Source organism: Nocardia sp. NPDC055321 (assembly GCF_053645575.1).
In genome coordinates this window covers 1-114493 of record NZ_JBSHMS010000021.1, presented here as the reverse complement: position 1 = coordinate 114493, position 114493 = coordinate 1, and the positions used below count along the sequence as shown (strand labels likewise).

Annotated in this window: 105 protein-coding genes, 2 tRNA genes and 1 pseudogene (1 of these 108 cut by a window edge); 70 read left to right on the top strand and 38 right to left on the bottom strand. The window is 69.5% G+C overall.

Annotation, left to right across the window (positions count from 1 at the left end; translation table 11 throughout):
• Positions 1–975 carry the 5' portion of an alkaline phosphatase family protein gene (locus ACWIGI_RS30400; protein ID WP_454206088.1) on the bottom strand. It extends 114 nt beyond the left edge of the window, so only the first 975 of its 1089 coding nucleotides appear in the window; its start codon is at positions 973–975; its stop codon lies beyond the left edge, outside the window.
• Positions 976–1172: 197 nt separating this feature from the next.
• Between ACWIGI_RS30400 and serA the strand changes: the two genes are divergently transcribed.
• Both serA and ACWIGI_RS30390 read left to right on the top strand, forming a co-directional pair.
• Positions 1173–2771 carry a phosphoglycerate dehydrogenase gene (gene serA, locus ACWIGI_RS30395; RefSeq protein ID WP_454206087.1) on the top strand — a complete coding sequence of 533 codons (1599 nt, stop codon included), beginning with the start codon at positions 1173–1175 and terminating at the stop codon, positions 2769–2771.
• Positions 2772–3198: 427 nt separating this feature from the next.
• Entirely contained in the window at positions 3199–4206 is a 1008-nt protein-coding gene (locus tag ACWIGI_RS30390) for a 3-isopropylmalate dehydrogenase (protein ID WP_454206085.1), read from the top strand.
• Between the two features lie 387 nt (positions 4207–4593).
• On the opposite strand, the gene ACWIGI_RS30385 is transcribed toward ACWIGI_RS30390, so the two are convergent.
• Complete coding sequence (locus tag ACWIGI_RS30385; RefSeq protein WP_454206084.1) at positions 4594–5772, bottom strand: MFS transporter; 1179 nt, start codon at positions 5770–5772, stop codon at positions 4594–4596.
• Between the two features lie 327 nt (positions 5773–6099).
• Between ACWIGI_RS30385 and ACWIGI_RS30380 the strand changes: the two genes are divergently transcribed.
• The 4 genes from ACWIGI_RS30380 to ACWIGI_RS30365 all read left to right on the top strand — a co-directional run bounded on the left by ACWIGI_RS30380 (position 6100) and on the right by ACWIGI_RS30365 (position 8719).
• Positions 6100–6873: a fumarylacetoacetate hydrolase family protein gene (locus ACWIGI_RS30380; RefSeq protein ID WP_454206082.1), complete on the top strand. Its 774-nt coding sequence runs from the start codon at positions 6100–6102 to the stop codon at positions 6871–6873.
• 13 nt (positions 6874–6886) lie between these two features.
• Positions 6887–8359 (top strand): glutamate--tRNA ligase, encoded by a 1473-nt coding sequence (gene gltX, locus ACWIGI_RS30375; RefSeq protein WP_454206080.1) that lies wholly within the window; start codon positions 6887–6889, stop codon positions 8357–8359.
• A 137-nt stretch (positions 8360–8496) separates the two neighbouring features.
• Positions 8497–8568 (top strand) — tRNA-Gln (locus ACWIGI_RS30370).
• Between the two features lie 75 nt (positions 8569–8643).
• Positions 8644–8719, top strand: a tRNA-Glu gene (locus ACWIGI_RS30365).
• Between the two features lie 85 nt (positions 8720–8804).
• Here ACWIGI_RS30365 and ACWIGI_RS30360 read toward each other — a convergent pair.
• A complete protein-coding gene (locus ACWIGI_RS30360) occupies positions 8805–9305 on the bottom strand; it encodes a PPOX class F420-dependent oxidoreductase (protein ID WP_454206078.1) in 501 nt (166 codons plus the stop codon).
• A 178-nt stretch (positions 9306–9483) separates the two neighbouring features.
• Entirely contained in the window at positions 9484–10185 is a 702-nt protein-coding gene (locus ACWIGI_RS30355; RefSeq protein ID WP_354990302.1) for an IclR family transcriptional regulator, read from the bottom strand.
• Between the two features lie 162 nt (positions 10186–10347).
• Here ACWIGI_RS30355 and leuC point away from each other — a divergent pair, with 162 nt between their 5' ends.
• The 3 genes from leuC to ACWIGI_RS30340 all read left to right on the top strand — a co-directional run bounded on the left by leuC (position 10348) and on the right by ACWIGI_RS30340 (position 13260).
• On the top strand, positions 10348–11772 hold the full coding sequence (gene leuC / locus ACWIGI_RS30350) for a 3-isopropylmalate dehydratase large subunit (RefSeq protein ID WP_454206076.1): 1425 nt from the start codon (positions 10348–10350) through the stop codon (positions 11770–11772).
• Positions 11773–11847: 75 nt separating this feature from the next.
• Positions 11848–12456, top strand: a complete 609-nt coding sequence (leuD, locus tag ACWIGI_RS30345; RefSeq protein WP_454206075.1) for a 3-isopropylmalate dehydratase small subunit — start codon at positions 11848–11850, stop codon at positions 12454–12456.
• A gap of 156 nt (positions 12457–12612) precedes the next feature.
• Positions 12613–13260 carry an HU family DNA-binding protein gene (locus ACWIGI_RS30340; RefSeq protein WP_454206073.1) on the top strand — a complete coding sequence of 216 codons (648 nt, stop codon included), beginning with the start codon at positions 12613–12615 and terminating at the stop codon, positions 13258–13260.
• A 325-nt stretch (positions 13261–13585) separates the two neighbouring features.
• On the opposite strand, the gene ACWIGI_RS30335 is transcribed toward ACWIGI_RS30340, so the two are convergent.
• The 3 genes from ACWIGI_RS30335 to cofC form a co-directional block, all read right to left on the bottom strand.
• Positions 13586–14542, bottom strand: a complete 957-nt coding sequence (locus ACWIGI_RS30335) for an NUDIX hydrolase (RefSeq protein ID WP_454206072.1) — start codon at positions 14540–14542, stop codon at positions 13586–13588.
• Positions 14539–16719: an RNA degradosome polyphosphate kinase gene (locus ACWIGI_RS30330; protein ID WP_454206071.1), complete on the bottom strand. Its 2181-nt coding sequence runs from the start codon at positions 16717–16719 to the stop codon at positions 14539–14541. Before ACWIGI_RS30330 ends, ACWIGI_RS30335 begins: the two co-directional genes overlap by 4 nt.
• Before the next feature lie 62 nt (positions 16720–16781).
• The gene (gene cofC, locus ACWIGI_RS30325; RefSeq protein WP_454206070.1) at positions 16782–17474 is read right to left on the bottom strand and encodes a 2-phospho-L-lactate guanylyltransferase; all 693 of its coding nucleotides are present in this window, start codon (positions 17472–17474) and stop codon (positions 16782–16784) included.
• 238 nt (positions 17475–17712) lie between these two features.
• Here cofC and ACWIGI_RS30320 point away from each other — a divergent pair, with 238 nt between their 5' ends.
• The 3 genes from ACWIGI_RS30320 to ACWIGI_RS30310 all read left to right on the top strand — a co-directional run bounded on the left by ACWIGI_RS30320 (position 17713) and on the right by ACWIGI_RS30310 (position 20346).
• Positions 17713–18708, top strand: coding sequence for an NAD(P)H-dependent glycerol-3-phosphate dehydrogenase (locus ACWIGI_RS30320; protein WP_454206068.1), 996 nt, complete (start codon positions 17713–17715; stop codon positions 18706–18708).
• Between the two features lie 65 nt (positions 18709–18773).
• On the top strand, positions 18774–19874 hold the full coding sequence (locus tag ACWIGI_RS30315; protein WP_454206067.1) for a D-alanine--D-alanine ligase family protein: 1101 nt from the start codon (positions 18774–18776) through the stop codon (positions 19872–19874).
• Between the two features lie 127 nt (positions 19875–20001).
• A complete protein-coding gene (locus tag ACWIGI_RS30310; protein WP_454206065.1) occupies positions 20002–20346 on the top strand; it encodes a DUF6191 domain-containing protein in 345 nt (114 codons plus the stop codon).
• A 163-nt stretch (positions 20347–20509) separates the two neighbouring features.
• Here the strand turns inward: ACWIGI_RS30310 and ACWIGI_RS30305 are convergent, their stop codons facing one another.
• Complete coding sequence (locus tag ACWIGI_RS30305; protein ID WP_454206122.1) at positions 20510–21130, bottom strand: DUF3515 domain-containing protein; 621 nt, start codon at positions 21128–21130, stop codon at positions 20510–20512.
• Between the two features lie 227 nt (positions 21131–21357).
• On the opposite strand from ACWIGI_RS30305, the gene ACWIGI_RS30300 reads away from it, so the two are divergent.
• From ACWIGI_RS30300 to ACWIGI_RS30290, 3 genes are read left to right on the top strand one after another with little or no spacing between them, the layout of a single operon-like run.
• Positions 21358–22497 carry a thiamine-phosphate kinase gene (locus ACWIGI_RS30300; RefSeq protein ID WP_454206064.1) on the top strand — a complete coding sequence of 380 codons (1140 nt, stop codon included), beginning with the start codon at positions 21358–21360 and terminating at the stop codon, positions 22495–22497.
• Positions 22498–22544: 47 nt separating this feature from the next.
• Positions 22545–23222, top strand: a complete 678-nt coding sequence (locus ACWIGI_RS30295) for a uracil-DNA glycosylase (protein WP_454206063.1) — start codon at positions 22545–22547, stop codon at positions 23220–23222.
• A gap of 56 nt (positions 23223–23278) precedes the next feature.
• Positions 23279–23539 (top strand): hypothetical protein, encoded by a 261-nt coding sequence (locus tag ACWIGI_RS30290; protein WP_454206062.1) that lies wholly within the window; start codon positions 23279–23281, stop codon positions 23537–23539.
• A 4-nt stretch (positions 23540–23543) separates the two neighbouring features.
• On the opposite strand, the gene ACWIGI_RS30285 is transcribed toward ACWIGI_RS30290, so the two are convergent.
• Positions 23544–24059, bottom strand: a complete 516-nt coding sequence (locus tag ACWIGI_RS30285) for an N-acetyltransferase family protein (protein WP_454206060.1) — start codon at positions 24057–24059, stop codon at positions 23544–23546.
• A 73-nt stretch (positions 24060–24132) separates the two neighbouring features.
• Positions 24133–24324, bottom strand: a complete 192-nt coding sequence (gene rpmB / locus ACWIGI_RS30280) for a 50S ribosomal protein L28 (RefSeq protein ID WP_011210730.1) — start codon at positions 24322–24324, stop codon at positions 24133–24135.
• Between the two features lie 457 nt (positions 24325–24781).
• Between rpmB and ACWIGI_RS30275 the strand changes: the two genes are divergently transcribed.
• Both ACWIGI_RS30275 and recG read left to right on the top strand, forming a co-directional pair.
• Positions 24782–26404: a DAK2 domain-containing protein gene (locus ACWIGI_RS30275; protein ID WP_454206120.1), complete on the top strand. Its 1623-nt coding sequence runs from the start codon at positions 24782–24784 to the stop codon at positions 26402–26404.
• Positions 26405–28690: an ATP-dependent DNA helicase RecG gene (gene recG, locus ACWIGI_RS30270; RefSeq protein ID WP_454206059.1), complete on the top strand. Its 2286-nt coding sequence runs from the start codon at positions 26405–26407 to the stop codon at positions 28688–28690.
• Between the two features lie 27 nt (positions 28691–28717).
• Here the strand turns inward: recG and ACWIGI_RS30265 are convergent, their stop codons facing one another.
• A complete protein-coding gene (locus ACWIGI_RS30265; RefSeq protein WP_454206057.1) occupies positions 28718–30139 on the bottom strand; it encodes a short-chain fatty acyl-CoA regulator family protein in 1422 nt (473 codons plus the stop codon).
• Between the two features lie 256 nt (positions 30140–30395).
• Between ACWIGI_RS30265 and ACWIGI_RS30260 the strand changes: the two genes are divergently transcribed.
• Positions 30396–31298, top strand: coding sequence for a helix-turn-helix domain-containing protein (locus ACWIGI_RS30260; RefSeq protein ID WP_454206055.1), 903 nt, complete (start codon positions 30396–30398; stop codon positions 31296–31298).
• 77 nt (positions 31299–31375) lie between these two features.
• On the opposite strand, the gene ACWIGI_RS30255 is transcribed toward ACWIGI_RS30260, so the two are convergent.
• Together ACWIGI_RS30255 and ACWIGI_RS30250 are read right to left on the bottom strand one after the other, a co-directional pair.
• Entirely contained in the window at positions 31376–31936 is a 561-nt protein-coding gene (locus tag ACWIGI_RS30255; RefSeq protein WP_454206053.1) for a hypothetical protein, read from the bottom strand.
• Entirely contained in the window at positions 31933–32502 is a 570-nt protein-coding gene (locus ACWIGI_RS30250; protein WP_454206051.1) for a TetR/AcrR family transcriptional regulator, read from the bottom strand. The genes ACWIGI_RS30255 and ACWIGI_RS30250 overlap by 4 nt, the downstream gene beginning before the upstream one ends.
• A gap of 317 nt (positions 32503–32819) precedes the next feature.
• On the opposite strand from ACWIGI_RS30250, the gene ACWIGI_RS30245 reads away from it, so the two are divergent.
• The 3 genes from ACWIGI_RS30245 (at position 32820) to coaD (ending at position 37468) form a co-directional block, all read left to right on the top strand.
• Positions 32820–36224: a pyruvate carboxylase gene (locus ACWIGI_RS30245; RefSeq protein WP_454206050.1), complete on the top strand. Its 3405-nt coding sequence runs from the start codon at positions 32820–32822 to the stop codon at positions 36222–36224.
• Positions 36221–36805, top strand: coding sequence for a 16S rRNA (guanine(966)-N(2))-methyltransferase RsmD (rsmD, locus tag ACWIGI_RS30240; protein ID WP_454206048.1), 585 nt, complete (start codon positions 36221–36223; stop codon positions 36803–36805). The genes ACWIGI_RS30245 and rsmD overlap by 4 nt, the downstream gene beginning before the upstream one ends.
• Positions 36806–36976: 171 nt before the next feature.
• Complete coding sequence (coaD, locus tag ACWIGI_RS30235) at positions 36977–37468, top strand: pantetheine-phosphate adenylyltransferase (protein ID WP_454206046.1); 492 nt, start codon at positions 36977–36979, stop codon at positions 37466–37468.
• A 161-nt stretch (positions 37469–37629) separates the two neighbouring features.
• On the opposite strand, the gene ACWIGI_RS30230 is transcribed toward coaD, so the two are convergent.
• Both ACWIGI_RS30230 and ACWIGI_RS30225 read right to left on the bottom strand, forming a co-directional pair.
• Entirely contained in the window at positions 37630–38613 is a 984-nt protein-coding gene (locus tag ACWIGI_RS30230) for a hypothetical protein (protein ID WP_454206044.1), read from the bottom strand.
• 310 nt (positions 38614–38923) lie between these two features.
• Positions 38924–39442, bottom strand: a complete 519-nt coding sequence (locus ACWIGI_RS30225) for a GtrA family protein (RefSeq protein ID WP_454206042.1) — start codon at positions 39440–39442, stop codon at positions 38924–38926.
• A gap of 321 nt (positions 39443–39763) precedes the next feature.
• Between ACWIGI_RS30225 and ACWIGI_RS30220 the strand changes: the two genes are divergently transcribed.
• The 7 genes from ACWIGI_RS30220 (at position 39764) to ACWIGI_RS30190 (ending at position 44655) form a co-directional block, all read left to right on the top strand.
• Positions 39764–40519 carry a DivIVA domain-containing protein gene (locus tag ACWIGI_RS30220; protein WP_454206040.1) on the top strand — a complete coding sequence of 252 codons (756 nt, stop codon included), beginning with the start codon at positions 39764–39766 and terminating at the stop codon, positions 40517–40519.
• A gap of 87 nt (positions 40520–40606) precedes the next feature.
• Positions 40607–41206: a YceD family protein gene (locus ACWIGI_RS30215; protein WP_454206038.1), complete on the top strand. Its 600-nt coding sequence runs from the start codon at positions 40607–40609 to the stop codon at positions 41204–41206.
• A gap of 108 nt (positions 41207–41314) precedes the next feature.
• Positions 41315–41497: a 50S ribosomal protein L32 gene (gene rpmF / locus ACWIGI_RS30210; protein WP_354989856.1), complete on the top strand. Its 183-nt coding sequence runs from the start codon at positions 41315–41317 to the stop codon at positions 41495–41497.
• 19 nt (positions 41498–41516) lie between these two features.
• A complete protein-coding gene (rnc, locus tag ACWIGI_RS30205) occupies positions 41517–42287 on the top strand; it encodes a ribonuclease III (protein ID WP_379001055.1) in 771 nt (256 codons plus the stop codon).
• A gap of 24 nt (positions 42288–42311) precedes the next feature.
• Positions 42312–43169, top strand: coding sequence for a bifunctional DNA-formamidopyrimidine glycosylase/DNA-(apurinic or apyrimidinic site) lyase (mutM, locus tag ACWIGI_RS30200; protein ID WP_454206035.1), 858 nt, complete (start codon positions 42312–42314; stop codon positions 43167–43169).
• Between the two features lie 139 nt (positions 43170–43308).
• Positions 43309–43890, top strand: coding sequence for a dihydrofolate reductase family protein (locus ACWIGI_RS30195; RefSeq protein ID WP_454206033.1), 582 nt, complete (start codon positions 43309–43311; stop codon positions 43888–43890).
• Positions 43891–43917: 27 nt separating this feature from the next.
• Positions 43918–44655 (top strand): helix-turn-helix domain-containing protein, encoded by a 738-nt coding sequence (locus tag ACWIGI_RS30190; protein ID WP_454206031.1) that lies wholly within the window; start codon positions 43918–43920, stop codon positions 44653–44655.
• Here the strand turns inward: ACWIGI_RS30190 and ACWIGI_RS30185 are convergent.
• Positions 44610–45185: a dihydrofolate reductase family protein gene (locus ACWIGI_RS30185; protein ID WP_454206029.1), complete on the bottom strand. Its 576-nt coding sequence runs from the start codon at positions 45183–45185 to the stop codon at positions 44610–44612. The two genes, ACWIGI_RS30190 and ACWIGI_RS30185, sit on opposite strands and share 46 nt — an antisense overlap.
• A gap of 567 nt (positions 45186–45752) precedes the next feature.
• Here ACWIGI_RS30185 and ACWIGI_RS30180 point away from each other — a divergent pair.
• The 7 genes and pseudogenes from ACWIGI_RS30180 to ACWIGI_RS30150 all read left to right on the top strand — a co-directional run bounded on the left by ACWIGI_RS30180 (position 45753) and on the right by ACWIGI_RS30150 (position 49915).
• Positions 45753–47048 (top strand): AAA family ATPase, encoded by a 1296-nt coding sequence (locus tag ACWIGI_RS30180; RefSeq protein WP_454206027.1) that lies wholly within the window; start codon positions 45753–45755, stop codon positions 47046–47048.
• A 35-nt stretch (positions 47049–47083) separates the two neighbouring features.
• The gene (locus tag ACWIGI_RS30175) at positions 47084–47524 is read left to right on the top strand and encodes a hypothetical protein (protein WP_454206026.1); all 441 of its coding nucleotides are present in this window, start codon (positions 47084–47086) and stop codon (positions 47522–47524) included.
• Complete coding sequence (locus tag ACWIGI_RS30170) at positions 47521–47745, top strand: DUF2997 domain-containing protein (RefSeq protein ID WP_454206024.1); 225 nt, start codon at positions 47521–47523, stop codon at positions 47743–47745. The genes ACWIGI_RS30175 and ACWIGI_RS30170 overlap by 4 nt, the downstream gene beginning before the upstream one ends.
• A complete protein-coding gene (locus tag ACWIGI_RS30165) occupies positions 47745–48671 on the top strand; it encodes a hypothetical protein (RefSeq protein ID WP_454206022.1) in 927 nt (308 codons plus the stop codon). Before ACWIGI_RS30170 ends, ACWIGI_RS30165 begins: the two co-directional genes overlap by 1 nt.
• On the top strand, positions 48668–49321 hold the full coding sequence (locus ACWIGI_RS30160; RefSeq protein WP_454206020.1) for a 4Fe-4S single cluster domain-containing protein: 654 nt from the start codon (positions 48668–48670) through the stop codon (positions 49319–49321). Before ACWIGI_RS30165 ends, ACWIGI_RS30160 begins: the two co-directional genes overlap by 4 nt.
• Positions 49322–49391: 70 nt before the next feature.
• Positions 49392–49523: pseudogene (locus tag ACWIGI_RS30155) on the top strand (HNH/endonuclease VII fold putative polymorphic toxin); the annotation flags it as partial.
• The gene (locus ACWIGI_RS30150) at positions 49520–49915 is read left to right on the top strand and encodes an Imm50 family immunity protein (protein ID WP_454206018.1); all 396 of its coding nucleotides are present in this window, start codon (positions 49520–49522) and stop codon (positions 49913–49915) included. The pseudogene ACWIGI_RS30155 and the gene ACWIGI_RS30150, both read left to right, overlap by 4 nt.
• 100 nt (positions 49916–50015) lie before the next feature.
• Here the strand turns inward: ACWIGI_RS30150 and ACWIGI_RS30145 are convergent, their stop codons facing one another.
• Positions 50016–51041 (bottom strand): Rpn family recombination-promoting nuclease/putative transposase, encoded by a 1026-nt coding sequence (locus tag ACWIGI_RS30145; RefSeq protein WP_454206016.1) that lies wholly within the window; start codon positions 51039–51041, stop codon positions 50016–50018.
• A gap of 425 nt (positions 51042–51466) precedes the next feature.
• On the opposite strand from ACWIGI_RS30145, the gene ACWIGI_RS30140 reads away from it, so the two are divergent.
• The gene (locus tag ACWIGI_RS30140; RefSeq protein ID WP_454206014.1) at positions 51467–52408 is read left to right on the top strand and encodes a hypothetical protein; all 942 of its coding nucleotides are present in this window, start codon (positions 51467–51469) and stop codon (positions 52406–52408) included.
• Here the strand turns inward: ACWIGI_RS30140 and ACWIGI_RS30135 are convergent, their stop codons facing one another.
• The 7 genes from ACWIGI_RS30135 to ACWIGI_RS30105 form a co-directional block, all read right to left on the bottom strand.
• Positions 52409–52861 (bottom strand): DUF350 domain-containing protein, encoded by a 453-nt coding sequence (locus ACWIGI_RS30135; protein ID WP_454206012.1) that lies wholly within the window; start codon positions 52859–52861, stop codon positions 52409–52411.
• 19 nt (positions 52862–52880) lie between these two features.
• Positions 52881–54047: a glutathionylspermidine synthase family protein gene (locus ACWIGI_RS30130; RefSeq protein WP_454206010.1), complete on the bottom strand. Its 1167-nt coding sequence runs from the start codon at positions 54045–54047 to the stop codon at positions 52881–52883.
• Positions 54047–55624 (bottom strand): hypothetical protein, encoded by a 1578-nt coding sequence (locus tag ACWIGI_RS30125; protein WP_454206008.1) that lies wholly within the window; start codon positions 55622–55624, stop codon positions 54047–54049. The genes ACWIGI_RS30130 and ACWIGI_RS30125 overlap by 1 nt, the downstream gene beginning before the upstream one ends.
• Positions 55625–55651: 27 nt before the next feature.
• Positions 55652–55927 (bottom strand): acylphosphatase, encoded by a 276-nt coding sequence (locus ACWIGI_RS30120; RefSeq protein WP_454206006.1) that lies wholly within the window; start codon positions 55925–55927, stop codon positions 55652–55654.
• On the bottom strand, positions 55924–56388 hold the full coding sequence (locus tag ACWIGI_RS30115) for an OsmC family protein (protein ID WP_454206004.1): 465 nt from the start codon (positions 56386–56388) through the stop codon (positions 55924–55926). The genes ACWIGI_RS30120 and ACWIGI_RS30115 overlap by 4 nt, the downstream gene beginning before the upstream one ends.
• Positions 56389–56594: 206 nt before the next feature.
• Entirely contained in the window at positions 56595–57269 is a 675-nt protein-coding gene (locus ACWIGI_RS30110; protein ID WP_454206002.1) for an HAD family hydrolase, read from the bottom strand.
• Positions 57270–57447: 178 nt separating this feature from the next.
• Complete coding sequence (locus ACWIGI_RS30105) at positions 57448–58119, bottom strand: maleylpyruvate isomerase family mycothiol-dependent enzyme (protein WP_454206000.1); 672 nt, start codon at positions 58117–58119, stop codon at positions 57448–57450.
• A gap of 156 nt (positions 58120–58275) precedes the next feature.
• On the opposite strand from ACWIGI_RS30105, the gene ACWIGI_RS30100 reads away from it, so the two are divergent.
• Positions 58276–58746, top strand: coding sequence for a MarR family winged helix-turn-helix transcriptional regulator (locus tag ACWIGI_RS30100; RefSeq protein WP_454205998.1), 471 nt, complete (start codon positions 58276–58278; stop codon positions 58744–58746).
• A gap of 122 nt (positions 58747–58868) precedes the next feature.
• On the top strand, positions 58869–60062 hold the full coding sequence (locus tag ACWIGI_RS30095) for a cytochrome P450 (protein ID WP_454205996.1): 1194 nt from the start codon (positions 58869–58871) through the stop codon (positions 60060–60062).
• Between the two features lie 73 nt (positions 60063–60135).
• On the opposite strand, the gene ACWIGI_RS30090 is transcribed toward ACWIGI_RS30095, so the two are convergent.
• From ACWIGI_RS30090 to ACWIGI_RS30070, 5 genes are all read right to left on the bottom strand, one after another.
• The gene (locus ACWIGI_RS30090) at positions 60136–61296 is read right to left on the bottom strand and encodes a cytochrome P450 (protein WP_454205994.1); all 1161 of its coding nucleotides are present in this window, start codon (positions 61294–61296) and stop codon (positions 60136–60138) included.
• 46 nt (positions 61297–61342) lie between these two features.
• Entirely contained in the window at positions 61343–62044 is a 702-nt protein-coding gene (locus tag ACWIGI_RS30085; protein WP_454205992.1) for a response regulator, read from the bottom strand.
• On the bottom strand, positions 62041–64602 hold the full coding sequence (locus tag ACWIGI_RS30080) for an ATP-binding protein (protein ID WP_454205990.1): 2562 nt from the start codon (positions 64600–64602) through the stop codon (positions 62041–62043). Before ACWIGI_RS30080 ends, ACWIGI_RS30085 begins: the two co-directional genes overlap by 4 nt.
• Positions 64599–64751, bottom strand: coding sequence for a hypothetical protein (locus tag ACWIGI_RS30075; protein WP_454205988.1), 153 nt, complete (start codon positions 64749–64751; stop codon positions 64599–64601). Before ACWIGI_RS30075 ends, ACWIGI_RS30080 begins: the two co-directional genes overlap by 4 nt.
• A gap of 112 nt (positions 64752–64863) precedes the next feature.
• Positions 64864–65571, bottom strand: coding sequence for a hypothetical protein (locus tag ACWIGI_RS30070; protein ID WP_454205986.1), 708 nt, complete (start codon positions 65569–65571; stop codon positions 64864–64866).
• A 186-nt stretch (positions 65572–65757) separates the two neighbouring features.
• Between ACWIGI_RS30070 and ACWIGI_RS30065 the strand changes: the two genes are divergently transcribed.
• From ACWIGI_RS30065 to ACWIGI_RS30045, 5 genes are read left to right on the top strand one after another with little or no spacing between them, the layout of a single operon-like run.
• On the top strand, positions 65758–65895 hold the full coding sequence (locus ACWIGI_RS30065) for a hypothetical protein (protein WP_454205984.1): 138 nt from the start codon (positions 65758–65760) through the stop codon (positions 65893–65895).
• Positions 65892–65978 carry a K(+)-transporting ATPase subunit F gene (gene kdpF, locus ACWIGI_RS30060; RefSeq protein WP_454206118.1) on the top strand — a complete coding sequence of 29 codons (87 nt, stop codon included), beginning with the start codon at positions 65892–65894 and terminating at the stop codon, positions 65976–65978. The genes ACWIGI_RS30065 and kdpF overlap by 4 nt, the downstream gene beginning before the upstream one ends.
• Positions 65979–67649, top strand: a complete 1671-nt coding sequence (gene kdpA / locus ACWIGI_RS30055) for a potassium-transporting ATPase subunit KdpA (protein WP_454205982.1) — start codon at positions 65979–65981, stop codon at positions 67647–67649. It begins immediately after the preceding gene.
• Between the two features lies 1 nt (position 67650).
• A complete protein-coding gene (kdpB, locus tag ACWIGI_RS30050) occupies positions 67651–69798 on the top strand; it encodes a potassium-transporting ATPase subunit KdpB (protein ID WP_454205980.1) in 2148 nt (715 codons plus the stop codon).
• 1 nt (position 69799) lies between these two features.
• Positions 69800–70678: a potassium-transporting ATPase subunit C gene (locus ACWIGI_RS30045; protein ID WP_454205978.1), complete on the top strand. Its 879-nt coding sequence runs from the start codon at positions 69800–69802 to the stop codon at positions 70676–70678.
• Positions 70679–70752: 74 nt separating this feature from the next.
• Here the strand turns inward: ACWIGI_RS30045 and ACWIGI_RS30040 are convergent, their stop codons facing one another.
• Entirely contained in the window at positions 70753–72288 is a 1536-nt protein-coding gene (locus tag ACWIGI_RS30040) for a substrate-binding domain-containing protein (RefSeq protein WP_454205976.1), read from the bottom strand.
• Positions 72289–72427: 139 nt separating this feature from the next.
• Positions 72428–74524: an acyltransferase family protein gene (locus ACWIGI_RS30035; RefSeq protein ID WP_454205975.1), complete on the bottom strand. Its 2097-nt coding sequence runs from the start codon at positions 74522–74524 to the stop codon at positions 72428–72430.
• Between the two features lie 379 nt (positions 74525–74903).
• On the opposite strand from ACWIGI_RS30035, the gene ACWIGI_RS30030 reads away from it, so the two are divergent.
• Entirely contained in the window at positions 74904–75443 is a 540-nt protein-coding gene (locus ACWIGI_RS30030) for an AAA family ATPase (RefSeq protein WP_454205973.1), read from the top strand.
• A 75-nt stretch (positions 75444–75518) separates the two neighbouring features.
• On the opposite strand, the gene ACWIGI_RS30025 is transcribed toward ACWIGI_RS30030, so the two are convergent.
• The 3 genes from ACWIGI_RS30025 to ACWIGI_RS30015 form a co-directional block, all read right to left on the bottom strand.
• Complete coding sequence (locus ACWIGI_RS30025) at positions 75519–75956, bottom strand: carboxymuconolactone decarboxylase family protein (RefSeq protein WP_454205971.1); 438 nt, start codon at positions 75954–75956, stop codon at positions 75519–75521.
• 214 nt (positions 75957–76170) lie between these two features.
• Positions 76171–77295 (bottom strand): acyl-CoA dehydrogenase family protein, encoded by a 1125-nt coding sequence (locus tag ACWIGI_RS30020; protein WP_454206116.1) that lies wholly within the window; start codon positions 77293–77295, stop codon positions 76171–76173.
• 2 nt (positions 77296–77297) lie between these two features.
• Positions 77298–78530, bottom strand: a complete 1233-nt coding sequence (locus ACWIGI_RS30015) for an acyl-CoA dehydrogenase family protein (RefSeq protein ID WP_454205969.1) — start codon at positions 78528–78530, stop codon at positions 77298–77300.
• Positions 78531–78696: 166 nt separating this feature from the next.
• Here ACWIGI_RS30015 and ACWIGI_RS30010 point away from each other — a divergent pair, with 166 nt between their 5' ends.
• Positions 78697–79128 carry a DUF1707 SHOCT-like domain-containing protein gene (locus tag ACWIGI_RS30010; RefSeq protein ID WP_454205967.1) on the top strand — a complete coding sequence of 144 codons (432 nt, stop codon included), beginning with the start codon at positions 78697–78699 and terminating at the stop codon, positions 79126–79128.
• Between the two features lie 121 nt (positions 79129–79249).
• On the opposite strand, the gene ACWIGI_RS30005 is transcribed toward ACWIGI_RS30010, so the two are convergent.
• Entirely contained in the window at positions 79250–79453 is a 204-nt protein-coding gene (locus ACWIGI_RS30005) for a cold-shock protein (protein ID WP_354987380.1), read from the bottom strand.
• A 292-nt stretch (positions 79454–79745) separates the two neighbouring features.
• Between ACWIGI_RS30005 and smc the strand changes: the two genes are divergently transcribed.
• Both smc and ACWIGI_RS29995 read left to right on the top strand, forming a co-directional pair.
• Positions 79746–83354: a chromosome segregation protein SMC gene (gene smc, locus ACWIGI_RS30000; protein WP_454205965.1), complete on the top strand. Its 3609-nt coding sequence runs from the start codon at positions 79746–79748 to the stop codon at positions 83352–83354.
• A gap of 97 nt (positions 83355–83451) precedes the next feature.
• On the top strand, positions 83452–84114 hold the full coding sequence (locus ACWIGI_RS29995) for an HAD family acid phosphatase (protein WP_454205963.1): 663 nt from the start codon (positions 83452–83454) through the stop codon (positions 84112–84114).
• A 91-nt stretch (positions 84115–84205) separates the two neighbouring features.
• Here ACWIGI_RS29995 and ACWIGI_RS29990 read toward each other — a convergent pair whose 3' ends face one another.
• Positions 84206–85105, bottom strand: coding sequence for an NmrA family NAD(P)-binding protein (locus ACWIGI_RS29990; protein ID WP_454205961.1), 900 nt, complete (start codon positions 85103–85105; stop codon positions 84206–84208).
• A 517-nt stretch (positions 85106–85622) separates the two neighbouring features.
• On the opposite strand from ACWIGI_RS29990, the gene ACWIGI_RS29985 reads away from it, so the two are divergent.
• Positions 85623–86429, top strand: a complete 807-nt coding sequence (locus ACWIGI_RS29985) for a TetR/AcrR family transcriptional regulator (RefSeq protein WP_454205959.1) — start codon at positions 85623–85625, stop codon at positions 86427–86429.
• A 108-nt stretch (positions 86430–86537) separates the two neighbouring features.
• Positions 86538–87443, top strand: coding sequence for a hypothetical protein (locus ACWIGI_RS29980; RefSeq protein ID WP_454205957.1), 906 nt, complete (start codon positions 86538–86540; stop codon positions 87441–87443).
• A gap of 243 nt (positions 87444–87686) precedes the next feature.
• Here ACWIGI_RS29980 and ACWIGI_RS29975 read toward each other — a convergent pair whose 3' ends face one another.
• Positions 87687–88076 carry a DUF2237 family protein gene (locus ACWIGI_RS29975; RefSeq protein WP_354987389.1) on the bottom strand — a complete coding sequence of 130 codons (390 nt, stop codon included), beginning with the start codon at positions 88074–88076 and terminating at the stop codon, positions 87687–87689.
• 215 nt (positions 88077–88291) lie between these two features.
• On the opposite strand from ACWIGI_RS29975, the gene ftsY reads away from it, so the two are divergent.
• From ftsY to ffh, 6 genes are all read left to right on the top strand, one after another.
• Complete coding sequence (gene ftsY / locus ACWIGI_RS29970) at positions 88292–89860, top strand: signal recognition particle-docking protein FtsY (protein ID WP_454205955.1); 1569 nt, start codon at positions 88292–88294, stop codon at positions 89858–89860.
• Between the two features lie 265 nt (positions 89861–90125).
• Entirely contained in the window at positions 90126–91436 is a 1311-nt protein-coding gene (locus ACWIGI_RS29965) for an ammonium transporter (RefSeq protein WP_454206115.1), read from the top strand.
• A 3-nt stretch (positions 91437–91439) separates the two neighbouring features.
• Positions 91440–91778 (top strand): P-II family nitrogen regulator, encoded by a 339-nt coding sequence (locus ACWIGI_RS29960; RefSeq protein WP_067827260.1) that lies wholly within the window; start codon positions 91440–91442, stop codon positions 91776–91778.
• 169 nt (positions 91779–91947) lie between these two features.
• The gene (locus ACWIGI_RS29955; protein WP_454205953.1) at positions 91948–94416 is read left to right on the top strand and encodes a [protein-PII] uridylyltransferase; all 2469 of its coding nucleotides are present in this window, start codon (positions 91948–91950) and stop codon (positions 94414–94416) included.
• Positions 94417–94613: 197 nt separating this feature from the next.
• The gene (locus ACWIGI_RS29950; protein WP_454205951.1) at positions 94614–94889 is read left to right on the top strand and encodes a hypothetical protein; all 276 of its coding nucleotides are present in this window, start codon (positions 94614–94616) and stop codon (positions 94887–94889) included.
• A 64-nt stretch (positions 94890–94953) separates the two neighbouring features.
• The gene (gene ffh / locus ACWIGI_RS29945; protein WP_454205949.1) at positions 94954–96525 is read left to right on the top strand and encodes a signal recognition particle protein; all 1572 of its coding nucleotides are present in this window, start codon (positions 94954–94956) and stop codon (positions 96523–96525) included.
• Between the two features lie 71 nt (positions 96526–96596).
• Here ffh and ACWIGI_RS29940 read toward each other — a convergent pair whose 3' ends face one another.
• Positions 96597–97316, bottom strand: a complete 720-nt coding sequence (locus tag ACWIGI_RS29940) for a GntR family transcriptional regulator (protein WP_454205947.1) — start codon at positions 97314–97316, stop codon at positions 96597–96599.
• 116 nt (positions 97317–97432) lie between these two features.
• Here ACWIGI_RS29940 and ACWIGI_RS29935 point away from each other — a divergent pair, with 116 nt between their 5' ends.
• The 15 genes from ACWIGI_RS29935 (at position 97433) to rplS (ending at position 114363) form a co-directional block, all read left to right on the top strand.
• Positions 97433–99268 carry an ATP-binding cassette domain-containing protein gene (locus ACWIGI_RS29935; RefSeq protein ID WP_454205945.1) on the top strand — a complete coding sequence of 612 codons (1836 nt, stop codon included), beginning with the start codon at positions 97433–97435 and terminating at the stop codon, positions 99266–99268.
• Positions 99269–99879: 611 nt separating this feature from the next.
• The gene (locus ACWIGI_RS29930; RefSeq protein ID WP_454206114.1) at positions 99880–100878 is read left to right on the top strand and encodes an ABC transporter permease; all 999 of its coding nucleotides are present in this window, start codon (positions 99880–99882) and stop codon (positions 100876–100878) included.
• A complete protein-coding gene (locus ACWIGI_RS29925) occupies positions 100875–101795 on the top strand; it encodes an ABC transporter permease (RefSeq protein ID WP_454205943.1) in 921 nt (306 codons plus the stop codon). Before ACWIGI_RS29930 ends, ACWIGI_RS29925 begins: the two co-directional genes overlap by 4 nt.
• Positions 101792–102763 carry an ornithine cyclodeaminase family protein gene (locus ACWIGI_RS29920; RefSeq protein WP_454205941.1) on the top strand — a complete coding sequence of 324 codons (972 nt, stop codon included), beginning with the start codon at positions 101792–101794 and terminating at the stop codon, positions 102761–102763. Before ACWIGI_RS29925 ends, ACWIGI_RS29920 begins: the two co-directional genes overlap by 4 nt.
• Before the next feature lie 42 nt (positions 102764–102805).
• Entirely contained in the window at positions 102806–103783 is a 978-nt protein-coding gene (locus tag ACWIGI_RS29915; RefSeq protein ID WP_454205939.1) for a BMP family ABC transporter substrate-binding protein, read from the top strand.
• 245 nt (positions 103784–104028) lie between these two features.
• On the top strand, positions 104029–105129 hold the full coding sequence (locus ACWIGI_RS29910) for an amidohydrolase family protein (RefSeq protein WP_454205937.1): 1101 nt from the start codon (positions 104029–104031) through the stop codon (positions 105127–105129).
• Positions 105130–105351: 222 nt separating this feature from the next.
• Positions 105352–105930 carry a Uma2 family endonuclease gene (locus tag ACWIGI_RS29905; protein WP_454205935.1) on the top strand — a complete coding sequence of 193 codons (579 nt, stop codon included), beginning with the start codon at positions 105352–105354 and terminating at the stop codon, positions 105928–105930.
• 524 nt (positions 105931–106454) lie between these two features.
• On the top strand, positions 106455–106901 hold the full coding sequence (rpsP, locus tag ACWIGI_RS29900) for a 30S ribosomal protein S16 (RefSeq protein WP_454205933.1): 447 nt from the start codon (positions 106455–106457) through the stop codon (positions 106899–106901).
• Entirely contained in the window at positions 106901–107143 is a 243-nt protein-coding gene (locus tag ACWIGI_RS29895) for an RNA-binding protein (protein ID WP_354987403.1), read from the top strand. The genes rpsP and ACWIGI_RS29895 overlap by 1 nt, the downstream gene beginning before the upstream one ends.
• Positions 107144–107680: a ribosome maturation factor RimM gene (gene rimM, locus ACWIGI_RS29890; RefSeq protein WP_454205931.1), complete on the top strand. Its 537-nt coding sequence runs from the start codon at positions 107144–107146 to the stop codon at positions 107678–107680.
• Between the two features lie 2 nt (positions 107681–107682).
• Positions 107683–108372, top strand: a complete 690-nt coding sequence (trmD, locus tag ACWIGI_RS29885; protein WP_454205929.1) for a tRNA (guanosine(37)-N1)-methyltransferase TrmD — start codon at positions 107683–107685, stop codon at positions 108370–108372.
• Positions 108373–108657: 285 nt separating this feature from the next.
• Entirely contained in the window at positions 108658–111009 is a 2352-nt protein-coding gene (locus tag ACWIGI_RS29880) for a Tex family protein (RefSeq protein ID WP_454205927.1), read from the top strand.
• Positions 111010–111287: 278 nt separating this feature from the next.
• Positions 111288–112154, top strand: a complete 867-nt coding sequence (locus ACWIGI_RS29875) for a hypothetical protein (protein ID WP_454205925.1) — start codon at positions 111288–111290, stop codon at positions 112152–112154.
• Positions 112151–113845, top strand: a complete 1695-nt coding sequence (locus ACWIGI_RS29870) for an alpha-keto acid decarboxylase family protein (RefSeq protein WP_454205923.1) — start codon at positions 112151–112153, stop codon at positions 113843–113845. The genes ACWIGI_RS29875 and ACWIGI_RS29870 overlap by 4 nt, the downstream gene beginning before the upstream one ends.
• A gap of 176 nt (positions 113846–114021) precedes the next feature.
• Positions 114022–114363 (top strand): 50S ribosomal protein L19, encoded by a 342-nt coding sequence (rplS, locus tag ACWIGI_RS29865; RefSeq protein ID WP_354987409.1) that lies wholly within the window; start codon positions 114022–114024, stop codon positions 114361–114363.
• The last annotated feature ends 130 nt before the right edge of the window (positions 114364–114493 follow it).

The window sequence follows — 114493 nt, the reverse complement described above, 5'->3', positions numbered from 1 at the left end:
ATCGACGGGCGGGGTGTTGGGGGCGGGGGCCGCGGGGTCACCGGAGCCGCCCGCGAGCATCGAGACGCCGTCGAGGCCGGCGGGCTCCGGGACACCGAGCAGGTCCAGGACGGTGGGGGTGACATCGGCCAGGGTGAAGCCGTTGTTCTCGGCGCCGGGGGCGAAGCCGGGGCCGCGGGCGATCACGAAACTCGCTGTCTCGTAGGCGCTCTGACCGCCGTGTCCGCCTTCGGGCTTGTGGCCGTGGTCGGTGGTGACCAGGATGGTCCAGCGCTCGTTCGAGTGCGCGGCCATGCGGGCGTCGACGGCCTGGGTGATCTTGCCGACCAGGGCGTCCGCGCGGGCGATGGCGTCGCGGTAGGACTGCGGCCAGATCCCGCGCAGGGTGTGCCCGACGATGTCGACCTGGTCCAGGTGCGTGAAGGTCAGGTCCGGGCCGTCCGCGGTGATCGCGGCCGCGACCTGGGTGGCGGCATTGGAATCGGCGATCGTCTCGCAGATGCCCGCGCCGGTCGGGTCGATCTGGGTCACGCCGACCTTGTCCGCCTTGGGATTTCCGGTGCGGGCGATCATGCCGATCTTGTCCCAGGTGCCGAGCGAGACGGTCGACAGGCTCGGCTGCGCGGCCTCGACCCGGGTGAAGACGGTCGGATACGGCGCGAAAGCCGCCGCGTTGCAGGAGGCGTCGTTGTCCACGATGCCGTGCTTGGTGTCCCAGACCCCGGTCAGCGCCGTCGCCCACGAGACGCACGACATGGTGGTGTGGCCGGCGATCGAGGTGCGCGCCAGCGTGCCCTCGGCGACCAGCCGGTCCAGGTTCGGGGCGTTGGCGGCGGCGATCTCGCTGTACAGCGTGCCGTCCAGGCCGATCACCACGACCTTGTTCACCACGGGCGCGGCGGGCGCGGGAGCCGCGGCGGCGAGGGGGACGGCGCACAGGGCGGCGGCCGCGAGAATCCGAGAAGTCCGAGACATGCCGGGCAACCTAGCGGGGCGCGAGCGAGTTCGCAGCGTATTTGGACAATTGACCACAATAGTTTCGGTGAGCGGGAAAACCGGCATGTCACCGGTCTGACGGCACCCGCCTACCGGGCGGTAAGGCAAGCCAAATCTTCGACCATTAAGATTGCGCCCGTAAATCCCGGACCCCTTTCCCGCAGGAGTACCCCACAGTGAGCCAAGCAGGCCGCCCCGTAGTTCTGATCGCCGACAAGCTCGCCCAGTCGACCGTCGACGCACTCGGTGACGGTGTCGAGGTTCGCTGGGTCGACGGCCCGAACCGCCCCGCACTACTCGAGGCCGTCGTCGATGCCGACGCGCTGCTCGTGCGCTCGGCCACCACCGTCGACGCCGAGGTCCTCGAGGCCGGTAAGAACCTGAAGATCGTCGCCCGCGCCGGCGTCGGCCTCGACAACGTCGACGTGCCCGCCGCGACCGAGCGTGGCGTCATGGTCGTCAACGCGCCCACCTCGAACATCCACACCGCCGCCGAGCACGCCGTCACGCTGCTGCTCTCGGCCGCGCGCCAGATCCCGGCCGCCGACGCCACCCTGCGCGAGCACACCTGGCAGCGCAGCAAGTTCAACGGTGTCGAGATCCTCGGCAAGACCGTCGGCGTCATCGGCCTCGGCCGCATCGGCCAGCTGTTCGCGCAGCGCCTCGCCGCCTTCGAGACCAAGATCGTTGCGTACGACCCCTACACCTCCCCGGCGCGCGCCGCCCAGCTCGGCATCGAACTGCTGACCCTGGACGAGGTGCTCGAGCGCGCCGACTTCATCTCGGTGCACCTGCCCAAGACCCCGGAGACCAAGGGCATTCTCAACGCCGCCTCCATCGCCAAGACCAAGCCGGGCGTGATCATCGTCAACGCCGCCCGCGGTGGCCTGATCGACGAGCAGGCCCTGGCCGACGCCATCAAGTCCGGCCACGTGCGCGCCGCCGGCCTCGACGTGTTCGAGACCGAACCCTGCACCGACAGCCCGCTTTTCGAGCTGCCGCAGGTCGTGGTGACCCCGCACCTGGGCGCCTCCACCTCCGAGGCCCAGGACCGCGCCGGCACCGATGTCGCCAAGTCCGTCAAGCTCGCCCTCGCCGGTGAGTTCGTGCCCGGTGCGGTCAACGTCACCGGCGGCACCGTCTCTGAGGACGTCGCCCCGTGGCTGGACATCGTCCGCAAGCAGGGCGCGCTGCTCGGCGCCCTCGCCTCCGAGCTGCCGGTCAGCCTCGAGGTGCAGGTCCGCGGCGAGCTCGCCGCCAGTGATGTTGCGGTGCTGGAGCTTTCGGCCCTGCGCGGCGTGTTCTCCGCCCTGATCGAGGATTCGGTCACCTTCGTCAACGCCCCGTCGCTGGCCAAGGATCGCGGCATCGAGGCCACCGTCACCACCGTGACCGAGAGCCCCTCGCACCGCAGCCTGGTCGACCTGCGCGCGGTGTTCGGCGACGGCCGCACCCTGAACGTGGCCGGCACCCTGACCGAGCCCGCCCAGGTGCAGAAGATCGTCAACATCAACGGCCGCAACTACGACATGCGCGCCGAGGGCCTGAACCTGGCCGTCATCGCCTACGAGGACAAGCCGGGCCAGCTCGGCCGCCTGGCCACCAAGCTCGGCGACGCGGGCATCGACATCCTCGCCGCCCAGCTGACCCAGGACCTGGACCAGGACGGCGCCACCGTCGTCCTGCGCGTCAACGCCGATGTCCCGGCCGACGTGCAGTCCGCCATCGCCGAGGCCGTCGGCGCGGCCAAGGTCGCCCAGGTCAACCTGGACTAGGCCGTTCCGGCCTCGGCCGGAACACCAACTCCGACACCGCGCCCCTCGCGTCACTTGACGCGAGGGGCGCGGTGCGTCGGGCCGCTAGTAGGCCCCGGAATTGTGGAAGCTGATGCCCAGCGCACGCAGCAGCAAGCCGATGAGGTGCAGGTTGCTGTCGCCGCTGCCCGTCGAGTTCTCCAGTGATCCCATGTGTGCCCGTCTTCCCTCGCGCTACCGGTCGAGCGGACCGTACCGCGCGGTGAGCGGATCGGCCGCACGCCGATTCCCGGGGCTTGCACGGGCGCCGTCCCAGTGGTTGGGAGCGGTTCGCCCTGGTGACAGGGGTGCTCGGGGCACCCGCTATCGTGGCGGGCGGACTCTCCGCCGACGCCTCGCGTGAGCGCCGAGAGTGTTCAGGGCCTCTTATCCGAACGGAGCATTGTTCATGAAACTCGCTGTCATCCCGGGCGACGGAATCGGTCCCGAGGTCATCGCCGAGGCGCTCAAAGTCCTCGACGTCGTGGTCCCCGGTGTGGAGAAGACCGAATACGACCTGGGGGCCAAGCGGTTCCATGCCACCGGTGAGATCCTGCCGGACAACGTCATTCCCGAGCTCAAGCAGCACGACGCCATCCTGCTCGGCGCCATCGGCGACCCGTCCGTGCAGAGCGGCGTGCTCGAGCGCGGCCTGCTGCTGCGCACCCGCTTCGAGCTCGACCACCACGTGAACCTGCGCCCGTCGCGGCTGTACTCCGGCGTCACCAGCCCGCTCGCGGGCAACCCGGACATCGACTTCGTCGTGGTGCGCGAGGGCACCGAGGGCCCGTACACCGGCACCGGCGGCGCGATCCGCGTGAACACCCCGCACGAGGTGGCCACCGAGGTCTCCACCAACACCCGCTTCGGCGTCGAGCGCGTGGTGCGCTACGCCTTCGAGAAGGCGCGTCAGCGGCGCAAGCACCTGACCCTGGTGCACAAGAACAACGTGCTCGCCTTCGCCGGTTCGCTGTGGACCCGCACCGTGGCCGAGGTCGCGACCGAGTACCCCGACATCGAAACCGCCTACCAGCACATCGATGCCGCGACCATCCACATGGTCACCGACCCGGGTCGCTTCGACGTGATCGTCACCGACAACCTGTTCGGCGACATCATCACCGACCTGGCCGCCGCGGTCTCCGGCGGCATCGGCCTGGCCGCCTCGGGCAACATCGACGCCTCGGGCACCAACCCGTCCATGTTCGAGCCCGTGCACGGCAGCGCCCCCGATATCGCGGGTCAGTCCAAGGCCGACCCGACCGCCGCCATCCTGTCGGTGTCGCTGCTGCTGAACCACCTCGGCAACGCCGAGGCCGCCGCGCGCATCGAGACCGCGGTCGCCAAGGATCTGGCCTCGCGCACCGCGCCCGCCTCGACCGTCGCGGTCGGCGATCGCATCGCCGCCGCTCTCTGACACCGGTTTTCGCCGTTTCGGCCCCGTTCCCGCGCCGCGGGGGCGGGGCCGAAGTCTGCGCCGGAGGCATCCGGGGCGCATGATGGACGGGTGCGGGGCACGCCGAGATCGATTCGGACGCTCGGGAAGTGGCCGAATCGGCTGCCGCACAGCGTGACAAAGGCGGCAAAAGGCTCAGAATTTCCAAACCTTCTGCGCCAGTGAGCTATATCGCATTCATGCATTCGGATGCGAAAACGTAACGGGCGCAGACATTCCGGATTTGCGGGAAATCCGCGAACGGTACGAACCGCGCCGATCCGGCCCCGGCGACAACGGCTTCGGGCCGCCCCGCCGGGGAGCGGAGACGGCCCGAAAGCTGTCGTTCGGGGTCCGGAAACCCCTCGCTCAGCGCGCCACGCGCGGCACCAATGGGACTGCGGCCACGGCGATCACGGCCGTCAGCGCATAGGTGACGGGGAATCCGGCGACGGTGATCAGCGCGCCGAAGGCGGGCGCCAGCGCCGCCATGACCAGATTCTGCCCGGTGTTCTGGATGCCGAGCCCGCGACCCGACCAGTACGGGCCGGCGATCTCGGCCACCGCGGTGAAGGCCAGGCCGTTGTCGGTCACGGTGATGACCGAGGCCACGATCAGCACCGGAATCGCCAGCCACCACCAGTGCAGCGAGGCCGCGAAGGCCAAGGCGGCCATGGAGATTGCGGCCGCGACGGCGATGGTGCGCAGCGGCCCCAGCCGGCTGGCGACCCGGTCGGACCACATACCCGCGCCGATGCGCCCGCCCGCGCCCAGCACCTGGGTGACCGTCACCAGCACGCCCGCCGCCGCCAGCGACCAGCCCACGTCACGATGCAGCCACAACAGTGCGAAAGTCCACAGCGTGCCCTGCGGAATGGCCAGCAGGATCGAGACCAGATGGATGCGCCACAGCGTGGAGTCGCCTCGGTAGGGGTTGGCGGGACGGCCTGTCTCGCTGGTGGATTCGGGGCGCGGCGGGTCGATGATGCCGAACAGGCAGGCCACCGCCGCCAGCCCGGCCATGACCGCGGGCACCAGGATCGCGGTCGAGAACCCGTGCGCCGCAGCGACGGCGGGAATGCTCAGCGCGCCGATGCCCACGCCCAGGGGCTGGGCTGTCTGCCGGATACCCATGGCCAATCCACGTTTGTCGGGCGGGAACCAGCCCACGATGACCCGTCCGCTCGCGCCGTTCGTGCTGGCCGCGCCCATTCCGCCCAGGAACAGCAGAATGCCCAGTGCCACATAGTTGGTCACGGTCGCCGCGGCCACGCCCGCGACCAGCATCAGCGCGGGACCGGCGACCAGCACCTTGTGCTCGCCGATGCGGTCCACCACGTAGCCCCAGGCGATCAGCGTGCAGACCAGGCCCACGGTCGGCATGGACACCAGCAGGCCCGCGGTCGCCAGGGACATCCCGCGCCCGGTCAGCGCGGGCAGCAGGAACGGCGTGCCGTGTACGAACACCGCGCTGGAGCTCTGCGCGAAGACGCCGAGGGCCAGCATGCTCCACCGTTTGGCCGAACTCAGCTGTGTCACGGTGGCCATGGCCCTCACCTTCAATCTCACTATGTGGAACTGATATCTTATTCCTTGAACATTGTGCCTCACGGTACACCTGATGCACCCGAGTGCTTCCGGGGCACGCTGTCTGTTTGCTCACACCTTCGGGAGGCCCGATGCGGACCCGCTCCCGGGGGTGAGTTGTCTTGCGTGCAAGTCATTTCCACATTTCGGGCGACCCCGGCATCCGGTGGATGCCGCGCGCGTCACCGGCCGGTCCGGACCGCCCGCGCGCCGCGGCCGCCGGCCTCCGCCGCGCCCCGTGGTCGGGCGCGTTCGGGCAGGTGGCGACCGGTCGATAGGATGCGGTTCATGCGCCTAGGTCGAGTTGCCAGCCCAGATGGTGTCGCTTTCGTCAGCGTGGAAGGAGACGGCGGTGACGCCGTCGTCCGTGAGATCGCCGAACACCCGTTCGGCACGCCGACGTTCACCGGCCGCAGCTGGCCGCTGGCGGACGTGCGGCTGCTCGCGCCGATCCTCGCCAGCAAAGTGATCTGCATCGGTAAGAACTACGCCGCTCACGCTGCGGAAATGGGCGGCCCGGCCCCCGCCGAGCCGGTCATCTTCATGAAGCCCAACACCTCCATCATCGGCCCCAACGTGCCGATTGTGTTGCCGCCCAGCTCCTCTCAGGTGGACTACGAGGGCGAGCTCGCCATCGTCATCGGCCGGCCCTGCAAGGACGTGCCCGCCGCCCGGGCGCACGAGGTCATCCTGGGCTACACCGTCGCCAACGACGTCACCGCCCGGGACCAGCAGAAGATCGACGGCCAGTGGACCCGCGCCAAGGGGTACGACACGTTCTGCCCGCTCGGGCCGTGGATCGAGACCGCCCTGGACCCTTCGGATCTGGAGATCAGCACCGAGCTCGACGGCGAGGTCAAGCAGCGCAGTCGCACTTCACTTCTGCTGCACGATATTCCGAAACTGATCGAATGGGTCACCACCGTGATGACGCTGCTGCCCGGCGACGTCATCCTCACCGGCACCCCCGAGGGCGTCGGCCCGGTCCGGGCCGGTCAGAACGTATCGGTGACCGTCCAGGGCATCGGCACCCTCACCAATCCCGTTGCCGCCAAGCGCTGATCGAGAGAGAGACATGACAGACGTCCGGGTCCGATTCTGCCCCTCACCCACCGGCACACCGCATGTCGGGCTGGTGCGGACCGCCCTGTTCAACTGGGCCTACGCGCGCCACCACGGCGGGAAATTCGTCTTCCGCATCGAAGACACCGACGCCGCACGCGATTCCGAGGAGTCGTACCGGGCGATTCTGGACGCGCTGCGCTGGCTCGGGCTGACCTGGGACGAGGGCCCGGAGGTCGGCGGCCCCTACGGCCCCTACCGGCAGTCCCAGCGCCGTGACCTTCATCTCGACGTGGTGGCCAAGCTATTGGCGGCGGGGGAGGCCTATGAATCCTTCTCCACCCCTGAGGAAGTCGAAGCCAGGCACAAGGCCGCCGGCCGCGACCCCAAACTGGGCTACGACAACTTCGATCGCGATCTGACGCCCGAGCAGATCGCCGCCTACAAGGCCGAGGGGCGCCCGGCGGTCATCCGCCTCCGGATGCCCGACGAGGATCTGTCCTGGGTCGATCTGGTGCGCGGGGAGACCACCTTCCGCGCGGGCGTCGTACCGGACTTCGCGCTCACCCGCGGTAATGGCGATCCGCTCTATACGCTGGTCAATCCCGTCGACGACGCGCTGATGAAGATCACCCACGTATTGCGCGGCGAGGATCTGCTCTCCTCCACTCCGCGCCAGCTCGCCCTTTACGCGGCCATGCGCCGAATCGGCGTCGCCGAGCACACCCCGGAGTTCGGGCATCTGCCGTTCGTCATGGGCCAGGGCAACAAGAAGTTGTCCAAGCGGGATCCGGAGTCCAATCTCTTCCTGCATCGGGACCGGGGCTTCATTCCCGAGGGTTTGCTGAATTATCTGGCGCTGCTCGGCTGGAGCATCGCCGATGATCATGACCTGTTCTCCATGGCGGAGATGGTCGCGGCGTTCGATATTTCGTCCGTGAATTCGAATCCGGCGCGTTTCGACCAGAAGAAGGCCGACGCCCTGAACGCCGCACATATTCGGTTGCTGGAGTCCGGTGATTTCGCTCACCGGCTGCGGGAGTACCTCACCCTGCACGGGCATATCGGCGCGGAGATCGACGAGAAGCTGTTCGCCGTCGCGGCCGATTTGGTGCAGACGCGCATCGCCGTTCTCGGTGATGCATGGGATCTATTGAAGTTCCTGTTCGTGCCCGCCGAGGAGTTCGCCGTGGACGAGGCGGCGGCGCAAAAGAATCTGGGTGCGGACGCGGTTCCGGTATTGGAGGCCACCATTACCGCGCTCGACGGAGTCGCGGCCTGGAGCGCGGCCGAGATCGAGGAGGCGCTCAAAGTCGCGCTCATCGACGAGCTGGGTCTCAAGCCGCGCAAGGCGTTCGGTCCGGTGCGCGTGGCCGTCACCGGTTCGCACATCAGCCCGCCGCTGTACGAGTCGCTCGAACTGCTCGCCCGCGATACCGCCATGGATCGCCTCCGGGCGGCCCTGACGGCGGCGTCCGCGCGCTGACGCCTCGTCCGAAAGCGTACAAAACCGGCCTCTGACCAGCCGATTTGTATAACACCGGCATCGGCCTGCTAATCTCTTCTCGGCTCGGAAAGCGGCTGGGAAGTCCCCACAAGGGACAGGCCGAATGCCCAGGTCAATGGGGTATGGTGTAATTGGCAACACAGCTGATTCTGGTTCAGCCATTCTAGGTTCGAGTCCTGGTACCCCAGCTGAGAGAGCCCTCGGGCTCTCGAAACAGTTGGAGATTCGGTGGTTCAGCCACCAGGGAAATCGCCAACAATCCTGGTCCCGTCGTCTAGCGGCCTAGGACGCCGCCCTCTCAAGGCGGTAGCGCGGGTTCAAATCCCGTCGGGACTACCACGCGAAGGCCCCCGGTCGATACGACCGGGGGCCTTCGCTTTTCCGGTTTACCAGCGCGCCGGGGTTATGGCCCCGGCGCGGATTCTCAGGCCGGTGTGCCGGCGGTGCTGCCGCCGAACGGCATCGCGGGCATACCGAGTTTGCGGTGGTCCCAGCTGCGCACGCGTCCGGGGACGATGCGAATCGCGATGCGCTTGTTCAGCATCTGCTCGACGAACGGCTTCATCTCCTCGCTGTAGGGGCCGGTGTACCGCTCCCACACGCTGATACCGACCTGGAACAGGGCATCGGCATCGTCGATGATCTCCGCGCGTCCCTCGATGGAGACCCCGCGCAACTGGTCGTAGGTATCGCCGGCCTCCACCAGGATCGTCACCCGCGGATCGCGGCGCAGATTCACCGCCTTCTGCGATTTGGCCTTGGTCTCGAACCAGATCTCGCCGTTGATCAGCCCGTACCACATGGCAGTCAGATGCGGGGTGCCCGCGGGACCGAGGGTGGCGAGGTTGGCGATTCGGCTGCGCTGCAGGAATTCCGCGATCTCCAGGTCGGACATCGTGATCTGAGCGCGTTGATTAACTCCCATGGGCCGACTGTAATTTACGCCGTATGAGGCGGGTCACAGCGCCCGCCGGACGCCGCCCGTCGCGGTCCGCCGGCCGGCGCGGGCGCCCGGAATCCGCTCACCGCCGCTGTGCGCCCCGAAAACGCCGACGCCCCCACCGGATTCCCGGCGGGGGCGTCGAAATCGCTGTGCGGGCCCGTCAGAGGCGTTTGTGCAGTGCGTCGGCGGCGGCCACGAGATCGGCGGCCCAGCGGGCGCCGGGGCGGCGGCCCATGCGGTCGATCGGCCCGGAGACCGAGACGGCCGCGATGACCGCGCCGCCGGTGTCGCGCACCGGCGCCGAGACGCTGGCCACGCCCGCCGCGCGCTCGGCGGCGCTCTGCGCCCAGCCCCGGCGGCGCACCTCGGCCAGCGCGCGCTCGCCGAACACCGCCTCCGGCAGCACCGTCCGCTGGAGTTCGGGATCCGCCCAGGCCAGCAGCACCTTGGCGGCCGAGCCCGCGGTCATGGGCATGCGCGCGCCGACCGGTACGGTGTCGCGCAGTCCGGAGGCCGGTTCCATCGAGGCCACGCACACCCGGGCGTTGCCGTCGCGCCGATACAGCTGCACGCTCTCGCCGGTGATCTCGCGCAGGCGCGGCAGGATGCCCGCGGCGGCGTCGAGCAGCGGGTCGCTGGCGGTGGTAGCCAGCTCCGACAGCGCCGGGCCCGGACGCCACAGTCCCTGGCTGTCGCGGGCCAGCATGCGATGCGTCTCCAGGCCCACGGCCAGGCGATGCGCGGTGGCGCGGGGCAGGCCGGTGCGGGCGCAGAGCTCGTTGAGGCCGCAGGGTTGCTCGGCGACGGCGTGCAGGACCGCCATGGCTTTGTCCAGAACACCGATACCGCTATGCTGTCTCATAGAACGATATTAGCGTCTCGCATGTTGGGAATGCCAAATCGCGATCGCAGCGTGCGAACGCATATGGGCATCTCCGGCATCAGGGCTCACCGGCCCGCGCGGCGCGTTCCCCGCGTCACCAGCCCGGGCGTGGGTTATGTCCTATCGAGAGGTGATGCAGTTATGGCCGGTCGGCCACGCACTCTGGCGGAGAAGGTCTGGGACCAGCACGTCGTCGTGAAAGGCGAAGGTGAGGGCGCGAACCGCGAACCCGATCTCATCTACATCGATCTGCACCTCGTGCACGAGGTCACCAGCCCCCAGGCCTTCGACGGCCTGCGCGCGGCCGGGCGCCCGGTGCGCCGCCCCGATCTCACCATCGCGACCGAGGACCACAACGTCCCGACGATCGACATCGATCAGCCGATCGCCGATCCGGTCTCGCGCCTGCAGGTCGAGACCCTGCGCAAGAACTGCGCGGAATTCGGTATCCGCCTGCACCCCATGGGCGATCTGGACCAGGGCATCGTGCACGTCGTGGGCCCGCAGCTGGGTCTGACCCAGCCCGGCACCACGGTGGTGTGCGGCGACTCGCACACCTCCACCCACGGCGCATTCGGCGCCCTCGCAATGGGTATCGGCACCAGCGAGGTGGAACACGTGCTGGCGACGCAGACTTTGTCGCTGCGCCCGTTCAAGACCATGGCCATCAATATCGAGGGCGCGCTGCCCGAGGGCGTGACGTCGAAGGACGTGATCCTGGCCGTCATCGCCGAGATCGGCACCGGCGGCGGCCAGGGCTACGTGCTCGAGTACCGGGGCGAGGCCGTGCGGGCCATGTCCATGGAGGCCCGGATGACCATGTGCAACATGTCGATCGAGGCCGGGGCGCGCGCCGGAATGGTCGGCCCGGACGCCATCACCTACGAATTCCTGAAGGGCCGCCCGCACGCGCCCGAGGGCGCGGACTGGGATGCCGCCGTGGCGGCGTGGGACGAGCTCAACGGCGACCCGGACGCGGTCTTCGACGCCGAGGTGACCATCGACGCCACCGCGCTGACCCCCTTCGTCACCTGGGGCACCAACCCCGGACAGGGCCTGCCCCTGGGCGCTTCGATTCCGGATCCGGAGCAGATCCACGACGAGAACGAGCGCGCGGCCGCGGAGAAGGCGCTGCAGTACATGGGTCTCGAGCCGGGCACCCCGCTGCGAGATGTCACCGTCGACACCGTTTTCGTCGGTTCCTGCACCAACGGCCGGATCGAGGATCTGCGTGCGGTGGCAGGCGTTCTGGACGGCCGCAAGGTCGCAGACGGCGTGCGGATGCTGATCGTGCCGGGCTCGATGCGGGTCCGCCTGCAGGCGGAAAAGGAGGGTCTGGGCGAGATTTTCACCGCCGCGGGCGCCGAATGGCGCCAGGCGGGCTGCTCGATGTGCCTCGGCATGAATCCCGATCAGCTTTCGCCCGGTCAGCGTTGTGCCTCCACCTCGAACCGCAACTTCGAAGGGCGACAGGGCAAGGGCGGGCGCACCCACCTGGTCTCGCCGCTGGTCGCCGCGGCCACCGCGGTGCGCGGAACCCTGTCCTCACCTGCGGATCTCAACTGATTCCAGCTGATCGATCCCCTGCGGGCCCGACGGCCCGCCGGCGCCGGGCAACTCACACAGACTCAGGAGAACACGATGGAAGCCTTCAAGGTCCACAAGGGGATCGGCGTTCCGCTGCGCCGGTCCAACGTCGACACCGACCAGATCATCCCGGCTGTCTATCTGAAGCGCGTTACCCGAACGGGTTTCGAGGACGGCTTGTTCGCGGGCTGGCGCACGGATCCGAACTTCATTCTCAACACCGAGCCCTACAACCGCGCCACCGTGCTGGTGGCGGGTCCGGATTTCGGTACCGGTTCCTCACGCGAGCACGCCGTTTGGGCGCTCAAGGACTACGGCTTCCGGGTCGTGATCTCCTCGCGCTTCGCCGACATCTTCCGGGGCAACGCCGGTAAGGACGGTCTGCTGACCGCCCGGATGGCCCAGAGCGATGTGGAATTGCTCTGGAAACTCATCGAGGAACAGCCCGGTTTGGAATTGACGGTGGACCTCGAGACACGCACTGTCGCCGCCGGAACCGTTGTGTTGCCGTTCGATATTGACGACTACACCCGGTGGCGTCTGCTGGAAGGGCTGGACGACATCGGCCTCACACTGCGCCGGTGCGACGACATCGACGCCTTCGAAAACGCAAGGCCGAGTTGGAAACCCGCCACCATTCCGGCTCGTATTTCGCAGACGTAATCATTGGGGGGCGTTAGCTGAACGCCCCCTAACGCGGTTGCTGGGCGTGTGCGGTGTCTCATCAAAATGGGTGTGGCAGATAGACTCTTGCCCAAAGAAGGTTTACCGTGGTACCTAGTCGGTCCGACGACGGGCCATTAGTCTGCGGAGGATTCAATGAACAAGGCGGAACTGATCGATGTTCTGACCGAGAAGTTGGGTACTGACAGGCGCACGGCAACCGCTGCGGTTGAGCAGATGGTCGACACCATCGTGCGCGCTGTGAACAAAGGTCAGAGCGTCACCATCACCGGGTTCGGCGTCTTCGAACAGCGCAAGCGCGCCGCTCGTGTCGCCCGTAACCCGCGCACCGGCGAAACCGTCAAGGTGAAGCCGACTTCGGTGCCCGCTTTCCGTCCCGGCGCTCAGTTCAAGGCGATCATTGCGGGTAAGCAGAAGATCGCCTCGAGCGGCCCGGCCGTGAAACGCGGTGTGGCTGCTCCGGTGTCGGGCAAGCCGGGTGCGAAGAAGACCACGGCCAAGAAGACGGCCAAGAAGGCCGCCACCAAGGCGCCGGCCAAGACCACGGCGAAGAAGGCCGCCACCAAGGCCCCCGCCAAGAAGGCCGCCGTCAAGAAGGCAGTCGCGAAGAAGACGGTCGCCGCCAAGAAGGCGCCGGCCAAGACCACCGCCAAGAAGACCGCGGCCAAGAAGACCGTCGTCAAGGCCACCGCGGCGAAGAAGACCACGGCTGCCAAGAAGACGACCGCCGCAAAGAAGGCGCCGGCCAAGAAGACCGCCGCCAAGCGCACCGCCCGTCGCTGACGGGTCGAACCGCCCGTCACTGACGGGTTTTCGGCGCCAGAACACCCTGTGAGACGGCCCGGCTCCGCCGGGCCGTTTCGCATGGGGAGGTCAACAAATGCAGTCGCGCCCCGGCCGATCCGGCCGGGGCGCGATTTGCTGTCCGGAAGTTCCCGCGCCCCTTACCAACCCGGCCAATCCCGCCGCGGGGGCGCCCTCCGCCCGTGTGGAGGGCGCCGCGTTTCGGTTCGGAAAAGGGTTGCGGCGCCAGCAAAATGCGGCTCTGACCGGCCGAACGTGAATTACAGCAATGGTTTGATGCTAATTCGGCGGGCCGCGAAATGTCCTACTGCTGAATGTCGGCCGGTGTCAGCGCCCGGTCGAGGTGGTCGGCGGCCACGAGTCGATCTTTGTGCACCGACAGCACCCAAACGCTGCCCTTGCGATTACGGGCCGCGGGCAGGGTGATCCCGTCCCGGTCGGCCCACCACCCGAGCAGATCCGGAATCACCTTGCCCTGACTGCAGATCACCGGCACCGAATCGGCGCCGACGAGCTTGCGCGCGCGTTTACGGGCCGCCTCGATCGCCGTCACGTAGCCCGCGTCGCCGAACAAAGGCTCCAGTTCGATGTCCACACCGAGCTTTTCCGCCAGCGGGGTAACGGTTTGGACACAGCGCACCGGTGGGGCCGAGTAGATTTCGCCGGCGCCGAAGGCGAGCAGATTCGACGCCAGCGCCTGAGCCTGTGCGCGACCGGCCTTTTCGAGCGGGCGCTCGTCGTCGGGGCCGGTGTAGCGCTCGCGCCGGCCCGCCTTGGCGTGCCGGACCAGCAGCAGCGTCTGGGTATCGGCCGGTAGGCGCAGGAAATTGCGGATGATGTGGCGGTCCATGGGGTAGGACAGCGCGTCCATCAGGCCCTGGATCCGATGCCACACCAGCACATCGACTTCGGAGTTGGACTCGAACGCCCCGTCCACCGCCTGGGCCGCCCAGTAGTCCACCCGCTTGAGTTTGCGGTGCCCGGGGATCGGATAGGTCACGTGGCCCAGATAGCGCCCCAGGCGGCAATGTACGCCCGTTTCCTCGGTCACCTCGCGCACGGCCGTGATCACGGGCGTCTCACCGGGATCCAGCTTGCCCTTGGGCAGCGACCAGTCGTCGTACTTGGGCCGATGCACCATGGCGATCTCCAGGTCGCCGCCGGGGCCGTGCCGCCACAGCACGGCGCCGGCCGCCGGAATGTTCGGCTTGACGCGGGGATCGGTGAAGTCGGCAGGGTGCGCGGGTCTGCCCGCGCTCATCGGCGGTCCGGACGGCGCAGTCGCATGAGGTATTCCTGGTGATCGCGAATCTCTTCGCCGGGCACGTCGCCACCGGGCTGGGCGTCCCAGCTGCCGTCCGGGCGCAGCACCCAGCAGCGGGTGTTGGGGTAGAGGGCGGAATCGAACATCTGTCCCAATCGCTCGGACAGGCGCGGATCCTTCACCTGCGCCAGCACTTCCACGCGCCGGTCCAGGTTGCGATGCATCATGTCGGCGCTGCCGATCCAGTACTCGTTCTGCGCCTGGAAGTGCAGCACCCGCGAATGTTCCAGGTACCGGCCGAGAATCGAGCGCACCTCGATGTTCTCGCTCAAGCCCGGCACGCCGGGGCGCAGCCCGCAGATGCCGCGCACCACGATCTGCACCGGCACACCCGCCTGCGAGGCCCGGTACAGCGCGTCGATGATCTGCTCGTCGACGATGGCATTGGCCTTCAGCCGGATTCGCGCCTCCTTGCCCTCGGCGGCGAGTTCGACCTCACGTTCGATCCGCTCGATGATGCCCTGGCGCACCCCGCTCGGGGCCACCAACAGGTTGCGGTAGCTGGCTTTTCGGGAGTACCCGGTCAGCGAGTTGAACAGGTCGGTGAGGTCCGCGCCGATCTCCGGTGCGGCAGTGAGCAATCCGACGTCCTCGTACAGGCGCGCGGTCTTGGGGTTGTAGTTGCCGGTGCCGATGTGGCAGTAGCGGCGGATGGTGGCGCCCTCGCGGCGCACAACCAGGCAGGTCTTGCAGTGCGTCTTGAGCCCGACCAGGCCGTAGACCACGTGCACGCCCGCCTGTTCGAGCTGGCGCGCCCACTTGATGTTGGCCTGCTCGTCGAACCTGGCCTTGATCTCGACCAGCGCCACGACCTGTTTCCCGGCCTCGGCGGCGTCGATGAGGGCGTTGACGATCGGCGAGTCGCCGGAGGTGCGGTACAGGGTCTGCTTGATGGCGAGCACCTGCGGGTCGGCGGCGGCCTGTTCGATGAAGCGCTGCACGCTGGTGGAGAACGAGTCGTACGGGTGGTGCACCAGCACGTCGCCCTCGCGCAGGGCGGCGAAAACGTTTCGGGGCGTTTCGCGTTCGCCGAACGCCGGCGGGGTGGCGGGCACGTAGGGGGCGTCCTTGAGCACGGGCCGGTCCACGCCGTACACCTGCCACAGGCAGGACAGGTCCAGCAGACCCGGGACCTGGATGACGTCGCCGGGGTCGACGTCGAGCTCGCGCAGCAGCAGATCGAGCATGTGCTCGGTCATGTCGTCGGAGACCTCCAGGCGCACCGGGGATCCGAAGCGGCGGCGGGCGAGTTCGCGCTCGAGAGCCTGCAGCAGATCCTCGTCGCGGTCCTCCTCGACCTCGAGGTCGGCGTTGCGGGTGATGCGGAACGAATGGTGTTCCACCACTTCCATTCCCGGGAACAGCTGATCGAGGTGAGCGGCGATCAACTCCTCCATGGGCAGGAACGGGGCCAGGGGCGAGCCCGCGCCGGAGTCGCGGCCGGACGGCGAGCGCCGCACGCGGACGAAGCGATCCACGTTGTCCGGCACCTTGACTCGGGCGAAGTGCTCGCCGCCGGTCACCGAATCCTTCACCGTCACGGCGAGATTGAGACTCAGGCCGCTGATGTAGGGGAAGGGGTGCGCGGGATCGACGGCCAGCGGGGTCAGCACCGGGAAGACCTGATCCTGGAAATGCTGGGACAGGCGCTGGCGCTCACCCTCGTCGAGATCGGCCCAGCGGATGATGGCGATGCCCTCCGCGGTGAGCGCGGGCAGCACCTGGTCGAGGAACACGCGGGCGTGCCGGGCCGCGATCTCCTGGGTGCGCGCGGCGATCATCTCGAGCTGTTCGGTGGGGGAGAGGCCGTCGGCCGAGCGGACGGACAGGCCGGTCTCGGCCCGGCGCTTGAGGCCGGCGACGCGCACCATGTAGAACTCGTCCAGGTTGGACGCGAAGATCGCGAGGAACTTCGCCCGTTCCAGCAGCGGCTGCGAGGTGTCCTCGGCCAGGGCCAGCACGCGGGCGTTGAAATCGAGCCAGCTGAGCTCCCGATTCACATACCTGTCGGCTGGTAATCGCGCCGGGGTGGGCGGTTGGGTGGCCGCGGGCGGCGCCGCGGGTAGTAGCGGCGGTTGCTTGACGGTATCCGTATCGCTCACTCTCACGATCATTCCTTATGTCGCGGGTGGTGGCCTGTTCTGACACTGTCTATTGCAGCGCAGATCACGGCCGGTCAGCACAGTGAAGAACGGGCCCGGTGTACTTGTTCCGCTCCTCGACACGCGTGAGACACGCCGATTTCACGCAGTAGCGCGGTGGTGGCCGCACCGACGCCGAGCGCCGCCGCCCGATCGAGATCGGCGGTCGTGTCCACGTCCTGTCGCAAACCCGGCCACTCCCCGAGGAGTTCCACCGCGCCGGCGGCGATATGCCTGCGCGCGGAATCCGGTCCGAAGAGCGGATCGAGCTCGGTGTGACGCCCGCGCGCGAGCAGTGCGACGGTGCCGCTGCCCTCGTGATCGGTCACCACCGTGCGGGGCCGGTCGGCCATGCGCAGCATCCCGGACAGCTCACCCGGGCGCAGCGCGGGCAGATCCGCCTGCAGGGCAAGCAGATCGACCGGGCCGTGGCGGCGGCGGACCGCGGCAGCCCCGGCCGCCAGCGCCGCGTTCAGCCCACCCGGCCCGCGCGCGGGTTCGGGGTGGGCGTGCGCGCCCAGGTCGCGCACCAGTTCGGTGACCACCGGATCCGGCGTCACCACCGTCACTGAGGCGATCCCGGGCGTGCGGATCGCGGCGGTCACCGTGTCGGTCAGCATGGCCAGTACCAGCCGGGGCCGATCCTGCGGGCGCAGTCCATCGGCGAGCCGGCTCTTGGCGAGCCCGAGACTCTTCACGGCGATCACCGTGTGCACGGACGGGCGCATGTCCGAATCCTCCCACTCGAATCCGAGGGCCGCGCGCGCGGCCATGCGGGTGCAGCGAGTCCGGGCGCCCGGGGTATTCCGCGCGCGTCCCCGAGGCCGGTCTGCTACGGCTGCGCACGATGTTCAGTGTGCGTGGCGGAGCCGCGATGTCGCGACGGTTGGCGGGCGTTCGCGTGATCGGCCGGTGTGCCGCGGCGCGCTCGGCGTGGTGGTTCGCGGCGCCGCATATATTGGGCAGATGGCGAGGGCAGCAGTACTGGGAGCGGGTTCTTGGGGGACCGCGTTCGCGAAGGTGTTGGCAGAGGCGGGAACCGAGGTCACGATGTGGGCCCGGCGGCCGGAAGTGGCCAAGGTGCTGGCCGACGAACACCGCAATCCCTGGTATCTCCCCGAGGTCGAACTGCCGCCCATCGCGGCCACCCACGATCATCGCGTGGCGCTGGCCGGGGCCGACATCGTGGTGCTGGCGGTGCCCTCGCAAACCCTGCGGATCAATCTCGCGGCCTGGCGCGACGACATTCCGGCCGAGGCCACCCTGCTGAGCCTGGCCAAGGGCATCGAGACCGGCACGCTGCTGCGCATGAGCCAGGTGATCGCCGAGGTCAGCGGCGCGGACCCGAGCCAGGTCGCGGTGTTGTCCGGACCGAATCTGGCGCACGAGGTCGCCGCGCGCCAGCCCACCGCCACGGTGGTCGCCTGCACCGACACCGTGCGCGCCGAGGCCGTCCAGCACGCCAGCGCCACCGGATACTTCCGGCCGTACACCAACAGCGACGTGGTCGGCTGCGAGATCGGCGGTGCGTGCAAGAACGTCATCGCCCTGGCCTGCGGCATCGCCTCCGGAATGGGATTGGGCGACAACTCCATTGCCAGTCTCATCACCCGCGGGCTGGCCGAGATCATCCGGCTGGGCGTCGCGGTCGGCGCGGAACCGGTCACCCTGGCGGGGCTGGCCGGGGTCGGCGATCTGGTCGCGACCTGCACCTCACCGCTCTCGCGCAACCGGTCCTTCGGGTTCGCGCTCGGGCGCGGCGGCAGCATGGAGACCGCGCAGCGCGCGACCAATGGCCAGGTGGCCGAAGGTGTGAAGTCCTGCACATCGGTGCGGGCACTGGCCGCCGCGCACGGGGTCGAGATGCCGCTGACCAACGCGATGCATCAGGTCTGCCACGAGGGACTGCCCACGTCCGAGGCCGTCGGGCAGTTGCTCGGGCGCCGTTTGAAATCGGAATGAAGCAGGTCCGAGTCGAGCCGACCGCGTAACACGATCGCCACCGCCGACCGGCTAGGGTTCCGGGCATGACCAACAGGATCCGGGTGGCGGTGGTTTTCGGCGGCCGCAGCAATGAGCACGGCGTCTCGTGCGTGTCGGCTCGCACTGTGCTGAGCAGCCTCGATCCGCAACGGTACGAGGCGGTTCCGATCGGCATCACCCGCGACGGCACCTGGGTGCTGAGCGGGTCGGACTCCGCGGTGCTGACCGCGGACGCCGGACGGGAGCTGCCCTCGGTCGGCGTCGAGGGCACCACCCTGACCCTGGCCGCGGATCCCAGCCGGTCGGGCAGCCTGGTTCCGCTCGACGGCGCGGACGCGGTGCTGGACAGCGTGGACGTGGTATTCCCGGTGCTGCACGGCGCTTTCGGCGAGGACGGCACCCTGCAGGGTCTGCTGGAACTGGCCGGGCTGCCGTACGTCGGCCCGGGTGTGCTGGCCAGCGCGGCGGGCATGGACAAGGAGTTCACCAAGAAACTCCTTGCCGCCGAGGGGCTTCCGATCGGCACCCAGGTGGTGCTGCGGCCCGGCGTCGCCACCGTGGCGGACGCCGACCGCGAGCGCCTGGGCCTGCCGGTGTTCGTCAAGCCCGCGCGCGGCGGGTCCTCCATCGGCATCACCAAGGTCGACAGCTGGGACCGCCTCGACGAGGCCATCGCCGCCGCGCGCCTGCACGATCCGAAGGTGATCGTGGAGGCGGGGATCGTCGGCCGCGAAGTCGAGTGCGGCGTACTGGAATTCCCGGACGGCCGGGTGGAAGCCAGTGTGGTGGCCGAGATCCGCATGCCCGAGGAAACCCCCGAGGGCCCCGAGTTCTACGACTTCGACACCAAGTACCTCGACGACGTGTGCGAGTTCGACGTGCCCGCCAAGCTGGACGACGATGTGTCGCAGCAGATCCGCGAGACCGCGGTGGCGGCGTTCAAGGCACTGGACTGCCAGGGGCTGGCGCGGGTCGACTTCTTCGTGACCGCCGACGGCCCGGTCATCAACGAGATCAACACCATGCCCGGGTTCACCGCCATCTCCATGTATCCGAAGATGTGGGAGGCGACCGGCCTGGACCGGCAGACGCTGGTGAGCACGCTGGTCGAGACCGCGCTGGCCCGGGGCACCGGACTGCGCTGACGGGTGCGCACGGCGCCGAATTCTCGCAAGGCGCCGAATTCTCGCAAGGCGCCGAATTCTCGTACCGTGACGGGCCACCCTGGGCGGGTGGCCCGAGTCGTGTCCGGGGTGCGAAGTAGCGCGCAGGGTGGCGGGCCGGGCCGCGCTGGGTACCCTCGATGGGGTGCTCATGGCGATGACGATCCCCGGCCTGGCCATCCTGATCATCACGGTGGCGTTCGCCGAAGTGGCCTACCGCAAGGTCACCGGCCGCACCGGGCTGCCGTGGATGCGCGGCGACGCCGACGAGCAGCGCAGCGCGGGCGCGATCGGGTTCGAGCAGTTCGACGCCATCTTCAGCAACGGCAAGCGCGCCGAGTTCGAGCAGCGCCAGTCCGCGCTCATGCACCGGGAGAACCCGGGCGACGGCACCGACGGTTTCACGATCGACCTCACCTCGGGCGTCGCGAAACTCCGCGGGCCCGCGGTCTGATCCCGGGCGCCGCGACGCGACCTGATGTGGCGAGCACCGAGCGTTCGATGCTCGTGCGCGGGAGATGCCGGGCGTAACCACCGACGGGTGGCACTCGACCTCGCCCCGAGCGATCCGCACGCCCTCCTCGGGGCCTGCCCTGGGCGTCCGGTCGTCGGCGGGCTCAGTTGGGGAGCGGGTTCGGGTCCAGTGGCTGCTGGGGGATGGTCCTGGTGATCGCGTCCGAAACCTCTTGCAGGGGAGTCGGTCCCGCTGTGTTCGGCATCGTCAGGGCGATATAGGTGCCGCGGTCGACGGCGAACCAGGTGCCGGAGGCGGCGCCGCTGGTCTCGTCGCGGACCTCGAACCAGTTCACGCCGTTCACCACCTGTAGCGGGGAGGCGCGGTTGAACTCCAGGGGGCGGTCCAGGCCGCAGCGCAGGACCAGGGGCTCGCCGCCGTCGGGGAGCTGCCACGCCTTGGTGGCCTGCGGCGCGGGCTCGACCAGGTCCGCGGTCGTGTAGTCGCCGATGGTCGGCGGCAGTTCGGGGAGCAGCGCCGTGCACTGCGGGCCCGTCGCGCCCGGCGCGGGAACCGAACCCAGGGCCAGGGGTTCGCGGGCGGGATTGCGGTTGGCGATGACACCGGCGACGAGCACGCCCACCACCAGCGCCACCGGCAGCGCGACGGCCGTCGCGATCAGCGCGGGGGAGCGGCGGGTTTCGTAGTCGGCCTCGGCCTCGGCTTCGGTGGTATCGCCGGTATCGGCCGGGGCCGTGCTCTTTTCGGTGGCGCGCTTGCCCAATTCGGGCTTGGACGCGGCTGAATCGCCCGCGTCGGCGGCGGAGACGCCCGCACCGGTCGCGGCGGTCTCGGACTCGGCCGGGGTGGCCGGAACAGGGGTGGCCGGATCGGCGGCGGCGTCCGGCGTGGTGCCTTCGGCTTCCGTGCCGCTGGTGTCGTTGCTCATCCGGTCGTCGGTCCCCGATCGTGCCGTGCCGGGCACAGCGCGTCCCGGCTGGTGGTCGTCGATTGCGTGTCCGAGGGTACCGTCGATGCGTTCGCCGCCCGCAGCCACTCACCCGCGAGGAGACCCCCATCACCACCAGCAGCAATCGGCCCGCAGACGCCGGCGGCGCGCGGCCCTCCGCTCCGGGCGCGGAGACCCCGGCGACGGGCCGTGATCGGCGCACGGTGCGCGACGTCGGGGAGTTCGCGCTGATCGAGGCGATCAACGCCGGGCGCGTGCACGCTCCGGGTGTGCTGCTCGGACCGGGGGACGACGCGGCGGTGCTGGCCGCGCCCGCCGGGCGCTACGTGGTGACCACCGACATGCTGGTGCAGGACCGGCACTTCCGGCTCGATTGGTCGAGCCCGCGTGACATCGGGCGCAAGGCCATCGCGCAGAACGCGGCCGATGTGGTGGCCATGGGCGCGGCCCCGAGCGCGTTCGTGGTGTCGCTGGGCTGCCCGTCGGACACCCCGGTCGACTTCATCACCGAGCTGGCCGACGGCATGTGGGCCGAGGCCGCGCGTGCGGGCGCGTCGATCGCGGGCGGCGATTTCGTGCGCAGCCCGCTGCTGGTGATCTCGGTGACGGCGTTCGGGGATCCCGTTGCGCGGGAACCGATTCTGCGCTCGGGTGCGCGGCCGGGGAACGTGGTCGCCGTGGCCGGGCTGCTCGGCTGGTCCGGCGCCGGACTGGCGGTGCTGTCGGCCGGCGGGGACGCCGAATCGGCGGATCCGGGTGCGACCGCGGCTGCCGGCGCCGGGCTGCTCGCCGATGCCGTTGCCGTGCACAGGGTTCCGCAGCCGCCGTACGACGCCGTGCTGGGGCTGGCGGGCGACGCGGGCATCACCGCTATGACCGATGTGTCGGACGGGCTGCTCGCCGACCTCGGGCACATCGCCCAATCCTCGGGCGTGGCAATCGATCTCGACTCGCAGGCGCTGCGCGATCCGGGGCTCGACGTCATCGCGAAGACGCTCGGCGGAGACGCGCTGGAGTGGATTCTCGCTGGTGGGGAGGACCACGCGTTCGCCGCGACGTTCGCCGATCCCGCCGCGGTGCCGCCCGGCTGGCTGGTCGTCGGGCGGGTGCTCGCCGGGGCGGGCGTGACGGTGGACGGCGCGGTGCGAACCGGACCCACCGGTTGGGAATCCTTCACATAGCCGGGTGCCATTCCGCCGGGATTCCGGGCACGATATGTTCTCCCGACATGGGCAACAAACCACTTTCGGAAGTCGTGGATTCGGGTTGGGCGGAGGCCCTCGAACCGGTGGCCGACAACATTGCCGCGATGGGCGAATTCCTTCGCACCGAAAACGCCGAGGGGCGTGGCTATCTCCCCAAGGGGGACGATGTGCTGCGCGCGTTCCAGCGGCCGTTCGACAAGGTGCGGGTGCTGATCGTCGGCCAGGATCCCTATCCGACCCCGGGCCATGCCATGGGGCTGAGTTTCTCTGTGGCGCCGGATGTTTCGCCGGTGCCGCGGAGTTTGAGCAATATTTTCTCCGAGTACACCAAGGATCTCGATCTCCCCACCCCGTCCAACGGCGATCTGTCGCCGTGGTCGGACCAGGGCGTCCTCATGCTGAACCGAGTGCTCACCGTGCAGCCGGGCCAGGCGGCCTCGCATCGCGGTAAGGGCTGGGAGAAGGTGACCGAGCAGGCGATTCGCGCGCTCGTCGCCCGCGATCAGCCGCTGGTGGCGATTCTGTGGGGCCGGGACGCCTCCACCCTCAAGCCGATGCTGGGTAGCACCCCGTATCTCGAATCCGCCCATCCCTCACCGTTGTCCGCTTCGCGCGGATTCTTCGGATCTCGTCCGTTCTCCCGCGCCAACGAATTGCTCGGTACATTGGGTGCCGCGCCGGTGGACTGGCGACTGCCGTAGGGGCATTCGCCGGTCCATTGATTCGGCGGGGATTCGATAGCAATAGGAGCTTGCGTATGCAGAACAAGACCGCCCGTGGTGTTTTCGTCACCCTCGTCGCGGGTGCGGCTCTGGCCGCCCCGGCCGCGGCCAACGCCGCGCCGCTGACGCTGGAGCCCGCGGCTCCCGCGGCCACGACCACCACCAACACCGCGCCGGTGGCCAGCCTGTTCGACACCAACAGCGCGACGACCGCCTCCTCCGGCGTGACCTCGCGGGTGGCGTGCATCTTCCAGTCCCTGAGCCAGCAGCTGGACTGCTTCACGGGACACAACTGAGCCCTCAGCGGCTCGCGCGGCGCACCATTCGTACTTCGGTTGCGAGAGTGAAGGCTTCGAGCCTGCGCTCGCCGTCGAGGTGGAAGCCGAAGGTGCGGTAGAAGGCCAGGGCGCGCGGATTCTCCTCGAACACCCAGAGGTAGGTATCGGCGTCCTCGGCCAGCACCGCGCGCATCAATTCTCTGGAGACACCGGTCCCGTACCACTCGGCGCGTACGTACATCGCGGCGAGTTCGTGTGCGGCGGCCGGTGACTCGTCTCGGGCGGGTCCGCCGCGAGCGAAACCTATGACCGTGCCGGCGGAGTCGGGGCCGGGGACCACCGCGACGACCGTCCGGCCGGTGTCCTCGACGCGCGTGCGCTCCCACTGCGCCGCCCGGCGCCGCACGTCGAAGGCGGCCAGCACGTGGGCGGGGACCAGATCGTGGTACGCCTCACGCCAGCAGGCGATATGGCACGCGGCCAGACCGTCCACGTGTTCGGCGGCGAGTGGCATGACGCGCCAGGCCGGGGTGGTCATCGCACGGTGCCCGGGACGACAAAAACCCCGGATATCCGAAGACTCGGACACCGGGGTTCTCGAAAGCTGGAAATCAGCCGCGCACGACCTTGCCGGCCTTGAGGCAGGAGGTGCACACGTTCATGCGGCGGGTGTTGCCCGGGGCAACCTGCGCGCGCACGGTCTGGATGTTCGGGTTCCAGCGACGGTTGGTGCGCCGGTGCGAGTGCGAAACCGACTTACCGAAGCCGGGGCCCTTGGCGCAAACGTCGCAGACGGCAGCCATAGTCGCGAGCTCCTTCATGTCATGTGAGGACCCACTGCGATAGCGTGTCCGGAATCTAATGTCTTGGTACGTGCCTGCCAGCGATCCGCTGGCGAACGCGTTTCTGAGACCTGAGAGGTTCAGTGCCCGCGTCGGGCAACCGCACAAGACTAACGTCCCCCCGCCCGGCGTGTCCAATTGCCCCCCGTCCGCGACCTCGGGAACACAGACGAACGGCAGGTGAGCGCCGGGTGTCGGCATCGCGGACTAGGCTGACGGCCGGGGTGGACATGGACACGACGTGTGTGGTGGAAGGACGGTGCCGGTGCCCGGGGTAGGGGACGCGCTCGACGGAACTGCGCTGCTGCTGTGGGGCCGGCGCTGCCTGGAAAGTCTGGAACACCATCGCGACGAGATCAACGCCCTGAATGTCTTCCCGGTCCCGGATTCCGACACCGGGACCAATCTGTTCAGCACCATGCGCGCCGCGGTCCGCGCGGCCGACGAACTCGCCGCCGCGAGCGTTTCCGGACGTCCGGCGACCGCGACGCCGGGTGCGCGCGGGGACGGGCCCGGCGCGGCGCGCGCCGAGGGCGCGGTGGACAACCGCCGGGTCGCCGCGGTCGTCGATTCGCCGGTGACCACCGCCCCCGACGGGCTCGCGGCGCGCGGTGTCGCGGGCGCGATGGCCCGGGCGGCGACCGCCGGCGCGCGCGGGAACTCGGGGATCATCCTGTCGCAGGTGCTGCGCGGGGTGGCCGACGCGGTCAGCGACGGTCCGCTCACCGCCGCGAGTTTGCGCGTGGCGCTGCGCCGGGGCGCGTTCCTGGTGCGCGAGGCGCTGAGTTCTCCGGTCGAGGGAACCATGCTCACGGTGCTGGATCGCGCCGCCGTGTGTGCCGACGAATGCCCGGGCTCGAGCCTGCCCGCGGTGGCCGTCGCCGCGGCGGACGGCGCGGCCGAGGCGCTGGGGGAGACGCCGGCGCAACTGGGTGTGCTGCGCCAGGCCGGTGTGGTCGACGCCGGTGCGCGCGGGCTGCTGGTACTGCTGGACGAGCTGGTCCGGGTCACCGGCGGGCAGGTCGCGGCGCGGCCGGAGTACGTGCGCGACGCCGGGGCGGCCCAGCGCGCACACCCCGCGGGCGACGGGCAGGTCGCCGGGGTGGCCCCGGCGCCGGCCGGCCCGATCTGGGGCACCCCGCACTACGAGGTCATGTATCTGCTGGCCGACACCGATCCGGACCGGGTGCGCGCGCTGCGCGATCGGCTCGGCGAACTCGGTGACTCGGTCGTCGTGGTGGGCGACGGCGACGACATGTGGTCCGCGCACGTGCACTGCGCCGACGCGGGTGCGGCCGTCGAGGCCGGGCTGGCCGCCGGGCGGCTCAGCGGAATCCGCGTCGAGACGCTCGACTCCTCGGCGCACGCGCTCGCCGGGCCCGCCGATCGCGCGATCCTGGTGGTCGCCGCGGGCGCGGGCGCGGTGCGGTTGTTCGAGGACGCGGGCGCGGCCGTGCTCGAGGGACGCGAGGGCGAGGTGACCGCCGACGCGCTGCTGAGCGCCATCCGGCGACTGCCCAACCGCGAAGTGCTGGTGCTGCCCAACGGGGCGCTGCCCGCACCCGAACTGCTCGCGGTGAGTGTGGCCGCGCGCGACGGGTATCGCGACGTGCTCATGCTGCCGAGCGGTTCCATGGTGCAGGGCCTGGCGGCGCTGTCCATGCACGACGTCGGCCGGATCGCGGTCGACGACGCCTTCGCCATGTCCGAGGCGGCCGCCGGAACCCGTTGGGGCGCGGTGCGAATCGCGCCGCAGCGCGCGCTGACCATGGTCGGCACCTGCGAGGCGGGCGACGGTCTCGGGCTGGTCGGCCACGACGTGGTGGTGATCGACCGCGACGTGCGCGCGGCCGGCCGCACCCTGCTCGACCGAATGCTGGGCCTGGGCGGGGAATTCGTGACGATGCTCATCGGATCCGATGCGCCGCAAGGACTTTCCGAAGAGTTGACCGAGCACATCGCCGGCGCCTTCCCGGGCGTCGAAGTGGTGGTGTATCCCGGCGGGCAAGCCCGGGATCTGGTGCAGATCGGGGTGGAATAGATGGCGACACTGGGTGATCGGCTCGACCACGTGCTCGGGGTCAAGGCCGCCGAACCGCTGCTCGAATCCTTCGACATGCACACCGTCGAGGACCTGCTGCGGCACTATCCGCTGCGCTATGCCACCCAGGGTCAGCCGCTCACCGAGGAGGCCCCCGAAGAGGGGCAGCACATCACGGTGATGGGCCGGGTCACCAAAACCGAACTGCGCCCGATGAAGAACCGGCGCGGCAGCCTACTCAAGGTGAACCTGGACACCGGCTCGGCCCGCCCGATCGAGGTGACCTTCTTCAACGGCGACAAAGTGCGCTACCTGGTGAAGGAAGGGGTGCGCGCCATGATGTCGGGCACCGTGCACTGGTGGCGGCCCGATCGCTGGAACCTCTCGCATCCGGACTACCTGATCCTGCCGGAGAAGGGCGACGGCTCCCTGGAGAATCTGACCAGCGTGCGCGGCGGCGGCGCGCTGCGCGGGCTGGCGCAGAGCGCGAAAGGCGCGGGCGGGGTGGATGTCTCGTTCTTCGAGCGGGAGTTCATCCCCGTCTACCCGGCCACGGCCAAGGTGCAGAGCTGGGATCTGCTGCGCTGTGTGCGCCAGGTGCTGGACCAGCTCGATCCGATCGAGGATCCGCTGCCGGAGGACCTGCGCGCCGAACACGCCCTGCTCGGGGTGTCCGAGGCGCTGCGGCTGATCCATCTACCCGAGAGCAAGACCGATATCGAACAGGCCCGGGGGCGACTGCGTTTCGACGAGGCCCTGGCCCTGCAGCTGGTGCTGGCCGAACGCCGCCACCGGACCGAGGGCCGGGCGGCCAAGCCCAGCCCGCCGCGCATCGACGGCATCGCCGCCGCCTTCGACAAGCGCCTGCCCTTCGAACTGACCGAGGGCCAGCGCGCGGTCATCGGGGAGATCTCCGCGGACCTCTCGCGCACCCACCCCATGCACCGGCTGCTGCAGGGCGAGGTCGGCTCGGGCAAGACCATCGTCGCGCTGGAGGCCATGCTGCAGGTGGTGGACAACGGTCAGCAGTGCGCCCTGCTCGCGCCCACCGAAGTCCTTGCCGCCCAGCACTATCGGTCGCTGAAGAACATGCTCGGCGATCTCGGCAACGCCGGCGAACTGGGCGCGGAGGACAACGCCACCAAACTCGTGCTGGTGACCGGGTCCATGTCCGTCCCGCAGAAGCGGGCCGCCCTGCTGGACGCGGTCACCGGCGACGCGGGCATTCTCATCGGCACCCACGCGCTGATCCAGGAGTCGGTGGAGTTCTTCGATCTGGGCATGGTGGTGGTCGACGAGCAGCACCGGTTCGGCGTCGAGCAGCGGGACGCGTTGCGCGCCAAGGCCAAGGACGGCATCAGCCCGCATCTGCTGGTCATGACCGCGACCCCGATTCCGCGCACCATCGCCATGACCACACTCGGCGATCTGGAGACCTCCACCCTCACCCAGCTGCCGCGCGGGCGCTCACCCATCACCTCGAAGGTGGTGCCCGCCAAGATGAAACCGGCCTGGGTGGACCGGGCGTGGGAGCGCATCCACGAAGAGGTGAAGGCCGGACGACAGGCGTACGTGGTGTGCTCGCGCATCGGTGACGAGGAGGACAAGCCCGACGCCAAGGGCCGTAAGGGTAAGGCGCGCAAGGCCGAGGAGGAGCTGGAGAAGGAAGGGCCGACAACCCATTCCGCCGTGGACATCTACGAGATGCTGCGCACCGGCGCGCTCGCGGACCTGCGCGTGGGCCTGCTGCACGGGCGGCTGCCCACCGACGAGAAGGACCGCGTGATGCGCGCCTTCAACGACGCCGAGATCGATGTGCTGGTGTGCACCACGGTCGTCGAGGTCGGCGTCGATGTGCCCAACGCCACCGTCATGGCGATCATGGACGCCGACCGGTTCGGCGTGAGTCAGCTGCATCAGCTGCGCGGGCGCGTCGGGCGGGGCAAGCACGCGGGGTTGTGCCTGCTCATCACCGAGACCAATCCGGTGGGCACGGCGATGGCGCGTCTCGAGGCGGTGGCCGCCACCACCGACGGCTTCGAGCTGGCGGTGCTGGATCTGCGTCAGCGCCGCGAGGGCGACGTGCTCGGCTCCGCCCAGTCCGGCACCGCCCGCAGCCTGAAACTGCTCTCACTGCTGGACGATCTCGAAGTCATCACCGCCGCACAGCAATTGGCGCGCGAGGTGGTCGCGTCCGACCCGGGCCTGACCGAACATCAGGGCCTGGCGAGCATGATGCGTGCCGCAGTGGACGGCGAGCGCCTGGAGTATCTGGCCAAGTCCTGAGCGCCGGTGCGCGGTGACGAGCGGCGGTCAGCGAGGTATTCGCGGGTACGGGAGATCGGTGCTGGTGTTCTCGGTGATCGCCAGCGGGCGGCCGATCTGCGGGAAGGCGCGCTGGGTGCACTGGGCGCGTTCGCAGACCTTGCAGCCCGCGCCGATCGGGGTGGCGGCCGCCGGGTCCTCCAGCGGCAGGCCGGTGGAATAGGCCAGGCGGTCCGCGTATTCGATGTCGCACCCCAGCCCGATGACGAAATCCTTTCCGGCCGCGCCGAATCCGGTCGGGGTGGGGGTCGTGGTCCGGGCTATCCAGAGGTAGCGGCGCCCGTCCGGCATGACGGCGATCTGGGTGAGCATGCGGCCCGGGTGGGCGAAGGCGTCGTGCACCACCCAGAGCGGGCAGCTGCCGCCGACGCGGGAGAAGTGAAAAGCCGTGGCGGACTGGCGTTTGGAGATGTTGCCTGCGCGATCGGCGCGAATCAGGAAGAAGGGCACCCCGCGCTGGCCCTGGCGCTGCAGCGTGCTCAGGCGGTGGCACACGGTCTCGAAGCCGACTTCGAATCGCAGGCTCAGCAGGTCGATGTCGTAGCGTAATTCCTCGGCCGAGCGCAGGAACTTGCTGTAGGGCAGTACCAGCGCGCCGGCGAAGTAGTTGGCCAGGCCCACCCGGGCCAGGGTGCGGGATTCGCCGGTGAGCGTGGGGGTTTCGTCGAGCACCTCGTCCAGCAGATTGCCGTGCAGCAGCAGGGCCAGGGTCGTGGCGATCTGGAAGGCGCGCTGGCCGGGCCGGAGTCTTCGGGCCAGGGTGAGGGTCCTGGTCTCCGGATCGTAGTGGCGCTTGGGCACATTCGGATCCGCGCCGTCGCCGCGCACCAGGACGGTGACGCCCGCGCGCTCCTCGGCCACCCGCGCGAGCTGGCGGTCCAGGGAGCCGATGGTCAGCCCGCAGTCCTCGAACAGCCGCTCCGCGGCCAGGTCGAGCTGGGCCACGTGATTGTGGTGATCGTAGAAGAAGTCGCGCACGTCCTCGTACGGCATGGGCACGCCCGGCGCGCCGGCCGGGGTCGCGACCTTGGCGGAGAGGAGATCGAGTTGATCGGTGGCCGCGCGCAGTCGGCGGTGCATGGCCACAACGATTTTCGCGACCTCGGGCATGCGGGTGGCGAGATCTTCCACCTCGGCCACGGGTGCGGCGTTGCCGCCCGCGGCCTCCACCAGAATCTCGTGTAGATCCGAGACGAGGCGGGCGTCGGAGTCGGCGGCGAAGAACTGAACGTCCAGATCGAAGGTGGAGTTCAACTTCAGCAGCACCGGAATGGTGAGAGGCCGTTGATCACGCTCGAGCTGGTTGAGGTAGCTGGGGGACAGATCCAGGGATTTGGCCAAGGCCGCCTGGGTCATCCGCCGTTCCTCGCGCAACCGCCGTAGTCGAGCACCCGCATACATCTTGCGCACAGTGCAGGATCGTACCGATCCTGCTTCGCAAACATCGCAGTATTGACCGGACTGCCTATTACTTCTTATTCCTGCAAGCGGTTTCGCGTTCCGAGCGCGGCTGCGTAGCATGCGAATTCGGGGTTTGGGCACCGTGTCCACCGGGCACTCATCGTACGCGGGGCGTACGTTCGCCGTGGCTGAACCGGGTCCCGAAAACCGACCGGCATCATCCCGGCAGCAGAGTGACCTGAAGTTCGCCGACTAGGAGACCCGCGTGCCCGCTGGCAAGACGGCCGACAGTTCGCCACCCACCCAGCGCGTGATCTCGATCGTGGAATTGCTCGCCGCCCGGCACGGGCCGCTGACCTCCGCCCAGATCGCCGACCGTCTGGAGCTGAATCGCTCCACCGCCGGGGCCATTCTGGCGGCGCTCGTCGAACGGGGCTGGGCGCGACGCCGTCCCGATCTCGGCTACGAAATGGGCCCGGGGCTGGCCGCGCTCGGGCTGCGCGCCGCCGACACGCGCCGGGACCGCGCCTGGATGAACGCCGAACTGGAGCGGCTGGCCGAACGCATCGACTGCGGCGCGGCCCTGACCGCCCTCGACGGCGACTACCTGGAATTCCTCGCGGTCACCCGGGATCGCGTGACCGTCGGCATCGAATCCGGCGCTCGCATACCGCTGCTCGCCCCCGCGGGCGCGGGCATGATCGCGCACGCGAGCCGGGCGCGCCGGCGCGCGTGGCTCGACACCCGCGGCCCCGAACGCCGCGCGGAGTTCGAGGCCGTCCTCGACATCGTCCGCGAGAGCGGGCACTGCGCCTGGCGGCTGGAGCCGGACAGCATGCCCGCGGTCCGCGTTCTCACCGAGGTTGTCGACCGGCTCGCGGAAGTGCCCACCAGCAGCGAACTGCGCGGCCGCGTCCTGGCCCAGCTGGCCACGATCATCGGCAGCGCCTACGACCGGCCCACCCTCGATCGAGATATCGCGTTGCCGCTGAGCTACATCAGCGCACCGGTCTTCGACACCGCGGGCCACGCCGTCATGGAACTCCAGATCGGCCCGCTGCGCCCGGCGGTCACCCGGGCCGAACGCCGTCGCTACTTCACCGAGATCGCGGACACCGCGGGCCGTATCGGGGAAGGGCTGGAACAGCACCCGCGACCTCGCAACTGATCTCATCCGTCGTGATCACGTGCCCTGTGCGTCGCGCAGGGCACGCGCTGCCGTCGGCGTCCGGTTCCCGGCCGAATTCACGCGGCGGCCGGGGCGACGCCACCGGAGACCGGATGCGAATCCTCCGGAAGCAGGTGCGCCAGTAGAAGTTTGATCAGCAGGATGGGCGCGAACCAGGCCAGGGCATGCGGGACCGTGAGCAGGCTGGTGACGCAGACCAGGGCGAAGGCGGTGACGGCGAAAGCGATGGGGCGGCGCAGATCCCGGGGCGCCGCGGTGATCAGCAGGGCGCCGCACAGGGCGGTGGCGTACACGGCCGCGGCGGTGCGCCAGGTGAAATCGGGGGTGACCCAGGCCAGGAGGAAGGGCTGCACGTGGATGGCCACGAAGCCCAGGTGATGGCGTGCGGTCCGGGATTCGCGGTGGAACCAGCGTTTGGCGGAGGTGGTGGCGTTCACGACCGCGCCGCCGAACATGTCGAAGGCGACGAAGGTGATGACCGCGAGGGTGAGCGCGGAATAGCCGGCGTGCGCGCCGAGCGCGAAAGCCGCTGCGGCGCCGAGGAACGCGGCGCCCAGGGCCGTGGTGACCTCGCCCCGGGTGGCGCCGGGCGCGATGAGGCGGTCGGTGAGGGTCATGCGCGTAGTCCTTCCACGCAGAGCTGGACCAGGGGTGTGGCCAGATCGATCAGGGCGAGCTCGGGGTCGAGCAGGGTTTGGATGAGACAGCCTTCGATCGCGCCGACGATGACGGCCGCGTGCGCCGGGCCGATCCCGGCGCGCAGGGCGCCCTCCGCCGCGGCGCGGGTGAGCAGTTCGGCGATGACCGCGCGGTACTCGCGGTACATGGCGGTCATGTCCAGGGGTGGGTTGGCGGCCCACACGTCCAGCAGCACCCGGGCGTGATCGGGATGCGCGGCGAGCAGTTCGACGGTGCCGCGCACCAGGCGTTCGAGCTGGTCGAGGGCGCCGCCCCCACCCAGATCCGCGAGGGTGGCCGCGGACCGGGCGGCGTAGCTGTCGAAGACTCCGGTCAGCAGTTCGTCTCGACTGCCGAAGTACAGGTACACGCTGCCCTTGGCGATGCCGGCCTCGGCGGCGACGTCCTCGATGCGGGAGGCGGCGAAGCCCTTGCGGGCGAACACTTTCGCGGCGGCGTCGAGGATGTGGTCCCGCCGCGCGGCTTTGTCGACGATTTTCGGCACGGTCCAATTATGAATGACCGGTCAGTCATAAACAACACCGAAAGCGCCGGGCTGTTCCGTCGCGCGACCGCGCCCGGTGTGCCGATCGCGCCCGTGCGCGCATCCGCGCCCGAGTTCCGGTGGGTGGGAGGCGGTTGTTCGCCGCCCGGAGTTAGCAAGTCGGCGAATTCGGCGGACCGCGGCGCGCGGACCTCACGATCGGCTATGTGTCCAGGTGATGAACACAAATTCGCAACCGCCCGGTATGTGACTGTGAAGATTGCTGCGAACCGTACTTCGATGCTCGCCCGGCGTGCCGGGGCAGGTACCTTAGGCGGATGTTCTCCAAAGTCCTGGTCGCCAACCGCGGCGAGATCGCCATTCGCGCCTTCCGCGCGGCCTACGAACTCGGCATCGGCACCGTCGCGGTGTTCCCCTACGAGGACCGCAACTCGGTGCACCGGTTGAAGGCCGACGAGGCCTATCAGATCGGTGAGCCGGGCCATCCGGTCCGGGCGTACCTGTCGATCGAGGAGATCATCAAGGCGGCCAAGACCTCCGGCGCCGACGCGATCTACCCGGGTTACGGTTTTCTTTCCGAGAATCCCGATCTCGCCGCCGCCTGCGCGCGCGAGGGCATCACCTTCATCGGGCCCTCGGCGGAGATCCTGGAATGGACCGGTAACAAGGCCACCGCGATCGCCGCGGCCAAGGCCGCCGGGCTGCCGGTGCTCTCCTCCTCCGAGCCGTCCGCCGATGTGGACGAGCTCGTGAAGGCGTCCGAAAGCATGGAGTTCCCGGTCTTCGTCAAGGCCGTGGCCGGCGGCGGCGGGCGCGGTATGCGCCGCGTCGGGGATCCGGCTCAGCTGCGCGAGGCCATCGAGGCCGCCGCGCGCGAGGCGGAGTCGGCGTTCGGCGACCCGACGGTGTTCCTCGAGCAGGCCGTCATCAACCCGCGCCACATCGAGGTCCAGATCCTCGGCGATACGCACGGCAATGTCATCCACCTCTACGAGCGCGACTGTTCGCTGCAGCGCCGCCACCAGAAGGTGATCGAGATGGCGCCCGCCCCGAATCTGGATCCGGAACTGCGGGACAAGATCTGCGCGGATGCGGTGGCGTTCGCGAAGCAGATCGGGTACAGCTGCGCGGGGACGGTGGAGTTTCTGCTCGACGAGCGCGGGAACCATGTGTTCATCGAGATGAATCCGCGTATTCAGGTGGAGCACACGGTGACCGAGGAGATCACCGATGTGGATCTGGTGCAGTCGCAGATGCGGATCGCGGCGGGGGAGTCCCTGCAGGATCTGGGGTTGAGTCAGGACTCGATCGTCATTCGCGGTGCGGCGTTGCAGTGCCGTATCACGACCGAGGATCCGGCCAACGGGTTCCGGCCCGACACCGGTCGTATCACCGGGTACCGCTCGCCGGGTGGCGCGGGCGTCCGCCTGGACGGCGGCACCAACGTCGGCGCCGAGGTCGGTGCCTACTTCGACTCCATGCTGGTCAAGCTCACCTGCCGCGGGCGTGACTTCCAGACCGCCATGGCGCGTTCGCGCCGCGCGGTCGCCGAATTCCGCATCCGTGGCGTGACGACCAACATCCCGTTCCTGCTCGCGGTCCTGGACGATCCGGACTTCCGCGCCGGCCGGGTCACCACCTCGTTCATCGACGAGCGGCCGCAGCTGCTGACGCTCAAGAGCTCGGCCGACCGCGGCACCAAGATCCTGAACTACCTGGCCGACGTCACCGTCAACAAGCCGCACGGCTCCCGGCCCACCGCGGTGTACCCGCACGACAAGCTGCCCGCCCTCGACATGACCGTGCCGCCGCCCGCCGGATCGCGGGATCGGCTCCTCGAGCTCGGACCCGAGGGGTTCGCCCGCGCACTGCGCGAGCAGAAAGCCCTCGCCGTCACCGACACCACCTTCCGCGACGCACACCAGTCGCTGCTCGCCACCCGCGTGCGCACCAACGGCCTGCTCGACGTGGCCGGGCACGTGGCGCGGCTGACGCCGGAGCTGCTGTCCATCGAATGCTGGGGCGGGGCGACCTATGACGTGGCCTTGCGGTTCCTGTACGAGGACCCGTGGGAGCGCCTCGCCGCGCTGCGCGAGGCGGTGCCGAACATCAACCTGCAGATGCTGCTGCGCGGGCGGAACACCGTCGGCTATACGCCCTACCCCGAAAAGGTCACGCGCGCATTCGTTTCCGAGGCCACCGCCACCGGTATCGACATCTTCCGCATCTTCGACGCGCTCAACAACGTCGATCAGATGCGGCCCGCGATCGACGCGGTGCGCGAAACCGGTACGGCCCTGGCCGAAGTCGCCCTGTCCTACACCGGCGACCTGTCCAACCCCGACGAGGACCTCTACACCCTCGACTACTACCTCAAGCTCGCCGAGCAGATCGTCGAAGCGGGCGCCCATGTCATCGGCATCAAGGACATGGCCGGGCTGTTGCGCGCGCCCGCCGCGACGACGCTGGTGACCGCGTTGCGCCGCGAGTTCGATCTGCCGGTGCACGTGCACACCCACGACACCCCCGGTGGTCAGCTCGCGACCTACCTCGCCGCCTGGCAGGCCGGAGCCGACGCCGTCGACGGTGCCTCCGCGCCGATGGCCGGAACCACGAGTCAGCCCGCGCTGTCGGCGATCGTGGCCGCGACCGCGAACTCCCCGCACGACACCGGCCTGAACCTGCAGAACGTGTGCGACCTCGAGCCGTACTGGGAGGCGCTGCGAAAGGTCTACGGCCCCTTCGAATCCGGTCTGCCCGGCCCGACGGGTCGTGTGTACACCCACGAGATTCCGGGCGGTCAGCTCTCGAACCTGCGCCAGCAGGCCATCGCGCTCGGCCTCGGCGATCAGTTCGAGCAGGTCGAAGCGAAATACGCTGCGGCGGACCGCCTGCTGGGTCGTCTGGTCAAGGTCACCCCGTCCTCGAAGGTCGTCGGCGATCTCGCCCTCGCGCTCGTCGGCACCGGCGTGGACGTCGAGGACTTCGCCACCGATCCGGGCCGCTACGACATCCCGGACTCGGTGATCGGGTTCCTGCGTGGAGAACTCGGCACCCCGGCCGGCGGCTGGCCCGAGCCCTTCCGTAGCCGCGCCCTGGCCGGACGCGGCGCGGCCAAGCCGGAAACCCAGCTCACCGCCGAGGACGAGGCGGGCCTGAACGGCACCTCCGAGGAACGCCGCGCCACCCTCAACAACCTGCTGTTCCCCGGGCCCACCTCGGAATTCCTCGCGCACCGCGAGAAGTACGGCGACACCACCAACCTGTCCGCCAACCAGTTCTTCTACGGCCTGCGCCACGACGAAGAACACCACGTGCAGCTGGACAAGGGCGTCACCCTGCTCATCGGGCTCGAGGCGATCTCCGAGCCGGACGAGCGCGGCATGCGCACCGTGATGTGCATCCTCAACGGCCAGCTGCGCCCGATCACCGTGCGCGACAGGTCCATTGCCAGCGAAGTGCCCACCGCGGAGAAGGCCGACAAGAACAACGCCGGTCACATCGCCGCGCCGTTCGCCGGTGTGGTCACCCTCGCGGTGGGCGAGGGCGACACGGTCGCCGCGGGCGACACCATCGGCACCATCGAGGCCATGAAGATGGAGGCCGCCATCACCGCGCCGCGATCGGGCCGGGTGCGGCGCGTCGCGATCGGCAAGGTGCAGCAGGTGGAAGGCGGCGATCTGCTGGTGGAGGTCAGTCTCACCGAGGCCGCGGCCGAGTGACACGCATCGTCGCGGGCACCGCGGGCGGACGCCGGTTGCGCGTTCCGCCCGCGGGCACCCGCCCGACCTCCGACCGGGTGCGCGAGGCGCTGTTCAACCTGGTCTTCTCGCGCATGGACTTCGACGGCCTGCGCGTACTGGACCTGTACGCCGGATCCGGCGCGCTCGGACTGGAAGCGCTGTCCCGCGGGGCCGCACACGCGCTGCTCGTGGAAGCCGACCGCAAGGCGGCGGCGGTCGTCCGCGGCAACATCGACGATCTCGCCCTGCCCGGGGCGGACCTGTGCGCGAACACCGTCGCCGCGGTCCTGGGCCGGCCCGGGCACGCGTCCGCGCCGCCGGGCGCGCCGTACGACCTCGTCTTCTCCGATCCGCCGTACGACGTCGACGTGGCCGACGTGCAGGCCGATATCGCGGCGCTGGCCGAGGGCGGCTGGCTGGCCGAGGGCGCGCTGTTGATCATCGAGCGCTCCACCCGCTCGCCACAGGTGGACTGGCCCGCGGGTTTCACCCCGGAGAAGTCGCGCAAGTACGGCGAAACCCGTTTGGACATAGCCGAATACCTCCCCGTCGCCGAATAGCGCGCGGGTGACTTCACGTCGTCCGCGGGGCTCGCACTCCCGACGGACGGCCTCGGGTGCGACGTCCGCTGCCAGCGGCTCTGTCGCCCTTCGGTGTGCGCCGCACGGGGCCGACCGGCCCCGGCCCGGGCGCACCCGAACGGACGGCACGGTCTGCGGTACCGTGCGGCCATGGCTGGAGCATTGTGCCCGGGTTCGTTCGACCCGGTGACCAACGGACATCTCGACGTGTTCAACCGGGTGGCCGAGCAATTCGACGACGTCGTGGTGACGGTGGTGATCAACCCCAACAAGCAGGGCATGTTCAGCGTCGAGGAGCGCATGGACCTGATTCGCGAGGTCACCGCGCACCTGCCCAACGTGCGGGTGGAATCCTGGCGGGGCCTGCTGGTGGACTTCGCCAAGGAGCAGGGGATCACCGCCATCGTCAAGGGTCTGCGCGATGCCACCGACTTCGGTTACGAGCAGCAGATGGCGCAGATGAACCGCAAGCTCACCGGCGTGGACACCTACTTCATCGCCACCAACCCGCTCTACGGATTCGTCTCGAGCTCCCTGGTGAAGGAGGTCGCCACCCTCGGCGGCGACGTCACCGACCTGCTCCCGCCCGCGGTCCACAAGGCTCTGCTCGCCCGCATCGCGGAACGGCAGGCGGCGAAGTAACCGGCCGGCCTCCCCGCGCCGGACCGCCGCGTGCTGGGCGGGCACTCGGAACCGAACGGAGCGCATGCCGACTTCGTAGTGCCGCGCAACCGAACCGCGGCGAGGGAAACCGCCCCGAACCCGCACGAGCGTTGCTCCCGGCGCTCGTGCGGGGAACGTCCTCACAACGGGTGCAGCGTCGTTCGCCGCGGCTCGGGGACTGTGCCGGGGTCGATCCGGCCGTCGAAACGGCGGCCGCCGGGGCGCGCGAGCGCCGCGTACAGGCGGTGCGCGGGACCGCTGCCCGCCAGATCGGACCAGGTCCAGCGGACGACCCGTAACCCGAGCGCGCGCAGGTGGTGATCGCGAATCATCTCCCGGCGCACCACCTCCGCGACGTCGTCGCCGGGCCGCACCCGCCGCCCGAAGCGGATCGGGCCGTCGAATTCGCAGACCACGCCGGTGTTCTCGTAATAGAACCCGACCCGCGCCACGAACCTGCCGTCGGCGGTCACGACGTCGCCGCGGGTGCGTGGCGCCGGTAGCGCCATCCGGCGCAACATGATTCGGCTCAGCGACTCCCCGGCGCCGCCGCTGCGGCCGTCCAGGAACGCGATGACCTGTTTGGCCTGGGCGATGCCGTGCCTGCCCGCGGCCCGGGAAAGCTCGTGCGCCAGTTCACCGCCGCCGATGCCGAACATGCCGACCAGCGCGTCGCCCGCCACCACCGCCGACTCGAACGGCAGGCTCAGCGCCAGGTCCACCACCGTGCGGGCGGGCGGGGTCAGCAGCAGTCCGTGCCAGCGCACGGCCGCGTGCAGGGGTGAACCGTGCACCCGCGTCAGGGGCCGAGTCCGCCCGCCGCCCCGGCGATTACGCGTGACGCACACCCGGTCCAGGGGCGTGCGCCACAGCGGCGCGCCGTACAGCAGCGCCGCGGATTGGTGGCTCACCACCGTCTCCCCGGCCATGTCCGGTAGCACCGCCTCGATCAGCATCCGGTGCCGCGCGCGCGAATCGGGTAGCGAGGCGTGCGGGCCGCCGCGCCCCTCGGGTGGTCGCCACCCGAGACCCCTTGTCGCACAGGCTCTCGTCACCCCGGTGCGCGGGCCCGTCCGTACCGCGGCCCGCTCCCGGCCGCCGCCCGCCGGCTCCGGGGACGTCATTCCCCCTCCTCGTGCTTGCGTGGCCGGCCCGGCCGTCGATGGTGTCGCACACAGCAATCGCTCTCCCGCCCCACCGGCCGCCGCGGACCGGGTCCGTGCGCGTCCCGCCGTCCGCCGAGGCATCCGTGCCCGTGCCGCATAGCGAAAACCCCTCTCGTAGGTCGATGCTGGTTTTGACGCAGCTCCCGGCGAGACGGTTCCACCACCCCCGGAAATGCCGAATCCCCGTACCACTTGCCGGATTTCGACCGGATCGTGGTGACGGGGACGCAGGGGAATCGACGGGGGAGAACCCCGGCGGATGAAGGTCTCAGAAGACCCAGAGCCGCAGGGTCAGAAAACGCATGGTGCCGACCGCGGCGGTGATCGCCAGTACCGCGCCGGCCTGCGCGAGATCGCTCAGTCCGGGGGCGGTGCTCTGCAGGATCGCCAGCCCGCCCGAGGTGATGGCCAGTCCGGCCAGGGCCAGGCCGCCGCCCTCGAGCTGCGCGGTGAACCAGCGGACCCGGCCCGCGGCGTGGAAGGTGAGCCGGCGGTGCAGTTCGTTGGCCAGCGCGGTGCTCACCACGGATCCGGCCAGATTGGCCAGCTGCGGGCCGCCGCCGTAGAAGGCGAGGAACAGCAGCAGGTAGCCGATATTGCTGAGGCCACCGACCGCGGCGAATCGTACGAGCTGGGCGAGGGCGTGATCGCTGCGGATCCAGGCGCCGAACTGTCCGGTCCAGCGTGCCCCGACGCCGCGGACGACGTCGGCGCCGTACGCGTAGGTGTCGATCAGGGTGGGCACGGGCAACATCGGGGCCCGCTGCGGGATGTCCAGGACAGCCATTGTCTTTTCCCATCGAACACGTCGGGCCCGGCCCGGCGGAGTGTCCCTCACTTCGAACACTCGGTACTATGTGTTCAGTATCGACTGAACAAAGCGAACAGTCAATCCCGTTGTCGCCGCGGGCTCCGCTGCCCCGGCAACACTTTCTTGCTCAATGAATGTAACACCAACTGGAGGCGTTTCCTCCACTTCTTTTTGTGGTCTATGAAACAGCAACGCGACACGCCGTGTCGCACGTGTTGACAGCCGCTCGGCAGGCAGACTGGCAAGAACGGAGAACCTCGCCGTGGGAGTCCTGGCAGGAAAGAGGGGATAGCAGGCATGTACCGGGTATTCGAAGCGCTCGACGAGCTCGTGGCCATCATCGAGGAGGCGCGGGGCATCCCGCCGACCCGCAACTGCATCGTGCCGCGCGGTGAGGTGCTCGAACTACTCGACGACGTCCGCGAGGCCCTGCCGGGCGAACTCGACGACGCCCAGGACGTGCTCGATCACCGCGACAAGATCGTCACCGATGCCCGCAACGCCGCCGAGACCGCCGTGACCGGCGCGAACGAGCAGGCCCACAACACCATCACCGGCGCCCGCGACGAGGCCGACCGCATCCTCGCCGACGCCAAGGCGCACGCGGACCGCATGGTCGCCGAGGCCCGCGCCCACGCCGAGCACCTGGTCAGCGACGCCGAGGCCGAGGCCGAGCGGGTCGTCACCGAGGGCAACCAGGAATACGAGATGGTCACCGGCCGCGCCCGCAGCGAGGCCGATCGCATGACCGCCGCCGGTCAGGCCGCGTTCGATCGCTCGGTCGCCGACGGCAAGGCCGAACAGGAACGCCTGGTCTCGGCGACCGAGGTGGTCCGGGCCGCGCACGTGGAATCGGCCCGGCTCATCGACACCGCCCAGGCCGACTCCGATCGACTGCGCACCGAATGTGACGAATACGTCGACGCCAAGCTCGCCTCCTTCGAGGAGACCCTGAGCAACACCCTGCGCATCATCGGCAAGGGCCGCAGCCAGGTTCGCCCGCCCGCGCCGACCTCGCACATCCCGGATTACGCCGCGGAGTTCGGCCGCTGATCGGCCGCCCCCCGATTGGGCTCTGAGCGTGCGCTTCGGTATTGTGGGGTGGTTGCCCATTCCACACCCGAAGGTGAGTGAACCTTGATGTCCGCCGATTCCGGCTCCACGCCTCGTCACCGTCGCACGACGGCCGACGACGCGGGCTTCAACCTGGATACGCGACGTCTGGGGCGCAAGCCGGGCTCGATCCTGCCCGTGCACCGCACCTTCGCCATCGATGAGCGCATCGGCCTGGAAATGGTCGGCATCCCGGCGGGCGCCGAGGTCGAACTCGACGTCAATCTGCAGTCGGTGTCCGAGGGCGTACTGCTCATGGGCACCCTGCGCGGACCCGTCGAGGGCGAATGCTCACGATGCCTCGAACCCTTCGCCGATTCGATCGAGTTGCAGCTCACCGAACTGTTCGCCTACCCGGACAGCGCGACCGAGCAGACCACCGAGGAAGACGAGATCCATCGTCTGGTGGACGACATGATCGAACTCGAGCCGGTGGTCATCGACGCCGTCGGACTGGAACTGTCGCTGCAGCCGGTGTGCGAGCCCGATTGCCCGGGATTGTGCGCCGAATGCGGCGTCCGGCTGGCGATTGCGGAATCCGGCCATGGTCATGAGATACTTGACCCTCGCTGGGCCGGGCTCGCGAAATTCGATGTCGTGGATGGCGAGAAACCGTCCGCGAACTAGCCCCTCGGCTGCGGTGTCCTCGTACATCGCGCCGAACCCCATCAGCGCAGCTTTCACCCTTGCGGACCACGGTGGTTCCGTGAGTATGAGGACAGAGGAGAAGTAGTCGTGGCCGTTCCGAAGCGCCGGATGTCCCGTTCCAACACCCACTCGCGCCGGAGCCAGTGGAAGGCCAGCGCGCCTACCCTGATCACCTGCCCGAACCGCGCCTGCGGCCAGGCCACCCTGCCGCACATCGCGTGCCCCTCCTGCGGCACCTACAAGGGCCGTCAGATCACCGCCGCGGTCTGATTCTCTGATCCAGCCGATCGTGACCGCCAGCAAGGACGCGGCGGAGGCGCCCGCCGTGGGTGACTCCGCCGACCATTCCAGCCTGCTCGAAGCGCTCGGCGTCGGCCTGCGACCGGACCTGTTGCGCCTCGCGCTCACCCACCGGTCGTATGCCTACGAGAACGGCGGGCTGCCGACGAACGAGCGCCTGGAGTTTCTGGGCGACTCGGTGCTCGGCCTGAGCATCACCGAACGCCTGTACCTGGAGCATCCGGATAAATCCGAGGGCGAACTCGCCAAGCTGCGCGCCAGTGTGGTCAACATGCACGCGCTCGCGGAGGTGGCTCGCACCCTCGGCGCCGGTGGTCTGGGCCGGCATCTGTTGCTCGGCAAGGGCGAAGAGCTCACCGGTGGCCGGGACAAACCCAGCATTCTCGCCGACGGTATGGAATCGCTGCTCGGGGCAGTACACCTCGAGCACGGAATCGATACCGCGCGGACCGTGGTGCTGCGGCTGTTCGCCGAGCTGCTCGAACGCGGCCCCCGCATGGGCGCCGGGCTCGACTGGAAGACCAGCCTGCAGGAGCTGACCGCCGAGCGAGGCATCGGCGTCCCCAGCTACGAAATCACCTCCACCGGACCGGATCACGACAAGGAGTTCACCGCCACGGCGGTGATCGGTGGCCGGTCCTACGGGCAGGGTGTCGGGCGTTCCAAGAAGGAAGCCGAGCAGAAGGCCGCGGGCGCCGCGTACCAGGCTCTGAATGATCAGAACGCCGAAAACGGTACCGCCGCCGACGGTTCGGCGTAATCGGGCCGGGACTATCATTCTCCCGTGCCCGAGCTGCCCGAAGTAGAAGTCGTACGGCGCGGTCTCACCGAACACGTGGTGGGCCGCGTCGTCACCGCCGTCACGGTCCGCCATCTGCGCTCGGTCCGGCGGCACATTCCCGGCGGCGACCATCTGGCCGCCCGGTTGACCGGCCTGCGGGTCGAATCCGCGCGGCGGCGCGGCAAATTCCTGTGGCTCACCTTCGACGAGCCCGATACCTCGCTCGTGGTCCATCTGGGCATGAGCGGGCAGATGCTGGTGCAGCCCGCCGATTCCCCGCGCGAGAAGCACGCCCACATCATCGCCACCCTCGACTCGGGGGACGAGCTGCGATTCGTGGATCAGCGCACCTTCGGCGGCTGGCAGCTGGCGGATCTGGTCGAGGTGGACGGGACGCTGGTGCCCGAGCCGGTCGCGCACATCGCGCGCGATCCCCTCGACCCGCTGTTCGACGCCGACGCGGTCGTCAAACGCTTGCGCGCCAAGCAATCCGAGATCAAGCGGCTGCTGCTGGATCAGACCGTCGTCTCCGGCATCGGCAACATCTACGCCGACGAAGCGTTGTGGCGGGCCAGGATTCACGGTGAGCGGGTCGCGGCCAAGCTGACCCGGCCGGCTCTGACCGGCCTTCTGGCAGAGGCGAGTTCGGTCATGAGCGACGCGCTGCTGGCCGGGGGCACCTCGTTCGACGCGCTCTACGTGAACGTCAACGGGCAGTCCGGCTACTTCGAGCGGTCGCTCAATGCCTATGGCCGCGAACACGAACCGTGCCGGCGCTGCGGTGCGCCCATGGCGCGGGAGAAGTTCATGAACCGCTCGTCGTTCTCCTGCCCGCGCTGCCAGCCGCGGCCGCGGGTCTGACGGTTCCTGACCGGTACCGCCACCGTACTGACGGTCCGCGCCACCCTCGGGTCCGCTCTTCGGAAGAGCGTCCCCGCGCCCGGCTGTGAAGCGCTACCGTTTTCAGTAGCGGCACGCGTGGTGTCGGCTGGAGGGATCAATGCGCAAACTGACCTACTACGTGGCGGCCACCATCGACGGCTTCATCGCCTCGGAAGACGGCGCCGTCGACTTCTTCCCCGTCGGGGGTGATCACGGTCCCGCGATCACCGCTCAATACCCCGAGACCCTGCCCACCAAGGTGCGGGAGGCGCTCGGGGTGGCACATCGCAGCACCACCTTCGACACGGTGATCATGGGCCGGAAGACCCATGATTTCGGGGTTCGGACCGGCACCTCCAGCCCGTACTCGCACCTACGGCAGTTCGTGGTCTCGCAGGCCCTGCCCGAGAGCCCGGATCCCGACATCGAGCTGATCTCCGCGGATCCGCTGGCCCGGGTGCGCGAGCTCAAGCGGGAGAAGGGGCTGGGCATCTGGCTGTGCGGCGGCGGTGAGCTCGCGCAGACGCTGCTGCCGGAGATCGATCAGGTGTTCCTCAAGCTCTACCCGATCGTGCTCGGCTCGGGCCGGCCGCTGTTCGGCGCGGGCGGGAAGCTTCCGGAGGCGACCCGGTTCCGGGTGCTCACCAGCCGGGTGTTCGAGGACGGCGTGGCGTTCCTGAAGTACAGCCGTATTCGCTGAGCGCTCGCTCGCACTAGGATTCGAGCGGTGGGATTGTCGTTCGAGACCCGCGGGTCGGATTCACCCTGGATCGACATCGTGTGGACGTGCCGCAGCGAGCAGGTCACGGAGATGACCTCCGTGGCCTCGGAGACCGTCGGCCTGGTGTTCTGGGAGCAGCGCGGCGTTCGGTACGCCAGCGTCACCGGGCCCGAGAATCGTTGCGGCACAGCACCGGTGCCCGAGGGCGCGCACTTCGTGGGCATCCAGTTCGCGGTGGGCACCGCGCTGCGCATGGTGGCCACGCCGCAGCTGCTCAACGGCGGGGTACTGCTGCCCGATGTCGGCGATCGCACCTTCGCGCTGGACGGCGACCACCGGGAGACCCCGCACGCCGACGACGCCGAGGCGCTGGTGGCCAGGCTGGTGCGGGACGGCGTGCTGGTCCGTGATCCGCTGGTCGCGGACCTGCTGCGCGGACATCGCCCGGCGGCGGCCGAACGCACGCTGGAGCGGCGTTTCCGGGCGGCGACCGGGCTGACCCAGGGCGCCGTGCGGCAGATCGGGCGCGCGCGGACCGCGGCGGTGCTGCTGGCCGGCGGCGAGACCGCGAGCGCGGTGGTGGACAAGCTCGAGTACTACGACGAACCCCACCTGGCCCGCGCGCTGCGCAAGTACATCGGGCGTACCGCGCAGCAACTGCGGTCCGGCGGCGGCGGGAACATCGCCCTGGACCCGGGTCAGCGCACGACCTCGTACACCAGCTTGCTGACGCCGTTGGAGTAGTTGGCGGACTCGCGCAGGCGCAGCTGCTGCTTGTCCCGGTCCGAGCGGCTGAACAGGCTCTTGCCCGCGCCCAGCAGCACCGGGAAGACGAGCAGGTTGTAGCGGTCGATCAGGTCGGCGTCGGAGAGGTTGCGGGCGAGTTCGGCGCTGCCGTGGATGAAGATGGCCCCGCCCTCGGTCTCCTTGAGCTTGGCGACGTCCTCGATCGAGCGCAGGATCGTGGTCGGCCCCCAGCCGTCGAGCAGGTCGTCCTCGCCGAGTCCGGTGGAGAGCACGTACTTGGGCAGGTCCTTGTACGCGATGTGGTCCTCGGATTCGCGCCAGAACGGCGCGAACGCCTCGTAGCTGCGCCGCCCGAACAGCAGCGCGGTGGTGTCGGCGAGTTCCTCCCCCTTGAGCGCGTACGCCTCGGGCACGAACTCGGTCTCCATCACCCACCCGCCGCTACGGTGCCCCTCGACCTTGCCCCCGGGCGAGTCGACGACGCCGTCGAGCGACATGAATCCCGTGTAGACCAGTTCGCGTGCCATGGTGTTCCTCCTGATGTCCGGGGCGGTGTGTCCGCCGCCGTGCTGGTGATCATCAGCCTAGGAGGGTGGCATGCCCCGGGTCTTGGACGAAACCGGCACGTTTCGGCGCCCGTGTTTCGGGCCGATCGGTGCTGTGAACTCCTCGGGCGGGTGATGTCGCCGAGTCGCCGACAGTCCCCATCGGCACCACGAGCGGACCCGCAGGAGGTTGCCCGGTAACGCGCCGGGCGCGAACCGCGTCGCGGGTTCGGACCCCGACGCTCGAAGTCCGCGAATGCTTCGATCCAAGCGCGCGGGAGCAGCGTTTACCATCGGCGGATGCAACCGTTCCATCGCATCCTGACCCAGTTGTTGCAGGCCCGATTTCCACTCCTCTATGTCGAATCGTTCGAGGAGCGGCGGGTTCTCGACGAGATCGTGGTGGCGGCACAGGGGATGAAGACGCCGCGGCCGGTGTGGCGGTGGTCGCTGACCGATGGACTGTGTCGGTTCGGTGAGTCGGCCGAGCGGGGCACCAACGATCCCACCGCGGCGCTGCGGGCGGTGCAGCGGGTTCAGGAGCGGGCCGTGTTCGTCTTCCACGACCTGCACAGTTTCCTCGGGGAACAGGGGCGGCCGGCGGATCCGCAGGTGGTTCGGATACTGCGGGATCTGGTGGCGGCCTTCCGGGAAGGCCACGTGGCACGCACGCTGGTCGTCGTCGCGCCGGTGCTGCGGATTCCGCCGGAGATCGAAAAAGACGTGACCATAGTCGATTTCGCTTTGCCCGGGGAGGCGGATATCCGGCGACTACTGGACGGGATGATCTCGCAGAACGCAGATATGGTGCCGGTGCGGCTCGACGGACGGGGACGGGATCGGCTGACCAAGGCCGCGCTCGGGCTCACACTGGCTGAAGCCGAGAACGCGTTCGCGCTGGCGATGGTCGGTGGGACGGACCTGACGCATTCGGGCGTCGAAGTGGTGCTGGAGGAGAAGGCTCAGACGATCCGGAAGTCGGGACTGCTCGAGCTGGTGCGCACCGATATCGGGCTCTCCGATGTGGGTGGGCTCTCGGTGTTGAAGACATGGCTGGGCAAACGTCAGGACACATGGCTGTCCGAGGCTGCCACTTACGGGCTTGCCGCGCCCAAGGGGGCACTGATCACCGGTGTGCCGGGGTGCGGAAAGTCGTTGACCGCCAAAGCCGTTGCCTCAGCGTGGGGGTTACCGCTGATCCGACTGGATATCGGCAGGGTTTTCGCGGGGCTGGTCGGCGCCAGCGAGCATAATATGCGCTCGGCCATCGCCACGGCAGAGGCGTGCGCGCCCTGTGTGCTCTGGGTGGACGAGATAGACAAGGCGTTCGCGGGGGCCGGCACCACCGGCGACACCGGAACCAGTTCGCGGGTGTTCGGCACATTCCTGACCTGGATGCAGGAGAAGACCGCGCCCGTATTCGTCATGGCGACAGCGAATTCCATCGAGAACCTGCCGCCCGAGTTCCTGCGTAAGGGGCGATTCGACGAGATCTTCTTCGTCGACCTGCCGGGCCACGTGGAACGGCAGGCGATTTGGCGGCTGCACCTGACGCGACGGCTCACCGGCCCGGCCGCAGGACTCGCGATCACCGATCAGCTGCTCGCGGAGTTGGCCACGGCCAGTGGCGAATTCTCCGGCGCCGAAATCGAACAAGCAGTGGTGGCGGGATTGTTCGACGCCTACTCCGAGCGCAGGTCGCTGGCCGCCTACGACCTCTTCCACGCTGTGGAGAACACGGTGCCGCTGGCCACGCTGCACCAGGAACAAGTCACGGGCCTGCGGGAATGGGCGAAATTGAGAGCGGTATCCGCATCGTCGATGGAATTTCCTGGCGATCGTTAAGCTGATGAAAAGAACTGTGAGGAAGGCTTACCCGCATGAGTATTTCGCTGGTTCTCGTGCCGCTCGCGGTCGCAGCGGCTACCAAGGCGGCCACCGCCGGAGGTCCCACGCGATCCAATACCTGCACGGTCTCCACCCGCCTACGTGATCCCCGGCTGCTGACGCTGGCTCTGGGCGATACGGGAGCGACGGCCACCGCATCCGGACCCGACGCTATCGACGCTGCCTGGACGGACATTGTCGCCCAGCTCCGGCGCGGCCCCGACGGCATCTGGCAGGCGCACTTCACCGGCACCGGCGACGAACAGCGCTGTGTCGAGAAGGTTCTCGCTGTCGATCGCGCCTACGGACAGCGCGTGCAGGCCGAGGTGGTTCACAAGCTTCGCGACCGAGCACCTCGAGCCGGGATGACCCTGGTGTCGGAAACCGTCGACGCCGACCGCTCGGTCACCATGGTCCTGGAGGTGCGGCGGTGAGCGAACCGGTACGCATCACGGTGGTGGTCGGGCCGGACGGCCAGATCCGCGCCGAAACCCACAATGTGGTCGGTGAACGGTGCCTGCCCTACGTTCAGCTGCTCGAGGATCTGCTCGATGCGACCACCAGCGAGAGCGATTACACCGCCGACTGGTGGAAAGCTGTTCCCACACAAAGTGTCCACGTCGACGCCGACCCTATTCGGTTGCGCGAGCAGTGATGCGGACGCCTGAAGCGCTGCTCGCTGATCGCGGTTGGCGGATCCGCAACAGCCTGTGGGTACTGGGGGTCGGTGCCCTCGGATGCCTCAACTGGGCGTGCTTCCTCTATATCGCCGTGCGCACCCGGCATCGCGCATACTGGGTGGCCGCGTTCGCCTATGTCGCTGCGGCGGTGATCACCATCGTGCTGATCGAATTGCAGGGGCCGACCGAAGAAGAGGTCGCCAAAGGCTCGCCTCCACCGACCGCGACACAGGAGACCATCTCCTCCTGGATGGCCGGTTTCGTCCTCGCCGTGTGGATCGGGGGTATCGTGCACGCCTTGCTGATTCGACCGCGCTACCTGGAGTTGCTCGCACAGCGCCAGACCGGCAGTCAGACGTCACTGACCCCGGCCTATCCGAATCCGATAGCAGCGCAGCAGTATCCGAGCTGGATGTCGGACAGCACGCACGCCTACTGGGGTCCAACACCTGGAGGAGCGGAACCCGCCCCATTGGCGGCCATGCCCAATCCGGGGGCGCAGACGCCCGCTGCCGCGCCTGACCGCTGGGGACAGGCACCCGGTCACGCAACCGATCCCCGTACACAAGCATCCTTTGCCGCGCCCGATTCCCGGACACGAACACCCTCCACCGCGACCAACCAGTGGGGGCAAGCACCCGGTGCTGGAACCGGATCCCGGGTGCACGTGCACACCGCGTCACTCACCGAACTGGCTGGGGCCGGCCTGTCGCACCAGGAAGCCGAAGCGGTTCTCCGCGCGCGCATGAAGCCCGGTGGTATCAGGAATCTAGTCGAATTCGCTGCCGTCACCGGGGTGAAGCCGCACCGCTTGCACGCCCTTGCCGACCGCCTGGACCTGACGCACCAGGCCGAATCACCGCCGCCCGCGAAGCTCTTGGGCCGCCGGCTGGACCTGTGATCCCCGCCGAGATCGCACCGGACGTGCTGCGCGTCAGCCGGGTGGTCACCGCCACCGCGGCGGAAGGCCCCGGCCTGCGCACCGCGATCTGGGTGCAGGGCTGCACAATTCGCTGCCGAGGCTGCTTCAACCCGCAGATGTGGGCAGCCGAGGGCGCGACGGTGGTGCCGGCGGCCACCTGGACAGCCAGCCTGCTCGAGGCCGCGAACGACGCCGGTGTCGAGGGGATCACCCTGCTCGGCGGCGAACCCTTCGAACAGGCTGCACCGCTGGCCGGCCTGGCTACGGCCGCTCGCGCACAGGGTCTTTCGGTCATGACCTTCACCGGCTACGACCACGCAGACCTGCGTGAATGGTCGACCACCCGTGGGGACATCGCCGCACTGCTACAGCAGACCGACCTGCTCGCCGACGGCCCCTTCCTCGCCGATCACTTGGACCCCACCCGCCCCTGGATCGGCTCTACCAATCAGCACCTGCGCGCCCTCACCGACCGATACCGCCACTTCGACTTCGTCACCACACCGGACCGCATCGAGGTCCGGGTCACTGCCGAAGGTTCGATTGCCGTCAACGGCTGGCATGACATCGACGCACTGGACGAACTCCTCGACGGACTCGGCACTCGAGCCGACCGGCCAAGGCGATAGCACGCTCTCTTCCTTTGAAGTCCTATGGACAAAAGAGCAGACGTGAAGGCATTCAGAGGACCACAGGGCGGGCCACCGCTACCCAGGCGGCGTTGGGGATCAAGGACCGCATTTCAATGCCAGGCCATTTGAAAATCCTCGGACCGGAAAGGTGCCGGGCGCACAGGAACACTACCCATTCAGGTGGAACGGAGAATCATGAGCTGGCTGGACCTTGTCGTTGATCCGCAACCAATCAGGTCGGTATTCAAGGAATCTGAACCCAGCTTGACGGGTATTTCGCTTCAGTCTTTGTGTATGCATCGCGACGGTCCGAGGGTTACGCTGCGCGTCGATCTATCGTCCTATCCGGATAATCCTCCAGCCAAATGGGTGCAGAGGCAGGCGAATACGGTGCAGGTCGAACTCATGTTCGTCGGCGTCACAGAATGGTCCATCCAGGGAATCGGTGTGGATTCGATCCTGTCGCTTGATGTGAGCCGGATAGGTGGAGGTATTCACGCAACCACGGGACCGGATTCCGTCCCTCAAATCATCATCACCGCAGGAGCGCTGCTCGTTTCGTCAATTTCAGCGTATCTGAATGGCCATTAGCACGCCTTCCTGGCAAGGTTTATCTCACTCTCGGAGGAATGCTGCGGTGTGAAAGCTTCGAAGGGCCGCGCACATGCTCGCCGATGGAACAACCGGTCGGCTAATCGGCGATTACTTCATCCAAGCTGGCCGCGGTGAGGACGCGACGCCCCATCTCCTGCAACCGCACCGAACTCTGCGCCCGAATGGCGTCGGCCACAGCATCCGGTACCGGCCCGAACCGCTGCGACAACAGCTCGATCAACATCTCGGCCCGGCCCGCGGTACGGCCCTCCGCCCGGCCCTCGGCAAGGCCCTGGACGCGGCCCTCGACCCGGCCTTCGACGCGGAGCCGGTCTGCGGTCGTCACGAATGCCTCCTTGATTTCAGGTCCGAGCTGATCGATAACAGGCAGTAGATCGCCCACAACAGTATCTCCCACCACCAGGATGTACTCCAGCACACGATCGACCTCCGCCGAGGTCAGAGTCGTCAGGTCCGCGATCAACCCCGACAGCTCCCGCTCGAGATGCCGATTCCCCGGCGCGCTCTTGAGCAGCGTCAACACCACTCGGACCCGCGCCGGCCGCCTGGCCAGCAGCGCGGCCGCGTCGACCGTGGCCAGATCATCGAGCAGGAATCCCATCCGCGGCAACACCCCGGACAGCGCCGACGCCATCGCGGGCTCGACATCGATCAAATCCGCTACCTGGATCGAGTGGCTCCACGGCTTCCCATCGGTGCCCGCGTGCACCACGACCGGTATCACCGCCGGCAAGCGCTTCGCGTCGGGGTTCGTCTCCAGATACCGCTCCCAGATCCGCACCACGTACGCCAGCATCCGGAACGCCATGAGGGGATCGGACCTGCGCTGATGCTCGAGCAACACGTACACCAACGCGTCCCGGCCCGCCCAACGGGTCGCGAACAGGACATCGCTGAACCGAGCCCGTAGCTCCGCCGTGACGAAGCTACACGACTGTGGCTGCATCCACGCCCAATCGATCTGCGCGGCAACCTCTTCCGGCAACACCGCCCGCAACTCTCCAGCGACGGCATCGGGATGAGACATCATCTGCCGGAACAGTGCATCGTGTGGTTTGTCCGGTCGCTTCGGATCCCCCGACCCCTTCGGCGTCTTGGCCATGACGGGAAACTACCCGCAAACAGGCGCCTACACAGGCGGTTACAGCGAAGCGGGAACCCCCGCTGCGCATTCGGGCGCGTCGTACGGGATCAGGGACCGGTCTCGGCGAAGGCGGCGAGCGCGGCGCTGCCCGAATGTCCTTGCAGGGCATCGCGAATACGCGCGTCGAGTTCGGTCAGTGCGAGCACCGCGATGCCGTGCTGCAGGTCGGCCAGGCTCTCCGGGGGCGCATCAGCCGTTCCTGAGAATGACCTGAGCTTTCGTATTGTGGCGCAACCTGATTCGGTCTTCGATCGTTGAAGGGGTTGCAGCCGGTCGTGGTGGACCGGACGGAGCGGGAGACGCCGATGGTCTTGGCCGACCAGACTTCGCGTTCGAGCGGACTACTCGAACGAATCCTTAGCGACCTTGCCCTCGTCAGGTTCGTGTGTACGAACCCGGTGCGGCGGGCGCTGTTCGATGTTCGCGCGGCCACCCCGGAGATGTTTCGCGGGCAGACCGTGGCGGACCTGCGTGAAATCTTTCTGTCGATGCGTGCCGGCTACGGGGAGCAGCGGGGCGGGAGCGAGATCCGCTGTGGCGGTGCGGTGTTGAGTGACGGCGAACTGGCCGTGACCGGTGCGGCGTATCAGCGTGCCCGATCCTGCGCGCCGGGGGAGGACCGGCACGGCGGGTTCGACCACGAACGGCGGGGGGACATCGGGTACATCACGGGATACCTGGACCGGCTCAACGCGGGGCGGGAGGTTACGCAGCGGCACGCGGCGGGGATCGCCGGGGGGATCGCGGAGCGCATCGGCGGGCGGTTCGAGGAGCGGCCCGTGAAGATTCCGGCTACCGGATTCCTCAAGGCCGTGGGCAAACTGAACGGGGACCCTACGCGGGTGCTCGATCTGGCGGGGGTGCGGATCGTGCATCGGGACCGGTCCGCGCTCTACCGGGCAGTCGGGGAACTGCTCGGCGAGCCGCAGCTGCGCGTGGTGCGATACGTGGACCGGTTCGCCGCGCCGGAGGTTATCGCGGCGGTGGGCGCGCCCGCGAACGGACCGGATGCCTGGGGGCCCAAGCGCAACGGGTACCGCGACCTCATCCTCATCTGCCGCTGGGTGCCCGACGAGCCGGCGGCCGCGCCGGTGCTCGAGTTCTTCGAAGTGCAGCTCGTGACCGAACGCGTTGCCGCCATCATGGTCCGGGAGCATCCGCTCTACGCGTGGCGGCGGCTGATCATCGCCGAGATCACCCGGCGGGGACGGCCCGCGCGCGAGTGCGAGCGGGCGTTTCTGCGGGCGTGCGAGGAGTGGAGCCGCCGGTGGTACGCGTGCGAGGACGCGCCGGCCGGGTGTGCCGGGCGGCACGTCGCATCGTGATCAGAGGATGGCGACCGCTACCACTAGGCCGAGGGCGAAGTGGGCTGCGGCCACCACCAGGGCCTCGGTGGTGAAGGTCGGCTTGTGCAGGACCTCGCCGATATTGATCCCGAAGGCGTGTTCGAGGATCCGGACCGAGACGACCTGGGCGATGATGCCGACCAGGCCGTAGATCGCGGCGGCGATCAGGCCCTCGGACAGCTTGCCCGCCGAGGAGTAGATGGCCAGGACCACGATGAAGGCCATGCTGAGCATGCCCGCGGCGCTGACCACCACGGCGTTGGGCAGGCCCTGGGCGACCAGGGCGCGCAGCGAGCCGGGGGTGGTGAGGTCGACGGCGTAGAAACCGATGAGCATGAGTACCAGGCCGACCAGGGCGTAGAGCAGGATGGCGCCTACGCCACGGCCGAGGGAACTCCAGTACCCGGCTTCGAGCGCGAGAGTGGTCGTCATCTGCGGGTCCTCCGGGGAGTCAGGGTTGAGGGATACGGTGCGGGACGAAGGCGGCGCCGTCGTCGGTGATCAGGCCCGCGGTCTCGCGAATGCCGAGGCCCGCGGATTCGTCGCCGACGATCCACGCGCCCAGCACCGGGCGCATGTCGTCGAATACCGGGAGCGGGTCGAGCAGTTGGTAGACATAGCCTTCCGCGCCGTAGACGCCGCCGGTCGCGGTCTCCATGCCCGCGCCGACGATCGTCATGTTCGCGCCCTCGCGCCCGAGCTTGGGTTTGCGAATGTACTCGGTGAGCTCGTGCGGATCATCGAGGTAGGTGGGCAGCAGGTTCGGGTGGCCGGGGTACATCTCCCACAGCACCGCGAGCAGGGCCTTGTTCGACAGCAGCGACTTCCACAGCGGCTCCAGCCACATGGTGCCGGGCAGCGAGGCCGTCACCCGCTCGCCGAACTGGTCGGTGAGCACCCATTCCCAGGGATAGAGCTTGAAGATCGACTGAATCGGCGCCTCGGCCAGATCGACGAACCGTTCGAGTTCGGTGTCGAAACCGATGTCCTCCACCGGAAGCGCGATGGTGTCGAAGCCCGCCTCGGCGGCGGTCTCCTGCATGTAGGCGGTGGTGACGTTGTCCTCGCCCGAGGCGTCGGCGCCGGACCAGGAGAAGTGCAGTTCGGTGCTGGGCAGCAGCTCGCGCAGCTCGCCCCAGCGCTCGACCAGCTTCTCGTGCAGTGAGTTCCACTGATCGTCGTCGGGGTGCGTGTCGGTGAGCCAGTGCCACTGCACGATTGCCGCCTCCACCAGCGAGGTGGGCGTATCGGCGTTGTACTCCAGCAGTTTCGCCGGGCCTCGACCGTCGTAGCGCAGGTCGAAGCGGCCGTAGATGTGCGGGTCCGACCGCTTCCAGGACGCCGCGATCGGCTCCCAACTCCATTGCGGCAGACCGAAATCGACGAACCGCTCGGTGAGGATGATGTGTTCCACGGCGTGCAGGCACATGGTGTGCAGCACCTCGACCTGCGCCTCGAGGGCCAGGATCTCGTCCATGTCGAACTCGTAGTGCACCGATTCGTCCCAGTAGGGGCGGGGCGCGCCCTGGGCGTCGCGGCCGGGCTTGCCGTACACCAGGCCCTGGCTCTCGACGATCTGCTCCCACCCGCGGCGCGGTGCGCCGCGCATGCGCCGCATTACGATCCGCTCCCGCCGCTGCTCTTGGAACCGAGTCCGCCGCGCTGAATGCTGGTGCCGCTCTTGGTTTTGATGGACGCGCCCTTGGGTTTCACGGTCGTGCCGCCGGTGGGCGCCTTGCCCACGGTGTTGTTGCCGCCGTAGTAGTAGCGGTACTGGTTGCCGTTGAGGATGAAGATGCCCGTGCTGCCGCCGTGGCCGCCGCCGGTGGCGCGGTCGGCGTCGTCACAGTCCTTGTCCGGGATGATGATTTCCTGGTTGTCCTGTGTGGCGGTGACGGTTTGGCCGTTGCCGAGCGAGACGACCTGGCCCTTCTTCGCGATGATCGTGCAGTAGGCGGTCACCTCGGGACCGGTCAGCGCGTGGTACGCCAGGTAGCCGCCGCCGACCAGACCGGCGACGCCGACCACGGCGACGCCGCCGATGAGCAGCTTCTTGCGCTTCTTGCGCTTGGCCTCGGCCGCGTCGGCTTCGGCCTGGGCAGCTTGGGCCGCGCGTTCGCGGGCCTTGTCCCGGGCGCGCGCCTCGGCGACCGTGGGCGGGCGCGGGGTGGTGACGCCGGCTTCCTGGCGGGCCACCTTGCCGCGCCGGGGGCCCTGTGCGGCAGCGGGTTCCGCCGGTGCGGCGGGAGGCCACGCCGGGGGCACGTGTGCGCCGCCGGGTTCCGGGGTTCCGGGCGGCGGCCACGGGGGCGGGACAGCGCTGCCCGCGGTGAACGGTTCGGTCGGCGCGGTCGCGGCGGGCGGCGGCCACGGGGGTGGCGCGTGCGAGACGGAGGGGTCGGCGGCTCCGGGCTCGCCGGGCGCACCGGCGACGGGCGGCCACGGCGGGGGAGCGTGCGGCGCACCGGTTTCCGGCGACTGGGGCACCTGCGGCGCGGACGGCGGCGGATACACCGGCTGCCCGGAGGGGACGGTCGGCTCCTGCCGCGCGGTCTCGTCACCGGACCCGGCGTCCCGCGATTTCGGTTGCAGCGGCCGTCCGCCCGCGCCGAAGACGGGCGGTGCGGCATCGTCGGGGAAGCCGCCGCCAGGCGTGAGGGGGCGTCCACCCGAACCATGGACGGGAGTCGTTTCGCCACTTGGCGGTTCGCCGGCGGGTTCGGGCGACCTCGGTTGCAGGGGGCGTCCGCCGGAGCCGTAGACCGGTGCCGGGTCGGGCTCGCCCGCCGTGGACCCCGCGGCGGTGTCGTCGGTGTTGTGTGCTGACGGCTGGAGGGGTCGTCCACCCGAGCCGTAGACGGGCTCGCTCGCCGGGGGCGAGTCGTCGCCCGCACCGGACGACGGTGCCAGAGGTCGTCCACCCGAGCCGTAGACCGGGACCGGGTTCGATTCGCTCGCAGCGGGTTCGCCGGTCTCGTCGCCCGTGGCGCGGGACTTCGGTTGCAGGGGACGGCCGCCGGAGCCGTAGACCGGCGCCGGGTCAGGCTCGCCGCCGGCGGGTTCGGGGGCCTCGTCGCCGGTGTCGCGTGATCTCGGGGTCAGGGGCCGTCCGCCGGATCCGTAGACGGGCGGAGTGGAACCCGGTTCGCCGGTGGGGGATTCGCCGGGGGCGTCGCCGGGGCGTTCAGTGGCCAACTATCGACTCCTAGAACTCCGTGCGCACTAGCGCTCCTCGAAACCGGACATGCCTCCTTGGGCGGCGCCCCAGTCTTCCACAACCAGATCCACCCGGCCAGGCGTATCGCCCGAACGTAGCAGGTCGAGGAGCGCTTCGCAGTCGGCACGCGGGCCTTCGGCCACCACGTGTACCCGGCCGTCGCGGTGGTTGCGGGCGTAGCCGGTCAACCCGAGTTCCAGTGCGCGCGAACGGGTCCACCATCGGAAGCCGACGCCCTGGACCCGTCCGTGCACCCAGGCGCTGAGCCGGGCCGGGTTCACTCGTCGACGCGGAAGGTGAGATTGACGGTGGTGCCGGCCTTGAGCGTGCGGCCCACGGTGCAGACCTTGTCGATGGCGCGCTGGGCGGCGACCATGACGCGCTGGCGGGTCTCCTCGTCGAGTTCGCTCAGGTCGAGTTCGAAGCTCTCGTTCAGCTCCGGATAGGTCTCGTTCTCGCGGTCGGCGTCACCGGAGACGCGGACGGTCGCGTCGAAGTTGTCGCCTAGCTTGCGGGACAGGGTGAAATCGGCGCTGAGGCCGGTGCAGCCCGCGAGCGCGATCTTGAGCAATTCGCCCGGGGTGAACGCGCCGGCCACGCCCGCCGAGGCGATGAGCACCTCGCCGCCCCGGTTGTTGCGGCCGGTGTAGGCGCGGGTGCCGGTGCGCTCGGCCCACAGTTCCACCGGTTCGGCGGTCTGGGTGGCGGCGGCGGTCTGCGGTGCGGCGGTCTGTTCAGCCATGTCACGATCCTCCCATTCGTCCCGCGCACGCCGCGCGAGCCCTCACCCGGATGTGACACACAGCCCATCCGGATCATGCTGAACGCGGGAGTCGACCCCCGAATTCCGCTCGCGGATGCGACCCCGCCGGTGTCACGACCCGTTCGCGGTGGCACGACGCAGCCCGTCGAGGCGAGGTCGCCGGACGGCTCCGGGCGACCGCTGAGCTACGCGCCGGGGCGGGGCAGCGAGTCGACCAGAGCGGGGGTCAGTGCGGGGAGGCCGTCGGTCACCACGTGGGCGGCCAGGGCCAGCGCGTCGGGGGCGGGGGGATAGCGGGGGTGGGGGACGGCGATCACCGTCATACCCGCCGCGGCGGCCGAACGCAGGCCGTTGGAGGAGTCCTCGATCGCCACGCAGTCGCGCGGGGCGATGCCCAGACCCGCGGCGGCGGCCAGGTAGCCGTCGGGGGCGGGTTTGCCGCGGTCGACCTCCTCGGTGGAGACGGTCGTGTGGAACAGATCGGTCACGCCCATGTGGGCCAGGACCACGTCGATCAGGCGGCGCGGGGAGGAGCTGGCCAGGCCGAGGGTGTAGCGGGCGGCGAAGCGGCGCACGGTCTCCACCGCGTCCGGCATCAGCGGCAGGTGCTCGGCGTAGCGGGCGCTCATGCGGTCGATGACGTCGGTGGCGACCTGGTCGGGCGTGCGGCCGCCGTCGATCAGATCCTTGCTGATGTACTCGGACCATTCGGCGGTGCTCATACCCATGAACCGCTCCTGGGTGTCGGGCAGGATCCGCCCGCCGAGCTCCTCGATGTAGGCGGTGCGGACTTCTTCCCAGATGGGCTCGGTATCGATGAGCACGCCATCCATGTCGAAGACGATTGCGGCGACAGACATGGTGCCCATGGTCGTGCATCGCGGGATGCGGGCGCGCTCCGGGGGCGGGAAGCGATGCGCCGGAAGGCCGGACGCGATCCGTGTCGCGCGGCGGGCCGGGACGGTACGCGGCCGGGCCTGGGGGCTGCGTGGTGCCCGTGCGCGCCGCCCGGTTTGCGACGCGCACGGGCACACCCCTCTATTCGCGGTCGTCCGTGTGCGCGGAGGTGGGCAGGGACGTCCCGAGGCGTTGGGCGAGAACGGACACACCCGGTCCCTCCACCATGGTCAGTGCCACCGGCCGTCCGGTGATCAGGAGCAGCAGCGCGAGGACGGGTCCGCAAACCTCCGCGCCGACGCCGTGTGACCACTCGATATCGGTGGCGGTGAGGTGCAGCCCGTCGAGGCGGTGGGGGTCCCAGACCGGGCGGCCGACCTCGACCGCGCGATCGGCGCCGGCGGCCGCGCCCGCGGGCGTGACGATCAGGGTGCGGCCCAGGGGAATCGCCATGTCCTGCCCGTGCACGATGGTGTCGAACAGGATGTTGCGGTAGTTGGTGAGCCGGGGCAGCGTGCGTACCGCGGCGTTGGCGCGTAGCGCCGCGACCGGATCCCCGGCGATCGCGGCCTGCTCGCGGGTGAGGGTGTCGATGAAGCGGTTGTAGTTGCCGCGCGTGCGAATCGCGGTGGCCAGCATGACTTTCGCCGCCGGTGGGGTGGGGGTGAAGGCCACGTGCGCGGCGACCTCGCGCACCCGCCAGCCCGCGCACAGCGAGGGGGTGTCCCACTGCTCGGGCGTGAGATCGGCGAGCATGTCGGCGATGGCCAGGCGCTGCTGTTCGATGACCTGCCAGCTGGTTTCGCGATCCATGACGGTTACCTCTTTCGGGCACAGCGGAATCGGAGTCGCGCGATACCGGCCGAGTCCCGCCGTGGCGGGCCGCCGATCGCCGGGGCGAGCCGGTGGAATTAGTCAGTATCTCTGACTAATATGGTAAGAGTCTCTGACCGAATGTCAAGGAGAACGATGAGCGGCGACACCGCTGAACAGGACACGAGCGAGGATCTCGGCGAGCTGAACATCGGCCTGCTGATGTTCATCGCCCACCGCTCGATGGAGCAGCGCGTGCTCGCGGAGCTGATCGCACAGGGCCACGGTGCGATCACCACCGCGCAGGGGCGGCTGGCCGCGCGCATCGACCCGGGCGGCACCCGGCTCACCGACCTGGCCGAACGCGCGCAGGTCACCAAGCAGACCGCCGGGTTCCTCGTCGACCAGCTCGAGCGCGCGGGTTACGTGGAGCGGGTGCCCGACCCGAGCGACGGTCGCGCGCGCCTGGTCCGGCTGAGCCCGTTCGGCCGGGAGATGGCGGACCGCGCCAATGTCATCGCCGCCCGGATCCAGGACGAATGGGCCGCGCACCTGGGGCCCAGGCGCACCCGCGCGCTGCGGGAGGCGCTCACCGCGCTGCGCGAGATCACCGATCCCTACGCCTGATCGGCCGCCGCCCGATGTCCACTGACTGGGATCGGGGTCGCGAACGCCGCCGCCCGGTCCGCCGCCGTGGTTACCGTCCGAAGGGAAAGACGAACACCCGCAAGCGAATACCGAGGTGGGCCGTGGGCACGGTCGAGGACATCTACGATCCGCAGCTGCATGTGGACGGGCCGATTCACGAGATCTTCGCCGACCTGCGCCGCACCGACCCGGTGCACTGGCAGGACATGCCGGGCGAACCCGGCTACTGGGCGGTGCTGCGCCACGCCGATGTGTCGTACGTGGCGCGCAACCCACGACTGTTCTCGGCCGAGATCGGCGGGGTGGTGCTCGAGAATCAGCCCCCCGAACGGCTCGAGACCACCCGCAACATGCTGCTCATGATGGACCCGCCCCGGCACACCGACTACCGCAAACCCCTGGCCGAGCACTTCAAGTCGCGGGTCATCGGCGAACTGGAGGACCGGGTCCGCGCCCTGACCGGGCAGCTCCTGGACGGCGTCGAGGGCGAGGTCGAGTTCGTACACGACGTGGCGGGCGTGCTGCCGAGTCAGGTGGTGGGCGGGCTGTTCGGCATCCCCGAGGCCGACTGGCCCGACATCCGGCGGTGGGCCGAACAGTCCACCAGCCAGCAGGATCCGGAACTGATCGGCGATTTCGACACCACCGCCGACCTGACCAAGATGGCCGTCTACGCGATCCAGTTCGCGATGGCCCGCCGCGCCGGGGAGCCCGAGCCCGACCTCACCTCACTGATCCTCGATGGCGAGTTCGGCGGAAAAACCATGTCGGAGCTGGAGTTCGGCAGCTTCTTCACCCAGCTGGTGATCGCCGGGAACGACACCACCAAGACCATACTGTCCTCCGGATTGCAGCTGCTGCTCGAACACCCGGATCAGTTGCGCGAGCTGCGCGCCGACCCCGCGCTGATCCCCGGCGCGGTCGAGGAGATCCTGCGGTACGCCAACCCGCTGCACTACTTCCGGCGCACCGCCACCGCCGATACCGAGATCAACGGCGTGCCGGTGAAATCCGGTGACAAGGTCGCCATGTGGTACACCTCGGCCAATCGCGATGAGACGGTGTTCACCGACCCGCAACGATTCGACATTCACCGAAATCCCAACCCGCACCTGTCCTTCGGGCTGGCCCAGCACTTCTGCCTCGGGGTGCACCTGGCCCGGATGGAGGGGCGGGTGTTCTTCGAGGAACTGCTCGCCCGCTTCCCGGTGATCGAGCAGACCGGCGAGTCCCGGCGCATCCGCTCCAACCTGAACAACGGCCTGAAGTCGCTGCCGATTCGACTGTCGCGCTGAGCGTTCCGGCACGGATCGCGCGACGGGCCGCCCGTGCGGTCCGTCCGCAGAGCGCCGGGGCAGCCGCCCCCGGCTACACCGCGACGATCAGATCCCGCAGCTCGTACCCCGAGATCTCCGGCTTCATCGTCACCCGCGGCGGATTCGCCATCCGGAGCCCGTCCAGCGCGAACAGCTTGCCCAGGAAGATCTCCGACTCCTGCAGCGCGATGTGCGCCCCCGGGCATTTGTGCGGCCCGTCGCCGAAGGACAGCACCGCGGCCCCCGCGCCGCCGGACAGCGCGCGCCCGGGGCACACGTCCAGGGGCTGGTCCCCGACCACGCCGGGATCCACGTTGGCCACGCTCACCGCGACGTCGACCAGTTCACCCGCCGGAATCGTGGTCCCGCTGGGCAGCACCACCTCGGACACCGTGCGCCGCTTGATATCGCTGATGACCGGCTCGAGTCGCAGCAGCTCCTGCAGCAGCGCCAGGCGCTCGGCCTCGTCCCCGGCCCGGAAGCGGGCGCGCAGGTCGTCGTCGGTGAACAGGTGCCAGGCCGCGAGATTGATGAACTCGCGCGTGGTGACCATGCCCGCGGCCGCGAAAGTCAGGCATTCGCCGAGGATCTCGCCGTCGGCGCAGCCCTCGTCGATCAGATGCGAGATGAGGTCGTCACGCCGGGCCTTGCGCCGCACGCGCACGGCCGGGCGCACGTCGTCGAAATAGATTGCCCCCCAGGCCCGCAGCTGCCGCACGTAGCCGAGCAGCCCGGCGATGCTGGTGAAGCCGGGCTCGGCGAACTTCTCCGGGAAGAACACCTCGAGCCGCCGGTCGGTGCCGGGCTTGCTGTCGGTCAGCCCGATCACCGCCTTGGTCACGTCGACGGCCAGCCGGAAACTCATCTGCGACAGGTTGGCCCGCCCCTCGGCGCGCAGTGCCGCGATCTCCCGATCGGCGATCTCGTGCATCAGGTCGCGGTAGTGCTCGTCGACGCGCTTGGGCGTGAAGTACCTGGCCGTCTGGCGGCGATGCTCGCGGTGTTCCTCACCGTCGCGGTACAGCACCGGCCGGCGCAGCCGCGCGGGCAATTTCTCCACCGTCTCGATGCCGAGCCCGGCCTGTACCGTGCCGGTGCTGCGCAGCAGCGCCCGCCCGTCGGCGTAGTCGCGAATCTGCCAGGTGCCCTCGGTGTCCCGGTGCACCGGGCAGGCGTCGGTGTCCCCGCGGTCGATCTTTCGCGCTCCAGCCATGCGTCAGTTGTAGCGCACAAGCGTTGGCGCAGCAGCGCATTCGGCCTCAGGGCTGGAACCGGTACCCCATGCCCGCCTCGGTCAGCAGATGTTTGGGCTGCGACGGGTCGTCCTCGAGCTTGCGCCGCAACTGCGCGAGATACACGCGCAGGTAGTGCGTCTCGGTGGCATAGGACGGCCCCCAGACCTCGCGCAGGATCTCGCGCCGGCCCACCAGCTTGCCGCGATTGCGCACCAGCATCTCGAGCATGCCCCACTCGGTGGGCGTCAGGTGCACGTCGCGGCCCGCCTTGGTGACCTTCTTCGCGGCGAGATCGACCGTGAAGGAGGCGGTTTCGACGATCGGCTCGACCGCGTCGGTGCCGGTGGCCGAGCGCCGGACCGCCGCGCGCAGCCGCGCCAGCAGCTCGTCCATGCCGAAGGGCTTGGTGACGTAGTCGTCCGCGCCCGCGTCCAGGGCCTCCACCTTGTCGGAGGAATCGGTGCGGGCCGAGAGCACGATGACCGGGGTGCTGGTCCACCCGCGCAGCCCGGCCAGCACCTCGATGCCGTCCATGTCCGGCAGGCCCAGGTCCAGGATCACCACGTCCGGGTGCTTCTCCGCGGCCGCGCGCAGGGCCGCCGCGCCGGTGGCGGCGGTGGTGACCTCGTACCCGCGCACCGACAGGTTGATCCGCAGTGCGCGCAGGATCTGTGGTTCGTCGTCGACCACCAGGACCTTGGTCGGCGCGGGCGCCGCGTTCGTCACTCGTTCTCCTGTTCGTCGCAGGCGGCCAGGTCGATGACCATGGTCAGACCGCCGCCGGGGGTGGGTTCGGCGTGTACGGCGCCGCCCATGGCGTCCACGAAACCGCGCACCACCGACAGGCCGAGTCCGACGCCGGTGGAATTGTCGCGATCGCCGAGCCGCTGGAACGGCTCGAAGAGCTGGTCCTCCATACCGCTGGGCACGCCGGGCCCGTTGTCGGACACGGTGATCGCGACCCGCCGCCCGGTGCGCTCGGCGACCACCCGCACGGGCGCGGCGGCGGGGGAGTACCGCACGGCGTTGTCGATGAGATTGGCCAGCACCCGCTCCAGCAGCCCGGCGTCGGCGCGCACGCACACCGAGTCCACGGCGACCTCGACGCGCCGCATCGCCGTGCGCCGCAGGCCGCGCGTGCCCATACCCATGAGCGCGTGGTGCACGACCTCGTCCAGGTAGACCCGGCGCAGCTGCGGCCGCACCACCCCGGCGGCCAGGCGCGAGGAGTCGAGCAGGTTGCCGACCAGGGTGGTGAGCTGATCCACCGATTCCTCGATGGTCTCGAGGAGTTCGGCGGTGTCCTCGGGCGAGAACTCCACGTCGTGGCTGCGCAGGCTCGACACCGACGCCTTAGCCGCGGCCAGCGGGGTGCGCAGATCATGGCTCACCGCCGAGAGCAGCGCGCGGCGCAGCTTGTCCGCCTCCAGAACCGCTTGCGCCGCACCGGCTTCGGCCTGCAGGCGCTGGCGCTGCACCAGTCCCGCCGCCTGGTCGGCGACCGCGCCGAGCACGAGCCGATCACCCGCGGTGACCGGGCGCCCGCGCAGCAGCAGCCGGTGCGTGTCGTCGCCCGCCTCCACCACGGTCTCGCCGGCGGCCGCGACGCGCGGGGGATTCTCGCCCACCGAGGCCACGATCCACGGTTCGAACCCGTCGCGCGCGTCCGCGCCCGGTTCGCGGGCCTCGGCCTCGTGCTCGGTCCCCGCGTCCTCGATCAGGCTGACCGCGTCCTGCCGGAAGGTCTCGCGCACCCGTTCCAGCAGCGCGGGCAGATCCGCCCCGCGCAGCACCGAGCCCGCGAACAGCGTCAGCAGCTCGGCCTGGCGGGAAGCCTTGCGCGCCTCCCGGCTTCGTTTCGCCGCCACGTCGACCAGCGCGGAGACCGCGACCGCGACCACGAGCAGCACCACGATGGTCAGGAAGTTGTCGAGTTCGGCGACGGTGAGACTGTGCCGCGGCGTGGTGAAGAACCAGTTCAGCAGCAGCCCCGACAGCAGGGCGGACAGCACCGCCGGTGCGATGCCGCCGAACAGCGCCACCGCGACGACGCCGATGAAGAACACCGCGCTCTCCCCGCCCAGGGCCAGCCAGCGATCGAGCCACAGCGCGGTGACGCCGCAGATGATCCACGGCACGCCGATCGCCGCGATCCAGGCGCTGAGCGCGCCCTCGCGGCGGGTCGGCGGGCGCAGGCGCAGGCCCCGCGCGGCCTCCTCGTGGGTGACCATGTGCACGTCGATCTTTCCCGACCGCTGCACCACCCGCGCCCCGATGCCCTCGTCCAGGGCGCGGGCCCAGCGCGAGCGCCGCGAGGTGCCCAGCACCAGCTGGGTGGCGTTGATCTGGCGGGCGAAGTCCAGCAGCGCCCCGGGCACGTCGTCACCGGTGACGGTGTGCAGCGCGGTGTCCAGGCCGGTCGCCAGGTCGCGTAGCCGGGTGAGCCGCTGCGGGGAGACCCCGGCCAGGCCGTCGCCCCGGACCACGTGCACGACAACCAGTTCCGCGCTGGATTTGGCCGCGATCCGACTCGCGCGCCGGACCAGCGTCTCGGATTCGGGGCCGCCGGTCACCGCGACCACGAGGCGTTCGCGCGCCTCCCAGATATCGGTGATCCGGTGGTCCGCACGGTATTTGGCGAGCGCCGCGTCGACCTGGTCGGCCAGCCACAGCAGCGCCAGTTCGCGCAGCGCGGTCAGGTTGCCGGGCCGGAAGTAGTTCCGCAGCGCCGCGTCGACCTTGGTGGCCGCGTACACGTTGCCGTGGGAGAGCCTGCGCCGCAGGGCTTCCGGGGTGATGTCGACCAGTTCGACCTGATCGGCGCCGCGTACCACCCGGTCCGGCACGGTCTCGCGCTGCACCACCCCGGTGATCTGCTCGACCACGTCGTTGAGGCTCTCGAGATGCTGCACGTTGACCGTGGACACGACGTCTATGCCGGCGTCGAGCAGCTCCTGGACGTCCTGCCAGCGCTTCTCGTTCTTGCTGCCGGGCACGTTGGTGTGCGCGAGCTCGTCCACCAGCACGACCGCGGGCGCGCGGCGCAGCACCGCGGGCACGTCCAGCTCCGGCATGGCCGCGCCGCGGTACTCGATCAGCCGGGGCGGGATTCGCTCGATGCCCTCGAGCAGTTCCGCGGTCTTGGACCTGCCGTGCGTCTCCACGACCGCGGCCACCACGTCGCGCCCGCGTTCGAGGCGCCGATGTGCTTCGGAGAGCATCGCGAAGGTCTTGCCCACCCCCGGCGCCGCGCCGAGATAGATGCGGAGTTGGCCGCGCTTCACTTGTCCGGCGTGGCGCGGTGCGCGGGTAGTTCCGGGCGGGCGGGGCGTACGCGCGCGGGGCGCGGCCCGGTCGTGGCCAGGACGCGCAGCATCAGCGCGACGCTCAGAAAACCGAATATCACCAGCATTGCGTAAGCGATGTCCGGCACAGTGTCTCCTCGAATGGTTCCGTTCGGCCCGATCCGAGCCGATGTCCGGATTCGGGCGGGTTCTCCCTGTTTACCGGCGCGCGACCCGCGGACGGCAGTCCTGACGGTTTCTTTACGGGCGCGCGCCCGATGTTGACGGTATCGATCCGGCCGGGGCGAGCAGGGTGGCCTCGGTCCAGTTCGCGGGGGCGGGCCCGAAGGTCTTGCGCCCGTTGGCGATAACGGCCCGGCCGAGTGCGTGATTGCCGACGCCTCCGATCACCGCGCCGATGCCGGCGGGCAGCACCTTGCCGAACATCAGCACACCGCGCTTGATGATGAATCCGGCGATGAACCGCCGCGCCATGGCGTTGTCGATGTTGCGCACGATCGGGAGCTTGTCGGCCACGGTCGAGGCCCAGTCCCGGGCGGATTGGCTCGCGCTCTTGCCGAGCATCTCCGCCCCGCCCTCGCCCAGGACGACGCCGACCACGAGCGTGCGGCGCTGCTTGGGCTGCAGCTTGTCCATGCCGTGCACCGCGCCCACCGAGGCCGCGTACAGCGCGGAAGCCTCCAGGAAGAACACCGATTCCACACCGCTGACCGCCAGTCCGACCAGGGTGCCGACCCCCGGGACCGCCGCGCTCAGCCCGGCGAGCGTGCCGCTGGTGGTGACCAGGGCGAGGTACCGCCAGCGCAGCCCCTGCTCGATGTCCTCGGGGGAGCGGCTCGGATGCTTGCGGCGCAGCCGGGCGACGTACTTCGCTGCCAGCGGAACCTGGACGCCCGTACCGCCGCGGACCGCCAATTCCATGGACTTCTGTACAGCGCGTTCGAACATCGCGGTCCCTTCGGTCACGGCTCGCGCCGGATCGCGAGCCTGGTCCTGACGGTTTCCTTACGGTTTCACGCCGGGACTCGACAGTTCCCCCCGACACTCCGGGCAAACCTGTAAACGGAGCGTCAAGGCGGTGATCCGCACCGCAAAGAAGTCGTCAAGGACCTCGTCCGGGCGCACGGCAGCGGTTTGACTCACTCGGTCGCGGCTCGTGATCGCGGCATCCAGAGAGAGGTTTCGAACATGTCCGTCGTGGTGTTCACCGTGCTGACCGTGGCGATTTTCGCCCTGCTCGGCCTGATCCAGCGCGGGGTGGAACGGCTGTGACGCAGAACGTCATCGGTCTCGTTCTGGCCGTCGGCATCGCCGTCTTCCTGATCGCGGCGCTGCTGTTCCCGGAAAGGTTCTGAGTGAGCACGACAACAGCGGGGATCGTCTTCGCGGCGACCCTGGTCCTGGCGCTGGCTCTCGTACATGTGCCGCTGGGCGACTACATGTTCCGGGTGTACAGCGGCACCAAGCATTCCCGAGCCGAGCGCGGCATCTACCGCGTCATCGGCGTACAGCCCGGCGTCGAGCAGACCTGGGCCGTCTACGCGCGCAGCGTGCTCGCCTTCTCCGCGGTGAGCATCCTGTTCCTGTTCTTCTTCCAGTTGCTCCAGGGCAAATTGCCGCTGCACCTGAACGACCCGGCCACCGAGATGACCCCGGCCCTGGCCTGGAACACCGCGGTCAGCTTCGTCACCAACACCAACTGGCAGAACTACTCCGGTGAATCGACCCAGGGCCACCTGGTGCAGATGGCCGGACTCGCGGTGCAGAACTTCGTCTCCTCGGCGGTCGGCATCGCTGTCGCCATGGCGCTCGTGCGCGGCTTCGCCCGCAGGCACACCGGCGATCTCGGCAACTTCTGGGTGGATCTTGTGAGGGGAACCATCCGGATTCTGCTGCCGCTCGCCTTCGTGTTCGCGGTCGTCCTCGTCGCCGGTGGCGTGATCCAGAACTTCCAGTTGCACGACGAGGTGGCATCCACCATCGCCGGTGGGTCGCAGACCATTCCGGGCGGACCGGTCGCGAGCCAGGAGGTCATCAAGGAACTCGGCACCAACGGCGGCGGCTTCTACAACGCGAACTCCGCGCATCCGTTCGAGAACCCGAACTCCTGGACCAACTGGCTGGAGATCTTCCTGCTGCTGGTGATCTCCTTCTCGCTGCCGCGCACCTTCGGCCGCATGGTCGGCAGCAAGAAGCAGGGTTTCGCGATCGTTGCGGTCATGGGCGCCATCGCCCTGGGCAGCACGTTCCTGACCAACCTGTTCCAGCTGCAGCATCACGGCACCGTGCCCACCGCCATCGGATCCTCGCTCGAGGGCGTGGAAACCCGCTTCGGCGTGTCGAATTCGGCGACCTTCGCCTCGGCGACGACGCTGACCTCCACCGGCGCGGTGGACTCGTTCCACGACTCGTACACGAGTCTCGGCGGCATGATGACCATGTTCAACATGCAGCTCGGCGAGGTCGCGCCGGGCGGCACCGGCTCGGGTCTGTACGGCATGCTGATCCTGGCGATCATCACGGTCTTCGTCGCCGGGCTCATGGTCGGCCGCACCCCGGAGTATCTGGGCAAGAAGATCACCCCGCGCGAGATCAAACTGGCCGCGAGCTACTTCCTGATCAGCCCGCTCCTCGTGCTGGTCGGCACCGCCGTCGCCATGGCCATGCCGGGGCAACGGGCGAGTATGGCCAACTCCGGACCGCACGGGCTCTCGGAAGTGCTCTACGCCTTCACCTCCGCCGCCAACAACAACGGTTCGGCCTTCGCCGGCCTGTCCGGCAATACCGAGTGGTACAACACCGCGCTCGGACTGGCCATGGTGTTCGGCCGCTTCCTGCCGATCATCTTCGTTCTCGCACTGGCCGGTTCGCTGGCACAGCAGGGCACGACCCCCGAATCGATCGGCACGCTCCCGACCCATCGGCCGCAGTTCGTGGGCATGGTCGTCGGCGTGACCCTCATCCTGGTCGCCCTGACCTTCCTGCCCGCGCTCGCGCTCGGGCCGCTCGCCGAAGGAATCCACTGACATGTCTGCTCCCACTATCGAACCGGGAACGACGGCCGCGGCCGAACCGACCGAGGGACGGGTCTCCAGCGGACTGTTCGATCCGCAATTGCTGCTGAAGTCGTTGCCGGACGCCTTCCGCAAACTGGATCCGCGCGCCCTGTGGCGCAATCCCGTCATGCTGATCGTCGAGATCGGCGCGGCGTACTCCACGGTGCTGGCCATCGCCGACCCGTCCTTCTTCGGCTGGGCCATCGTCGTATGGCTCTGGGCGACGGTGCTTTTCGCCAATCTCGCCGAGGCCGTCGCCGAGGGCCGCGGCAAAGCGCAGGCCGACACCCTGCGCAAGGCCAAGACCGACACCGTCGCGCGCAGGCTGGCGAACTGGTCGCCGGGCGCGCGGGTGGTCGAGGAGCGGGTGGCCGCGGTCGATCTGCAGCGCGGTGACTTCGTGGTCGTGGAGGCCGGTCAGGTCATCCCGGGCGACGGCGATGTCGTGGAAGGCATTGCCTCGGTGGACGAATCGGCCATCACCGGCGAATCCGCGCCGGTGATCCGGGAGTCCGGCGGCGACCGTTCCGCGGTCACCGGCGGCACCACCGTGCTGTCCGACCGCGTGGTCGTCAAGATCACCCAGGAGCCGGGCAAGAGCTTCATCGACAAGATGATCGCGCTCGTGGAGGGCGCGAGCCGGCAGAAGACGCCGAACGAGATCGCGCTGAACATCCTGCTCGCGGCGCTCACGATCATCTTCGTGTTCGCCGTGGTCACCCTGCAGCCGCTGGCCATCTACTCCAAGACGAGCCTGCCCGGCGTGCCGGACAGCATCGCCATCGACGGCAACGGCATCAGCGGCATCGTCATGGTCTCGCTGCTGGTGTGCCTGATCCCGACCACCATCGGCGCGCTGCTGTCGGCCATCGGCATCGCCGGAATGGACCGGCTGGTGCAGCGCAACGTGCTCGCCATGTCCGGCCGCGCGGTCGAGGCCGCGGGCGATGTGAACACCCTGCTGCTGGACAAGACCGGCACCATCACCCTGGGCAATCGCCAGGCGTCGGCCTTCGTGGCCATGCCGGGCGTGAGCGAGGACGAGATCGCCGACGCGGCACAGCTTTCCAGCCTCGCCGACGAGACGCCCGAGGGCCGCTCGATCGTGGTGTACGCCAAGACCGCGTACAACAAGCGCGAACGCACCCCCGGTGAGCTGACCGGGGCCACCTGGGTGGAATTCACCGCCCAGACCCGCATGTCGGGTGTGGACCTGGCCGACAAGCATCAGCTGCGCAAGGGCGCGGCCAGTGCGGTGACCGAATGGGTGCGTCAGCACGACGGTTCGGTTCCGGCCGAACTCGGGCAGGCTGTCGACGGTATCTCGGCCTCGGGCGGCACGCCGCTGGTGGTCGCCGAGCTCGAGGACGGCACCGCCAGACTGCTCGGCGTCATCCACCTCAAGGATGTGGTCAAGCAGGGCATGCGCGAACGGTTCGACGAAATGCGCCGCATGGGCATCCGCACCGTCATGATCACCGGCGACAATCCCTTGACCGCCAAGGCGATCGCCGACGAGGCGGGCGTGGACGACTTCCTCGCCGAGGCCACGCCGGAGGACAAGCTGGCGCTGATCAAGCAGGAGCAGGCCGGTGGCCGGCTGGTCGCCATGACCGGCGACGGCACCAACGACGCGCCCGCGCTCGCCCAGGCGGACGTCGGCGTGGCCATGAACACCGGCACCTCGGCCGCCAAAGAGGCGGGCAACATGGTCGATCTGGACTCGGACCCGACCAAGCTCATCGAGATCGTGGAGATCGGCAAACAGCTGCTCATCACCCGCGGCGCGCTGACGACGTTCTCGATCGCCAACGACATCGCCAAGTACTTCGCGATCATCCCCGCGCTGTTCGTGCCGCTGTTCCCGGGCCTGGACCTGCTCAACGTCATGCGCCTGTCGAGCCCGCAGTCCGCGATCCTGTCCGCGGTCATCTTCAACGCGATCGTCATCGTGCTGTTGATCCCGCTGGCGCTGCGCGGGGTGGCCTACCGCCCCGCCGCGGCCTCGAAACTGTTGAGCCGCAATCTCGCCGTGTACGGGGTGGGCGGCATCATCGCCCCGTTCATCGGCATCAAGCTCATCGACCTCGCCGTCCAATTCCTCCCCGGGATGTCCTGATATGCGTATGTCAACCTGGATCCGGCAGCACGTGGCCGCGCTGCGCGCACTGCTCGTGCTCACGGTGATCACCGGAATCGTCTATCCGCTGGCGGTTTTCGCGGTCGCGCAGCTGCCCGGACTGAAGAACAACGCGGATGGCTCGCTCATCGAAGTGGATGGGAAGACCGTCGGCTCCAGCCTGATCGGCCAGCTGTTCACCGACGCCGACGGCAACGTGCTCACCCAGTACTTCCAGAGCCGCCCGTCCGTGGCCGGCGACGGGTACGACCCGCTCTCCACCGCCGCGAGCAACGCCGGTCCCGAGAGCATCGTGGACAGCGCGCCCGATTCCACCGGACTGCTGACCACGGTCTGCGCCCGCAGTAGGGCGGTCGCCGAACTCGAAGGCGTGGACGGGAATCGGCCGTTCTGCACCCCGGGCGGCGTCGGTGCGGTGCTCTCGGTCATCGGACCGCGCGAGGCCGACGGCGAGGTCGAACACCCCACGAAGGTGGTGAGCGTCAACGAGTTCTGCTCGGTGACCACCGCGCCCTTCCTGGCCGAGTACAAGGGCGTGCAGGTCGAATGCGCCGCCGACGGCGCGGACTACTCCGTCGGCCGCATCGTCCCCATTCGTGGTGACGCGCCCGATCGCTCGGCCGTGCCGCCGGACGCCGTCACCGCCAGTGGCAGCGGCCTGGATCCGCACATCTCCCCGGAGTACGCGGCCATCCAGATCGACCGGGTGGCACGGGCCCGCGGGGTCTCGCCCGAGCAGGTGCGCGACCTCGTCGACGAGCACACCGCGGGCCGCACCCTGGGCTTCCTGGGCGAGCCGCGCGTCAACGTGGTCGAACTCAATCTCGACCTCGACGGCACGTTCCCGTTCCGGAGCTGAACGATTCCGGTGCCGGCCGGGACGCGCGCCACGGTTGCCTCACGAACGAGGACGGCCGTGGCGCGCGGACGTTTTCACCGTCCGGGCGCACACCCGGTCGGATCGGGTAGCTCGGCGCAGGGCGTGTTGCCGTGCGCGCGCAGGACATCCTTGCCGACGCCGTCGGTGAGAAAGCGCAGGAACGCGGCCGCCGCGGAATCGGCGGGCACCTCGCCGTAGGAGTAGGCGTACTCGACGGCCCAGAACGGGTAGGCGCCCGACAGCACGTGTTCGCGGGTCGCCGCCCGACCGCCCAGGGGCACCGTCCGCACACCGGAAGCCTGTGCCGCGTCGGCGGATTCGCTGTAGCCGATCGCGCCCGGCAGTTCCGCGACGGTCGCGAGCATGTCCCGCGTGACCGGAACCTCGCAGAAGGCGGGTCCGGGCGGATTGGTGGCCAGGACCGCGCGGCAGCTCGTGGCCGGCGGCGCGGCGGGCTGATCGCCACCGAGCACCCGGCTCCGGAAGGCTTCGCGCGTACCCGAACCCAGCGCCCGCTGCACCACCCGCACCGGCAGATCGGCGCCGCCGAGCAGCCGCCAATTGTCGATCCGCCCGGCGTAGAGGTCCCGGACCTGCTGTACCGACAGATCTTTCACGTTCACGCCCGGATGGGTGATCATCGCGAACTGCGACAGCGCCAGCGCGCGGGGCAGCAGCGCCGGATAGCCCTCGCCCTTGGGCCCGTCGGTGATCGCCAGCAGCGCGGAGTTGTCCTTACCCTCCTTGTCCAGACGGGTCAGGCCGCGTTCGCTGCCGTCGAACTCGAGGGTGAAAGTCGCCTTGGCACAGCGCTTCCGGTAGGAGGCGACCGCGTCGCGCAGCACCGGTTCGAACGCGGACGAGCCCACGACGGTGAGATTGCCGCGCCCGCAGTCCGCGGTGGCCGCGGAATCGTCCGAGCCGAGCCCGACCGCGAACTGGACCGCGATCACCACCACCAGGAACCCGATCAGCGCCAGCAGCCGGGGCGAAATGCCGGTGCTGCTGCGGGATTCCACCGCGCGCCCGCCTCGAATCCGGGCCTGCACGGTCGGGGCCGGATAGTCGCCCGCGCCCGCGCTGCGCTGCAGGATCGCCAGGATCTTGTAGTGGTCACCGCGATTCATCGGCACCCGGGGCAGGTCGATGACGCCCACCCGCCGCGCGGTGTCCTCCCGCGCGCCGATCCCGGTGCCCGGGCGCAGGCAATCGCCCATCCCCGAGTCGCTCAGTTCGGTGACCGCCATCCCGATGACGCGCCGGTGCGGGAAGCTGATGTGCACCCCGACCCGTTCCCCTTCGGGCACAGCGTAATCCGCGGCGTCGATGGTGGTCGCGCCGTTGTTCTCGATGCGCATGAGCACCACCGACAGGTCGTGCAGATCCGGCGCCGCGGCACCGCCGTCCGGCCGCAACTGCGGCAGCACGCCCGGGAACACCGACTCGATCTCACCGGTGACCGGTGTATCCATCTGCACCCGGTAGCCCAGGCGCCGGCGGCCCACGAACACGAACTCCCACACGAACGCCATGATCGGCACCGCGATGCCGATGAGCGCCAGCACGATCTCGATCGGAAACCCGCCCACTGTGCCCCTCCACCCGGGCTCGCGTGCCCGGCTCCGGTGCCGCGAACGCCCGCGCCCGCGACGGGGCGCCGAGCCGATGCCGGGCGTGCCCCGAATTACCCGGAACGGACGATATCAGTTGCCGGGCAGGGGAGTTGGGTCACCACCAGCCGAGAATGGGCCGCAATTGCCGTTCGAGTTCCGGGGCCAGGGAACGGGCGTAGGTGGCGGTGAGGTGGTGCTCGTCGTGGTAGACCAGCACATTGCCCTCCACGACCGCGCAGACTTCGGGTTCGCAGATCGCGTCATTGAGATCGAGGGGGTAGACGTCGGGGTATTTCTCCGCGGGCCCGGCGGCCGGATTCACCGCCGAAATGGCGTCCGGGCGTTTCATGCCGCAATCCACGCGATTTCCGCCCGAGGCCAGGCAATCGATGGCGCGGTAGCGAATTCCGTCGCGGCGCAGCCACGGGGTATCGCGCATCGCCAGCACGTGCAGACCCCGTTTATTGAGCGCGGACCACACATCCAGATAATCCTGCGGCGTCTCGTCGCCGCCGCTGTCGGCGGGCCGGGTGCCGGTGGTGAAGACCCAGTCCGGCCGTTGTTCGCCGAGCCGTTCGATGACCTCGTGTGACCAATCCCGGCAGTCCGGATTGCGCTGGCCCTTGTACATCGGCTCCTCGGCCACGGTGAGCGGGCAGCCCATCTTCAGGTAGACGGTGAGCTGGAACCGGTAGCGCTCGGCCAGCACCTGCAGCGCCGGGATCCAGTGCTCGGCATGGGAATTGCCCGCCACCGCGATGGTGCGCTGCGCGTTCGGGTCGCCGTAGGAACAGGTGATGACCGACCGGGTGTCGAAGTCGGCGATGCAGCCGTCCCGGGTGGGATAGGCGATATCGGCCGGCGCCTCCTGGATGGTCGGGCGCATCGGCGCGCGCGGCACCAGCGCCCGGTCGGTCAGCGCGAGCGCGCCCGGATACTTCGCGGGATCGAGGTGCCCGACGGCCTGGGCCTTGGCGCCGTTGGTCCACTGCCAGGTGATGGTCGAGGCCAGCAGCAGCACCCCGATCGTGCTCACGGCAGCGCCGATCAGCAGGCGCGGGCGCGCCCCGATGGTCGGCCGCGCGCGCACCCGCAGCGGCTCCTCCACGAAGCGCTGGGTCAGGTAGGCCAGCACGAGCGAGACCACGATGATGAGCAGACCACCGAGCGGGCCGGCCTCGCGTTCGTGCCGTTCGCCGAGGTAGAAGATGAGCAGCGGCCAGTGCCACAGGTACAGCGCGTACGCGAACGCGCCGAGCCGCACCGCGGGCGCGGTGGCCAGCATCCGGTTGATCCACGGCTGGGTGGCGGTGTTCAATCCGGCTCCGGCCAGCACCAGCGCGACCGTCGCGGTCACCGGCAGCAGGGCCGCGGGCCCGGGGAACTGGGCCGAGCCGTTCACCAGCCAGCCGCACGCCACGATCGCGGCGATACCGGTCCAGGCGAAGATCTCCCGGACCACGCGCGGCAGGCGCAGCAGGGGCGCGGTGATCGCCAGCAACGCGCCGGTGAGCGGTTCCCACGCGCGGGCGAAGGTGTCGTAGTAGTTCCAGCCCTGCTGGGTCACGACCCCGTCGGCGGCGTACCAGAACGACGCGATCGCCGCGGCGGCGAAGATCACGCCCAGGGTCAGGCGCAGCCGGCCCTCGTGCCCGATCCGGCGGCACGCCCACGCCGTCAGCGCGATTACCAGCAGCAACGCCAGGTAGCACTGGCCCTGCACCGACATCGACCACAGGTGCTGCAGCGGGCTCACCGAGGGATCCGCGGCCAGGTAGTCCGACCACGACAGGGCCAGATACCAGTTCTGGTAGTAGCCCAGCGAGGCCAGGGTCTGCGCGCCGATGTCCGACCAGCGGGTGTGCGGGAGCAGCGCGACGGTGGCGATGACCACCGCGGCGAGCACCACGACCATCGCGGGCAGCAGCCTGCGCAGGGTGCGGCGCAGCGTCGTCAACACCCCGATGCCGCCGCTGTCGCCGCGGCGCAACAGCATGCCGGTGAAGAAGAATCCGGACAGCACCAGGAAGACGTCGACACCGCCCGAGACCCGCCCGAACCAGATGTGGAAGACCACGACCAGGGCGATGGCCACCCCGCGCAATCCGTCCAGATCCACTCGATAGCCGCCGGTACCGTGCGCCGTGGGCGCGGCGTCCGCGGCCCGCTCCGGCGTCGTCGATGAGGGTTGATCAGTACTGGATATGGACATGGCGGCGACCATTGTCGTATCGGATGCGTGAAAACTCCCAATCGCCACACGGAACTTGACCCGAATGTGGCCTTGATCGCGGAATCCGGCGAGAACGCATGTTTTCGCGCGATTGGGGTACGCATACCGCGCGAGCCGGTACGGTGGCGCGCTCGGCCACCGCCCGCCGCCGTACCGGGCTCGTCGGACAACCCGAGCCGGGCCAGCAGCCGGGCAGCATTCCCATTCGCACCGCCGGCGCCACGACACCGATATTCCCCGCCCGGCGCCCGACTATGCACGCGAACGGGAAACCCGGATTCCGCGGCGGCGAATACCGCCCGCGCCGAATGGGTTTCCGCACGGAAAAGCGCGGCCGGAACTGTAATAAGCTCGGTGGGTGCGGCGGATTCTGGTATCGGGTATTTCGGGGGCGGGAAAGACCACACTCGCCGCGGCGTTATCGGAGCTATTGGAGCTGCCCCACCACGAGCTCGACGCGTTGCACCACGGCCCCGGCTGGGTCAAGCGGGCCGAATTCGAAAGCGATGTCGCGGGATTCGCCGCGGGCGACCGCTGGGTCACCGAGGACCAGTACGTCGGTCTGGTCGGTGAGCTGCTGTGGTCGCGCGCGGACACCCTGATCTGGCTCGATCTACCCCGCCCGACCGTCATGCGCCGGGTGGTGCGGCGCTCGTTCGGCCGCGCGCTGCTGCGCCGAGAGTTGTGGAACGGCAATCGCGAATCGTTCCGGAACTGGCTCGACGCCGATCACCCGATTCGCTGGGCCTGGTCCCGGCACGCCTACCGCCGGGCGCGGACCGCGGACCGGATCACGCGATTCCCCCACCTGTGGGTGGTGCGCCTGCGCACCGCGGCCGAGGCGGACCGCTGGCTGGCGGAACAGCGCGCGCTGCGCGCGGCCGAACCGGAAGCCTGACCCACTGTGCCCCCTGAACGCATCCGGACCCGGCCGATCGGCCGGGTCCGGATGCGCGGGAACCGCTTTCGCGGCTCAGTCGCCCTCGTACAGGCGCAGCGGAACGCCGAGGCGGTTCCACATGTTGATCTGCGCGGTGATGGCGACCAGCCCCGCGCGCTGACCCTCGTCGAAGTTCTTCTCGACCTGTTCCCAGATCTCATCGCTGACCCCGTGCACGCCGAGTTCGGTTGCGGCCTCGGCGTATTCGAGGGCGGCGCGCTCGGGCGCGGTGAACAGGTCCGATTCCCGCCAGGCGGGCAGGTGGTTGATACGCCGCTCGGTCTCGCCCTCCTTGCGCGCCTCGGTGGTGTGCATCTCGATGCAGAAGAGGCACCGGTTGATCTGGCTGACCCGGATCTTCACCAGTTCGCGGACCACGGCGTCGAGCGGTCCGCGGCGGATCGCGGCCTCGGCGGCCAGCCAGCCCTTGTAGACCTCGGGAGCGGCTTCGAACATATTCAAACGTGACATGGGCTCGTTCCTTCGCTGCTGTTCCGGTCGGTACAACTCTTGGACGAGACGGGCGCCCCGGACGTGACGGGGGCGCCGGTGTGTGACCGGTCACAGTCTTCCCGGCCGGGGTGAACGCACAACGGCCGGGTTCGACGGGCAGCGACGCCCCATCGAACCCGGCCGCCGCGGCCCCACCCCTCGGGGCCGCGGTCGATAACCGTGGTTCGGGCGGTTACGACCGGGTCAGTGCGGCATAGCGCGCGGTGTGATGCGCGGTGGTGCCGAATTCGTACTGCACCGCGGTGAGCCGCTTGAAGAAGTGGCCGATGGCCAGCTCCTCGGTCATGCCCATGGCGCCGTGCAACTGCACCGCCTCCTGGCCGATCAGGCGCGCGGCCCGGCCGATGGTGGCCTTGGCGGCCGCGGCGGCCTTGGCCCGCTCGGCCGGTTCCGCACCCAGCTTCAGGGTCACCAGATACGTTGCGGCGATGGCCTGTTCGAGTTCCAGGTGCATGTTCACCATGCGATGCTGCAGCGCCTGGAAGCTGGCGATCGGAACGCCGAACTGCTGGCGCTGCTTGGTGTACTCGACGGTCTCGGCGACCACCCGGCGCATCGCGCCGACCGCTTCGGCGCAGACCGCGGCGATGGCCTCGTCGATCGTGGCCGCGATCGCCTCGTCCGCGCGTTCGAGCAGCAGCGCGTCCGCGGGCAGGCGCAGTTCGTCGAAGCTCAGATCGGCGGCCTGGCGCTCGTCGATCGTGCGGAAGGGCTGCGCGCGCAGCCCGGCGGGCGGTGCGGCGGGATCGACGTCGACGACGAACAGCGCGTTCTCGCCGTCGATCCGGGCCGTCACCAGCAGGTGGGTGGCCAGCGGCGCCGAGGTCACCACGGTCTTGGCGCCGGTGAGCACCCAGCCGTCGCCGTCGCGGCGCGCGGTGGTGGCGACCCGGGTGTAGTGGTAGCCCGAATCCGCTTCCAGCGCCGCGAATCCGGTGATGACCGCGCCCTCGGCGATACCGGACAGCAGGTCCTCTGCCCGCTTGCCTTCGGCGCGGCCCAGCAGGCCGCCGCCGATCACCACGGTGTCGACGTACGGCTCCACGACCAGCGCCGCGCCCAGCGCCTCCGCGATGACCATGATCTCGACGGGCCCGCCGCCGATGCCGCCGACCGCTTCCGGCAGGGCCGCGCCCAGGATCCCGACCTCCTCGGCCAGCGAGCGCCACAGTTCGGGCTGCCAGCCCGCGCCGACGCGGGCCGCGGCCCGGCTCGGTTCGAGGTGATAACGCGCGGCGAGGAATTCCGTGACGGTGTCGCGGAGCAGTTCTTGTTCGGCGGTGAAGGAGAAGTCCATGGTCACAGTCCCAGGGTGGCTTTGGCGATGATGTTGCGCTGGATCTCGTTGCTGCCGGCGTAGATGGAACCGGCGCGGTCGTTGAAGTAGCGCAGCGGGGCGACCGCCTGCCACTCGTCACCGCTGACGAAACCGTCCGCGGGCGGGGTGAAATCGGCGATCGGACCGCCGGGCATGGTGGCGTGCGGCTGGTAGGCGCGCCCGCGCGGACCCGCCGCCTCCAGGGCCAGTTCGGTGAGCGCCTGGCTCAGCTCGGTGCCGAGGATCTTGATGGTGGAGGCTGCAGGGCCCGGATCCTTGCCGCTGGAAACCAGTGCGAGGGTGCGGTATTCGAGGATCTCCAGCACGTCCGCGCGCAGCCGCGCGTCGGCGAGCTTGGCCGCGAACGCCGGATCGTCGATCAGCACGCCGCCGCCGGGCGCGACCTGGGTCCGGGCGGCCTGCGCCAGCTCCTCGGCCATGACCTGCAGGGCCGGGGCCGCCGCGCCGCCGCCGCGCTCGAAGTTGAGCAGGAACTTGGCCACGGTCCAGCCGTCGTCGATCTGCCCGAGCACGTTGGCCTTGGGCACCCGCACCTGATCGAAGAACACCTGGTTCTGCACCTGCTCGCCGGAGGTCATGACCAGCGGGCGAATCTCGATGCCGGGCGCGTCCATCCGCATCAGCACGAAGGTGATGCCCTGCTGCTTCTTGGCCTGCTTGGAGGTGCGCACGAGCGCGAAGATCCAGTTGGCCTCGGTGGCATGGGTCGTCCAGATCTTGGAACCGGTGACCACCAGGTCGTCGCCGTCGTCGACCGCCGCCATGGACAGCGAGGCCAGGTCCGAGCCGGCCTCGGGCTCGGAGTAGCCCTGGCAGAAGAAGACCTCGCCGGTGAGGATGCGGGGAAGGAAGAAATCCTTCTGCTCGGCGGTGCCGAACGCCATGATGGCGTGCGAGACCATGCGAATTCCCATGGGGGACAGGTTCGGCGCTCCCGCGAGGGTGCACTCGCGCCCGAAGATGTAGTGCTGGGTCAGGCTCCAGTCGCAGCCGCCGTACTTCACCGGCCACGCCGGCGCGGCCCAGCCGCGCGCGTGCAGGATGTGCTGCCACTCCATGCTGGCCTCGTGGTCCGGGTAGACGCTGGTGGCCAGGCGTCCGGCGCGGCGTATTTCCGGGGTCAGATTCTCATCGAGGAAGTGGCGCACCTCATCGCGAAACGCCAGATCACCGGTCGACCAGTCGAGGTCCACGAATACTCCTTGTGCGAAGAACTGAACCCCACCATCTCATTGCGTCACCCCTGCTGGCAAATGTGCTGGCACCCGCCTTCACTTGCCGTCCTTGACATTCCATAGTGGAGGAATATCCTGGGTGTATTCACGTTCCATTGTGGAACATGATCGGGAGGATTCAGAGATGGACATCACCGCCGGAACCCGCGCCTCCGACGCCGAACGCGCCGAAGTGGCCGAACTGCTGGGCCGTCACATGAGCCAGGGCCGGCTGGACCCCGGCGAATACAACGAGCGACTGGGCCTGGTCTACGGGACCGCGACCCGCGAGGACCTGCGGCTGGTGCTCAGCGACCTGCCCGCCCTCACCGAGCCCCCGCGCGCGAGCGTGACATCGGGTCGCCTGCCCATCTGGCAGCGCATCGAGGGCGGCGCCTGGCTCGGGGTGAGCGTGCTCGTCCTGCTGATCTGGGCCGCGATCTCGATCGGGACCGGCGGCCTCACCTACTTCTGGCCGGCCTGGGTCATCGGCCCCTGGGGTGCGGTGCTCGTCTTCCGCGTCCTCACTGGCTGGGAAGCCGGCGCCGGGAGGCGGGTCCACGGCTGCGCTCGATGAGCCCGCAGCCCGGATCGAACCCACCCGAAACGGGTGGTCTACACAACGAAGAACGGCGTCCCGATGTACACGGGACGCCGTTCTGGCACTTCGCCGGCTGAGTGAACAGCCACGCTGAGAATTACAGCGAGGTGATGTTCTCCGCCTGCGGGCCCTTCTGGCCCTGCGCGATGTCGAACGAGACCTTCTGGCCCTCGGTCAGCTCGCGGAAGCCGGTGGCGGCAATGTTCGAGTAGTGGGCGAAGACGTCGGGGCCGCCACCGTCCTGCTCGATGAAGCCGAAGCCCTTTTCAGTGTTGAACCACTTGACGGTACCGGTAGCCACGATGGACTCTCCTCTTTGTTTGGTGCGACCCACACTTTGCGGATCTGATGTCGCTGTAATGATTCCCCATGGAATCACTGGAAACACAAATGCGCGCCTGCGTCATGGTCAGCAGGCGCGTACTGAAGTCTGTGAGAACCAAAAGTTGCAACGCCACGAGGCTACCTGATCTTTCAATGATCCGACGAATTGGGCCCGCGGACCGAGCGCGAGCCGAACCGCCGGACCGGGAACCGGACGCGTTCCCGGCATACTCGGGGCAATCGCGATCGACCGGGTAACCTGGGCGGCTGTGCATCTGAAGAGTCTGACGCTGAAGGGTTTCAAGTCCTTCGCGTCCGCGACGACGCTGCGGTTCGAGCCCGGCATCACCTGCGTGGTGGGCCCCAACGGCTCCGGCAAATCGAACGTCGTCGACGCCCTGACCTGGGTCATGGGTGAGCAGGGGGCCAAGGCGCTGCGCGGCGGGAAGATGCAGGACGTCATCTTCGCCGGAACCGCGGGACGCGCGCCACTCGGTCGCGCCGAAGTGACGTTGACCATCGACAACTCCGACGGCGTGCTGCCGATCGACTACTCCGAGGTCTCCATCACCCGCCGCATGTTCCGCGACGGCGCCGGCGAGTACGAGATCAACGGCAACACCTGCCGCCTGATGGACGTGCAGGAACTGCTCAGTGACTCCGGCATCGGCCGGGAGATGCACGTCATCGTGGGCCAGGGCCAGCTCTCGGCCATCCTCGAATCGCGGCCCGAGGACCGGCGCGCGTTCATCGAGGAGGCCGCGGGCGTGCTCAAGCACCGGCGCCGCAAGGAGAAGGCGGTCCGCAAGCTCGACGCCATGCAGGCGAACCTGGCCCGCCTGACCGACCTCACCACCGAACTGCGCCGCCAGCTCAAACCCCTGGGCCGCCAGGCCGAGGTGGCCCGGCGCGCGGCCACCGTGCAGTCCGAACTGCGGGACGCGCGCCTGCGCCTGGCCGCCGACGACCTGGTGAGCCGCAGGCGCGAACTCGAGAGCCAGCAGAGCAAGGAGTCCTACGCGCGCGAGCAGCAGGTCACCGTGCACGCCGAACTCGACGCCGCCAATGCCGCACTCGCCCAGCAGGAATTCGAGCTCTCCCGGCTCACCCCGGGCGCCGAGGCCGCCGCGCAGACCTGGTTCCAGTTGTCCGCGCTGACCGAACGCGTCAACGCCACCATCCGCATCGCGCGCGATCGCGCGCGCAACCTCGCCATCGAGCAACCCACCGGCGCCGGGCGCGATCCCGACCAGCTCGAGCGCGAGGCCGAACGGGTCGAGATGGAAGAGGCCGAACTGCTCGCGGCCGTCGAGATCGCCACCGAGACCCTGGAATCCGCGCGCGAGGCGCTCTACGAACGCGAACAGGCCGCCAAGGCCGCCGAACAGGCGCACCTGGCCGCCGTGCGCGCCATCGCCGACCGCCGCGAGGGCCTGGCCCGGCTCGCGGGCCAGGTCGACACGCTGCGCTCGCGCGCGCAATCGGTGGACGGGGAGATCACCCGCATCTCGGACTCCATCGCCGAGGCGCGCCGGCGCGGGACCACCGCCGACACCGAGTTCGAGTCCGTCCAGGAGGAATTGGGCGAACTCGACGCCGGTGAGGCCGGACTGGACGCGCAGTACGAGCACGCCGCCGAAGCGCTGAAGCTGGCCGACGAGCGGGTCGACGAACTGCGCGACCGCGATCGTGAGGCCGGCAAGCGCGTGGCCTCGCTCTCCGCGCGCATCGAGGCGCTCACCATGGGCCTGGCCCGGCGCGACGGCGCGGCGTGGCTGCTCGAACACCGCTCCGACGGGCTGCTCGGCCCGCTCTCGGGGCTGTTGCGCGTGCACGGTGGATTCGAAGCCGCCGTCGCGGCCGCGCTCGGTCCGCTCGCCGACGCGGTGGCCGCCGACACCGGGCCGTCCGCGCACGCCGCGGTGCACGCGCTCAAGGAGGCCGACGGGGGCCGCGCCGCGCTGGTGTACGCCGGTGCCGCGGAACCGGACTCGCGCGCACGCGGCGACCTGCCGGCTGCGGCGCAGTGGCTCGCCGAGGTCGTGGAGTGCCCCGACCACATGCGCGGCGCCATCGCCGCGCTCACCACCGGCATCGCCGTCGTCGCGGATCTCGCCGCCGCCGACCAGGTGCTGCGCGCCCGCCCGGAACTGCGCGTTGTCACCCGCGACGGCGACCTCACCGGGGCGGGCTGGGTGCTCGGCGGCTCCGATCGCGCACCGAGCCAGCTCGAGATCCAGGCCGAGATCGACGCCGCCACCACCGAACTCGCCACCTGGCAGCGCACCGCCGAGGAACTCGAGGCCACGCTCGCCGGGGCGCTCGCCGAACAGACCGACCGCAAGGACGCGGTCGAGCACGCGCTGCTGGCCCTGCACGAATCCGATCAGAACCTGGTCGCCATCTACGACCGGCTCGGGCGGCTCGGGCAGACCGCGCGCACCGCGCAGCGCGAATGCGAGCGACTCGTAGCCCAGCGCGCCGAGACCGAGGCCGGGCGCACCGACACCCTGGCCAAGCTCGAGGAACTCGAGGCGCGGCTGCGGCACGCCGAGGCCGAACAGTCCGAGGTGGGCAGCGAATCCGCCGGCACCGAAACCGCGGGGTACGCCCGCGAGGAGGCCGCCGCCGCGCTCGCCGAAGCCCGGACCATGGAGGTCGAGGCGCGCCTGAGCGTGCGCACCGCCGAGGAACGCGCGGAGTCGGTGCGCGGCAAGGCCGACGGGTTGCGCCGGGCCGCGCGCGCCGAACGCGAGAACCGGGCCCGCGCCGAACGCCAGCACGCCGCGCGTACCCGCGCCGCCGAGGTCGCCGCCACGGTCGCGGACTCCGCCGAGCGGATCGCCGCCCAGCTGGAGAAGGTCGTGGCCGAGGCCGCGGCCCGCCGCGACGAATTGGTGCGCCGCCGTACCGAATTCGCCGCGCAGGTGGATCAGACCAAGGAGCGCGCCCGCGCGCTCAACACCCAGCTCGCCCAGCTCACCGACACCGTGCACCGCGACGAGGTCGCTCGCGCGCAGGCCGCGCTGCGCATCGAACAGCTGGAAGCGACCATCTCCGAACAGTTCTCGCTCGCGCTGGACGATCTCATCGGGGAGTACGGTCCCGACACCCTCACCCCGCCCTCCGCGGTCGAGATGATCGAGTACGAGCAGGCCCGCGAACGCGGCGAGGCGGTCACCGAACCGCAGCCCATGCCGTACGACCGGCCCACCCAGGAACGCCGGGCCAAGCGCGCGGAGAAGGACCTGGTCACCCTGGGCAAGGTCAATCCTCTTGCGCTGGAGGAGTTCGCGGCGCTGGAGGAGCGGTACAACTTCCTGGCCACCCAGCTCGAGGACGTCAAGAAGGCGCGCCAGGATCTGCTGGACGTGGTGGCCGAGGTCGACGCCCGCATCCTGCAGGTGTTCACCGAGGCGTGGGAGGACGTGGAGCGCGAGTTCGTCGGGGTGTTCGCCAAGCTCTTCCCCGGCGGTGAGGGCAGGCTGCTGCTGACCGATCCCGCCAACATGCTCACCACCGGCATCGAGGTCGAGGCCCGCCCGCCGGGCAAGAAGGTCAAGCGGCTCTCGCTGCTGTCCGGCGGCGAGAAGTCGCTGACCGCGGTCGCGTTGCTGGTGGCCATCTTCCGGTCGCGGCCGTCCCCGTTCTACGTGATGGACGAGGTCGAGGCCGCGCTCGACGACACCAACCTGCGCCGGCTCATTACACTCTTCGAACAGCTGCGGGAGAAGAGCCAGCTCATCGTGATCACCCATCAGAAGCCGACGATGGAGATCGCCGACGCGCTCTACGGCGTCAGCATGCGCGGTGACGGCATCACCCAGGTCATCTCCCAGCGGTTGCGCGGGGAGAACCTGGTGGGCGCGGCGACCTGAAGGCCGAATCCCGTTGACCGGGAGTGAAATACCCGACAGCGCGAGTATGTGAAACATGATCACGTAGCTATGGATGGCCGAATACTGTCCGGTGACCATGAAGCGTTCTATTGCAGGTATCGCCCTCGGTGTCGCCGCCGCCCTTGCTGTTCCGGTCCCCGCGGCGCTGGCCGATACGGGTTCCTCCTCGCTCTCCGGCGGCACCGGATCGTCGTCGCTGTCCGGTGGCACCGGGTCCTCCTCGCTGTCGGGCAACGGCGGGACCAAGCCCAGCTACGACCAGTGGATCGCGGACGTCACCGTGGTGGCCGACGAGGCGCGGGCGTACCTGAGCACGCGGCTGCCGGCCGCGGGCAAGCCCGCCATCGTGTTCGACATCGACAACACCACGCTCGAGACCACCTACAACGCCGCGCCCATCACCCCGGCCATCCCGCCCATGCTGGCGCTGGCGCAGTGGGCCAAGTCCCAGGGCGCCGCACTGATCTTCGTGACCGGGCGGCCCGCGCTCATGGGCGTCTACACCCAGGCCAACCTGCAGGCGGTCGGGTACACCGTGGAACGGCTGTACGGCACCCAGCCGCAGACCCTCTCGGCCGGTTCGGCGGGGCTCGAGGCGTACAAGACCGCCAGCCGCATCGACATCGAGTCCCGCGGGTACACGATCGTCGCCAACATCGGGAACAGCGCTTCGGACCTGGCGGGCGGGCACGCCGAACGCACGTTCAAGCTGCCGGACTACGACGGCGCGCTGAACTGACGAGCCGAGCCCGCGGCTCAGGCTGCCGACGCCCCCGGGATTGTCCCGGGGGCGTTTTCGTTGACCCGGGCCCCCGCCGCCCGCGCGGAACCTAACCCGCCAGGCGCGCTTTGATCTGTGCCGCACCGGTTTCGGTCAGCCAGTCGTCGAAAGTGCGCAGGCCCGGGTGGATGTCGCGGACCGCGGCGATGTCCGCGTGCCAGCCCTTGCCCGCGTGCGCGGTGAGCCAGACGTTGGTCACCTCGGGGCCGAGTGCGCGGGCCTGGGCCTCGGTCACCTCCTCGTATTCGACGGGGTGCCCGGTGCTTTCGGCGATGCGGGCCGCCGCCGCGACCGGGGTGGGGTCGTCGCCCGCCAGTTCCAGCACGAGGCCGTGGAAGCGGTCCGGGTCGGTGAGCGCCAGCGCGGCGATGGCGCCCACGTCGGCGAGGGCTATCACCTGCAGCGGGGCGTCGGCGACGAACAGGTGCCGGTGCAGCCCCGCGTCGGTGAGGCCGTCCACCGGGGAGTTCCGCAGGAGATAGTTCTCCATGAAGCGGACCGGCCGCAGGATGGTCCACCGTAATTCGCTCGCGCGCAGCGCGCCTTCGATCCGGCGCTTGCCGTGCGCGCCCCACGGGCCTTCCTCCTGCAGACTGGCGACACCCGTGAAGACGACGTGGTCGATACCCGCGGACCGCGCCGCCGCGATGAACGCGGTACCGCGCCCCGCCTCCAGTTCGGTGTCCCACGCGCCCGCGGCATAGGTGGCGGGCGGCACCAGCAGCGCCGCGCTTACTCCCGACAGCGCCGCCGCGAGGGTCGCCGGGTCGTCGAAGTCGCCGACGGCCAGTTCCGCGCCCGCCGCGGCGAGCGCACGGGCCGCTGGAGCGTCCGGGTCGCGCACCAACGCGCGCACCGGGATTCCGATATGCAGCAAATGTCGGGCTGTCGCTCCGCCCTGCTGTCCGGTGGCCCCGGTGATGAGAATCGGATCTCGTTGAACAGACATGAAGTTCGCTCTCCTGGATAGTATTCGGGTCGAGCAACCCGTATCCGGACGCTACGTCCGCCCCGCAGCCCCGCCCACCCCCGCGACGAGAGCCCGTAACGAAATGACCACCCCCCGCGCCTCCCGCTCCGGCCCCGCCTCCACCCCGCCACCCTCGCCCCCCGCCGCCTCGCGCGTCCTCCAGCCGCCCGCTGCCGGGACCGGCGCCGCCCACGATCCCTACGGCCTGAGCCCCCACCTCGCGTCCGGTGTGCGAGCCGATCGTGGCCCGGCCGCCCGGATTCCGGCCCTCCCCGGCATCGGTTCGGCGGCACCGGCTTCCGGCACCGAGGTTCCTGGCCACCGGCCCACTGTGCCGACGTCCACCCACCCGGACTCGAGTACAAGTGCCGGGAGCACCAGGGCTGACGTGCGGCCCAGGGCTGCTGGTCGCGGAACGGATCGCGGCTCGGGTGCGCCGTCGCCTGGTCGCTCGGGCGCCGGGCCCGTGCGCGGCGGCGCGAGTTCGGGGCTCGATGTGCGGGTCGGAGTTCCTTCGGAGATCGGTTCGAGGGCAGCGGCTTCCGGTGCCGCGGGTTCGGCCGCGAGCATCCGGGCCGACGCGCGGCGTAACCGGGCGCTGGTGCTGGCCGCGGCGCAGCGGGCGTTCGCTACCGAGGGGGTCGACGTCTCGCTGGCCGAGATCGCGCGGCGGGCGGGGGTGGGGGCGGGGACCGTGCACCGGCACTTTCCGGCCAAGGCCGAACTGCTCGAAGCCGTGCTGCAGCAGCGGATCGACCGGCTCACCGCGGTCGCCGTCGGGTACCGGGACGCGGCGGATGCCGGGGTCGCGTTCTTCGCCTTCTGTACCGAGGTGGTGGTCTCGACCCCGGGCAACCAGGAGTTGTGCGAGGTCACCGCGCAGGATGGGTGGCCGAGTCCGGTGCTGCGCCAGGCGGGGGAGCGGTTCCACCTCGCCCTCGGCGAGTTGCTGGACAGCGCGCACGCGGCCGGCGCGGTGCGGGCGGACCTCACCCTCGAGGACGTGCTGGCGCTGTTCACCGGATGCGTTGCCATCCAGCACCTCTCACCCGGTCAGCGGGCGCTGTCCCGGGGCGCGGGTCTGGTGCTGGAGACCATGCGACCGCCCGCCGGGACCGTTGTCACGAAAGCCGGAACTCGCACCCGGCTCCGTAACGAAACCTCGTCGCGTAACGAAACGCGGCACTGCCCCATCTGCGTCGCGCCCCTGCCCGCCGGGCGTTCGGGCCGCCCCGCGCGGTACTGCTCACCCGCCTGCAGGCAGAAGGCGCACCGCCGCCGGCGTTCGCTCGAAAACTGCTGACGCACCGGACATCCGCTTTCCCGTCACGTGAAAGTGACTGATGTGCATACCAATTCGTGACCAGCGGAGGCGACCGAAATGCCCCGGTCCGGCAGTAGGCTTCGCTGCGTGGTTTGGGTGTCTGCGATCGCTTTCGGCGTCGCGTGGTGGCTCGGTTGGTATCTCCTGGCTCGCGATTCGCGGAAGCCGGCCTTACGCCGGGCCGGAATCGGATTGCTCGCGTACGCGGCGGCGGTGGTCGCCGATCGCCTCGTCGGCGGAGAACCCTGGTTCGACGGATTGCACGTGGTGCTCGTCAGTTTGCCCGCGGTGGCCTGGAGCGGCGTCTTCGTCGCCCTGCTGCCCGACCGCTGGAACGCGCGCGCGGACCGGTTGTGGCGGCTGATCTTCCTGCCGATCTGCGGATTCGCGGCGATGCCGGGCGCGGCGGGCCTGATGCCCGCCGCCTACCTGCTGGGCACCCTGGCGATCATGGCCCTGCTCGGCACCATGCTGGCGGTGCTCGGCCGCCAATGCGACTGGGCCGAGGACTCCCGCCGTCCGGTCGCCAGCCTGTTCACCACCGGCGCGCTCATGTTCGGGCTCACCGCGGCGCTGATCCTCCTCGGCTTCAATGTGCTACCGCACAGCGGCATGCTCGCGGCGCTCGCGGTGGATCTGGTGCTGCTCGGGGTGGGCCTGGCGGTGCTCGACGCCTTCGACGAGGGCGAGGAGCTGTACCCGGACATGGCGCACTCCCTGCTGATCTCGGCCGTCACCGCCGCGGTGTTCGGCGGTCAGGCCGCCGTCGTGCTCGTCCTGGTCGGGGAGCGGCCCGCGCTGGTCGCCCTGTTCTTCGGCACGATCGCGGCGTCCGTCCTCATGCGGGTGCTCGAGGCGCCGCTGCACACGGGCATCGACCGCCTGGCCTTCTCCTCCAGGCCGCACCTGCGCGCGATCCGCACCGAACTGCGTACCACCGCGAAGTCCCTGCCCCGCAAGGCCTCCGGCACCGAGCCCTGCGCGGTGCACTGATCGAGTAGGGCCGGGCGCGCCAGGGTTCGGTGCCGAACATCCGGTGGCCGTGGGCCGTTCGGCGAACGCCGGCGGCGCAGGCCGGTCGGATGTTCGCGGAAGCGACCGGATCGCGGTCGAGCCACGACCGAGCCGTGCCCGGGAATCACGGTGCGCGACAGGGCGCTCCGTATGCCGCACCCGCGGTGATCGGCGTCGCCCCCGCCAGCACCCGGTGTGTTCGCTCCGCTGGACGCCCGCGGCTCAGAGCAGGTCGCTGACGTCGTTGGGCACGTCCACCGCGTACTTGCGCAGCGTTTCCATGGGCACCACCTCGAGCGCGTTCTCGTGGGTGGCGGCCAGCACCACCGGCGCCGCGACACCGTCCTCGTGCGCGTGTAGCCAGCGCACCGCCACCACACACCAGCGATCACCCGGCTGCAGGCCCGGGAAGTTGTTCTCCGGGCGCGGCGTCACGAGATCGTTGCCGATCGATTTCTGGTGATCCAGGAATTCCGCGGTCACAACGGTGCAGACGGTGTGGCTGCCGAGATCTTCGGGCCCGGTGCTGCAGCAGCCGTCCCGGTAAAAGCCGGTGAGAGGATCGGTGCCACACTCCTCCAGCGGTCCCCCAAGCACATTTCGATCGGTCACGCCGCCGATCCTATTGTCTCGGTGTCGCATTCGCCGCTCCTTCCGAAGTGTGGTGCGTTGTCAAGCAGACCGGTCGGTCGTAGGTTTGCCATAAGGCGTGTCCGGCGGCGTGTCGATAGCGTTCACGTACCGATGTGTGCTACATGACACACCCCGTGAACTCGTCGGTAGGTGCGTGAATCGGGCAACACTCATCCCTCTGAGAGGATGGCCGCGTGACTGCACAAGCCTGGATCCTCATCGCCGTTATCGCCGCGGTCCTGCTGGTGGCGTTCGTCTCGGGATTCGTCCTCGCCAAGCGGCGGCGTATCTCGCTGACCCCGCCCGCCGAGGCGAAGCCCGAGCTGACCGACAAGTCGGGCGGCTATACGGCCTCGTCGGGATTCAGTTTCAGTCAAGGCGGCGGGACGGCGACGCTCCCGGCCCCGGCCCCCGAGCCGCTGCCCCGGACCGCGCCCGCGCCCGCCGAGCGCACCGAGACCGAGGGACAGCCCGCGGTCGGCGACGACGCCGCGGTGCCGCGCGACTCCGGCCGTCGCGGCATTCACGACGTCCGCCTGCCCGATCCGGTCCAGGGCCCCGAGCGCGCGCCCGAGGACGCCGACGCGGTCGAGACCGGGCAACCGGCGAGCGACGCCGCCACCGCTCCGGCGGAGACCCCGGCTCCCGCGACGCCCGAGGTTCCCGAAGCCCCGGCCGCCCCCGAGACCGCCGCGCCCGCGGCGGAGGCGGCCGCCACCGCTCCGGCCGAGCCGATCGCCCCCGAAGCTCCCGCGGCCCCCGAAACGCCCGCAGCCCTCGAAAAGACCGCGCCGCCCGCCGAATCCACTCCGGCCGAGCCGGAAATCCTCATCCCCGAGATCGAGCCGACCGCGGGCCGCCTGACCCGCCTGCGCGGCCGGTTGTCCCGCTCGCAGAACGCGGTCGGCAAGTCCCTGCTCGGCCTGCTCGGCGGCGGTGACCTGGACGAGGACTCCTGGGAAGAGGTCGAGGACACCCTGGTCATGGCCGACCTGGGCACCGCGGTCACCGCCACCATCGTGGCGCGCCTGCGCGAGGAGATGGCCCGCAGCACCGTTCGCACCGCCGACGACGCCCGCGCCGTCCTGCGCCGGGTGCTGATCGAGGCCCTGCGCCCGGAGCTGGACCGTTCCATTCGCGCCCTACCGCACGACGACCACCCGTCCGTGCTGCTGGTGGTCGGCGTGAACGGCACCGGAAAGACCACCACCACCGGCAAACTCGCGCGCGTGCTGGTGGCAGACGGCCGCCGGGTGCTGCTGGGCGCGGCCGACACCTTCCGGGCCGCGGCGGCCGATCAGCTGCAGACCTGGGGTGAGCGCGTCGGCGCGGAGACCGTGCGCGGTAAGGAAGGCGCCGATCCGGCCGCCGTCGCGTTCGATTCGGTGAGCGCCGGCATCGATCGCGGCGTGGACGTGGTGCTCGTCGACACCGCCGGCCGCCTGCACACCAAGACCGGTCTGATGGACGAGCTGGGCAAGGTCAAGCGCGTGGTGGAGAAGAAGGCCGCCGTGGACGAGGTGCTGCTGGTGCTGGACGCTACGGTGGGCCAGAACGGGCTCACGCAGGCGCGGGTCTTCGCCGAGGTCGTCGACATCACCGGTGTTGCCCTGACGAAGCTGGACGGTACGGCCAAGGGCGGCATCGTCTTCCAGGTGCAACATGAACTCGGCGTTCCGGTCAAACTGGTCGGTTTGGGTGAGGGCGCGGACGATCTCGCACCCTTCGAACCCGGGGCTTTCGTCGACGCGCTGCTGGGCTGAACGGCCCGGAACCACGCGCATCAGGGGAAACACCGACATCCTCACAGCACCCGCGTAACAGTGGTGCGACGTTGGAAACCTGACCGCAACAGTGCAATCTCATCCGTTCACCTAGGTGAAACGCGGCAGGATCACGGAGGAAACACCGACTGAGGAACCTCATTGCAGGCTCGATTTGCCGGATTCGGCAGAGCCAGATGATGAGGAGGAACTAGAGGTGGCGTTTCCGTTAACCGGTGCACCTGACGCCGGAGACACCGCATGGATGCTGGCCAGCGCCGCACTCGTGCTGCTGATGACCCCGGGTCTGGCATTCTTCTACGGCGGCATGGTCCGTGCGAAGAACGTGCTGAACATGATCATGATGAGCATCAGTGCCATGGGCGTGGTAGCCGTCCTATGGGTGCTGTACGGCTTCTCGATTGCCTTCGGTGAGGACAAGGGCAATCTGATCGGCGATCCGACCCAGTACTTCGGACTGAAGGGTCTGATCGGCGGCACGTACCTCGCCAGCACGGCCGAGGACGGCGCGACGACGGCGGCGAGCATTCCGCTGGCCGGTACGATCCCGCTCACGGTCTTCGTGGCCTTCCAGGCCATGTTCGCGATCATCACCGTCGCCCTCATCTCGGGTGCTGTCGCCGATCGCCTGAAGTTCGGCGCCTGGCTGCTCTTCGCCGGCGTGTGGGCCACCGTGGTCTACTTCCCGGTCGCGCACTGGGTCTTCGCCTTCGACGGCGTCACCTCCGAGACCGGTGGCTGGATCGCCAACAAGCTCAAGGCGATCGACTTCGCCGGTGGCACCGCGGTCCACATCAACGCCGGTATCGCCGCGCTGGTCCTGGTGCTGGTGCTGGGCAAGCGCAAGGGCTGGCCGCAGACCCCCATGCGCCCGCACAACCTGCCGTTCGTCATGCTCGGCGCGGGTCTGCTGTGGTTCGGCTGGTACGGCTTCAACGCCGGTTCCGCGGTGGGCGCCAACGGTATCGCCGGCGCCACCTTCGTCACCACCACCGTCGCCACCGCCGCGGCCATGCTCGCCTGGCTCCTGGTGGAGAAGCTGCGCGACGGCAAGCCGACCTCGCTCGGCGCGGCCTCGGGCATCGTGGCCGGTCTGGTCGCCATCACCCCCTCCTGCTCCTCGGTGAACGTGCTCGGCGCCCTCGCCATCGGCGTCATCGCCGGTGCGCTCTGCGCCCTGGCCGTCGGCCTGAAGTTCAAGTTCGGCTTCGACGACTCGCTCGACGTGGTCGGCGTCCACCTCGTCGGCGGTATCGTCGGCACCCTGCTGGTCGGCCTGTTCGCCGCGCCCGAGGCCCCCGCGGCCGTGGCCGGTCTGTTCTACGGCGGCGGCTTCGAGGTCCTGATCAAGCAGGCCGTCGGCGCCGGTGTGGTTCTCGCCTACTCGGGTATCGCCACCCTGATCATCGCCCTCGCCATCAAGTTCACGATCGGGCTGCGGGCCGATGAAGAATCCGAGTTCGTCGGCATGGACGAGTCGGAGCACGCGGAATCGGCATACGATTTCGCTGCTGTGGGTGGCACGGCACGTACCACCGCCGTCAAGGAGGCATGACGCATGAAACTGGTAACCGCAATCGTCAAACCGTTCACGCTCGAGGACGTGAAGTCCGGTCTGGAGCAGGCGGGCGTGCTCGGCATGACCGTCAGCGAGGTCCAGGGCTACGGCCGCCAGAAGGGCCACACCGAGGTGTACCGCGGTGCGGAGTACTCGGTGGATTTCGTCCCGAAGGTCCGGGTCGAGGTCGTCGTGGACGACGCGTCGGTCGAGAAGGTCGTCGAGGTCATCGTCGAGGCCGCCCGCACCGGCAAGATCGGTGACGGCAAGGTCTGGGTCACCCCCGTCGAGGGTGTCATCCGGGTCCGCACCGGCGAGCGTGGATCCGACGCTCTCTGAGCGAACACGGATCCGAGCTCGCTGAGCACTGAAGATCGATGAGCGGCGGCCCCGCTCCCGCCCGGCTCACCCCGGCCGGGACGGGGCCGCCTCCGTGCTTTCCCCGGGCGAGAGGTTCCGGACGGCGCACGACGCGCCCGGGACGCCGAACTGAACGAGGTGGGTAGTTGTGGGATTCGAGCAGGCACGCGACGAGCAGGGTTCGGGCGCCAAGTCCAATGGGGCGTCGGATCTGGTCCGGGCGCGCACCCAGTTGCTCGCCGAGCATTCCGCCCACGGGCGCAGCTCCCGGCTCGATCCCGAGGCCCTGCGCCAGGCCCTGGTCGATCTCTTCGAATTGTGGCTGACCACCAAGGCTTCCGAGGTCGGCATCACCGCCGACAGCGGGCTGGCCATCGTCGCGGTGGGCGGACTCGGCCGCCGCGAGATGCTGCCCTACTCCGATCTGGATCTGGTGCTGCTCTACGACGGCGTCGATCCCAAACGGGTGGCCGAGGTCGCCGATCAACTCTGGTATCCGCTGTGGGACGCCCACATCAAACTCGATCACAGCGTGCGCACCGTCCCGCAGGCGCTGCGGGTGGCCGCCGATGATCTGACCGCCGCCCTCGGCATGCTCGAGGCCCGCCACATCGTGGGCGACGAGGGGCTGAGCAATCTGCTGATCAGCGGTGTGCGCCGGGACTGGCGCACCGGAATCCGTTCGCGCTTCGACGCTTTGATCGCCCAGGCCGAGACCCGCTGGCGGCGTAGCGGGGAGATCGCGCACCGCGCCGAACCCGACCTCAAGAACGGGCGCGGCGGCCTGCGCGACATCCAGCTGCTGGACGCGCTGGCCATCGCGCAGCTGACCGACGCCATGCCGGGGCTCGGCCCCGACGTGCCCGGCGGGGGACTGCTGCAGGCGCATCGCCGCCTGCTGGACGTGCGCACCGAGCTGCACCGGGTGGCCGGTCGCGCACGGGACCAGCTGCGCGCCCAGGACGCCGATGAGATCGGCGCCGCGCTGCGCGTCGGTGACCGCTTCGATCTGGCCCGGACCCTGAGCGACGCGGCGCGCACGGTCAGCTATTCCGCCGACGTCGGGCTGCGCACCGCCGCCAACGCCCTGCCCCGGCGCGGGCTCGCCCGGCTGCGGCGCATGCCGGTGCGGCGCCCGCTCGACGAGGGCGTGGTCGAGCACGCCGGTGAGGTGGTGCTCGCGCGCGACGCGCGACCGCAGCGCGATCCCGGGCTGATCCTGCGGGTGGCGGCGGCCTCGGCGCAGACCGGGCTGCCGATGTCCGCGACCACGCTCAACCGGCTGTCCGAGGACGCGCCCGAACTGCGCGAACCGTGGCCGAAGGAAGCGCTCAACGATCTGCTGGTGCTGCTCGGCTCGGGTCGCGGCGCGATCGAGTCCATCGAGGCCCTGGATCGAACGGGCCTGTGGGGCAGGCTCTTTCCGGAATGGGGCGTGGTGCGCGATCTGCCGCCGCGCGATGCCATGCACACCTGGACCGTCGATCGCCATCTCATGGAGGCGGTGTCGCAGGCGGGCGCGCTCGCCACCCGGGTCGCGCGCCCGGACCTGCTGCTCATCGGGGCGCTGCTGCACGATATCGGCAAGGGGCGCACCGAGGATCACAGCGTCGTCGGCGCGGAACTGGCGACCTCCATCGGCCGACGGCTGGGGCTGTGGCCCTCGGACGTGCGTACGCTCTCGGCCATGGTCCGGCACCATCTGCTGTTGCCGGACACCGCGACTCGCCGCGATCTGGCCGATCCGGACACCGTGAACATGGTGGTCGAGGCGCTCGAGGGTGATTCGCAACTGCTCGAACTGCTGCACGCGCTGGCCGAAGCCGATTCGCTCGCCACCGGCCCGGGGGTCTGGAACGACTGGAAGGCCTCGCTCATCGGCGATCTGGTGCGCCGCTGCCGGCTCGCGATGGCGGGGGAGGAGCTGCCCAAGCCCGAGCCGATTCCGGAGGAGTTGCGCGTGCGGGCCGAAAAGGGCGGCGTCCACGTGGAATTGAAGCCGGGGCAGGGTCGCTACACCCATGTCGTCACCGTGGTGGCCCCGGACACCCCGGGGCTGCTCTCCGATGCCGCCGGGGTGCTCGCGCTGCATTCGCTGCGGGTGCTCTCGGCGAGTCTCGACGGTATCGGCGAATCGGCCATCGATACCTTCGTCGTCGCACCGCGATTCGGTGATCCGCCGGATCCGGGTCTGCTGCGCCAGGAATTGATCAGGGCCATCAACGGGGATTTGGATCTGGTTTCGGTGCTCGCGCGAAAGGAACGCGAGGCCGGTGGAACCCAGCCCAGTCCGTACGCGCAGGCGAAACCGCGCGTGATCTGGTTCGAGACCGCCGAACCCGGACGGGTGCTGCTGGAATTGCGCGCCGAGGACCGTATCGGTTTGCTGAGTCGTTTGGCTGCCGCGCTCGCGGAATCGGGCGCCAACGTGTGCTGGGCCAAGGTCGGGACCATGGGCGCGGCGGTCGTCGACTCGTTCTGCCTGGACCTCGGCGCGGCCGACACACCGGAACGCCGAGCCGAGATCGAGGCGGCGGTGCTGGGGGTGGTGCCTCCGCAACAACCGAAGAAATCGCCCGAATCGGACACGGAAAACGATTCAACCTCGATTTTCTGAACGATTGCTAGGAAGTTGGATTAGCTGGCAAACCAACTGTTTGCCAGTTAATCCGATTGTTGCACGCAATTAGCTGAAGTGCGGATAGCGTGATCCCCGGCACACCCTAATATCGCCTCATCCCGAGCTGTTACAGCCTTTGAGGGGAGCAGTTGGTGGCAATCGAAGTTGTTTCCGCGTCGACTATGACGAGTGATATGACCACGCACATTGCCCGCTGTGTCGGTGGCGACCGCTGGGTCGTCTCGTGGCTGCCCGGGCGAACACTGACCGGTCCGCAGGCGGTGACAGCCATGACCATCGCGGCCACCGTCACCGATCCGCGCGAACCATCCCGGGCCCAATGGGCCGTCCTGGACGGCCTCGCCCTCCAACTCGGCCTGACCGCCCGCGAAGCCGTCGGGATGGTCGCCGGCGAGCGCCACGACCTCCGTCGCCCGGTCGCTTCGCCGCGACCTCGCTCCCTGGAATAACGGCCCGCCGCGTTCCCCACTACCCTGGTATCTCGAGTGACGTCCCTCGAGATCAGGAGCATCGGTGTTCGAATCCCTTTCCGACCGGTTGGCCGGTGCCCTCAAGGACCTTCGCGGAAAGGGGCGCCTGTCTCCGGCCGATATCGATGCGACCGCGCGGGAGATCCGGCTCGCGCTGCTCGAGGCCGACGTCGCGCTGCCCGTGGTCCGCGCCTTCATCGCCAAGATCAAGGAGCGGGCCAAGGGCGCGGAGGTCTCGGCCGCGCTGAACCCGGCGCAGCAGGTCGTCAAGATCGTCAACGAGGAACTCGTCGGCATCCTGGGCGGCGAGACCCGGCGGCTGCAGTACGCGAAGAACCCGCCCACGGTCATCATGCTGGCCGGTCTGCAGGGCGCGGGTAAGACCACCCTGGCGGGCAAGCTCGCCAAATGGCTCAAGGGACAGGGACATCAGCCGCTGCTGGTGGCCTGCGACCTGCAGCGCCCCGGCGCGGTCACCCAGCTCCAGGTCGTCGGCGAGCGGGCCGGCGTGCCGGTGTTCGCGCCGAACCCGGGCACCTCCATCGGCGGCGGCGAGAACCCGCTGGGCGTCTCGGCCGCGGATCCGGTGCTGGTCGCGCGCCAGGGCATCGAAGAGGCCCGGAACAAGCAGTACGACATCGTGATCGTCGATACCGCGGGCCGCCTCGGCATCGACGCCGAGCTCATGTCCCAGGCCGCCGGCATCCGCGACGCGGTGAACCCGGACGAGATCCTGTTCGTGCTCGACTCCATGATCGGCCAGGACGCGGTCACCACCGCCCAGGCGTTCCAGGACGGCGTCGGCTTCACCGGCGTCGTGCTCACCAAGCTCGACGGCGACGCCCGCGGTGGCGCGGCGCTGTCGGTGCGCGAGATCACCGGCAAGCCCATCCTTTTCGCCTCCACCGGTGAGAAGCTCGAGGACTTCGACGTCTTCCACCCCGACCGCATGGCCAGCCGCATCCTAGGCATGGGCGACCTGCTCTCGCTGATCGAGCAGGCCGAGCAGGTCTACGACGCCAAGCAGGCCGAGGAGGCCGCCCGCAAGATCGGCTCCGGCGAGCTGACCCTCGAGGACTTCCTCGAGCAGATGCTGGCCATCCGCAAGATGGGCCCGATCGGGAACCTGCTCGGCATGCTCCCGGGCGCGGGCCAGATGAAAGACGTTCTCGCGCAGGTCGATGACAAGCAGCTCGACCGCGTGCAGGCCATCATCCGCGGCATGACCCCCGCCGAGCGCGACAACCCGAAGATCATCAACGCCTCCCGCCGCCTGCGCATCGCCAACGGCTCGGGCGTCACGGTCTCCGAGGTCAACCAGCTGGTGGACCGCTTCTTCGAGGCGAAGAAGATGATGGGGATGATGAGCCGCCAGTTCGGCCTGCCCGGCTCGCGCGGCGGCAACAACAAGAAGGGCAAGGGCAAGAAGGGCAAGAAGGGCGGCCGCGGCCCGACCCCGCCGAAGATGCGCGGCGGCTTCCCGGGGATGCCCGGCCTGCCGGGCGGCATGCCCGCCGGGATGCCGGATCTGGGCAACCTGCCCGCCGGGCTGAACGAGCTGCCCCCGGGCCTGGAGGGCCTGGATCTCTCGAAGCTGAATTTCCCGAAGAAGTAGTCGCGTAGCGACTCTGAATCGACCTCCGGCCCCGTCGAAATCGACGGGGCCGGGGGTGTTTTCGCGATCGGTCAGGTCGCCGTCGACGTCGGTTCCGGGCGGCGTCGGCGGCGGGCGCGGGCTATCTGTTCGGGATCCATCTCCGACTGGGACCAGGCCGCGGCGTACGCCAGGCTCGGGGCGCGGCCGGCGGCTATGTGGGCGAAGGCGCTGGCGGCGGCGCCCGGGCCGTCGCCGGCGGCTATGCGGTCGTAGAGGGCTCGGTGTTCGGAGCATTGTTCGGCGGCATCGCGATCGGCGGTCAGGCGGAAGAGCCACTCGGTGCGGGCGGCCAGGGGGCGCATCTGGGAACTGAGCAGGGGATTGCCCGCCAACTCGATGATTTCGGCGTGGAAGGCGGCGTTGGCGGGGGCTATGCGTTGCGGATCGCGGGCGTGGGTGGCCGAAACCGCCTCGGCGAGACTGGCTTCCAGGGGGCCGATCGTGGCGGGGGTGGCGTTCTCGGCGGCCAGGCGGGCGGCCAGGGACTCCAGGACCTCGCGGACATCGAAGAGGTGATTCACGTCGGCGGGGGTGAAAGGCGCTACCAGCGCGCCCTTTCCGGGCACGAGCAGGACCAGGCCCTCCGCGGCCAGCATGCGCAGCGCCTCGCGCAGCGGAATGCGCGACACCTCGAGCTCGGTGGCGAGATCGCGCTCCACCAGGCGCTGGCCCGGGCGCAGTTCGACGCCGACGATGCGCGCCTTGATCGACTCGTAGGCGCGGTGGCGTAGAGAACCTGGTTCCGTCACAACTCTCCACAGTATCGGGGCGCGGGGCGGGTTTTCCGGACCGAAACATGCGCGGAACGTTCATGCCACACCTGGGACCGACAGTTAACGGTATACCACTAACTGGAGGTTCGATCGTGGACACGGCCCTGCGGCTGACCGGCGTCAGCAAGAGTTTCGGTGCGGTGCGCGCGCTCTCGGACATCGATCTCACGGTCGCGCTCGGCGAGGTGCACTGCGTGCTCGGGGAGAACGGCGCCGGGAAATCGACGCTCTGCAATCTCGTCTACGGCGGCGCGGCCCCGGACACCGGCGAGCTGCTGCTGTTCGGCGAGCCCTACCGCCCGCGCCGCCCCGCCGACGCGCTGCGGCACGGAATCGCCATGGTGCACCAGCATTTCAGCCTGATACCCACCCTCACCGTCGGCGAGAACCTCCTGCTGGGCGGGGGCTCGCGCCTACGGTTGGCCCGCCGCGAACTCGCCGACCGCCTCGCCCGTATCGAAGCCGAATTCGGTCTGCGAGTGGCCCTCTCCGCCCGCGCGGAGGAACTCTCGGTCGGCGAGCGCCAGCAGGTCGAGATCGTGAAATGCCTGCTGCGCGAACCCCGCCTGGTTCTGCTCGACGAACCCACCGCCGTACTGGGCCCCACCGAGGTCGAGTCCCTCCTGGCCACCTGCCGCCGTATCGCCGACTCCGGCCGCGCGGTCGTCCTGGTCACCCACAAACTCGGCGAGATCGAGCAGGCCGGTGACTCGGCCACCGTCCTGCGCGGCGGGCGCGTAGCGGGATCCGGGCCGCTGAACTCCTTCAGCCGCGGTGAGTTGGTCGAGCTCATGGTCGGCCGCTCGCTCGCCGACCTGGATCAGACTCTGCTCACGGGCGTGGTGGTAGCGGACGCGATCCCGGATCGGGGCGACGACGGCGCGGGGGCGTCCGTCACGGCGACCGTCGATGCTGCGGCCGAACTCGGGGAAGCCGACCCCGCCGCGCGGGCCGGGATGGTTACCTACGCCGGGGCGAACAGCGGCGATCCGGACCGGGCCACCGGGCGCGATGTGCCCGGGCACTTCCGTCCGAGTTCGGCGCCGCCCGGTGGAGAGCCCGGTGTGGCTGGGCCCGCGGCCGATGTCGCCCCGGTGTCCGGCGGGGCGGCTACCGAGCTCCGCCCCGCTGCGCCGGCACCTGAGACTGATCGGCGCACAGCCGATTCCGCCGCCACGCCGCCGGTGCTTCGCACCATCGGCCTGCGCCTGACACGCCCCGACGGCGCCGCCGCCCTGGACGGCATCGAGTTGGAGTTGCGGCCGGGCGAGATCACCGGCATCGCGGGCGTGGAGGGCAACGGTCAGAGCGAACTGGTCGCGGTCCTGAGCGGTGCCCGCCGCCCCGACGCGGGGCAATTCCTGCTGGGTGCAACCGATCTCACGCACGCCACCCCCGCCGCCCGGACCGCGCAGGGCCTGGGCGTGATCCCCGAGGACCGCCACCACGAGGGCTGTGTCCCCGCGATGACCGTCGCCGAGAACCTCACCCTCGGCCGCCTCACCGAATTCCGCCGCTACGGTCTGCTCGACCGCAAAGCCATGGACGCCAACGCGACCCGTGCGATTGCCCACCACCGCATCAAAGCCTCCGGCCCGCGCGCGCCCATGCGCACCTTGTCCGGCGGCAACCAGCAAAAAGTTGTGGTCGCAAGGGAATTGGCTCTCCCCGGCCTCCGCTGTCTCATCGCAGCCCAACCCACCCGCGGCCTGGACCTCGGCGCGGTGGACGCCGTCCTCACCCTTCTGCGCGAAGCCGCGGCGGCGGGCACCGCGGTCCTGCTCGTATCCCACGAACTCCCCGAACTCCTGACCCTCTGCGACCGGATCCTGGTCGCCTACCGCGGCCGCCTCCTCGGCCCGGTGGCCCCCACCGATCCCGCCGCCCGAGAGAAGATCGCCCACCTCATGCTCGGAACAGCCGCATGACCGCCGACGCCCGTAAGGGCTCGCCGGCTCGCCCGCCTCGCGCAGGGGACGAGGCTCACGGTGCCGAGTCACACGGTCTCAACTCGGAGCCGCCGATCTCGATGCGGCGCGCGGGACATACCGACGTGGCCGCACCTGCCGATGCGCGGACCGACGCACCCGCCGACGCTCACGGTGCCGAGTCACACGGTCGCAACTCGGAGCCGCCGATCTCGATGCGGCGCGCGGGACATACCGACCTGGCCGCACCTGTCGACGCGCGGACCGACGCACCCGCCGAGATCTCGGGAAGCGCGGTTCTTCCGCTCGTGGCCCAGGATGCCGAGGGGGCGGGGAACACGCGAGGTTCCGGGCCGGTTCCCGCTGCCTCGGGCGACGGGCCCACGCGGAAGACCGGACCCGCCACCGAATTCGGGCCCGAGATGCCGGACGTGGCGTCTCGCGACAGCGAATCTGCCACCGGTGTCGTGCCCCTGGCGGCCGACGCGGCCGAGGATGCCCGCACGCCGGGTACGCCGGACGGCCGGTCGGTCGTGGCCAGGCTCCGCAAGACGGCGAAACTTGTTCCCGCACCGAACCTCACACGTGATCTCGCCGTCTACGGCGGCGCGGTGGCGGCCGCACTGGCCGTCGGCCTGGCGCTCGTACTCGGCGGAGGCGCGTCGCCCGCCGCCGCCGCGGATGCCCTGTGGGAGGGGATGTTCGGGACCCCGTACGCGTTCGGCAGCGCGCTGAACATGGCGGCGGTGCTGGCGTTGATCGGCACCGGGTTCACGGTCGCGCACCGGGCCGGGCTGGTCAACGTGGGCGGGGAGGGCCAGCTCGCGCTCGGGGGGATCGCGGCCGCCGCCGTCGGGTTGTGGCTGCCCGCCGGAGCGCCCGCGGCCGTGGGGGTTCCGCTCGTGCTGGCGGCCGGATTCGTGGCGGGCGCGGCGTGGGCGGGCATCGCGGCCGGGCTGCGGGTGCGGCGGGGGACCAGCGAGGTGATCACCACCCTGCTGCTGAACTTCGTCGGACTAGGGCTGGTCACGCTCGTCGTGCACGAGGCCGGACTGCTGCGCCAGCCGATCACTTCGTCGGAAACCCTGCCGCAGTCCGCGCCGCTGCCGGAGGGCGCGCGACTGCCGCTCCTGGGCATCGAGGGCTCGCCCGCCACCATCGCGGTCGTGGTGGCGGTGGTCGCCGCCGTGATCACCGCGATCGTGTTGCGGCGCACCGCGACCGGCACCCGGCTCACCGCCGTCGGGCAGTCAGAAGCCGCGTCGGCCCGGCTCGGGATCGGCGTGCACCGGCTGCGGTTCAGCGCGCTCGCGGTGGCGGGCGGGCTGGCCGGGGTGGCCGGGGCGGGCCTGGTCGCGACCGTTCCCTACGTGCTCGCCGAGCATTTCACCTCCGGGTACGGGTTCGCGGGCCTGGTGGTCGGGCTGCTCGCGCGCGGCTCGCTGACCGCGGTCGCCGGAATCTCGCTGGTGTTCGGACTGCTCGCCTCCGGCGGCATCAATCTGCAACTGGCGGCGTCGGTTCCGGCCTCCTCGATCCAGGTGGTGCAGAGCGTGCTGATCATCTTCGTCGCCGGTGCGGTGCTGTTGCGTAAGGAGAACAGACGATGAGCGCCATCGGAGAACTGCTCGACGGCGGTGTGCGACTGGCGATTCCGCTCGCGGTCGCCTCGGCCGGCGAGCTCGTCAGCGAACGCGCGGGCGTGCTGAACCTCAGCGTCGACGGCATGATGCTGACCGGCGCCTTCGCGGGCGCGGTCGGCGCGCACAGCTCCGGCAGCGCGCTCGTCGGGGTGCTCTGCGCCCTGGTGGCCGCCCTGCTGGTCGCGGTCATCCAGGCGGTGCTGAGCGTGGCGTTGCGGGCCGACCAGATCGTCACCGGCATCGCCGCCAACGCCCTGGCGCTCGGCGCCACGACCTACGGCGCGCGCCTGTATTTCACCGAGGGACGGGCGGTTCCGGGTTTCGACCGGCTCGCCATCCCTCTCCTCAGCGATATCCCGGTGATCGGCCGCGCCCTGTTCGCGCAGACCGCGCTCGGCTACCTGGCCATCGCGCTCGCGGTCCCGCTGGCCGTGGTGTTCTCGCACCGCACCGGCTGGGGCCTGGCGATCAGCGCCATCGGCGAGGACGCGCTCACCGCCGACCGATCCGGCTTGCCCGTCAAGGCTTTTCGCTACGCGGTCATCCTCGTCACCGGCATCGCCTCGGGTCTGGCCGGTGCGCACCTGGCGCTGGCCGACGTGCACGCCTTCACCGACAACATCACCGCCGGCGCCGGGTACCTCGCCGTGGTCGCGGTGATCGCCGGCAAATGGCGGCCCTGGCCGACCCTGCTGGCCTGCCTGCTCTTCGGCATCGCCCAGGCGCTGCAGTTCGCCGCGCCCGCGCTCGGCATTCACGTGCCGACGGCGGTCCTGGTCATGTCGCCCTATCTGCTCGCGGTGCTGGCGGTCAGCGGTCTGGTCGGCGCGAGCCGCGCCCCCGCCGCCCTCACCCAGCCCTTCCTCCGAGAGGCCAAAGCATGACCCTGATCCTGACGCGCTCCGACGTGCTCGCGATGATCACGCTGCCCGAGGTCATCGCCGCGGTACGCACCGCACACGCGGAACTGGCGCGCGGCGAGGCCGTGCTGCCCGCGCCGCCGGCCATGCGACTGCCCGGCTCCGATGCCGCCTTCCTGGTCATGGCGGCCGCGTCCCGCAGCGCCGGGATGGCGGCGGTGAAACTGCTCGCCGACGTCCCCGCCAACCGGGATCACGCACTGCCGGTGCAGCGTTCGGCGATTCTGGCGGTGAACACCGCGGACGGCGCCTGCGCGGCGCTGATCGACGGCGGCGCGGTCACCCGGTTCCGCACCGCCGCCGCGTCCGCGGTGGCGACGAAACTGCTCGCGCGCCCCGAGAGTCGCGTGCTCGGACTGATCGGCGCCGGCGCGCTGGCCCGCACCCACGTCGAGGCGCTGACCGCGGTGCTGCCGTTCGAGCGCGTCGTGGTGTGGAGCCGCACCGGTGCCACCGCCAAGGCTTTCGCGGCCGAGACGGGAGCCGAGGTAGCAGGTTCCCCGGCGGAGGTGGTGGCCGAGGCCGATGTGCTGTGCACCCTCACGCCCTCGAAAGACCCCGTGGTGCAGGGTGAATGGTTCCATCCCGGCTTGCATGTCAATGCCGTCGGGGCCCCGCCGCGCGCGGACCATCGCGAGATCGACAGCGAGGGTATGCGCCGTGCCCGCGTGGTGGTCGACAGCCGACTGTCCACGCTGCACGAATCCGGGGACGCGCTGATTCCGTTGCGCGCGGGCGTCTTCGGGCCCGACCACGTCGGGGACGAGCTCGGCGAGGTGCTCATCGGCGCGAAACCCGGCCGCACCGATCCCGCGCAGATCACCCTGTTCAACTCCCTCGGCGTGGGCCTGCAGGACCTGGCCGCCGCCCGCCTCCTCGTCGATATCGCCCGCCGCCGCGGCATCGGCACCGACATCGACCTCGCCGCATGACGAACCGCCCCGCCCGTATCTCAACCCCTCGAAGGAAGAACCATGAAGAAGATCGCTGTCGCCCTGCTGACCCTGGCCGTCGGCGCGTCCGTCGCCGCGTGCGGCAGTAGCGCCGAGGACACCGGCTCCAAGGTGAAAGTCGGGGTGATGTTCCCGGGATCCATCTCCGACGACGGCTTCATGCAGTCCGGGTACGAAGGCTATCAGCGACTGGAAAGCACACTGGGCGACAAGGTTTCGCTCACCAAGGTGGAGCAGGTCAGCACCGCCGACTACCAGCAGGTGCTCACCCGCCTCGCCTCGACCACCGACCTGGTCGTGTCCTTCGGCGGGCAGACCGATTCGGTGCTGCGCCAGGTCGCCCCCGCCTTCCCGAAGGTGAAGTTCGTCGAGATCGGCGGTCCCGCCGACGCGGCTCCGCTGAGCAATCTCGCCTACTACGACCCGGTCCAGGCAGACGGCGGGTTCCTCGCGGGCGCGTTCGCCGGGCTGACCACCAAGTCCGGGAAGGTCGCCTTCCTCGGCGGTATGGAACTGCCCGCGATCGTCAAGACCGCCAAGGCTTTCGAGCAGGGCGCCAAGCTCGCCAAGCCCGATGTCACCGTTCTGCCCCCGCAGTACATCGGCGACTTCAACGACGTCGCGAAGGCGAAGCAGGCCACCCAGGCCGGTATCGGCGCCGGCGCCGACGTCTTCGGCCAGCAACTCAACCTCGGCCACCAGGGTCTGGCCCAGGCCGCCAAGGAGGGCGGCGCGACGCTCGTCGGCGGGCCCCTGGTCAAGCCGTGCGGCTCCGAAGCCGCCTACGCCGCCTACGCGAAGCAGGACACCGGCGCCGAACTGGAATACGCCGTCAACGCCGTGCTGAACGACACCTTCAAGGCCGAACAGGTCCGATTCGGCATCGCCTCCGGCACCGGCGCTTCCGACCTGGTCGTCTGCACGAGCGATCCCGCCGTCACCGCCGCCATGGACAAGATCGAGAAGGACCTCGCGTCCGGCGCGGTCACCATCGGGTGACGGGTCGGGCGCCCGCCGCATCGTGACGGCGGCGCCCGGAACCCGGATTCGCCCGGGGTACGTGACGAAAGATCCACCCGAGCAAAGGAATCGGCATGCGGGTTCGTTCCTGATCGACAGGATGTGCCCGCATCGTCGTGCCGACTCGGTCCCGGCCGCAGCGGTGGCACGGGGCCGACCCGGAGCGGCGGACCCGCGGGGCCGACCCACTACGATGTGCGGAGGCCGAGACCAGGAGGTCGGACATGCGTCTGCATTTTCGCGGGGCGGTACTGCCCACCGGGGAATTCGTTGATCTGTGGGTGCACGACGGGGTGATCTCGTTCGAGCCCGTCGCGGACGCGGAGACCATTCACGCCTCGGGATGGATCGTGCCCGGCCTGGTCGACGCGCACTGCCACGTGGGGATCAAATACGGTGGCGGGCACGAGGATTCGGAAGGGGCCATCGCGCAGGCGGAGGTCGAGCGCGACGCCGGGGTGCTGCTGCTGCGTGACGCCGGGTCACCCATCGACACGCGCTTCGCCGACGAGCGGATGGATCTGCCGCGGATCGTGCGGGCGGGGCGGCACATCGCACGGCCCAAGCGGTACATCCGCGAGCTCGGGATCGATCTCGACGACGAGCGCGATCTGCCGGAGATCGTGGCCGAGCAGGCCCGGCGCGGCGACGGATGGGTGAAGATCGTCGGGGACTGGATCGACCGCGCGGTCGGCGACCTGCGGCCGCTGTGGTCCGACACCGTGCTCAAGGAGGCCATCGACGCCGCCCATCGCGAGGGCGCGCGGGTCACGGCACACGTGTTCGGCGAGGACGCGCTCCCCGGCCTGCTGAACGCGGGTATCGACTGCATCGAGCACGGCACCGGCCTCACCGACGACACCATCGATTTCATGGCCCGCCACACCGTCGCCCTGGTGCCGACCCTGATCAACATCGACACCTTCCCCGAGATCGCCGCCGGCGCGGGCAGATTCCCCGTCTACGCCGCCCACATGCGCGATCTGCACGCCCGCTCCCGCGAGACCATCGGCAAGGCGCACGAGGCCGGCGTCCCCATCTACACCGGCACCGACGCGGGCGGCTCGATCACCCACGGCCGCATAGCCGACGAGATCATCGCCCTGACCGGCGCCGGCTTCACCCCCCACGACGCCCTCGGCGCCGCCTCCTGGAACGCCCGCGCCTGGCTGAACCACCCCGCGATAGAGCCCGGTGCCCCCGCCGACTTCGTCGTCTACCAGGACGACCCCCGCGAGAACCTCGCCGTCCTGTCCACCCCCTCCTGGGTGGTCCTGCGCGGCCACGTCTACGACCGCCGCGACCCGGTGACTGCTTACCGCTGAGCGGGCCGTCGCTAAGTGGTCTCCGCCACGAGCTCGGTTCGCTCTTCTGGTCCATCGGTGGTCCCCGTTCGTGCCATGCTTGGGGGTGTACGACACCTGCGGACGAAACATCCGCAGTCTGCGAACTTGACATACAACGTCGATGAGCCAGTCTGCAGATGGAGCTGGAACCGGCGTCAATCTGTGTGATTGCTGTGGTGACACGACCGGACGGAAGTGACGATGACAGCGGAGGTTTCCACAATCCACCCCCTCGGCCCGATGACGCTGGAAGACTGGCTAGCCGAAGAGCAGCCGTCCGATGGATCTCGTCTCGAGCTCATCCTGGGGTACCTCTACATGACACCTGCGCCGACCGGGTCGCATCAGCACGCTTCGCTCGAATTGGCCGTTGTCCTGCGTACCGCGCTGCGGGCGGCCGGTCGAACCGACCTGCACGTCCTGCCGGGTATTGCCGTGAAGATCAGCACGGCCTTCCGGACCGGGGTCATTCCGGATGTCGCGGTCGTCTCCGGCGGTATCGACCGGGTCAGTTACGGGCCGGATGAACTGCTGTTGGCGGTGGAGGTCTGGTCTCCGGGAAACACCCGGGAGGAGCGCGATACGAAGATCGCCGGATATGCCGCCGCGCGCGTGCCTTACCTGTGGGTGGTGGAGCTACCGGCGGGGAAGCCCGCCAAGTTCTGCGGGTACAGGCTCGGGGAAACGGCGTATCGCCAGGAGGTCTATGCCGCGGCGGGTGAGTCCGTCATCGCGCCGGCGCCGTTCCCGGTCACGGTGGACACGGCGGATCTGCGCTGACGGTGGAATCCCGCTGAGTGGTGCCCAGTGGTCCAATCTCGTGATTCCGGTCGCCTCGAGAGTGTGAATGGGTCATGCTTCACACGTTCTGGAGTTCGACCCGATGAGGAGACCTGCTGTGGGTTCCGTGGAGACCGTGATCGCCGGTCTGATCGCTAGCATTGCCGCCAAGATGTTCCTCGGCAGTGTCGATTCGCTCAGCTCGTCGATCAGCGCCCGATAGCGCGCCCGACCGACCGACGGCCCGCCCGGTAGTCTTCGGACCCGGCGGGCCGAGTCGTTTTCGGGGGAGGCCCGCGGTACCGATGACAGGTGCGCGGAGGGCGATTTCTCGGGTTCGGGGCGGGTCTGGCAGAATGGCCCCTCGTCCTCATCGAGGAAAAGTGCAGCCCGTCTCCGGATACGTTCCGCGCGGCGGTCACACACTCAACGCAAAACCGGGCCCACCCCGTGTGGGCTGCTGAATTGCGGCCGTGACCACTCAGATCGCCCTCAGCGGCGGTCGCCACCGAAAGGCACAGCTAATGGCTGTTCGCATCAAGCTGACCCGCATGGGCAAGATCCGCAACCCGCAGTACCGCATCGTCGTCGCCGACGCGCGTACCCGCCGCGATGGCCGCGCCATCGAGTCCATCGGCATCTACCAGCCGAAGGAAGAGCCCTCGCTCATCGAGATCGATTCCGAGCGCGCCCAGTACTGGCTGGGTGTCGGCGCGCAGCCGACCGAGCCCGTGCAGCGCCTGCTGGAGATCACCGGCGACTGGCAGAAGTTCAAGGGCCTGCCGGGCGCCGAGGGCACCCTCAAGACCAAGGCCGCCAAGCCGTCCAAGCTGGACCTGTTCAACGCCGCGCTGGCCGCCGCCGACAGCGAGCCCACCGCCGAGGCCGTCACCCCGAAGAAGAAGGCCGCCAAGAAGGAAGAGGCCGCCGAGGCCGCTTCCGAGGCTGCCGAGACCCCGGCCGCCGAGTAATGACGGCCGTCGTCGCCGATGCCGTCGAACACCTCGTTCGCGGCATCGTCGCCAATCCGGATGACGTCAGCGTCGAACTGATCACCAGTCGTCGTGGCCGGACCGTCGAGGTGCACGTGCATCCCGACGATCTGGGCAAGGTGATCGGCCGGGGCGGTCGCACCGCCACCGCGCTGCGCACGCTCGTCGCCGGTATCGGCGGTAAGGGCATTCGCGTCGACGTGGTCGACACGGATCAATAGATGGAACTCGTCGTCGGGCGGGTCGCCAAGTCGCACGGTGTGCGCGGCGAACTCGTCGTAGAGGTCCGCACCGACGAGCCCGATCTGCGTTTCGCGCCCGGCGCCACCCTCGTGGGGCGGCTGCCGCGCGCGAAGCAGACGCAGAAGTACGTAGTGGAGTCGGCCCGGGAGCACTCGGGCCGGCTTCTCGTGCGTCTGGAGGGGCTCGTCCAGCGTGAAGCCGCGGATGCGTTGCGCGGCATGCTCTTCGTGATCGACTCCGCCGATCTGCCGCCCTCGGCGGATCCGGACGAGTACTACGACCACGAACTCGAAGGCCTCACCGTGCAACTGGGTGACGGCACCGTCGTGGGCACGGTGAAGGAAGTCCTGCATTCGGCTGCGGGAGAACTGCTTTCGATCAAGGCGTCGGAAGGTTTCCCCCCGGCGGGCCGAGAGATCCTGGTGCCCTTCGTGACAGCGATCGTGCCCACCGTCTCGATTGCGGACCAGCTGATCGTCATCGATCCGCCCGAGGGTCTGCTGGACCCGGAGTAGCGATGCGCATCGACGTCATCACCATCTTCCCCGAATACCTCGACCCCATGCGAACGGCCTTGCTGGGCAAGGCGATCGACAAGGGCATCCTCGAGGTCGGGGTGCACGATCTGCGCGACTGGACGCACGACGTGCACAAGGCCGTGGACGACACCCCGTACGGCGGCGGCCCCGGCATGGTCATGAAACCCACCATCTGGGGCGACGCCCTGGATCAGGTGTGCCCGGACGACGCCCTGCTGGTGGTTCCCACCCCGGCGGGCGTGCCCTTCACCCAGGCCACCGCCGAACGCTGGTCGGCCGAGCAACACGTCGTATTCGCTTGCGGCCGTTACGAAGGCATCGATCAACGGGTCTTCGACGACGCCGCGAAACGGGTGCGCGTGGAAGAGGTCAGCATCGGTGACTACGTGCTGATCGGCGGCGAGGCCGCGGTGCTGGTCATGACCGAGGCGTTCGTCCGGCTCATTCCCGGCGTACTGGGCAATCAGCAGTCGCACGAACAGGATTCGTTCTCCGACGGCCTGCTCGAGGGTCCGAGCTACACGCGCCCGGTGTCCTGGCGCGGCCTGGATGTCCCGGACATTCTGCTCTCGGGCAATCACGCCAAGATCGACGCGTGGCGGCGCGAGCAGTCCCTCGAGCGCACCCGCGCCCGGCGTCCGGATCTGCTGCCGCCCACCGTCGAATAGCCGGACATTCGCTGACATCGCGCACGTCCGCTCCCGCTAATACCCGGCAGCGGGCTGTGCTCGACCATCGCTCCCGCACCGCGAGTGATCTTCGCGCGCTTCGGGTTTGCGGTTGACCGCATCCGCCACAAACCGAATGACTGCGACGTTCCGGACAGTTCGGTGCGGCACTGTTCGGGCTTGTCGCCGGACGCCGGTAGTGTCTGCGAAGTGACGACAGCCTCCGAAACCGTCAGCGCAGACAGTGTCAATGCCCCGGGCGCGGGAACCGTTCGCCTAGCCAGCGTGGGTCGGCGTATCGCCGACGAACTCGGCGTGCGGGAGGAGCAGGTGCGCGCCGCCGTCGAACTACTCGACGCCGGGTCGACCGTGCCCTTCGTGGCCCGCTACCGCAAGGAGGTCACCGGCGGCCTCGACGACGCGCAACTGCGCACCCTCGACGAGCGCCTGCACTACCTGCGCGAACTCGACGAGCGCCGCGGCTCGATCATCGAATCCATCCGTGGCCAGGGCAAACTCGACGACGCGCTGCACGCGCAGATCATGCTCGCCGACACCAAGGCCCGCCTCGAGGACATCTACCTGCCGTTCAAACCCAAGCGGCGCACCAAGGCCCAGATCGCGCGCGAAGCCGGGCACGAGCCCGTGGCCGACGCCCTGATCGGCGACCCGACCACCGATCCCGCGCAGTACGACGCCGAACAGCTCGACGGCGCCCGCGCCATCCTGGTCGAGCGTTTCGCCGAGGACGCGGACCTGGTCGGTGAACTGCGCGAACTCATGTGGAACCGGGGCCAGGTCACCTCCACCGTGCGCGCGGGCAAGGAAGAGGCCGGCGCGAAGTTCGCCGACTACTTCGAGTTCAGCGAGCCGTTCGACAAGCTCCCCTCACACCGCATCCTCGCGCTGCTGCGCGGTGAGAAGGAAGAGGTGCTCACCCTGCACCTCGAACCCGACACCGAGGAACTCGAACCCGGCGAGCGGAGCGTCTACGAGGGCCGCATCGCCCACAAGTTCGGCATCGCCGCCCAGGGCCGCGCCGCCGACACCTGGCTGCTGGACACCGTGCGCTGGGCGTGGCGCACCAAGCTCCAGGTCAGCCTGGGCATCGACACCCGGATGCGGTTGCGCCAGTCCGCCGAACGCGACGCCGTCGACGTGTTCGCCATGAACCTGCGCGACCTGCTGCTGGCCGCGCCCGCGGGCACCCGCACCACCATGGGCCTGGACCCGGGCTTCCGCACCGGCGTGAAGGTCGCCGTGGTCGACGCCACCGGCAAGGTGGTGGCCACCGAGGTCATCTACCCGCACAAGCCGCAGGGCCAGACCGAGAAGTCCCTCGCCGTGCTCGGCGCGCTGGTCGCGCGCTTCGGGGTCGAGCTCATCGCCATCGGCAACGGCACCGCCTCGCGCGAGACCGACGCCCTCGCCGCCGAACTCATCTCGCGGATCCCCGAGAACAAGCCCACCAAGATCGTGGTCTCGGAGGCGGGCGCCTCGGTGTACTCGGCCTCGGCCTACGCCTCGGCGGAACTGCCGGACATGGACGTGTCGCTGCGCGGCGCGGTCTCCATCGCCCGCCGGCTGCAGGATCCGCTGGCCGAACTGGTGAAGATCGATCCCAAGTCCATCGGCGTCGGGCAGTACCAGCACGACATCTCCGAAACCCTGCTGGCGCGTTCGCTCGGCGCGGTCGTCGAGGACGCCGTGAACGCGGTCGGCGTCGACGTGAACACCGCCTCGGTGCCGCTGCTGTCCCGGGTCTCGGGCATCACCGGCTCGGTCGCGGAGAGCATCGTCGCGCACCGCGACGCCAACGGCCCGTTCCGCAGCCGCTCCGCGCTGCTGACCGTGCCGCGCCTGGGCCCCAAGGCGTTCGAGCAGTGCGCGGGCTTCCTGCGCATCCGCAACGGCGAGGATCCGCTGGACTTCTCCTCGGTGCACCCCGAGGCGTACCCGGTCGTGCGCCGCATGCTCGACGTCAGCGGCCGCACCGTCGGCGAACTCATCGGCAACACCACCGCGCTGCGCGCGCTGCGGCCCGCCGACTTCACCGATGAGCGCTTCGGCGTTCCGACCGTCACCGACATCATCGCCGAACTCGAGAAGCCCGGCCGCGACCCGCGCCCGGAGTTCAAGACCGCCGAGTTCGCCGCCGGCATCGAGAAGGTCGCCGACCTCGAGCCCGGCATGGTTCTCGAGGGCGTGGTCACCAACGTCGCGGCCTTCGGCGCCTTCATCGACATCGGCGTGCACCAGGACGGCCTGGTCCACGTCTCGGCCATGTCCCACACCTTCGTCAAGGATCCGCGCGAGGTCGTGAAGTCCGGTGACGTGGTGAAGGTCAAGGTCATGGAGGTCGACGTCCAGCGCCAGCGCATCGGCCTGTCCCTGCGCCTGGACGACGAGCCCGGCGCCGCCAAACCCGAACGCGGCGAAGGCCGTCCGCGCGGCGGCCAGGGCAATCGGCCGTCCGGTGACCGCCAGCGTCAGGGTGGTCAGGGCGGCGGCCGCCAGGGCGGCAATCCCCGTCAGGGCAACCAGTCCGGCGGCAATCGCCAGGGCGGTGGCCGTCCGCAGCCGGCGGCCTCCGGCTCCATGGCCGACGCCCTGCGCCGCGCCGGATTCGGTAAGTAGCACCGCACCTTTCGCTGGGCGGCACCGCGATCGCGGTGCCGCCCAGCGGCGTTCCCGTCGGCGGGGTGTGGAATTCCGGCGGACGGTAGAGCGGCCCGCCGGCACGATCTGTTCGCTGCCGGGCGTTCGCCGTTCTCCCGCGGTTCGCGGCGGCGTCGTGGGTGGTTCGGGCCGGTGACGGGCGGGATTTGCTGGGGGTTTGTGGGGGAGGGGTACCGTCGGGGATCCAGCGGCGAGTGGCCGGGCGACCGGCGGGCGAGTGCGGAGGCGATACGGGTATGGCGTTTCGGCGGTGGATGGAAGACACCGTGATCGCGGACGGGCGACTGCCGCTGGCCTGCCTGCTACTCGGTTTCATCATCGGGTTCGTGCTGATCCGGATCAGCGTGCGGCTCATCCGCAAGCAGGTGCGCTGGTGGCCGGGCAACGTGCGGGCCGGGGACGTGCACATCCACCACATGGTGTTCGGTGTGATCCTCGTGCTCAGTACGGGCGCGGGCCTGATCACCATGTACGAGAGCAGCGTCGGTGTGATCAGCCTGCTCGCGGCCTTCTTCGGGGTCGGGGCGGCGCTGGTGCTCGACGAGTTCGCGCTCATCTACTACCTGCGCGACGTGTACTGGGAGGAGCAGGGGCGCACCTCGGTGGACGCGGTCTTCGTCGCGGTCGCGGTGACGGGGTTGCTGCTGATGGGTTTTCATCCGCTGTGGCTGTTGGACATCAACGACTTCCGGAGCCAGTCCAATCCGGCCGAGCGCTGGGTGATCGCGCTGTTTTCGGTGGTGAACCTGCTGCTGGCCGCCATTGTCATTGCCAAGGGCAAGATTTGGACGGGCCTGTTCGGGATGTTCTTCCCGCCGCTGCTGTTCGTGGGCGCGTTGCGGCTGAGCCGTCCGGGCGCGCCCTGGGCGCGCTGGCGCTACGGCGAACGGCCCGGGACCATGCGCCGGGCCATGCGCCGCGAGCGCCGCTATCGCCGTCCGGTGATCGCCGCCAAGATCTTCGTGCAGGATCTGGTCGCGGGGAAGCCCGATGTCGATCACGTCCGCCGCGCGGCCGAGGAAGAATTGGCGCGCACCGTGATCGCGGCGCCGCCCGCTCCGCATTCGACGCACCGATCAGTTAGCCAGAAGATTGCTGAATGACCGTTGTCGTGCCAGGGTGTGGCATGGGCTACGTTGTCGGCGATTACCTGCTCGATCGGCTCCACGAACTCGGTGTCACCGAGATCTTCGGGGTGCCGGGCGATTTCAACCTGCACTTCCTCGATCACGTCGTCGCACACCCCGGCCTGCGCTGGGTCGGCAGCGCCAATGAGCTCAACGCCGGATACGCCGCCGACGGCTACGCCCGCCTGCGCGGCATCGGAGCCGTCGTCACCACCTACGGCGTCGGCGAACTCAGCGCGGTCAACGCCATCGCGGGCAGCTATGCCGAACACGTGCCCGTCGTCCACGTCGTCGGCGTGCCCGCCAAGGACATTCAGGCCAACCACCGCGTCATCCATCACACGCTCGGCGACGGCGACTTCCACCACTTCCGCCGCATCGCCGCCGAAGTCACCTGCGCCCAGGCCGATCTCGGCGCGGCCGACGCCTGCCAGGAGATCGACCGCGTCCTGAATTCGGTTCGCGTGCATCGCCGTCCGGGCTATCTCATGCTGTCCACCGATGTCGCGCGCCTCGAGGTCGCGCCCCCGGCCGCCCCGCTCGCGCCCGCCGCCGACTTCAGCAGCGACGGCGCGCGCCTGGCCTTCGCGCGCGCGGCCCGCGAATTCCTGGCCGACCGCCGGGTCACCGTGCTCGCCGACGTCTTCGTCGACCGCGTCGGGGCGACCGACGAACTCCGCGCGCTGCTGGCCATCGGCGAGGTGCCGCACGCCACCCTCGCCTGGGGCAAGACCGTCGTGGACGAGTCCGGGCCGCGCTTCGTCGGCGTCTACACCGGCGCCGCCTCACCCGAACCCGTGCGCGCCGCGGTGGAGGACGCCGAACGCCTGATCACCGTCGGCGTGCAGTACACCGACAGCATCACCGCCGGATTCAGCCATCGCATCGACCCGCGCCGGACCCTGGAGATCGGCCCCGAACGCAGCGTCATCGCCGGGGTCGACGCCTTCGCGCCGCTCTCGCTGCCCGCCGCGCTCGAGGTGCTCGCCGAGATCTCCGCCGACTTCGCGCCCACCCACACCGACCCCGCGCCACCGGATCCGGAACCGGCCGACACCGCCCCCGCCGAGACCCCGCTCACCCAGGCGGCCCTGTGGCCGCTCATCGCGGGGGCGCTGGGCAACAGCAATATCGTTGTCGCGGATCAGGGTTCGGCCTTCTTCGGGCTGGCCACCCTGCGCATGCCCGCGGGCATCACCTTCCTGGGCCAGCCGCTGTGGGGGTCGATCGGCTACGCCCTGCCCGCCGCCCTCGGCGCGGGCCTGGCCTGCCCGGATCGGCGGGCGGTGCTCGTCATCGGCGACGGCGCGGCCCAGCTCTCCATCCAGGAACTCGGCACCTGGATCCGCGAACGCCTGACCGGGGTCATCATCCTGGTCGACAACGGCGGCTACGCCATCGAACGCGCGATCCACGGCGCGCACGCGCCCTACAACGACATCGCCCCGTGGCGCTGGTCCGAACTGCCGCACGCGTTCGGCGGCGACGAGAATTCGGTGCTGACCCTGCGCGCGGCTACCGTGGGGGAACTCCGCGAATGCCTGGAGGTAGCCACCCAGGCCCAGGACTGCCTGGTCTTTCTCCAGGTGGTCACCGGCCCCACCGACTATCCGCCGCTGGTGTCCGACATCGCGGCCGCCCTCACGCGGGCCAATTCCCGGTCCTGAGCACCGGGTGGGGGCCGATTAACCGGCGCACCCCGCCATCTGGCATGATGCTTGGGTTGCCTAGGGCGGATCATGCGCCCGGGCACCGCCCAATTATCCGGAGCACGAACCGGTAGAGCACCTGTACCAGGTAGCCGCCAGGTTCCTCTGTTCGCGCGAATCCAATAAGGACGGAAATGAACACCCTCGACTTCGTCGACGAAAAGTCGCTGCGTAGCGATGTCCCGGACTTCCGCCCGGGTGACACGGTCAACGTGCACGTGAAGGTTATCGAAGGCAACAAGGAACGCGTCCAGGTCTTCAAGGGCGCGGTCATCCGTCGCCAGGGTGGCGGCGTTCGCGAGACCTTCACGGTCCGCAAGGTCTCCTTCGGCGTCGGCGTGGAGCGCACCTTCCCGGTGCACAGCCCCAACATCGACAAGCTCGAAGTTGTGACCCGCGGTGACGTTCGTCGCGCCAAGCTGTACTACCTGCGCGATCTGCGTGGCAAGAAGGCCAAGATCAAGGAAAAGCGCTGAGGTAGCTTTCCGCTCAGAGTCTTCGAGTAGCCCCGCCCCCCCAAATTTAAGCCGGTGGCGGGGGAAACTTGTGCCCCGGGGAGACGAGAACCAGTGCCCAGCGGGGTGCGGGGCCGGCGACCGCCAAGTG

Coding starts and splice junctions, on each gene's coding strand:
- ACWIGI_RS30390 (WP_454206085.1), top strand. CDS start 3,199: ATGAAACTCGCTGTCATCCCGGGCGACGGAATCGGTCCCGAGGTCATC.
- ACWIGI_RS30385 (WP_454206084.1), bottom strand. CDS start 5,772: ATGGCCACCGTGACACAGCTGAGTTCGGCCAAACGGTGGAGCATGCTG.
- ACWIGI_RS30380 (WP_454206082.1), top strand. CDS start 6,100: ATGCGCCTAGGTCGAGTTGCCAGCCCAGATGGTGTCGCTTTCGTCAGC.
- gltX (WP_454206080.1), top strand. CDS start 6,887: ATGACAGACGTCCGGGTCCGATTCTGCCCCTCACCCACCGGCACACCG.
- ACWIGI_RS30360 (WP_454206078.1), bottom strand. CDS start 9,305: ATGGGAGTTAATCAACGCGCTCAGATCACGATGTCCGACCTGGAGATC.
- ACWIGI_RS30355 (WP_354990302.1), bottom strand. CDS start 10,185: ATGAGACAGCATAGCGGTATCGGTGTTCTGGACAAAGCCATGGCGGTC.
- leuC (WP_454206076.1), top strand. CDS start 10,348: ATGGCCGGTCGGCCACGCACTCTGGCGGAGAAGGTCTGGGACCAGCAC.
- leuD (WP_454206075.1), top strand. CDS start 11,848: ATGGAAGCCTTCAAGGTCCACAAGGGGATCGGCGTTCCGCTGCGCCGG.
- ACWIGI_RS30340 (WP_454206073.1), top strand. CDS start 12,613: ATGAACAAGGCGGAACTGATCGATGTTCTGACCGAGAAGTTGGGTACT.
- ACWIGI_RS30335 (WP_454206072.1), bottom strand. CDS start 14,542: ATGAGCGCGGGCAGACCCGCGCACCCTGCCGACTTCACCGATCCCCGC.
- ACWIGI_RS30330 (WP_454206071.1), bottom strand. CDS start 16,719: ATGATCGTGAGAGTGAGCGATACGGATACCGTCAAGCAACCGCCGCTA.
- cofC (WP_454206070.1), bottom strand. CDS start 17,474: ATGCGCCCGTCCGTGCACACGGTGATCGCCGTGAAGAGTCTCGGGCTC.
- ACWIGI_RS30320 (WP_454206068.1), top strand. CDS start 17,713: ATGGCGAGGGCAGCAGTACTGGGAGCGGGTTCTTGGGGGACCGCGTTC.
- ACWIGI_RS30315 (WP_454206067.1), top strand. CDS start 18,774: ATGACCAACAGGATCCGGGTGGCGGTGGTTTTCGGCGGCCGCAGCAAT.
- ACWIGI_RS30295 (WP_454206063.1), top strand. CDS start 22,545: ATGGGCAACAAACCACTTTCGGAAGTCGTGGATTCGGGTTGGGCGGAG.
- ACWIGI_RS30290 (WP_454206062.1), top strand. CDS start 23,279: ATGCAGAACAAGACCGCCCGTGGTGTTTTCGTCACCCTCGTCGCGGGT.
- ACWIGI_RS30285 (WP_454206060.1), bottom strand. CDS start 24,059: ATGACCACCCCGGCCTGGCGCGTCATGCCACTCGCCGCCGAACACGTG.
- rpmB (WP_011210730.1), bottom strand. CDS start 24,324: ATGGCTGCCGTCTGCGACGTTTGCGCCAAGGGCCCCGGCTTCGGTAAG.
- ACWIGI_RS30275 (WP_454206120.1), top strand. CDS start 24,782: ATGCGCGCCGCGGTCCGCGCGGCCGACGAACTCGCCGCCGCGAGCGTT.
- recG (WP_454206059.1), top strand. CDS start 26,405: ATGGCGACACTGGGTGATCGGCTCGACCACGTGCTCGGGGTCAAGGCC.
- ACWIGI_RS30255 (WP_454206053.1), bottom strand. CDS start 31,936: ATGACCCTCACCGACCGCCTCATCGCGCCCGGCGCCACCCGGGGCGAG.
- ACWIGI_RS30245 (WP_454206050.1), top strand. CDS start 32,820: ATGTTCTCCAAAGTCCTGGTCGCCAACCGCGGCGAGATCGCCATTCGC.
- coaD (WP_454206046.1), top strand. CDS start 36,977: ATGGCTGGAGCATTGTGCCCGGGTTCGTTCGACCCGGTGACCAACGGA.
- ACWIGI_RS30230 (WP_454206044.1), bottom strand. CDS start 38,613: ATGACGTCCCCGGAGCCGGCGGGCGGCGGCCGGGAGCGGGCCGCGGTA.
- ACWIGI_RS30225 (WP_454206042.1), bottom strand. CDS start 39,442: ATGGCTGTCCTGGACATCCCGCAGCGGGCCCCGATGTTGCCCGTGCCC.
- ACWIGI_RS30220 (WP_454206040.1), top strand. CDS start 39,764: ATGTACCGGGTATTCGAAGCGCTCGACGAGCTCGTGGCCATCATCGAG.
- ACWIGI_RS30215 (WP_454206038.1), top strand. CDS start 40,607: ATGTCCGCCGATTCCGGCTCCACGCCTCGTCACCGTCGCACGACGGCC.
- ACWIGI_RS30195 (WP_454206033.1), top strand. CDS start 43,309: ATGCGCAAACTGACCTACTACGTGGCGGCCACCATCGACGGCTTCATC.
- ACWIGI_RS30185 (WP_454206029.1), bottom strand. CDS start 45,185: ATGGCACGCGAACTGGTCTACACGGGATTCATGTCGCTCGACGGCGTC.
- ACWIGI_RS30175 (WP_454206026.1), top strand. CDS start 47,084: ATGAGTATTTCGCTGGTTCTCGTGCCGCTCGCGGTCGCAGCGGCTACC.
- ACWIGI_RS30165 (WP_454206022.1), top strand. CDS start 47,745: ATGCGGACGCCTGAAGCGCTGCTCGCTGATCGCGGTTGGCGGATCCGC.
- ACWIGI_RS30150 (WP_454206018.1), top strand. CDS start 49,520: ATGAGCTGGCTGGACCTTGTCGTTGATCCGCAACCAATCAGGTCGGTA.
- ACWIGI_RS30145 (WP_454206016.1), bottom strand. CDS start 51,041: ATGGCCAAGACGCCGAAGGGGTCGGGGGATCCGAAGCGACCGGACAAA.
- ACWIGI_RS30135 (WP_454206012.1), bottom strand. CDS start 52,861: ATGACGACCACTCTCGCGCTCGAAGCCGGGTACTGGAGTTCCCTCGGC.
- ACWIGI_RS30130 (WP_454206010.1), bottom strand. CDS start 54,047: ATGCGGCGCATGCGCGGCGCACCGCGCCGCGGGTGGGAGCAGATCGTC.
- ACWIGI_RS30115 (WP_454206004.1), bottom strand. CDS start 56,388: ATGGCTGAACAGACCGCCGCACCGCAGACCGCCGCCGCCACCCAGACC.
- ACWIGI_RS30110 (WP_454206002.1), bottom strand. CDS start 57,269: ATGTCTGTCGCCGCAATCGTCTTCGACATGGATGGCGTGCTCATCGAT.
- ACWIGI_RS30105 (WP_454206000.1), bottom strand. CDS start 58,119: ATGGATCGCGAAACCAGCTGGCAGGTCATCGAACAGCAGCGCCTGGCC.
- ACWIGI_RS30100 (WP_454205998.1), top strand. CDS start 58,276: ATGAGCGGCGACACCGCTGAACAGGACACGAGCGAGGATCTCGGCGAG.
- ACWIGI_RS30090 (WP_454205994.1), bottom strand. CDS start 61,296: ATGGCTGGAGCGCGAAAGATCGACCGCGGGGACACCGACGCCTGCCCG.
- ACWIGI_RS30070 (WP_454205986.1), bottom strand. CDS start 65,571: ATGTTCGAACGCGCTGTACAGAAGTCCATGGAATTGGCGGTCCGCGGC.
- kdpB (WP_454205980.1), top strand. CDS start 67,651: ATGTCTGCTCCCACTATCGAACCGGGAACGACGGCCGCGGCCGAACCG.
- ACWIGI_RS30045 (WP_454205978.1), top strand. CDS start 69,800: ATGCGTATGTCAACCTGGATCCGGCAGCACGTGGCCGCGCTGCGCGCA.
- ACWIGI_RS30035 (WP_454205975.1), bottom strand. CDS start 74,524: ATGTCCATATCCAGTACTGATCAACCCTCATCGACGACGCCGGAGCGG.
- ACWIGI_RS30025 (WP_454205971.1), bottom strand. CDS start 75,956: ATGTCACGTTTGAATATGTTCGAAGCCGCTCCCGAGGTCTACAAGGGC.
- ACWIGI_RS30020 (WP_454206116.1), bottom strand. CDS start 77,295: ATGGACTTCTCCTTCACCGCCGAACAAGAACTGCTCCGCGACACCGTC.
- ACWIGI_RS30010 (WP_454205967.1), top strand. CDS start 78,697: ATGGACATCACCGCCGGAACCCGCGCCTCCGACGCCGAACGCGCCGAA.
- ACWIGI_RS29995 (WP_454205963.1), top strand. CDS start 83,452: ATGAAGCGTTCTATTGCAGGTATCGCCCTCGGTGTCGCCGCCGCCCTT.
- ACWIGI_RS29990 (WP_454205961.1), bottom strand. CDS start 85,105: ATGTCTGTTCAACGAGATCCGATTCTCATCACCGGGGCCACCGGACAG.
- ACWIGI_RS29965 (WP_454206115.1), top strand. CDS start 90,126: ATGCTGGCCAGCGCCGCACTCGTGCTGCTGATGACCCCGGGTCTGGCA.
- ACWIGI_RS29960 (WP_067827260.1), top strand. CDS start 91,440: ATGAAACTGGTAACCGCAATCGTCAAACCGTTCACGCTCGAGGACGTG.
- ACWIGI_RS29950 (WP_454205951.1), top strand. CDS start 94,614: ATGACCACGCACATTGCCCGCTGTGTCGGTGGCGACCGCTGGGTCGTC.
- ACWIGI_RS29925 (WP_454205943.1), top strand. CDS start 100,875: ATGAGCGCCATCGGAGAACTGCTCGACGGCGGTGTGCGACTGGCGATT.
- ACWIGI_RS29920 (WP_454205941.1), top strand. CDS start 101,792: ATGACCCTGATCCTGACGCGCTCCGACGTGCTCGCGATGATCACGCTG.
- ACWIGI_RS29915 (WP_454205939.1), top strand. CDS start 102,806: ATGAAGAAGATCGCTGTCGCCCTGCTGACCCTGGCCGTCGGCGCGTCC.
- ACWIGI_RS29910 (WP_454205937.1), top strand. CDS start 104,029: ATGCGTCTGCATTTTCGCGGGGCGGTACTGCCCACCGGGGAATTCGTT.
- ACWIGI_RS29905 (WP_454205935.1), top strand. CDS start 105,352: ATGACAGCGGAGGTTTCCACAATCCACCCCCTCGGCCCGATGACGCTG.
- rpsP (WP_454205933.1), top strand. CDS start 106,455: ATGGCTGTTCGCATCAAGCTGACCCGCATGGGCAAGATCCGCAACCCG.
- ACWIGI_RS29895 (WP_354987403.1), top strand. CDS start 106,901: ATGACGGCCGTCGTCGCCGATGCCGTCGAACACCTCGTTCGCGGCATC.
- rimM (WP_454205931.1), top strand. CDS start 107,144: ATGGAACTCGTCGTCGGGCGGGTCGCCAAGTCGCACGGTGTGCGCGGC.
- trmD (WP_454205929.1), top strand. CDS start 107,683: ATGCGCATCGACGTCATCACCATCTTCCCCGAATACCTCGACCCCATG.
- ACWIGI_RS29875 (WP_454205925.1), top strand. CDS start 111,288: ATGGCGTTTCGGCGGTGGATGGAAGACACCGTGATCGCGGACGGGCGA.
- ACWIGI_RS29870 (WP_454205923.1), top strand. CDS start 112,151: ATGACCGTTGTCGTGCCAGGGTGTGGCATGGGCTACGTTGTCGGCGAT.
- rplS (WP_354987409.1), top strand. CDS start 114,022: ATGAACACCCTCGACTTCGTCGACGAAAAGTCGCTGCGTAGCGATGTC.